The 115343-nt window shown below is 54.9% G+C and carries 97 protein-coding genes, 4 tRNA genes, 1 rRNA gene, 1 pseudogene and 1 other annotated feature (1 of these 104 running past the window's edge); of the genes and pseudogenes, 41 read left to right on the top strand and 62 right to left on the bottom strand.

Annotation, left to right across the window (positions count from 1 at the left end):
- From rplJ to YERSI8AC_RS00605, 11 genes are all read right to left on the bottom strand, one after another.
- On the bottom strand, positions 1 to 136 hold the 5' end (the start) of the coding sequence (rplJ, locus tag YERSI8AC_RS00655) for a 50S ribosomal protein L10 (protein WP_022520871.1). The gene continues 365 nt to the left of window position 1, outside the view; 136 of the gene's 501 nt are visible here — the first part of the coding sequence; the start codon lies at positions 134 to 136; the stop codon falls past the left edge of the window.
- 319 nt (positions 137 to 455) lie between these two features.
- The gene (gene rplA, locus YERSI8AC_RS00650) at positions 456 to 1148 is read right to left on the bottom strand and encodes a 50S ribosomal protein L1 (protein ID WP_022520872.1); all 693 of its coding nucleotides are present in this window, start codon (positions 1146 to 1148) and stop codon (positions 456 to 458) included.
- Between the two features lie 2 nt (positions 1149 to 1150).
- Positions 1151 to 1582, bottom strand: a complete 432-nt coding sequence (rplK, locus tag YERSI8AC_RS00645; RefSeq protein ID WP_007112017.1) for a 50S ribosomal protein L11 — start codon at positions 1580 to 1582, stop codon at positions 1151 to 1153.
- A 132-nt stretch (positions 1583 to 1714) separates the two neighbouring features.
- Positions 1715 to 2248, bottom strand: a complete 534-nt coding sequence (nusG, locus tag YERSI8AC_RS00640; RefSeq protein ID WP_138800117.1) for a transcription termination/antitermination protein NusG — start codon at positions 2246 to 2248, stop codon at positions 1715 to 1717.
- 8 nt (positions 2249 to 2256) lie between these two features.
- Positions 2257 to 2640 (bottom strand): preprotein translocase subunit SecE, encoded by a 384-nt coding sequence (secE, locus tag YERSI8AC_RS00635; protein ID WP_159175905.1) that lies wholly within the window; start codon positions 2638 to 2640, stop codon positions 2257 to 2259.
- 73 nt (positions 2641 to 2713) lie between these two features.
- Positions 2714 to 2789 (bottom strand) — tRNA-Trp (locus YERSI8AC_RS00630).
- Positions 2790 to 3021: 232 nt separating this feature from the next.
- Positions 3022 to 3096 (bottom strand) — tRNA-Thr (locus YERSI8AC_RS00625).
- Positions 3097 to 3109: 13 nt separating this feature from the next.
- Positions 3110 to 3183, bottom strand: a tRNA-Gly gene (locus YERSI8AC_RS00620).
- A gap of 106 nt (positions 3184 to 3289) precedes the next feature.
- A tRNA-Tyr gene (locus tag YERSI8AC_RS00615) sits at positions 3290 to 3373 on the bottom strand.
- 119 nt (positions 3374 to 3492) lie between these two features.
- A complete protein-coding gene (locus YERSI8AC_RS00610) occupies positions 3493 to 4332 on the bottom strand; it encodes a type III pantothenate kinase (protein ID WP_022520875.1) in 840 nt (279 codons plus the stop codon).
- Entirely contained in the window at positions 4329 to 5324 is a 996-nt protein-coding gene (locus YERSI8AC_RS00605) for a biotin--[acetyl-CoA-carboxylase] ligase (protein WP_009288153.1), read from the bottom strand. Before YERSI8AC_RS00605 ends, YERSI8AC_RS00610 begins: the two co-directional genes overlap by 4 nt.
- A 230-nt stretch (positions 5325 to 5554) precedes the next feature.
- On the opposite strand from YERSI8AC_RS00605, the gene typA reads away from it, so the two are divergent.
- The 6 genes from typA to YERSI8AC_RS00575 all read left to right on the top strand — a co-directional run bounded on the left by typA (position 5555) and on the right by YERSI8AC_RS00575 (position 13073).
- Positions 5555 to 7405, top strand: a complete 1851-nt coding sequence (gene typA / locus YERSI8AC_RS00600) for a translational GTPase TypA (RefSeq protein ID WP_053856923.1) — start codon at positions 5555 to 5557, stop codon at positions 7403 to 7405.
- 260 nt (positions 7406 to 7665) lie between these two features.
- On the top strand, positions 7666 to 9111 hold the full coding sequence (locus YERSI8AC_RS00595; RefSeq protein ID WP_039860221.1) for a sodium-dependent transporter: 1446 nt from the start codon (positions 7666 to 7668) through the stop codon (positions 9109 to 9111).
- Positions 9112 to 9161: 50 nt separating this feature from the next.
- Entirely contained in the window at positions 9162 to 9932 is a 771-nt protein-coding gene (locus YERSI8AC_RS00590) for an ABC transporter ATP-binding protein (RefSeq protein WP_022520878.1), read from the top strand.
- A gap of 75 nt (positions 9933 to 10007) precedes the next feature.
- A complete protein-coding gene (locus YERSI8AC_RS00585; protein ID WP_022520879.1) occupies positions 10008 to 10727 on the top strand; it encodes an ABC transporter ATP-binding protein in 720 nt (239 codons plus the stop codon).
- A gap of 16 nt (positions 10728 to 10743) precedes the next feature.
- The gene (locus YERSI8AC_RS00580) at positions 10744 to 11748 is read left to right on the top strand and encodes a branched-chain amino acid ABC transporter permease (protein ID WP_022520880.1); all 1005 of its coding nucleotides are present in this window, start codon (positions 10744 to 10746) and stop codon (positions 11746 to 11748) included.
- Positions 11748 to 13073, top strand: a complete 1326-nt coding sequence (locus YERSI8AC_RS00575) for a branched-chain amino acid ABC transporter permease (protein WP_027958789.1) — start codon at positions 11748 to 11750, stop codon at positions 13071 to 13073. Before YERSI8AC_RS00580 ends, YERSI8AC_RS00575 begins: the two co-directional genes overlap by 1 nt.
- 144 nt (positions 13074 to 13217) lie before the next feature.
- On the opposite strand, the gene YERSI8AC_RS00570 is transcribed toward YERSI8AC_RS00575, so the two are convergent.
- The 3 genes from YERSI8AC_RS00570 to YERSI8AC_RS00560 all read right to left on the bottom strand — a co-directional run bounded on the left by YERSI8AC_RS00570 (position 13218) and on the right by YERSI8AC_RS00560 (position 15923).
- Complete coding sequence (locus tag YERSI8AC_RS00570) at positions 13218 to 14198, bottom strand: Fic family protein (RefSeq protein WP_138800116.1); 981 nt, start codon at positions 14196 to 14198, stop codon at positions 13218 to 13220.
- Between the two features lie 151 nt (positions 14199 to 14349).
- Complete coding sequence (locus YERSI8AC_RS00565; protein WP_138800115.1) at positions 14350 to 15558, bottom strand: ABC transporter substrate-binding protein; 1209 nt, start codon at positions 15556 to 15558, stop codon at positions 14350 to 14352.
- A 119-nt stretch (positions 15559 to 15677) separates the two neighbouring features.
- On the bottom strand, positions 15678 to 15923 hold the full coding sequence (locus YERSI8AC_RS00560; protein ID WP_138800114.1) for a hypothetical protein: 246 nt from the start codon (positions 15921 to 15923) through the stop codon (positions 15678 to 15680).
- A 116-nt stretch (positions 15924 to 16039) separates the two neighbouring features.
- On the opposite strand from YERSI8AC_RS00560, the gene YERSI8AC_RS00555 reads away from it, so the two are divergent.
- Both YERSI8AC_RS00555 and rapA read left to right on the top strand, forming a co-directional pair.
- Positions 16040 to 16843 (top strand): TlpA disulfide reductase family protein, encoded by an 804-nt coding sequence (locus tag YERSI8AC_RS00555; protein WP_159175904.1) that lies wholly within the window; start codon positions 16040 to 16042, stop codon positions 16841 to 16843.
- A gap of 113 nt (positions 16844 to 16956) precedes the next feature.
- Positions 16957 to 19902: an RNA polymerase-associated protein RapA gene (gene rapA / locus YERSI8AC_RS00550; protein ID WP_039860224.1), complete on the top strand. Its 2946-nt coding sequence runs from the start codon at positions 16957 to 16959 to the stop codon at positions 19900 to 19902.
- Here the strand turns inward: rapA and YERSI8AC_RS00545 are convergent.
- A complete protein-coding gene (locus YERSI8AC_RS00545; protein ID WP_027958783.1) occupies positions 19899 to 20801 on the bottom strand; it encodes a TIGR01777 family oxidoreductase in 903 nt (300 codons plus the stop codon). The genes rapA and YERSI8AC_RS00545 overlap by 4 nt on opposite strands.
- 492 nt (positions 20802 to 21293) lie before the next feature.
- Between YERSI8AC_RS00545 and YERSI8AC_RS00540 the strand changes: the two genes are divergently transcribed.
- The 8 genes from YERSI8AC_RS00540 (at position 21294) to YERSI8AC_RS00505 (ending at position 28934) form a co-directional block, all read left to right on the top strand.
- A complete protein-coding gene (locus YERSI8AC_RS00540; protein WP_009288159.1) occupies positions 21294 to 22214 on the top strand; it encodes a MerR family transcriptional regulator in 921 nt (306 codons plus the stop codon).
- A gap of 86 nt (positions 22215 to 22300) precedes the next feature.
- Positions 22301 to 23713, top strand: coding sequence for a deoxyribodipyrimidine photo-lyase (gene phrB, locus YERSI8AC_RS00535; protein WP_159177879.1), 1413 nt, complete (start codon positions 22301 to 22303; stop codon positions 23711 to 23713).
- Positions 23714 to 23744: 31 nt separating this feature from the next.
- Positions 23745 to 24176 carry a nuclear transport factor 2 family protein gene (locus tag YERSI8AC_RS00530; RefSeq protein ID WP_022520889.1) on the top strand — a complete coding sequence of 144 codons (432 nt, stop codon included), beginning with the start codon at positions 23745 to 23747 and terminating at the stop codon, positions 24174 to 24176.
- A 36-nt stretch (positions 24177 to 24212) separates the two neighbouring features.
- Positions 24213 to 24998: an SDR family NAD(P)-dependent oxidoreductase gene (locus YERSI8AC_RS00525; RefSeq protein WP_159175903.1), complete on the top strand. Its 786-nt coding sequence runs from the start codon at positions 24213 to 24215 to the stop codon at positions 24996 to 24998.
- Entirely contained in the window at positions 24995 to 26362 is a 1368-nt protein-coding gene (locus tag YERSI8AC_RS00520) for an NAD(P)/FAD-dependent oxidoreductase (RefSeq protein ID WP_159175902.1), read from the top strand. Before YERSI8AC_RS00525 ends, YERSI8AC_RS00520 begins: the two co-directional genes overlap by 4 nt.
- On the top strand, positions 26362 to 27159 hold the full coding sequence (locus YERSI8AC_RS00515; protein WP_236557218.1) for a DUF1365 domain-containing protein: 798 nt from the start codon (positions 26362 to 26364) through the stop codon (positions 27157 to 27159). Before YERSI8AC_RS00520 ends, YERSI8AC_RS00515 begins: the two co-directional genes overlap by 1 nt.
- Entirely contained in the window at positions 27156 to 28424 is a 1269-nt protein-coding gene (locus YERSI8AC_RS00510; protein ID WP_159175901.1) for an SAM-dependent methyltransferase, read from the top strand. The genes YERSI8AC_RS00515 and YERSI8AC_RS00510 overlap by 4 nt, the downstream gene beginning before the upstream one ends.
- Positions 28425 to 28934: a DUF2878 domain-containing protein gene (locus tag YERSI8AC_RS00505; protein WP_022520893.1), complete on the top strand. Its 510-nt coding sequence runs from the start codon at positions 28425 to 28427 to the stop codon at positions 28932 to 28934. It begins immediately after the preceding gene.
- Here YERSI8AC_RS00505 and YERSI8AC_RS00500 read toward each other — a convergent pair.
- Positions 28912 to 30753, bottom strand: a complete 1842-nt coding sequence (locus YERSI8AC_RS00500) for a putative bifunctional diguanylate cyclase/phosphodiesterase (RefSeq protein WP_022520894.1) — start codon at positions 30751 to 30753, stop codon at positions 28912 to 28914. The genes YERSI8AC_RS00505 and YERSI8AC_RS00500 overlap by 23 nt on opposite strands.
- Positions 30754 to 31034: 281 nt before the next feature.
- Here YERSI8AC_RS00500 and fabA point away from each other — a divergent pair, with 281 nt between their 5' ends.
- The 3 genes and pseudogenes from fabA to YERSI8AC_RS00485 all read left to right on the top strand — a co-directional run.
- Positions 31035 to 31550, top strand: a complete 516-nt coding sequence (fabA, locus tag YERSI8AC_RS00495) for a 3-hydroxyacyl-[acyl-carrier-protein] dehydratase FabA (protein WP_022520895.1) — start codon at positions 31035 to 31037, stop codon at positions 31548 to 31550.
- A gap of 13 nt (positions 31551 to 31563) precedes the next feature.
- Positions 31564 to 32781 carry a beta-ketoacyl-ACP synthase I gene (fabB, locus tag YERSI8AC_RS00490; RefSeq protein WP_022520896.1) on the top strand — a complete coding sequence of 406 codons (1218 nt, stop codon included), beginning with the start codon at positions 31564 to 31566 and terminating at the stop codon, positions 32779 to 32781.
- A 171-nt stretch (positions 32782 to 32952) separates the two neighbouring features.
- Positions 32953 to 33045 (top strand): annotated as a pseudogene (locus YERSI8AC_RS00485) (IS3 family transposase); the annotation flags it as partial.
- A gap of 96 nt (positions 33046 to 33141) precedes the next feature.
- Here YERSI8AC_RS00485 and YERSI8AC_RS00480 read toward each other — a convergent pair.
- A complete protein-coding gene (locus YERSI8AC_RS00480) occupies positions 33142 to 33876 on the bottom strand; it encodes a lysophospholipid acyltransferase family protein (protein ID WP_022520897.1) in 735 nt (244 codons plus the stop codon).
- Entirely contained in the window at positions 33873 to 34763 is an 891-nt protein-coding gene (locus tag YERSI8AC_RS00475) for a sugar nucleotide-binding protein (RefSeq protein ID WP_022520898.1), read from the bottom strand. The genes YERSI8AC_RS00480 and YERSI8AC_RS00475 overlap by 4 nt, the downstream gene beginning before the upstream one ends.
- A 697-nt stretch (positions 34764 to 35460) precedes the next feature.
- Between YERSI8AC_RS00475 and YERSI8AC_RS00470 the strand changes: the two genes are divergently transcribed.
- The gene (locus tag YERSI8AC_RS00470; RefSeq protein ID WP_159175900.1) at positions 35461 to 48564 is read left to right on the top strand and encodes a carbohydrate-binding protein; all 13104 of its coding nucleotides are present in this window, start codon (positions 35461 to 35463) and stop codon (positions 48562 to 48564) included.
- A gap of 89 nt (positions 48565 to 48653) precedes the next feature.
- Here the strand turns inward: YERSI8AC_RS00470 and YERSI8AC_RS00465 are convergent, their stop codons facing one another.
- Positions 48654 to 49301, bottom strand: coding sequence for a single-stranded DNA-binding protein (locus tag YERSI8AC_RS00465; RefSeq protein ID WP_022520910.1), 648 nt, complete (start codon positions 49299 to 49301; stop codon positions 48654 to 48656).
- Positions 49302 to 49373: 72 nt separating this feature from the next.
- Entirely contained in the window at positions 49374 to 50753 is a 1380-nt protein-coding gene (locus tag YERSI8AC_RS00460; protein WP_009288452.1) for an MFS transporter, read from the bottom strand.
- A gap of 193 nt (positions 50754 to 50946) precedes the next feature.
- On the opposite strand from YERSI8AC_RS00460, the gene uvrA reads away from it, so the two are divergent.
- Complete coding sequence (gene uvrA / locus YERSI8AC_RS00455) at positions 50947 to 53793, top strand: excinuclease ABC subunit UvrA (RefSeq protein ID WP_041159373.1); 2847 nt, start codon at positions 50947 to 50949, stop codon at positions 53791 to 53793.
- 154 nt (positions 53794 to 53947) lie between these two features.
- Positions 53948 to 54691, top strand: coding sequence for a Crp/Fnr family transcriptional regulator (locus tag YERSI8AC_RS00450; protein ID WP_022520912.1), 744 nt, complete (start codon positions 53948 to 53950; stop codon positions 54689 to 54691).
- A gap of 5 nt (positions 54692 to 54696) precedes the next feature.
- Here YERSI8AC_RS00450 and YERSI8AC_RS00445 read toward each other — a convergent pair whose 3' ends face one another.
- Positions 54697 to 55491: a hypothetical protein gene (locus YERSI8AC_RS00445; RefSeq protein WP_022520913.1), complete on the bottom strand. Its 795-nt coding sequence runs from the start codon at positions 55489 to 55491 to the stop codon at positions 54697 to 54699.
- A 57-nt stretch (positions 55492 to 55548) separates the two neighbouring features.
- Positions 55549 to 57660 (bottom strand): adenosylcobalamin-dependent ribonucleoside-diphosphate reductase, encoded by a 2112-nt coding sequence (locus YERSI8AC_RS00440; protein ID WP_022520914.1) that lies wholly within the window; start codon positions 57658 to 57660, stop codon positions 55549 to 55551.
- Between the two features lie 197 nt (positions 57661 to 57857).
- On the opposite strand from YERSI8AC_RS00440, the gene YERSI8AC_RS00435 reads away from it, so the two are divergent.
- Positions 57858 to 58460 (top strand): hypothetical protein, encoded by a 603-nt coding sequence (locus tag YERSI8AC_RS00435; protein ID WP_009288449.1) that lies wholly within the window; start codon positions 57858 to 57860, stop codon positions 58458 to 58460.
- A gap of 8 nt (positions 58461 to 58468) precedes the next feature.
- Here the strand turns inward: YERSI8AC_RS00435 and YERSI8AC_RS00430 are convergent, their stop codons facing one another.
- From YERSI8AC_RS00430 to YERSI8AC_RS00300, 27 genes are all read right to left on the bottom strand, one after another.
- Entirely contained in the window at positions 58469 to 60475 is a 2007-nt protein-coding gene (locus YERSI8AC_RS00430) for a sensor domain-containing diguanylate cyclase (RefSeq protein WP_236557217.1), read from the bottom strand.
- A 23-nt stretch (positions 60476 to 60498) separates the two neighbouring features.
- Complete coding sequence (locus YERSI8AC_RS00425) at positions 60499 to 61173, bottom strand: OmpA/MotB family protein (RefSeq protein ID WP_022520916.1); 675 nt, start codon at positions 61171 to 61173, stop codon at positions 60499 to 60501.
- 5 nt (positions 61174 to 61178) lie between these two features.
- Entirely contained in the window at positions 61179 to 62000 is an 822-nt protein-coding gene (locus YERSI8AC_RS00420; RefSeq protein WP_022520917.1) for a motility protein A, read from the bottom strand.
- A gap of 40 nt (positions 62001 to 62040) precedes the next feature.
- Positions 62041 to 62742, bottom strand: a complete 702-nt coding sequence (locus YERSI8AC_RS00415) for an RNA polymerase sigma factor FliA (protein ID WP_009288446.1) — start codon at positions 62740 to 62742, stop codon at positions 62041 to 62043.
- A 26-nt stretch (positions 62743 to 62768) separates the two neighbouring features.
- Positions 62769 to 63200: a flagellar protein FlhE gene (locus YERSI8AC_RS00410; RefSeq protein ID WP_022520918.1), complete on the bottom strand. Its 432-nt coding sequence runs from the start codon at positions 63198 to 63200 to the stop codon at positions 62769 to 62771.
- A gap of 25 nt (positions 63201 to 63225) precedes the next feature.
- A complete protein-coding gene (locus tag YERSI8AC_RS00405) occupies positions 63226 to 63798 on the bottom strand; it encodes a hypothetical protein (protein ID WP_022520919.1) in 573 nt (190 codons plus the stop codon).
- Entirely contained in the window at positions 63795 to 65978 is a 2184-nt protein-coding gene (gene flhF / locus YERSI8AC_RS00400; RefSeq protein ID WP_022520920.1) for a flagellar biosynthesis protein FlhF, read from the bottom strand. The genes YERSI8AC_RS00405 and flhF overlap by 4 nt, the downstream gene beginning before the upstream one ends.
- A 58-nt stretch (positions 65979 to 66036) precedes the next feature.
- Positions 66037 to 68124, bottom strand: coding sequence for a flagellar biosynthesis protein FlhA (flhA, locus tag YERSI8AC_RS00395; RefSeq protein WP_022520921.1), 2088 nt, complete (start codon positions 68122 to 68124; stop codon positions 66037 to 66039).
- A complete protein-coding gene (flhB, locus tag YERSI8AC_RS00390; protein ID WP_022520922.1) occupies positions 68121 to 69287 on the bottom strand; it encodes a flagellar biosynthesis protein FlhB in 1167 nt (388 codons plus the stop codon). Before flhB ends, flhA begins: the two co-directional genes overlap by 4 nt.
- Before the next feature lie 104 nt (positions 69288 to 69391).
- On the bottom strand, positions 69392 to 70087 hold the full coding sequence (gene cheZ, locus YERSI8AC_RS00385) for a protein phosphatase CheZ (protein ID WP_009288441.1): 696 nt from the start codon (positions 70085 to 70087) through the stop codon (positions 69392 to 69394).
- A 41-nt stretch (positions 70088 to 70128) separates the two neighbouring features.
- Positions 70129 to 70518 (bottom strand): chemotaxis response regulator CheY, encoded by a 390-nt coding sequence (cheY, locus tag YERSI8AC_RS00380; RefSeq protein WP_022520923.1) that lies wholly within the window; start codon positions 70516 to 70518, stop codon positions 70129 to 70131.
- 102 nt (positions 70519 to 70620) lie between these two features.
- Positions 70621 to 72318: a methyl-accepting chemotaxis protein gene (locus YERSI8AC_RS00375; protein WP_022520924.1), complete on the bottom strand. Its 1698-nt coding sequence runs from the start codon at positions 72316 to 72318 to the stop codon at positions 70621 to 70623.
- Positions 72319 to 72377: 59 nt separating this feature from the next.
- Entirely contained in the window at positions 72378 to 73439 is a 1062-nt protein-coding gene (locus YERSI8AC_RS00370; protein ID WP_009288439.1) for a protein-glutamate methylesterase/protein-glutamine glutaminase, read from the bottom strand.
- A 91-nt stretch (positions 73440 to 73530) separates the two neighbouring features.
- A complete protein-coding gene (locus YERSI8AC_RS00365; protein ID WP_022520925.1) occupies positions 73531 to 74403 on the bottom strand; it encodes a CheR family methyltransferase in 873 nt (290 codons plus the stop codon).
- A complete protein-coding gene (locus YERSI8AC_RS00360; protein ID WP_022520926.1) occupies positions 74400 to 76547 on the bottom strand; it encodes a methyl-accepting chemotaxis protein in 2148 nt (715 codons plus the stop codon). The genes YERSI8AC_RS00365 and YERSI8AC_RS00360 overlap by 4 nt, the downstream gene beginning before the upstream one ends.
- 60 nt (positions 76548 to 76607) lie before the next feature.
- Complete coding sequence (locus YERSI8AC_RS00355) at positions 76608 to 77870, bottom strand: methyl-accepting chemotaxis protein (protein WP_236557216.1); 1263 nt, start codon at positions 77868 to 77870, stop codon at positions 76608 to 76610.
- 132 nt (positions 77871 to 78002) lie between these two features.
- Complete coding sequence (gene cheW, locus YERSI8AC_RS00350; protein ID WP_009288435.1) at positions 78003 to 78500, bottom strand: chemotaxis protein CheW; 498 nt, start codon at positions 78498 to 78500, stop codon at positions 78003 to 78005.
- Positions 78497 to 80593 (bottom strand): chemotaxis protein CheA, encoded by a 2097-nt coding sequence (gene cheA, locus YERSI8AC_RS00345; RefSeq protein WP_022520928.1) that lies wholly within the window; start codon positions 80591 to 80593, stop codon positions 78497 to 78499. Before cheA ends, cheW begins: the two co-directional genes overlap by 4 nt.
- 42 nt (positions 80594 to 80635) lie before the next feature.
- Complete coding sequence (gene motB, locus YERSI8AC_RS00340) at positions 80636 to 81583, bottom strand: flagellar motor protein MotB (protein WP_022520929.1); 948 nt, start codon at positions 81581 to 81583, stop codon at positions 80636 to 80638.
- Complete coding sequence (gene motA, locus YERSI8AC_RS00335; RefSeq protein ID WP_022520930.1) at positions 81580 to 82449, bottom strand: flagellar motor stator protein MotA; 870 nt, start codon at positions 82447 to 82449, stop codon at positions 81580 to 81582. The genes motB and motA overlap by 4 nt, the downstream gene beginning before the upstream one ends.
- 246 nt (positions 82450 to 82695) lie before the next feature.
- Positions 82696 to 83238: a flagellar transcriptional regulator FlhC gene (gene flhC / locus YERSI8AC_RS00330; RefSeq protein WP_009288432.1), complete on the bottom strand. Its 543-nt coding sequence runs from the start codon at positions 83236 to 83238 to the stop codon at positions 82696 to 82698.
- Positions 83235 to 83567 carry a flagellar transcriptional regulator FlhD gene (gene flhD, locus YERSI8AC_RS00325; protein WP_022520931.1) on the bottom strand — a complete coding sequence of 111 codons (333 nt, stop codon included), beginning with the start codon at positions 83565 to 83567 and terminating at the stop codon, positions 83235 to 83237. Before flhD ends, flhC begins: the two co-directional genes overlap by 4 nt.
- Before the next feature lie 106 nt (positions 83568 to 83673).
- Positions 83674 to 83967 (bottom strand): EscU/YscU/HrcU family type III secretion system export apparatus switch protein, encoded by a 294-nt coding sequence (locus YERSI8AC_RS00320; RefSeq protein WP_022520932.1) that lies wholly within the window; start codon positions 83965 to 83967, stop codon positions 83674 to 83676.
- Positions 83951 to 85366 (bottom strand): flagellar hook-length control protein FliK, encoded by a 1416-nt coding sequence (locus tag YERSI8AC_RS00315; RefSeq protein ID WP_236557215.1) that lies wholly within the window; start codon positions 85364 to 85366, stop codon positions 83951 to 83953. The genes YERSI8AC_RS00320 and YERSI8AC_RS00315 overlap by 17 nt, the downstream gene beginning before the upstream one ends.
- Positions 85363 to 85773, bottom strand: coding sequence for a flagellar protein FliT (fliT, locus tag YERSI8AC_RS00310; RefSeq protein WP_022520934.1), 411 nt, complete (start codon positions 85771 to 85773; stop codon positions 85363 to 85365). The genes YERSI8AC_RS00315 and fliT overlap by 4 nt, the downstream gene beginning before the upstream one ends.
- A gap of 7 nt (positions 85774 to 85780) precedes the next feature.
- Positions 85781 to 86197 (bottom strand): flagellar export chaperone FliS, encoded by a 417-nt coding sequence (gene fliS, locus YERSI8AC_RS00305; protein WP_022520935.1) that lies wholly within the window; start codon positions 86195 to 86197, stop codon positions 85781 to 85783.
- Between the two features lie 192 nt (positions 86198 to 86389).
- Positions 86390 to 88078, bottom strand: a complete 1689-nt coding sequence (locus YERSI8AC_RS00300; protein ID WP_159175898.1) for an HD domain-containing phosphohydrolase — start codon at positions 88076 to 88078, stop codon at positions 86390 to 86392.
- Positions 88079 to 88410: 332 nt separating this feature from the next.
- Here YERSI8AC_RS00300 and YERSI8AC_RS00295 point away from each other — a divergent pair, with 332 nt between their 5' ends.
- The gene (locus YERSI8AC_RS00295) at positions 88411 to 88794 is read left to right on the top strand and encodes a flagellar protein FlaG (protein WP_159175897.1); all 384 of its coding nucleotides are present in this window, start codon (positions 88411 to 88413) and stop codon (positions 88792 to 88794) included.
- A gap of 18 nt (positions 88795 to 88812) precedes the next feature.
- Here YERSI8AC_RS00295 and fliE read toward each other — a convergent pair whose 3' ends face one another.
- Positions 88813 to 89145, bottom strand: coding sequence for a flagellar hook-basal body complex protein FliE (gene fliE, locus YERSI8AC_RS00290; protein WP_039860567.1), 333 nt, complete (start codon positions 89143 to 89145; stop codon positions 88813 to 88815).
- Between the two features lie 255 nt (positions 89146 to 89400).
- On the opposite strand from fliE, the gene fliF reads away from it, so the two are divergent.
- The 13 genes from fliF to fliR all read left to right on the top strand — a co-directional run bounded on the left by fliF (position 89401) and on the right by fliR (position 101003).
- On the top strand, positions 89401 to 91191 hold the full coding sequence (fliF, locus tag YERSI8AC_RS00285; protein ID WP_159175896.1) for a flagellar basal-body MS-ring/collar protein FliF: 1791 nt from the start codon (positions 89401 to 89403) through the stop codon (positions 91189 to 91191).
- Positions 91184 to 92191, top strand: coding sequence for a flagellar motor switch protein FliG (gene fliG, locus YERSI8AC_RS00280; RefSeq protein WP_027958752.1), 1008 nt, complete (start codon positions 91184 to 91186; stop codon positions 92189 to 92191). Before fliF ends, fliG begins: the two co-directional genes overlap by 8 nt.
- On the top strand, positions 92184 to 92957 hold the full coding sequence (locus YERSI8AC_RS00275; RefSeq protein ID WP_159175895.1) for a flagellar assembly protein FliH: 774 nt from the start codon (positions 92184 to 92186) through the stop codon (positions 92955 to 92957). Before fliG ends, YERSI8AC_RS00275 begins: the two co-directional genes overlap by 8 nt.
- A gap of 11 nt (positions 92958 to 92968) precedes the next feature.
- Positions 92969 to 94363, top strand: a complete 1395-nt coding sequence (gene fliI / locus YERSI8AC_RS00270; RefSeq protein ID WP_141440174.1) for a flagellar protein export ATPase FliI — start codon at positions 92969 to 92971, stop codon at positions 94361 to 94363.
- Positions 94360 to 94812: a flagellar export protein FliJ gene (fliJ, locus tag YERSI8AC_RS00265; protein WP_027958749.1), complete on the top strand. Its 453-nt coding sequence runs from the start codon at positions 94360 to 94362 to the stop codon at positions 94810 to 94812. The genes fliI and fliJ overlap by 4 nt, the downstream gene beginning before the upstream one ends.
- Positions 94813 to 94831: 19 nt before the next feature.
- Entirely contained in the window at positions 94832 to 96373 is a 1542-nt protein-coding gene (locus YERSI8AC_RS00260) for a flagellar hook-length control protein FliK (RefSeq protein WP_159175894.1), read from the top strand.
- A 180-nt stretch (positions 96374 to 96553) separates the two neighbouring features.
- Positions 96554 to 97030, top strand: a complete 477-nt coding sequence (gene fliL, locus YERSI8AC_RS00255) for a flagellar basal body-associated protein FliL (RefSeq protein WP_009288428.1) — start codon at positions 96554 to 96556, stop codon at positions 97028 to 97030.
- Between the two features lie 21 nt (positions 97031 to 97051).
- Positions 97052 to 98107, top strand: coding sequence for a flagellar motor switch protein FliM (gene fliM / locus YERSI8AC_RS00250; RefSeq protein ID WP_009288427.1), 1056 nt, complete (start codon positions 97052 to 97054; stop codon positions 98105 to 98107).
- Positions 98104 to 98631 carry a flagellar motor switch protein FliN gene (gene fliN / locus YERSI8AC_RS00245; RefSeq protein ID WP_027958747.1) on the top strand — a complete coding sequence of 176 codons (528 nt, stop codon included), beginning with the start codon at positions 98104 to 98106 and terminating at the stop codon, positions 98629 to 98631. Before fliM ends, fliN begins: the two co-directional genes overlap by 4 nt.
- Positions 98628 to 99068, top strand: coding sequence for a flagellar biosynthetic protein FliO (fliO, locus tag YERSI8AC_RS00240; RefSeq protein ID WP_027958746.1), 441 nt, complete (start codon positions 98628 to 98630; stop codon positions 99066 to 99068). The genes fliN and fliO overlap by 4 nt, the downstream gene beginning before the upstream one ends.
- Before the next feature lie 89 nt (positions 99069 to 99157).
- Positions 99158 to 99892, top strand: a complete 735-nt coding sequence (gene fliP, locus YERSI8AC_RS00235; protein WP_051052194.1) for a flagellar type III secretion system pore protein FliP — start codon at positions 99158 to 99160, stop codon at positions 99890 to 99892.
- 45 nt (positions 99893 to 99937) lie between these two features.
- Positions 99938 to 100207 carry a flagellar biosynthesis protein FliQ gene (fliQ, locus tag YERSI8AC_RS00230; protein WP_027958744.1) on the top strand — a complete coding sequence of 90 codons (270 nt, stop codon included), beginning with the start codon at positions 99938 to 99940 and terminating at the stop codon, positions 100205 to 100207.
- Positions 100208 to 100211: 4 nt separating this feature from the next.
- Positions 100212 to 101003 carry a flagellar biosynthetic protein FliR gene (gene fliR, locus YERSI8AC_RS00225; protein ID WP_159175893.1) on the top strand — a complete coding sequence of 264 codons (792 nt, stop codon included), beginning with the start codon at positions 100212 to 100214 and terminating at the stop codon, positions 101001 to 101003.
- Positions 101004 to 101101: 98 nt separating this feature from the next.
- Here the strand turns inward: fliR and flgL are convergent, their stop codons facing one another.
- The 11 genes from flgL to flgB form a co-directional block, all read right to left on the bottom strand.
- Positions 101102 to 102385: a flagellar hook-associated protein FlgL gene (flgL, locus tag YERSI8AC_RS00220; RefSeq protein WP_159175892.1), complete on the bottom strand. Its 1284-nt coding sequence runs from the start codon at positions 102383 to 102385 to the stop codon at positions 101102 to 101104.
- Positions 102386 to 102401: 16 nt separating this feature from the next.
- Entirely contained in the window at positions 102402 to 104345 is a 1944-nt protein-coding gene (gene flgK, locus YERSI8AC_RS00215) for a flagellar hook-associated protein FlgK (protein ID WP_159175891.1), read from the bottom strand.
- A gap of 73 nt (positions 104346 to 104418) precedes the next feature.
- Positions 104419 to 105450, bottom strand: a complete 1032-nt coding sequence (flgJ, locus tag YERSI8AC_RS00210; protein WP_159175890.1) for a flagellar assembly peptidoglycan hydrolase FlgJ — start codon at positions 105448 to 105450, stop codon at positions 104419 to 104421.
- Positions 105450 to 106517, bottom strand: coding sequence for a flagellar basal body P-ring protein FlgI (locus tag YERSI8AC_RS00205; RefSeq protein ID WP_236557420.1), 1068 nt, complete (start codon positions 106515 to 106517; stop codon positions 105450 to 105452). Before YERSI8AC_RS00205 ends, flgJ begins: the two co-directional genes overlap by 1 nt.
- 168 nt (positions 106518 to 106685) lie before the next feature.
- The gene (locus tag YERSI8AC_RS00200; protein WP_159175889.1) at positions 106686 to 107375 is read right to left on the bottom strand and encodes a flagellar basal body L-ring protein FlgH; all 690 of its coding nucleotides are present in this window, start codon (positions 107373 to 107375) and stop codon (positions 106686 to 106688) included.
- A 37-nt stretch (positions 107376 to 107412) separates the two neighbouring features.
- Entirely contained in the window at positions 107413 to 108195 is a 783-nt protein-coding gene (flgG, locus tag YERSI8AC_RS00195) for a flagellar basal-body rod protein FlgG (RefSeq protein ID WP_159175888.1), read from the bottom strand.
- Between the two features lie 50 nt (positions 108196 to 108245).
- Positions 108246 to 109004: a flagellar basal-body rod protein FlgF gene (gene flgF / locus YERSI8AC_RS00190; protein WP_159175887.1), complete on the bottom strand. Its 759-nt coding sequence runs from the start codon at positions 109002 to 109004 to the stop codon at positions 108246 to 108248.
- Between the two features lie 31 nt (positions 109005 to 109035).
- Positions 109036 to 110274: a flagellar hook protein FlgE gene (gene flgE, locus YERSI8AC_RS00185; protein ID WP_159175886.1), complete on the bottom strand. Its 1239-nt coding sequence runs from the start codon at positions 110272 to 110274 to the stop codon at positions 109036 to 109038.
- Between the two features lie 65 nt (positions 110275 to 110339).
- Entirely contained in the window at positions 110340 to 111035 is a 696-nt protein-coding gene (locus tag YERSI8AC_RS00180) for a flagellar hook assembly protein FlgD (protein ID WP_159175885.1), read from the bottom strand.
- A 3-nt stretch (positions 111036 to 111038) separates the two neighbouring features.
- Entirely contained in the window at positions 111039 to 111449 is a 411-nt protein-coding gene (flgC, locus tag YERSI8AC_RS00175) for a flagellar basal body rod protein FlgC (protein WP_159175884.1), read from the bottom strand.
- Between the two features lie 32 nt (positions 111450 to 111481).
- A complete protein-coding gene (gene flgB, locus YERSI8AC_RS00170) occupies positions 111482 to 111916 on the bottom strand; it encodes a flagellar basal body rod protein FlgB (RefSeq protein WP_159175883.1) in 435 nt (144 codons plus the stop codon).
- A 203-nt stretch (positions 111917 to 112119) separates the two neighbouring features.
- On the opposite strand from flgB, the gene flgA reads away from it, so the two are divergent.
- The 4 genes from flgA (at position 112120) to YERSI8AC_RS00150 (ending at position 114476) form a co-directional block, all read left to right on the top strand.
- Positions 112120 to 112836, top strand: coding sequence for a flagellar basal body P-ring formation chaperone FlgA (gene flgA / locus YERSI8AC_RS00165; protein WP_009288414.1), 717 nt, complete (start codon positions 112120 to 112122; stop codon positions 112834 to 112836).
- A 96-nt stretch (positions 112837 to 112932) separates the two neighbouring features.
- Entirely contained in the window at positions 112933 to 113199 is a 267-nt protein-coding gene (gene flgM / locus YERSI8AC_RS00160; RefSeq protein ID WP_039860564.1) for a flagellar biosynthesis anti-sigma factor FlgM, read from the top strand.
- Between the two features lie 13 nt (positions 113200 to 113212).
- Positions 113213 to 113662 (top strand): flagella synthesis protein FlgN, encoded by a 450-nt coding sequence (locus tag YERSI8AC_RS00155; protein WP_141440185.1) that lies wholly within the window; start codon positions 113213 to 113215, stop codon positions 113660 to 113662.
- Between the two features lie 73 nt (positions 113663 to 113735).
- Positions 113736 to 114476, top strand: a complete 741-nt coding sequence (locus YERSI8AC_RS00150) for an SDR family NAD(P)-dependent oxidoreductase (protein ID WP_159175882.1) — start codon at positions 113736 to 113738, stop codon at positions 114474 to 114476.
- Between the two features lie 61 nt (positions 114477 to 114537).
- Here the strand turns inward: YERSI8AC_RS00150 and rrf are convergent.
- Positions 114538 to 114653, bottom strand: a 5S ribosomal RNA gene (gene rrf, locus YERSI8AC_RS00145).
- 177 nt (positions 114654 to 114830) lie between these two features.
- Positions 114831 to 114917, bottom strand: a sequence feature (23S ribosomal RNA rRNA prediction is too short).
- Positions 114918 to 115343: the final 426 nt, after the last annotated feature.

Here is a 115343-nt window from a genome sequence, read left to right as displayed (position 1 = left end):
GCGCCTGCTTGCGCAGATCGGTCATTTTACCAACCGTAACGCCGCGAGAATCAGCAACTACGACGGAGAGTGCGCCCTTGGCCGCTTCACTGACCTCGGCAACAATCGCTTTCTTGCCTTCAAGTGCTAGTGGCACAGTGATCACTCCTTCGTGCCGGAACCCAGGAAGGTTCCGGTGGTTACCATCTCTCCCCACTCTGCTGTGCTAAAAGCGCTGCAAAGCGGGAAGCCTTGGGGATGGTGCTCACCAGAAAGCCGTCTTAAGCTTAACCAACTGGCGGCCACACCATCTGCGCAGGCGCTTATAGGGCAATTAAGCCGCCCTTGTAAGTACTTGCGTACTTATCAAGCGCGGCACCTGCGGTCTTTGACGATGCCCCGGCCAGTGATAGCCACCAAACGGGGGACCGCAAAGTTCTTGCTCGGTTCCTACAAAAAAACCAACGATGACTCGCTTACGCGAAAGCAGAGTGATCGATTGTCAAACCCGGGCCCATGGTAGTAGACAGGGTCATTTTTTTGAAGTAAATGCCTTTAGACGAGCTCGGCTTGAGGCGCTTCAGGTCAGCAACCAGTGCCTCCAGGTTGCCGTTAATCGCTGAGGCGTCAAAATCCACTTTACCCAGGGTAGTGTGGATGATGCCGTTCTTGTCAGTACGGAAACGCACCTGACCCGCTTTGGCATTTTTAACCGCCGTCGCCACGTCGGGCGTTACGGTGCCAACTTTCGGGTTAGGCATTAGGCCACGCGGGCCTAGAATTTGACCTAGTTGACCTACAACGCGCATAGCATCGGGCGAAGCGATAACGACGTCAAAATCCATCACGCCTTTTTTCACTTGCTCAGCCAAGTCGTCCATACCCACGATGTCGGCGCCGGCTTCTTTAGCGGCATCGGCATTAGCACCTTGGGTGAAGACTGCAACGCGTACGTCTTTACCGGTACCGTTAGGCATGACGGTAGCGCCACGCACAACCTGGTCGGATTTGCGTGGATCAACGCCCAGGTTGATGGCGACATCAACAGACTCTTTGAATTTAACAGTAGACAGCTCAGAGAGCAGCGCAACCGCTTCTTCAATAGAGTAGGCTTTAGTAGTGTCTACTTTTTCGCGAATGATTTTCGCACGCTTAGACAGTTTAGCCATGATCAGAGACCCTCCACGTTTAGGCCCATGCTGCGAGCGCTGCCAGCAATGGTGCGTACAGCGGCATCGAGATTCGCAGCCGTCAAATCAGGCTCTTTAGTCTTGGCGATCTCTTCAAGCTGTTCACGCGTTACGGTGCCGACCTTCTTCTTGTTCGGCTCACCAGAACCGGACTTGATGCCAGCGGCTTTTTTCAGCAGCACGGCAGCAGGCGGCGTCTTGGTGACGAACGTGAAGCTACGGTCAGAGTAGACGGTGATCACGACTGGCGTCGGCAGGCCCGGCTCAATTTCTTGAGTCGCGGCGTTGAACGCCTTACAGAATTCCATGATGTTCACGCCGTGCTGACCCAGCGCAGGGCCTACCGGCGGACTTGGATTGGCTTTACCTGCAGCAACCTGCAGCTTGATATAAGCCTGTACTTTCTTGGCCATCTTTAACACTCCAGTTGGGTAATAGCGCCCGAAGGCTCCCCGGTACCAGTGAAACAGCTGACTAGCCATTTCACACGAATTAACACTTACCGCTTACTTACCATTCACTAGCTACTACTAACTATTCACTAGTTACTCTTTCTCGACCTGAGAGAACTCTAACTCAACAGGTGTAGAGCGCCCGAAGATCAGCACGCTGACATGCAGACGACTCTTTTCATAATTAACTTCTTCGACAACACCGTTGAAATCGGCAAACGGCCCATCGATAACGCGCACTGACTGGCCCGGTTCAAACATCGTTTTAGGCCGCGGCTTGTCAGTACCGTCTTTAACGCGCAGCAAAATTGCGTCTGCTTCACGAGAAGTAATTGGCGCTGGCTTCTCTTTTGTTCCACCGATAAAGCCCATAACACGCGGCGTCTCATTGACGAGGTGCCATGTTTCGTCGGCCATTTCCATCTCGACTAGTACGTAGCCGGGATAAAATTTGCGCTCGCTCTTGCGACGCTTGCCGTCACGCATTTCGACAACTTCTTCGGTCGGCACCAGAATTTCGCCAAAGCGATCTTCCATACCGTACATCTTCACACGCTCGATCAGTGAGCGCATGACATGCTTTTCAAAGCCAGAATAAGCGTGAACGACGTACCAACGTTTGGACATGAAAGCTCCTAACCAATGACGCCGGACATCGCCCAGCCAAGAAGAGTGTCGACCAACCACAGCATTAGCCCCACCACCAAGACGGCCACTAGCACAATGGCCGTGGTCTGAATGGTTTCGGGACGGGTCGGCCATACAACGCGCTGAATCTCTTTCTTGGCGCTTCTGGCAAGCTCTACTAAATCACGACCTTTGGTAGTGGTTAGCGCGATCAAACCCGCAATCACACACAACACCACCACACCAAGCACGCGGTAGAGCAGGCCAATATCGGCGAAATAGGTATTACCAACAACAGCAACGACAAGCAGCGCTACGACCGCCGCCCACTTGAGCCCGTCATGGCGCGTCTGTTGCACCTCGGCGCCATGTTTTACAGAACCAGGCTTCATAAAAACGAGACTCCTCAGGGTGCGGCGAACGATAAAAGAATTTTGGAAAAAGACATACCAACCTGGGGAAGGTTGGCAGGCCAGGAGGGAATCGAACCCCCAACCTGCGGTTTTGGAGACCGCTGCTCTGCCAATTGAGCTACTGGCCTGTATCGTCGTACTGACTTTCTATCTTCGTACTTTCTAGACTTTCTAACGTCTATCTACTTTTTGCTTCTTGCTTCTGCCAATAAGCGTCTTTTCGACCGCCTATACAACAGCGGGCGCCATGGTAGCGGAGAATCCCACACCTGACAACCCCTTCTTTATGCTCAAGCGTCACAAAAACCCACCCAAACACAGAGACAAAAAAAGCGAGCTTCGCTCGCTTGATCTGCAATATGGAGCTCATGGACGGAATTGAACCGTCGACCTCACCCTTACCAAGGGTGTGCTCTACCCCTGAGCTACATGAGCTAAACACATCAACTGGAGCGGGCGGCGGGAATCGAACCCGCACCATCAGCTTGGAAGGCTGAGGTTCTACCATTGAACTACGCCCGCCGAACTTGCCTATAGAATGACAATCCGCTGCACGAGAAACAGTAGCTAACGCCCGCTTACCGGCTTTTCATTCCCAAACACTGAACAGTTCAGCGCCTGATAAACTTGGTGGAGAGGGAAGGATTCGAACCTTCGAAGCTTTCGCGGCAGATTTACAGTCTGCTCCCTTTGGCCACTCGGGAACCTCTCCAACTGTGGCGGCACATTATGCCAGCCTCCAAAACAGTGTCAAGCTAGATATTTACTTAATTTATCGCAGCTTGCGATGCCAGCGCATCTTCTGCCTGCCTTGGAACGCGCTGCATTCTGTCAAAGCAGCATGGAGAATGCAAGTGCCGCGCGAATCTTTTCTAGCGCTACCGGCTCAGGCACCCGCGGCGCACCCGACATTTTGCCCGCACGCTCGGCGAAAGTCATCGGAAAGCACGCCTCTAAGCCGCCATAAACCATATCCGGCCACACCGCATGAGGCACCTGCACTCCCCGTGAGACAACACGCGCATCGCCCCCCGTCAACAGCATTGGCAGCGCCACACCCTCTTGATCGCACACTTCGCTATAAATGCGGTTAATGGCACTGACGGCGGCCATATAAATACCGTGATTAACCGCATCAACGGTGCGTCGTCCTGGCTCCAGCAACTCATCGGCCTCACTTTCAGGGTCGATGGCCACATTGCGAGTACCAAGCTTCAGGCTCTCTTTCATCAGGCGAAGACCGGGGATAATAAAGCCGCCCAGGTGCTGGCCCCCTGGCAGCACAAAGTCGATAGTAATCGCGCTGCCACAATCCACCGCACAGCAACCACCTGCTAGCTGATAGCCCGCCAGCGCCCCCATCCAACGATCGACGCCTAAACGCCCCGGCTCTTCGTAGCCATTAATCACGCCCAACGCCTCATGGGTTGAGTGCGCCACGTGCACATGACGCACCCGGCGGCGCAACAAGGCGACGGTTTCTTCCAGCACGGCCGCCCTGGCGACGCTTGATATACGTACCGCCTCGACCACGTCGAGATCGGGAATATCGGCCCCCGGGCGCCACTCTTCCCGGGTCCATACAGCCCCGCGGGAACGTATCTCGCTACTCTCGGCATCCTTGAGCCGCCATTTAGACAGCGTGTTGCCGATATCCAGATCCAGAATCATAAACGCCTGCGCACGCTGATCTCACCGCCGGCTAGGCGTCGCGAGTGACCATTTTCGGCAACCCAGAGGTTACCACTCTCATCCACTTCTCCGGCGATCGCATCGCTGGTCTGCTGTCCTTGAATCACTCTAATCGGCAGCCCCGCATAGGCGTGACGCTGATTCCACGCATCCCGCCAGGCGGCAAAGCCATGTTGTTCAAAGTTAGCCAGCATCGCCAGCAGGCCCGACACTACGTCTGAGGCCAACTGATTACGCGAGATATCCGGCAGTCGCTCGAAAAGCGCCGCAACAGGTTGGTCGATCGCTGCCCGCTGGGCAGCGGGCAGCCAAAGATTCATGCCCATACCAATGACGACTTCGCAGGGGCCTGCGGCATCCCCGGTCACTTCGATAAGAATACCGGCCAGCTTGCCTAACTCGTCGCCTGGGCCATCACCCTGCTCGGAGAGCAGGATATCGTTAGGCCACTTAAGCTTCGGCGCCACACCATGCTGCTCAAGCACTTGGGCAACGACAACGCCTACCGCCAAGCTCAAGCCCTCCAGCACCGCAATACCCGACTCAAAGCGCCAGCCCAGCGATAGCATTAAGCTCTGACCCCAGGGCGTCGACCAGACACGACCACGGCGCCCACGTCCCGCCGTTTGCAGCTCAACCAGGCACACTTCGCCATGCCCGGCGCCCTGCTCAAAGCGTTGGCGCAGATACTCATTGCTGGAGGGTAACTGGTCCTCAACAAACAGGCGCGCAAGGTGGTGGCGCGCCTGTGCGGGCAGCCGCTCCACGATTTTAGCGCCCTCCAAGGGCTCCAGGCGCTGCGAGAGCTGGTAGCCACGGCCTTTCACCGCCACTACCTCCACCCCTAGTGCTTCCAGTTTTTTTAACTGTTTCCACACCGCCGCACGAGAAATACCCAGCGCTTCACCCAGCTGCTCGCCAGAGTGAACCTCGCCATCGCTTAACAAACGCATCAGGTTGCCGATGGTCATGCTCCTGCCCCAGTGGGAAAAGCGCTAGTCTAGCGGATGGAGGTTCATGGCGAAAACATTCCTAGACCAAGGTTGATATGAGAGGCAGTAATATCAGCGAAGCCTTCGACATGGTAGAATGGCTATTGGACGCAAGCCCTGAGCCAAGATGGTCGGCAAATTGCCAGCCCTTGCGACCCGCATTTTCCGACCCGTGGACGAACGGGTGTTCACAAGAGTTCTCTCTCAGCATGCAAAACCAGCAAAACTCCAGCGCGGTTAATAACCTGCGCAACGTCGCGATCATAGCCCACGTTGACCATGGTAAAACCACACTGGTCGACAAGCTCCTGAGCCAGTCCGGCACCCTTGACCGTAAAGCAGAAGGTCAAGAGCGCATCATGGACTCAAACGATCAGGAAAAAGAGCGTGGCATTACCATTTTGGCCAAGAACACGGCCATTCAATGGCAAGACAGCCAAGGTAACGGCTACCACATCAACATCGTGGATACGCCTGGGCACGCCGATTTCGGCGGCGAGGTTGAGCGCGTCATGTCAATGGTCGATTCGGTGCTACTGCTAGTAGACGCCGTTGATGGCCCGATGCCGCAAACCCGCTTTGTGACCCAGAAAGCATTCGCCCAAGGCCTGAAGCCGATCGTGGTGGTCAACAAAATTGACCGTCCCGGAGCACGCCCTGACTGGGTTATCGACCAGATTTTTGACCTGTTCGACAACCTCGGTGCGTCTGACGAACAGCTCGATTTCCCAATCATCTACTGCTCTGCCCTAAACGGCATTGCCGGTATGGATCCTGAAGAGCTGGCGGACAACATGGATCCCATGTTCCAGGCCATCGTCGATATCGTCGAGCCGCCGAAGGTTGAGCTTGACGGCCCCTTCCAGATGCAGATCTCTGCGCTGGATTACAACAGCTATGTAGGCGTTATCGGCCTGGGTCGCATCAAGCGTGGCGCGGTGAAACCGAACCAGCAGGTGTCGATCATCGGCGTTGACGGCAATGTGCGTAAGGGCAAAATCGGTCAGGTCATGACCCATATGGGCCTTGAGCGCGTGCAGACCAACGAAGCCACCGCGGGCGACATCGTCTGTGTTACCGGCATCGACGATCTGTCGATTTCGGATACGCTATGCGATCCGGCCAAGGTCGAAGCGCTGCCGCCACTGTCCGTCGACGAACCGACCGTTTCAATGACCTTCCAGGTCAACGATTCACCGTTCGCCGGTAAAGACGGTAAGTTTGTGACCAGCCGCAACATCAAGGATCGCCTTGATCAAGAGCTGATTCACAACGTGGCCCTGCGCGTTGAGCAGGGCGAAACCCCTGAGAAGTTCAAGGTTTCTGGCCGTGGCGAGCTGCACCTCTCGGTGCTGATCGAAACCATGCGCCGTGAAGGCTTTGAGCTGGCCGTAGGCCGCCCTGAAGTCATCATCAAAGAGATCGACGGTGAGAAGCAGGAGCCCTACGAAGAGGTCATCATCGACTGTGAAGAGCAGCACCAAGGCTCGATCATGGAAGAGCTGGGCTACCGTAAAGGTGAGATGACCAACATGCTGCCGGACGGTAAAGGACGGGTTCGCCTGGACTTCATCATTCCTGCCCGCGGCTTGATCGGTTTCCGTGGCCAGTTTCTGACCCTGACTTCGGGCACCGGCATCCTGACCAGCCGCTTTGATCACTACGGCCCGCTGAAGCCTGAAGCCTCTATCGAGCGTCGCAACGGCGTGTTGGTTTCGATGGTCGACGGTAAAGCCCTTGCCTATGCGCTGTATGCGCTGCAAGAGCGCGGCAAGCTGATTATCGATCACGCCACGGAAGTTTACGAAGGCATGCTGATCGGTATCAACAACCGCGCTAACGACATGGTGGTTAACCCCACCAAAGGCAAGAAGCTCGACAACATGCGCTCCACCGGTAACGATGAAAACATCGTCTTAACCCCGCCGGTTAAGTTCTCCCTGGAGCAGGCCATCGAGTTCCTCGACTCTGACGAGCTCGTCGAAGTCACGCCGGCGCACATCCGCCTGCGCAAAAAGCTGCTGAAAGAAACCGAGCGTAAGCGTTACAGCAAGAAGTAATCCGTTCCAAGCAGTCAGTACCCAAAAACCCGCGAAAGCGGGTTTTTTTATGCCTCGTTGCCACACTTCATGACCGCTCAATAGCTGCCAAGATACTTCCCTAAACGCAGCCTAAACGCTAATACGCTGGAAAGGTGCCGCGTTCTATCGCACAGTGACGCTAAGTTCAGCGCGTCCAAGGCACGCTGACATCGCTACATTCATACAGGTGTTTGGATACTTACCCCCATCCTGACGCCCAAACACGGACACTCTTACCCATGAGCGGTCATAACGTCTGGACGCATAAAGGCACTTTTCTTCTCGCCGCCGTTGGTTCCGCCGTCGGTTTGGGCAATCTATGGCGCTTCCCCTACCTCACCGGTGAAAACGGTGGCGGTGCCTTTATATTGGTTTACGCACTGACGATCTTCGCCGTTGGCATACCGATTCTGATTGCCGAGATCATGCTGGGTCGCACCAGCCGCCAGAGCCCGATTATGGGTATGCGGCACCTGACCAAAACCCATGGCACCTCTCGGGCCTGGGAAACGATCGGCTGGCTGGGCGCTGCCTCGGCGTTTTTGATTTTAAGCTTCTATTCGGTGATTGCCGGCTGGGCGATTCACTACACTTGGCTGATGCTGACCGGCTCACTGGTCGGTGCCGACGCTCAGACCATTAGCACTGGCTTTGACGCACTACTGGCCGCCCCTGGCCTAATGACGCTCTATCACACCCTTTTCATTGCCGCGTCCGCGCTGATTGTCGGCATGGGGATTCATAAAGGCATCGAATCAGGCCTGCGCATTATGATGCCCGCGCTGTTTGTAATTCTGTTGGTAGTGCTGGCCTACGGCGTAGTGAATGGCGATATAGGTGCCGCTGCCAGCTTCCTGTTTACCTTTAATATCGCCGACCTCAGCCTTGAAGGCTGGCTGCAGGCCATGGGCCAATCATTCTTCACCCTTAGCCTGGGGATGGGGGCAATTATGGCTTACGGCGCCTACATGCCCAGCGAGGTCTCACTAACCCGCACCGCCTTTGCTGTTGCCATCGTCGATACCGCCGTGGCGATGGTGGCGGGCCTGGCCATTTTTGCTCTGGTGTTTGGCGCCGGTCTGGAAACCGGGCAAGGCCCTGGGCTAATGTTTGTTACCCTTCCGCTGGCGTTTGCCGAAATGCCGTTTGGCGCTTTGGTGGGCGGGGTGTTCTTTATTCTGGTTCTCGGCGCAGCTATCAGTTCCTCTATTTCGTTGATCGAGCCCGTCGCGGCGTTCCTGGTGGAGCGTTTCGACATGACCCGCCCACAGGCCGTTACCATTATGGTGATTGCCGCCTGGGCAATGGGTCTGTTGACGGTGGTTAGCTTCAATATGTGGGCCGAGGGGACGATTTTCCATAGCCTGTTTGGGCGCAGTGCGTTTGAGTTTATCGAGCTACTCACCAATATATTTATGCCGGTGGGCGGCCTGCTGATAGCCCTATTCGCCGGTTGGGCGCTAACCCAGAGCGAAGTGATGAAGGAACTGGGCAGCAGCGTCACTTGGTTTAAATTCTGGCGGTTTCTGGTGCGCTTTGTGGCCCCCGCCGCCGTAGCCTTTGTGTTTTTACGCACCATTCCTCAGGTGGATGGCTATCTTATCCCCACCCTCGGCGCGCTGCTCATTATTGGTGCCTTTGCAGCCAGCCAGCGGTGGCTGAAAAAACCACGACAAATAACTTAATAACAGTGTGCAGGCGGCTTAATTAGCCGCCTGTATCGCGTGGAGACACCATGACCCCTCTTATTGAAGTACAGCGAGTCAACAAAGCGTTCGGCGGCCTACAGGTGATTAATGACTGCTCCATTCAAGTGGAGAAGGGCTCCATTACCGGGATGATTGGCCCCAACGGCGCAGGTAAATCAACCCTGTTTAATCTCATTGCTGGCGCCCTGACGCCTGACAGCGGCCATGTGCTGCTTGATGGAGAAGACATTACCTCGCTCAGCGCCGACCAGCGCTTTCATCGCGGCTTATTGCGCACCTTTCAGATCGCCCACGAGTTCAGCCAGATGAGCGCGCTGGAAAACCTCATGATGGTACCGCCCAAGCAAGCCGGTGAAGACCTTTTCAGTGCCTGGCTAAAGCCCGGCAAAGTGCAGCGAGAAGAGGCGGAGGTGCGCCGCCGCGCCCTGGAAGTCATCGACTTTGTTGGCCTGCACCATGTGCGCAACGAGCTGGCGGGTAATTTGTCCGGAGGGCAAAAGAAGCTGCTGGAGCTTGGCCGCACCATGATGACCAACGCCAAGGTAGTGCTACTTGATGAGATCGCCGCCGGGGTAAACCGCACCCTGCTGGGTGATTTGATCGGCAATATTGAGCGGCTCAACCGCGAAATGGGTTACACCTTTCTGGTCATTGAGCACGATATGGAGATGATTGCCCGCCTTTGCGACCCGGTTATCGTGCTGGCTCAGGGCAGTGTGATGGTGGAGGGGCATATCAACGACATCCAGAATAATCCTGAGGTCATCGAGGCCTACTTCGGTACAGATGCCGCTTAAACGTGACGTTTTCTCCCATTAGCCAATTAATATAATGATGTCGCTGCCAAGCGACCTTGCTGGAATACTTTGCTTATGTCATCAACAACCAGGCCATTAATCGACGCACGGGATGTGCACGGCGGCTATGGCGGTATGAATATCCTTAACGGGGTAAACATGACGCTGGAAGCCGATGAGGTCGGTGTTATCGTCGGCCCTAACGGGGCGGGTAAATCCACCATGCTGAAAGCGGTCTTTGGCCTGCTGCATGTTAATCAGGGCGAGATACTGCTTAACGGCCAGCCCATCCAAAACCTGCCGCCTAACCAGCTGGTGCAGCGCGGCATGGGCTTCGTGCCCCAGGAGAAGAACGTTTTCCCCAGCCTTTCGGTGCAGGAAAACCTGGAGATGGGCGCCTTTTTAAAGCCGCAAAACGTCAAGCGCATGCTCGCTCAGATCTATGAGTTTTTCCCACCGCTGTACGAAAAGCGCCGCCAGCCTGCCGGTGAGCTTTCCGGTGGACAGCGCCAAATGGTCGCCATGGGCCGCGCTCTGATGGCCGAGCCGAGCCTACTGTTGCTGGACGAACCCACCGCAGGGCTGTCGCCGCTGTATATGAATGAGATTTTCGACCGCGTCAAACAGATCAACGCCGCTGGCGTGGGTATTTTGATGGTGGAACAGAACGCCAAACAGGCACTCGCGATAGCCGATAAGGGCTTTGTGCTGGCTGCTGGCCAAAACCGCTTTACCGACACTGGGGCGGCACTGCTCGCCGACCCCGATGTCGCCAAAAGCTTTTTGGGCGGCTAGCCCCAGGGAGATAGACGTGAACGAACTGGTTTTTTTCATCAATAATGTGGTGATTTCGGGCAGCGTCAGCGGCTCTATTTATGCCATTGGGGCCATTGGGGTAACGCTGATTTTCAGCATTATGCGCTTTGCCCACTTCGCCCACGCCGACATGATGACCTTCGGCGCCTTTATGGTGCTTCTGCTTACCACGCTGTTCCCAGCAGCGGGCGCCAGCCTAGGTGTACCCACCGCCGTGCTAATGCTGCCTCTGGCGATGCTGCTCACCGCCGCTTTGGCCGTGGGAATCGATAAAACCTTCTATAAACCGCTACGTGCCCATGGGGTCAAACCGATTGTGCTGGTGATTGGCTCGCTGGGGGTCACGTTGATTCTACAGGGCTTGATCCGCCTCTTTTCCGGCACCGGCGGGCAGAGTTTATATGTCGACGACCGTAAAGAGATCTTCCGCCTTGCGCTGCCCTTCGAGGGTGCCCGTGCACCGATTGTGGTTACCGAACCGCAGATTTATCTGTTCGTGATCACTATCGTTGCGGTCGTCGCACTACACCTTTTCCTTAACCGTTCGCGGTTAGGCAAGGCAATGCGCGCCATGTCGGATAACCCTGAACTCGCCCAAGCATCAGGTATTAATACCAATACCATCGTGGCGGTGACCTGGATGATTGCCGGAGCGCTGGCGGCTATTGCTGGAACGCTGCTCTCCTTAGACGTTACCTTCAAACCCGATTTGAGCTTCTTTCTGCTGCTGCCTATTTTCGCCGCCGCTATTGTGGGGGGCGTTGGTCACCCTTACGGCGCCATTGCCGGTGGCTTTGTGGTCGGCTTTGCCGAAACCCTGGCGGTGTTTAACTGGAACGTGCTACTACGTCCCTTCCGCGACAGCCTGCCCGCCTGGCTTGAGCTACCGTCGAATCTGGCCTTTGTGGGTACCGAGTACAAAATTGTGGTGCCGTTTTTCATTCTGGTAGCCATTTTGGTGTGGCGTCCCACCGGACTCTTTAAGGGCAAGGTGATCTAATGAGCAACTCAGAAAAAACGCGCAACCCTGCCTACACTCCCCAAGACGCCACGTCTGCCCGTCGCTTCCCGCTGCGCGAGCTGATTCTGTTTGGTGTGCTGCTCGTAGCGGTCTTGGCGGTCTACGCCATCATGGGCGCCGCCTACAGCACGCGCATGCTGGTAGAAGCTGCCTGCTACGCCATCCTCGCGCTGGGATTAACCATCCAGTGGGGCTATGCCGGCCAGTTCAACGCCGGGGTAATGGGCTTTGTCGCCCTGGGCGGCTTCTGTGCGATGTTTTTCAGCGTGCCGGTCAACGATGCCTTCTGGGGCACGGCGCTACCCGGCGAATTTGGCCGCGTGCTGCTTTATGGCGCAGCCGCTATTGTATTAATTGTTGGCGCCAGCAAGCTGGATCGACTGGGCGTACCCAAGCCCCTGCGTACGTTTATCGCGGTGGTGCTGGGTGTGGTGCTTTACCTCGTGGTGATTAGCCAGCTGCGCGAAGTCACTGATGCGATTGAAAGCCAGGCAGGCTTCGTCGGTGGGCTGGGCTTACCGCCCTGGATCGGCTGGATTGTCGGTGGCGCGCTGGCGGGTGGCGTCGGCTACTTTATTGGCCATATCTGTTTGGGCTTGCGCAGCGATTATCTGGCGATAGCCACCCTCGGCATAGCCGAGATCATCAAGGCGTTTCTAAAGAACTCCGACTGGCTGACCCGCGGTACCGCTACGGTTTCCCCACTTCCATGGCCCACACCGGGACCTGCCGAACTGGGGTTTACGCTCTCCCGGGCTATCTACCTTTCATTTACGGCGGTGATCATTGCGGTGATCTTCTTTCTGCTCAATCGCGCCTACAACGCCCCTTGGGGCCGTATGATCCGGGCGATTCGCGATAATGAAGTCTCCGCTGCGGCAATGGGTAAGGATATCAACAAACGGCGTCTGGAAATCTTCGTGCTGGGCTGCATTCTGATGGGCTTGGGCGGCGGCATACTGGGCACCTTCAATAGCCTCTTCGACCCTCAAGGCTACCTGCCGCTTAACCATACCTTCCTGGTACTGGTGATGGTGATTCTTGGTGGGCCAGGCAATAACCTGGGCACCATTTTTGGCGCTGTGGCGGTGTACATTATCTGGATTATGTCCGAGCCCCTGGCGCTGTTCTTAATGCAGTTAGCGGTGGCCTTTGGCGAAGGCGCTTTCGGCTGGGATGCACCAGGCAATATGGATAGCCGCGCCCTGCAGGCACGGGTGCTGGTGATTGGCTTATTGATCACCATGGTGCTGCGCTTCGCGCCCAAAGGGCTACTACCCGAGAAAATCAAAAGTCACAGTTGATGGGACAATTGATATGACCGATGAGCTAAGCCCGGCGCGCCAGATCTGGCGCGCTTTCGGGCAGCAACAGGTCACCAAGCGCCTTCAGTACGACAAGTTTTGGTAACAATCAATACTCGTATAACGAAAAGCGTGGGGTGGGGCTCACTCACTGATAATCTCCCAATGGCCCGACTTATCTGACCCTACTCTTTTCAACCTGCCCGCTTGCTGTAACTTGGCCATCGCACGGCCAATAGTACGTATGTCTTTCCCTGTGGTGTCGGCTATTTGCTGGCGAGTAATCGCCGGGTTGTGCTGAATTAACGCCATGATCGCTTCAGGTGTTTTTAGTCCAGAGACATTTACAGGGGCGTTTACAGGGACATTTACAGGGGCGTTTTGTACTAGTGTCTGAGCGATGACCGATAACATAAAATGAATAAAGGGCGTGCTCTCGGCTTGCTGATCTGCTTGTTCGAGCGCTTGGTAATAGCGCTGCTGGTTGTCTTTGATAACGCTTTCCAGCGGCAACGATAAAAACAGCGGATGCCATTGCGACAAAATCAGCGTTTGCCACAAGCGTCCCATGCGACCATTGCCATCGTTAAAAGGATGGATAAATTCAAACTCGTAATGAAATACACTGCTGGTAATTAAAGGATGGTCTTTAGCCTGTTTTAGCCAATGGGTTAAATCCGCCATTAGCCCCGATACCTGATGAGCAGGTGGCGCAACATGATGTACTACATTCCCTTTGTGGATGCCCACCGCTTTATGCCGAAACTCGCCAGCATTTACCAGAATATCCGACATCATCAAGCCATGGGCGGTGAGTAAGTCATTGATGCTATCAGGTTGCAGCTTGGGTAAGGCATCGTAAGCCTGAATCGCCCCTTTGACCTCAGCCAACTCGCGCACACTCCCCATCACGCGCTGGCCGTCTACAATCGCGGTGACCTGCTCTTCAGTCAGGGTATTGCCTTCAATCGCCAACGTTCCGGTAATGGTTTTAATGCGGTTTTGCTTGCGCAACTGAGGCGAAGCATCCAGTGCATTAGCGTTCAGTCTGCCCACTTGCTCGCTGATCTCTGCGACCAGATTGAGAATATCGGCGGTGATGGTAAACGGGGGTTTATAACTCATGGGTTTAATCATCCCCCCACACATTCAGAATTTAATTCTGATCCTATCACACGTGGAATTGCAGGGAAGATTAAGGACAACAAGGTGGGCCATGCCAAATAAAAAATGCCCGACTTAATAAGCCCGGCATTTTTAACACTAATGCTGAGAATTAAAGATCAACCTGACCTTTGCTGGTAAAGGTGCCGTCTTCCACAGCCATCTCGACCACCACGCCAGGCACGTCGCCGTTGTCATCGAACTCATGCGAACCAGAGGCGCCTTCGTAGTTGATGTCGGTGCCTGCGGCAATCAGCTCAACCGCTTTTTCCCACTCGCCGGGCAGAATGACCTCGCCGGGGGCGCTGGAAACACTACGCAGCGCTTCGGAAAGGCCTTCACGCTCCGCGCTGCCGTTCTGCTCAATCGCCAATGCGATCAGGAAAGCGGCATCGTAGGCCTGGGCGGCAAATACTGCGCTTGGATCGAAGTCAGCAGCTTCGGCGGCTTCGATAAAGATTTCGGTGCCGGGCAGGTCAGGGCTGCCGGGGCGCGTGGCGATCATACCATCCAGCACGTCTGCACCGATGGCTTCAATAAGGCTATCGCCGACCATGCCGTCAGCACCTACGTACTGGGTAAACATACCGCTTTCATAGGCTTGGCGCAGCACGGTCTGACCCGAGGTGTCGGCGTAGGCCAGCACGACGAGAGTATCCACGCCACTGACTGACAGTGAGCCTAGCTCAGAGCGATAATCCGCGCGGTTATCTTCGTGGGCAAGGTTCTCAGTAATCTCACCTCCGCCGGCTTCAAAAGCAGCGCTAAAGGCGTCAGAAAGCCCCTGACCATAATCATTGTTGACATAAGTGACCGCCACTGCGTCGATACCTTTTTCAAGCAACAGCTTGGCAAGAATCTCGCCCTGGAAAGCATCCGACGGCACGGTACGGAAGACGAGATCATTATCGTCCAGCTCAGATACCGCAGGGGCAGTAGAAGCGGGCGACACCATCAACACACCACCGGGAATGGCGGCGTTATTAGCCGCAGCAATGGTCGCACCAGTACACAGCGCACCGACAATCGCGGTGACATTTTCAGAGTTCACCATGCGGTCGGCGGCGTTAGAGGCAGCCGATGCATCGGAACAGGTGGTATCGCCAGACGGCATCACCAACGTTTGGCCATCTAGAATGCCGCCCTGCTCATTGATCTGCTCTACAGCTAGCTGAGCACCTTCAAAAATGGGTGGCGTTAAACTTTCGATTCCCCCGGTAAAACCGCCCAAGAAGCCAACTTTGACCTCTGCCTGTGCGAACCCGGTCATTGCCAGGGTTGAGGCCGCCACAGCGGTGGCTAATGCGCGCTTATTGATCATATTATTTGTCGCTCCCAGTGTCGTAAAAAGTTGTGCAATTTTTTAGTGTGCCTCAGCGGACAATCGTTAAGGCTGCTATTAATCTGGAACTGGAACGGCAAAAACACAAGCAACGCTTTCTAACGCTCGTCGCCTTCTTCAAGATATCGCCTGCGTTCAGCGAGCTGCTTTTGAAGGCGTTTGCGTCGGTAAAGCCGCACCAGCGCAATCGTTAACGCGGTGACCAGCATGGCGGCCAGCACCACACCCTGCCAAGGGCGTGCGGCGTTTCCCATCACAGTTTCCAGGGTAATAATCAGTATTAGGCCAATCGCCTGGGATCCGATCGCTAGCGCGCGCAGCTTATCGAAAGCGGGTGAGGGCATAACGTCTCCGTAATTTTCAGCTCAAATGATATGGTCTCCTAGTGTACCTGCTTCGCAGCATGCTTAACTGGGAACCCGAATTAAAAACCTACGTTGAAAACCTGAACGGGAAATCCATGAACGCCATTGCTCTCGGCCCGCTACTGATTTCGCTACCACGCCTGTACGCCGTTGGCTGCGCGCTGCTGCTACTGCTCTGCGCGCGCTTCTTGCTAGGGCTGCCTCGCCCGGCTCAGCAGCGCTGGTTTACCGGGCTTATTATTGTTTGGTTAGTGGGCGCTCGAGTGGGCCATATCCTGCTCAACCTGGATAGCTATAGCGTCGCCCCACTTGAAGCGCTCAAAGTCTGGCAACCCGGCTACCATGGCCTGTGGGGGATGACGGCTGGCTTGGTATGGACGGCCTGGACGCTGCGGGCTCGGTTACTGGCCATGGGCGGAGCAATGGCCATGCTGATCGCCGCTTCTAGCCTATGGCTGGTGCTGGTCACCCTGGCGCCCCTGGGCAATGACTTTGCGGTTGACGCCCTACCGGAGATCACCCTTGAGGATGTGGAAGGCAATGACGTGCATCTGCCCTCACTGACCGACAACGCTGACCTGATTATCGTCAACCTGTGGGCGACCTGGTGCCCTCCCTGCCTGCGTGAAATGCCGCTGCTCGAGGAGGCCGCAAAACGCGATGGTGTCAGCGTGGTGGTTGCTAACCAAGGCGAAGACCTACTGCCCATGGTGCGCTACCTGGATGAGCAGCAGCTTGAATTTCGCTACGCCCTGCGTGACCCCAGCCAGCAGCTGATGGCGCTTTTTCAAGCACCGGGATTGCCCACCACAGCGCTGTTCGACGGCCAGGGGAACACCCTGGATATCCACGTTGGCGAGCTTACTCGCGCCCAGCTGGATCGCTGGTTACAAGATTGATGCCGATACACCTTAATCCCCCCGCTGCTTTGCGTTAGAATCCCCCGCCCTGTTGCTGCCGGCGCTCACTACCGGCGGCAGTCGACCCGTTTTGCAGACTCTCCCGAGGCATCATGAGCGATTTTTCTCCCGGCCAACGCTGGATTAGCGACGGCGAAGCCGAGCTTGGGCTCGGTACCGTGCTTAACTGCGACGCCCGTAGCGTTACCATTTTGTTCAGTGCCAGTCAGGAAACCCGTACCTATAACACCCGCCAAGCCCCGCTGACCCGCGTTATGTTCGGCAGCGGCGACCGCGTACTCTCTGCTGACGGCTGGCAGATCGTTGTCGATGACAGCAAAGAGTCCAACGGCCTGATCACCTATATCGGTGAAGACAAGGAAGGCAATCTGCGCGAGCTGCCCGAGGCCAAACTCGCCGATACCATGCAGTTCGACCAGGCTCGCGACCGCCTGCTGACCGGCCAGGTCGATCGCAACGACTGGTTTGATTTGCGCTTTCGTACCCTGCACCACTATCAACGTATCGAGCAGCACAGCGCGCTAGGCTTTTCCGGGCCGCGCATCGATCTGATACCCCATCAGCTCTACATTGCCAATGAAGTGGCCAACCGCCATGCACCCCGGGTACTGCTGGCGGATGAAGTGGGCCTGGGTAAAACCATTGAAGCTGGCCTGATTCTGCACCGCCTGCTGCTCAATGGCCGTGTTGAGCGGGCGCTGATTCTTGTGCCCGACAGCCTCACTCACCAGTGGCTGGTCGAGCTGCTGCGGCGCTTTTCGCTCAACGTCTCGCTACTGGATGAAACCCAGAGCCAGGCCCACGGCAGCGCCAACCCCTTTGAGAGCGCCCAGCTGGTGCTAGCGAGCCAGGGCTGGCTATTTGCCAACCCTCAGCGTCAAGAGCAGGCACTGGCCAGCCAGTTCGACCTGCTGATTGTTGACGAAGCGCACCACCTCGACTGGAGTGAAGAAGGCAGCGGCCCCGGCTATCGGTGCGTTGAACAGCTTTCGGCGGTGATTCCCGGCCTGCTGCTGCTCACCGCGACCCCCGAACAGATGGGTATCAAGAGCCACTTTGCCCGCCTGCGGTTGCTGGATAGCGAGCGCTACCACGATCTTGAGCGCTTCAAAGCCGAAGAGAGCCACTACACCGAAGTGGCCCGCGCCATCGACGCCTTGGAGGCACTGCCTGACGACCCTAGCGCCCGTAGCGACGTCTCCGCGGTAGCCGATGACCGCGACAGCCAAGCGCTGCTGGCCATCCTGTGCAACCCGGAGGCAAGCAAAGCGCAGCAGGACACCGCTCGCGACCAGCTGAGCGAAGCGCTGCTGGATCGCCACGGTACCGGTCGAGTGATGTTCCGCAACAGCCGCCGTCACGTAGGAGGCTTCCCGGAGCGGCGCTTAAACCTGGCACCGTTAGCGCTGCCTTCGGCCTACCGTCGCGTGGTGCGCCGCTTAGAGCGCGACGACGACTACCTCGACGAGCTGTTGATCGAGACCGGCATGGATCACCCCGACGTGCTGATCTACCCCGACGCGGCCTACCGCGAGCTCAGCAATGATCCCCTCAATGGCGAAGACTGGTGGCACATCGACCCGCGGGTTAACTGGCTACTGGAAAAGCTTAGCGACGACAGTGAGAGCGGCTTCGCCAACGAAAAAGTCCTGGTCATTGCCCACCACCGGGAAACCGCTGAAGGCCTTGCTGAAGGGCTACGGGTGCTGGGCGGCTACCACGCGCCGGTGTTCCACGAAGACCTCTCCCTGATCGAGCGTGACCGCGCGGCGGCGGCGTTTGCCGATGAGGATGAGGGCGTACAGGTTCTGGTCTGCTCGGAAATTGGCTCAGAGGGGCGCAACTTCCAGTTCTGCCGCCACCTGGTGATGTTCGATATGCCCCAGCACCCAGATCAGCTCGAACAGCGCATTGGCCGCCTGGATCGCATCGGTCAGCGCCACGCTATTGAGCTGCATATTCCTACTTTTGAGGGCAGCCCCGGCGAGCGCCTGCTGCGCTGGTACCACGAAGGTATGGATGCTTTCAGTGCCCCCCATGGGGTCGGCAACGAGCTGTTTGATGCCTTTGGTGACGCCCTGGCTGATGCCTTGCTGGATGATGAGGCACTTGACGAGATCATCGCCGAAACCCGCACGATGTTTAGCGCCAAGCTGGCGGAGCACGATGCGGGCCGCAACCGACTGCTGGAGCTCAACGCCTGCCGCCCCGCCCGCGCTCAGCAGGTGATCGACGCGGTGCGCGAGCTTGACGATGACGCCGCCCTGCCGCGCTATCTTGAGCGAGCGTTGGATATTTTCGGCGTGGATAGCCAGGAGATCGGCAAGGGCTTAATGCACCTGCAGCCCAGCCAACATATGCTGGATGGCCTGCCGGGCCTGGTTAAAGGTGAAGAGGGCTTTACCGCCACCTACAGCCGCTCCCAGGCGCTGGCCCGTGACGATGTGCAGCGGCTCTCCTGGGAACACCCACTGCTGCGTGAAATGATGGGTCGGGTGCTGGATGGCACCATGGGCAACTCGGCGCTGGCGCTACTGCGCCACGACGCCATTCCCAGCGGCCGCTTGATGGCCGAGCTGGTGTTTCGCACTCACTGCCCGGCACCCAAGAAGCTGCATCTTAACCGCTTCCTGCCACCCACCGCGGTGCGTTTGCTGCTGGATGAATCGGGCGCCAACCTGACCAGCAAGATCTCCTTCACCGGCTTGGGCAAAAACCTGCAGAAGGTCAACAAGTCGCTGGCGCGGGATTTGATCAAGAGCCGTCACGACCAGCTGCGTGAACTGCTAACGCAGGGTGAAGGCGAAGCCGAGCGCCAGTTGCCCAGCATCGTCGAGAACGCCGAAGCGCGTATGCGCACTCAGTTGGACGCCGAGATTGCCCGCTTAACCGCCCTGGCTGAGCACAACCCGGCGGTGCGCAGTGCGGAAATCGACGCGCTAAAAGATGAGCGCAAGGCACTTAGCGAAGCCATTGAAAACACCCGCCTGCGGCTGGACTCAGTACGGGTGATTATCACCGTTGATGCCGACCGCTAAAGGATCGCCTCAAGCGCCTTGTCCAGGGTGGGGTATTGGAAGCTAAACCCTGCCTCTTCCAGGCGCACGGGGCGCATATCTGCTCCGGTCAGCAGTAACCGCGACATTTCTCCAAAGCCCGCTTTTAATACAAAAGCGGGTACTGGGAAAATGGCCGGGCGATTGAGGTGACTGGCCAGGGTTTTAGTGAAGGTGGCATTAGTCACTGGATGCGGGGCACAGCCATTGAAGGCACCGCTCAAGTCCTCTTGATTGATGAGAAACAGGATCGCCGCGACTAAATCGTCGCGGTGGATCCACGGCATAAACTGCTCACCGCTGCCAAAGCGGCCACCCAGCCCCCACTTAAACGGCGGCAGCATCCTCTCCAGGCTGCCTCCACCCGCCTCTAGCACTAGGCCAATGCGCACAATCGCCAGCCGCACGCCCATGGCCTCAATAGGCTTAGCGGCTGCCTCCCACTGTTTGCACAGCCGATGGGCAAACTCATCGTTAGGCATGGTCTTCTCAGTCACCACGCGCTTGCCCTGATCGCCGTAGTAGCCCATCGCTGAACCCGATACCATCACCTTGGGCAGCGGCTGGCCGTTAGCTTTGAGCTGCTCGCAAAGCGCCACCAACTGCTCGGTCGCCGCCACCCGGGAGTTAATCAGCTTGGCTTTCTGCTCATCGCTCCAGCGCTTGGCGGCAATCGGCTCACCGGCCAGGTTAACCAAGGCGTCCGGCGGCGATTCAATAAACGCCTGGGCGCTATCGCGAATGTCACAATTGTTCGGCAAACGATCCCGCACTTGGTGAGGCGAGCGGGAGACCACCTGCACCTCGTGACCCTGTTCAACTAACTGCCGGCATAGTCGCTGGCCGACAAAGCCACTGCCTCCGGTGATTAATACACGCATGGGGTTTTGCTCCTGTTGGTGGCATCGTTGAAATCCTGCATAGCCGCCTGGCCGACACTTACCTATCAGGCTAGTTCACGCGGCCGGCAGGCGCACAATGATGATCAAAAGCGCTGCTTATCGCTGGCGCTATGCGCAGCCATCAACTACTTGCGCACATGATTTCTTATACAATGCAAGTGGCCTGGCTCTGTGCGGCGACAGCTTCCGCGACGGCCGCGTTGAGGATGCTTGGCTATCCGGCCACCGTTTAGGAAAGGCGCTAATAGGCCGGTCGGTTCAATAAAGAGCGAGCTTAAATGATTAAGAAGGATTCTTATAAAGGTTGTACCGGGTAGCGACAAGTTGTACAAATGGGCATACAGTATCGTGCTAATGTTTAGTTTTTAAATCAGGCAACCTTTAAATGGAACATGAATCACCTTCGCCGCGGCGAACAATAACAAGCCCCTGCAGCGCCGCACTGCAGTCAACGAAGAGGTACTGGCGCCCATGAGTCTTAAGGCGACCCACCCCCCCGATACGCCACTCTATCCGATACGCGAGGTTTCTCGCTTAACTGGGGTGAATTCGGTCACGCTTCGCGCCTGGGAACGACGTTACGGGCTAATTCGCCCCCAGCGCACTCCGAAAGGTCATCGTCTTTACGCTCAGGACGACATCACCCGCATCGAACGCATCCTGCAGTGGCTCAATCGTGGTGTGCCGGTCAGTCAAGTCGCCGACTTGCTTGACCAGCCAGAAACAATTGAAGCCCCGTCACCTGATGCCGGAGACTGGGCGAGCCAGCGCCAGCAGTTGCAAGCTATTATCGAAGCGTTGGATCTCGCCAAGCTGGAGGCGTTTTATCATCAGAGTTTGGCGCTCTACCCACTGAGCGTGGCCATTAATGAACTCTGGCAGCCAGTTATTTTGACCTTAGAAGCCAAGTGGGCCATTCAGGCAGACCAGCTTGTTCGCCGCACGTTGGAAGCCTTTCTGCGCAGCCAGGTGGGCATCCGCTTGCACTATGCCAATCAGGCTACCCGTGGCCCGCTGATTCTACTCAACGCCATGCCCGACGACCCCGGCCCGCTGTGGGTACTGATGTCGGCGCTAATGGCCAGCGAGCAAGGCTACCGGGTGCAGATGCTTGACCACTCGCTGCCGCTTGAGGATCTTCCACAGGCAGTGGCGCGGCTGCACTCGTCCATGGTGCTGCTCTCTAGCGGTCAGCGGGAGAGCGATAGCTATATCAACCAGGCGCTGCCTAAAGCGGCTGAGACGCTTAACGTACCCATCGGCGTATGCGGCGAAGTGGCTCGTCTGCGCGAAAACGATTTGCGCGATGGGCCAGTACACATGCTGGGCGATGACCTGCCTCAGGCGATTGCCCGGTTGCGCCCGCTATTACGCGAGTCGGGCGTACTCTAGCCAGCACGCTTTTATCCTGGCCGTTCGCCCATGTGGCGACCGGCCATTTTTTTGTGCCGCAGGAGCCCCCTATGACAGGTGAGCGTATGAAACATCAGTTGATATGGCTGCGCAGTGACCTGCGTATTGACGACAACAGTGCCCTCGCCGCCGCCGCGGCTAAGGGCCCTGTGATAGCGGTGTTTTTGCGCAGCAATGCCCAGTGGCAACAACATGGCCACGGCGCTAATAAGCTGGATTTTTGGGCGCGCGGCGTCGCTAGCGTCAAAACGGCGCTTAACGGTTTGAATATTCCGCTGCTGCATCGCGATATTGAACGTTATGACCAGGCACCCGAGGTGCTGCTTGAGATCGCTCGCGAATATGATGTTGAGCAGTTGCACTTCAATCACGAGTACGCGCTCAATGAGCGCCACCGCGACCAGGCTGTGCAAGACGCCTTCAAACAGGCCGGGATTACCGCACAAGGCTACCACGATGCCATAGCGTTTGCCCCCGGCAGCCTGCTAACCGGGAAGGGCGACTACTACGGGGTATTTACACCGTTCTCCAAGGCGTGGCACAAGCAGGTCAGCGCTGATCAGTTGGCGCTGCGCGCGACGCCACAGGTACAAGCGGCGCTGGATATTCAAAGCGACCTGCTGCCTGAACTTCCCAAGCTTGATAGCTCCCCTATCGATGGGCAGCTGTGGCCAGCCGGTGAAAATGCCGCGGCGGATAACTTAGCGCGCTTCCTACGCTTTCGTGGTCGTCACTATAACGCCCAGCGCGACCTACCGAAGGTGCGCGGCACCAGTGAACTGTCGCCCTATCTAGCGCTAGGCATGATCTCCCATCGCCAATGTTTACAAGCGGTGATGAGCGAAAACGGCGACCACTTAGCCGATGGCGATATCGGCCTTACTACCTGGGTCAACGAGCTGGTCTGGCGAGAATTTTACCAGCACGTAGCGGTGGGTTTTCCACAGGTGTGCCGCTACCAGCCCTTTCAGGAGCATACCAAGCAACTAGCTTGGCGTGACGATGACGAAGGCTTTCAGGCTTGGTGCGAGGGGCGTACGGGATATCCCATTGTTGATGCCGCCATGCGCCAATTAGTGAACACCGGCTGGATGCATAACCGACTGCGCATGATCACGGCGATGTTTTTAAGCAAACATCTACTGATTGATTGGCGACGCGGTGAAGCCTTTTTTATGCGCCACTTGATTGACGGTGAATTCTGCGCCAATAACGGCGGCTGGCAATGGGCGGCCTCTACGGGTACTGATGCTGCGCCCTACTTCCGTATTTTCAATCCCACCACCCAATCCACCCGTTTTGATGCGGACGGTGAGTTTATTGCCCACTGGCTGCCTGAGCTTGCCAAACTACCCGCCAAAGCGCGCCACGCGCCACCTCATGATCTGCTTAGCGACGTCGATTATCCAGCGCCTATTGTCGATCACAAGGCAGCACGTCAGCGCGCCTTAGAGGCATTTAAATCGCTCTCTAAATAAATCTGTTGTAGCAACTACTAGGGAGACCGTGATGGCTGAGCCTGCGGTATTAGAGGCGTTCTGCGCCTTTTTTAATAAACTAGACAACACCTGTACAGAAAAGCTATACGAGGTATATACTGAAAATATAATTTTTAGTGACCCGCTGCACCATATTGAAGGTCGCGACGCGTTAGCGCTTTATTTTTCAACCATGTATGAAAATGTCGAGCAGTGCCACTTCACTTACCACACTCGACAGTTACAGGGTCAGCAAGCATTTGTCACCTGGAGCATGACGTTTATTCATCCCCGATTGGCAGGTGGCCAGCCTGTCAATGTGGAAGGCTGTAGCGCACTTACCTTTGCCGCCGATGGGCGCGTGGAGCGTCATCGCGATTATTTTGATGCGGGCGCCATGCTTTACGAACATTTACCGCTGATGGGAAGCGCCATTCGCTGGTTAAAAAAACGCCTTGCCTAAGCGATAACATCACCGCAGGGCACCCGAGGAGGCTTAATGAGCACATGGAAAACGCCCCAACGCATTTGGTTAACCGGTGCCACCTCCGGCATTGGTGAAGCGCTTGCACGTAAGCTCATCGCCCAAGGCCACCAGGTAGTGCTTAGCGCGCGCAGTGACGAAGCACTCGAAGCTCTGTGCCGGGGCCACCCCAATGCCCACCCTCTCCCGCTGGATATCAGCGACCGTCAAGCAGTGCTCAAGGCGGGTAACGACATCCGCGAGCAGCTCGGGGCGTTAAATTTGGCGCTCTTTAATGCCGGCACCTGCGAATATCTGAATGCTCAGCAGTTCGATATGGACTTAGTCGAGCGGGTTTTGAAGCCCAATCTATTCGGCACCTTGTACGGTGTCGAAGCCGCACTGCCGCTGTTGCGCGCGGCGCGCAAAGAGGGCCTCCTGGCTCGGTTAGCCGCCACCTCCAGCGCTTCAGCCTATTTACCGCTACCTCGTGCGGAAGCCTATGGGGCGTCTAAAGCCGCGGTAAGTTACTTTTTAGAGTCGCTGCGCTTAGACCTTGATCAGGAGGGCATTGAGGTCAGCCTGATCCACCCTGGCTTTGTGAAAACGCCGCTCACCGAACGTAATGACTTCCCTATGCCGATGCAGGTAACGGCAGAGCAAGCAGCTGATGCCATTATCGCGGGGCTGGTGAAGGGGCGGCTGGATATCCACTTTCCATGCCGGTTTACCTATCTGGTCAAATTGCTGGGCATTTTGCCCCCCACTGTGCGCCGTCAGATTGGCCTGCGCATGACCCGCAGCCAAAAGGAGTCGTCATGAGCGCCATGGCATCGCAAAGTTCTGGGGCATCACAACGTATTGCCATTGTTGGCAGCGGTATTAGCGGCATGGCAGCAGGCTGGTACCTCTCCGCCCAACATGACGTCACGCTGTTTGAAGCAGATTCACGCCTGGGAGGGCACACCGCCACCATGGACGTGAACGTTGCGGAACACTCCTACGCTATTGATACCGGCTTTATTGTCTTTAACGACTGGACCTATCCGCACTTTCAGCGCCTTATGGCCACCCTGGGCGTCGCCTCACAAGCCACCGAAATGAGTTTCTCGGTACATGAAACAGCGCGGGATTTTGAGTACAACGGTCATACCTTGGGCTCGCTGTTTGCCCAACGACGCAATTTGTTTAATCCCTCTTTTTATCGCCTGCTGGGCGACATTCTGCGCTTTAACAAGCAGGCCACCAACGCGCTGGAGAGCCAACAGCTTCCCGAACATATAACCCTGGGTGAATACCTGGATCGCAACCACTACAACCGCGATTTTCAGCAGCGCTACTTACTGCCCATGGGGGCTGCCATCTGGTCGGCCAGCATCAGTGATTTACGCGCTTTCCCGCTGGCGTTTTTTGTGCGTTTTTTTCGCAATCACGGCCTGCTATCGGTCAACCATCGCCCCCAGTGGTACACCCTGGTGGGCGGTTCGAAAAGCTATATCCCCGGTCTGACGGCGCCCTATGCATCGCGTATTCACCTCAAGACACCGGTCACCCGAATTACCCGCAACAGTACCGGCGTTAGTATCACCACGCCCTCCGGAACCCAGCGCTTTGACCAAGTAGTGCTCGCCTGCCACGCCGACCAGGCCCTGGCCATGCTGGGCGACGCCAGCGGCGACGAGAAAGCGATCCTCGGCGCCATGCCGTACCAGGATAACGAAGTGGTGCTACATACCGACACCGCCCTGCTGCCGCGGCGCAAGCGCGCCTGGGCGAGCTGGAATTACCGCCTGGATCAGCGCGATAGCGAAGCACGGGTATCGGTCACTTACGCTATGAATATCCTTCAACGGATAGAGAGCGACACCACTTTTTGCGTGACCCTGAACGACAGCGCCAGCATTGATCCAAACAAGGTGCTGGGCCGCTACACTTACGCACACCCCCAGTTCACCCTGGCTGGCCAAGCGGCTCAGGCACGACACGCCGACATTTCGTCTACGGCCCATCGCACCCACTTTTGCGGTGCTTACTGGCGTAACGGCTTCCACGAAGACGGCGTGTGGAGCGCACTGCGGGTGGCGCAAGCGTTAGGCTGTGATGAAGCCGCCCCGCCGCCTGCGCCACCTTCCGCGCTACCTGCCCATGAGCTGCTAACGCCGCAAGGTGTCGAGGGGCTGAGTTGATGGCTAGCATGCTGACTGAAATGACAGCTGGGATAACCACCCAGCCACGCTCGCGTATTTATCGTGGCACCCTACGCCACCGGCGCTTTACGCCTAAATCCCACGCCTTTAGTTACCAGCTATGGATGGCCTGGCTGGATTTGGACGAGCTGCCCGAGCTGTTCGACAAAGTGCCCGGCTTTAGTGCCCGTCGCCCTGCGCTGGCGCGTTTTCGTCGCGAAGACTATCTGGGGCCGGTTGATCGCCCGCTGAAAACCGCCGTTCGCGAAGAGCTAATTCGGCAGTTGGGAAGCGCGCCTAATGGCCGTATCTGCGTGCTTACCCAGCTACGCACGCTGGGCTGCATGTTTAACCCTATTTCCGTCTACTACGCTTACGACCACCTGGGGCGACTGACAGCCGTATTAAGTGAGGTCACCAATATGCCCTGGCGTGAGCGCACCTGCTACGCCAGCGCGGTGGATCCCTCACGCCATAGTCACCAAGCACATTTCGATAAAGACCTCCACGTCTCGCCGTTTAACCCCATGGAGATGACTTACCGTTGGAAGTTTAATGCACCCGGCGAAAAGCTCTTTCTGCATATGGAAAATTGGCAGGATCAGCAGTGCCATTTTGATGCCACGTTGACCCTTGACGCCTCACCCGCCACCCGCGTCACGTTGCTAAAAGCCTTGGCTCGCCAGCCATGGATGAGCCTGAAAACCATTGCGGGTATTCATTTTGAAGCACTTCGCCTGTGGCTGAAGCGCGTCCCCGTTTATAACCACCCCAAGCGCAAGGAGACTTCAAAGTGACGACCCTGCGTTCCACGCCCCCTAACCTTCAACCGGTTGCCGAAAGCCGCTTAACCAAGTGGCTAAAGCCACGCCTAATGGCCCAACTGGACGCCTTTCGCGGCGGTCGTATCACCCTGATTGAAGGCGATCAGTGTCATCACTTGGGTCAGCAAGGCCCGCTGCAGGTGACCGTGGTGATACGCCACTCCCGCGCCTGGAAGCGCCTTGCCTTTGGCGGTACAGTGGGGGCTGCAGAATCGTATATGGACGGCGATTGGGACGCCGACGATCTGGTCGCCCTGGTACGGCTGTTCGCTGCCAACCTTGAGCATGTGAATGGGAAAATGGAGAACGGCAGCGCTCGCATTGCCCGCTGGCTGCTGGGTGCCGCCTACCGCTTTCAGCGCAACAGCCTAACTGGCTCGAAACGCAATATTGCCGCCCACTACGATATTGGCAACGATCTGTTTTCGACGTTTTTAGATCGCCACCACTGGATGTATTCAAGCGCCGTGTTTCCCTATCCCGAAGCCAGCTTGGAAGAGGCCTCTACCTACAAGCTCGACTTGATGCTGGAAAAGCTCGATGTGCAGCCCGAGCATCACCTGCTAGAGATTGGCACTGGCTGGGGAGGGCTGGCGATTCATGCAGCCAAAACCCGTGGCTGCCGTGTCACCACAACCACCATTTCGGACGAGCAGCACGCCCATACAGCAAAACGCATCATGGAAGAGGGGCTGGAGGACAGAATCACCCTGCTTAAGCAGGATTACCGGGAATTGACCGGCCGCTATGACCGGCTCATTTCGGTAGAGATGATTGAAGCGGTGGGGCATCAGTACCTCGATACCTACCTCAACAAGCTGGATAGCCTGCTGACCGACGATGGGCAGGCCATGCTGCAAGCCATCACCATCCGCGATCAGCGCTTTGAAGAAGCTAAACGCGATATGGACTTTATCAAGCGCTACATTTTTCCTGGCGGCTTTCTTCCCTCGCACCACGCCATGTTAACCAGCGTTATGCGTAAAACGTCGCTGAACATCGTCGCGCTGGATGAAATTGGCCCGCATTACGCGCGCACATTACGCGAGTGGCGCCACCGCTTCGAAGCCAGCCTGGAGCAGGTGAGAACACTGGGCTACGACGAGCGCTTTATTCGCATGTGGCGTTACTACCTGTGCTACTGCGAGGGTGGTTTTATCGAGCGCTCCATCGGCACCTGCCACCTACTGCTGGCGAAACCCGCGGCGAAACCCCTTCCGCTCACAGGTGCGCTCTAAATGGTATCGTGCAAGTGGCAGACGCTGGTGTTGAATGCCCTGCGCTTTGAGGCTGGCTGGCTACTATGCGTACTCGGTGGTTCATGGGTAGCAGCCTTTGCAGGGGGCAGCCTGTTGGCCTGGCATCTATGGCGCTGCGCGTGGCCCGGAGAGTGGCGCTTTATCGCCGGATTTGCGCTGCTGGGACTAGTGATTGATGGAGGCTTGCAATTACTAGGTGGTTTCGATTTTAACGATCAAACGCTGGTGCTAGGGCTTCTGCCGCTATGGCTATGGATGCTCTGGCCGCTGTTTGCCACCCTGGTCTATCACTCACTGGCCTGGCTGTGGCGCTACCCGCTGCTAGCCGCGCTATGTGGTGCCATTAGTGGCCCACTCTCTTATTATGGCGGCGCACTACTGGCAGAGGTGACCCTGTCGGCTTGGTTACTGCCCGCTCAGGCGCTCGTTTGGGCGTTGCTTTGTGTGGGTATTAGCTATTTTAAGCCTATGAGGCAGAGGGGACGGTGACTGGTGCAGGCACCAGACGTTTTTCCAACTCAGCGGCGGCAAGCGGCCGAGCAAAGTAGAACCCCTGTACGGACGTGCACCCGGCATTAACCAAGAACTGACACTGCTCTTTGGTTTCAACACCTTCGGCAATCACTCCTAGCCCCATGCCTTCCGCCATCGCTAGCACCGCCTTAACAATCGAGGCGTCCGCCTGATCGTGCGGCAGCTCTTTAATGAAGGCCCGATCGAGTTTAATTTTGTCCACCGGCAAGCGCTTCAAATAGCCAAGCGACGAATAGCCCGTACCAAAGTCGTCGATGGCAATCGCAAAGCCTTGATCCCGTAGCGCCTGCAAGCGTGGCCCCATATCCCCCGCACGCTCGTCGAGTAGCACCGACTCCGTCAGCTCTAAGCCAATTTGCGAAGACTTCAGTTGGTAACGCTTTAGGCAGGTCGTCAGTTGGCTCTCCAGGTCACCTTGAAACAGCTGCAGTGCCGAAATATTGACCCAAATTGTTAGCTTGGGCATAGCACTATTACGCCAATGGGCCTGCTGGGCACAGGCTTTTTCGATCACCCAGGCTCCCAGTTGACTCATTAAACCATGCCTCTCGGCCAACGGAATAAAGTCGCCTGGGGAAATCATGCCATCCTTGGGATGGCGCCAACGCAGTAACGCCTCCATGCCCACCAGCTCGCCGCTGGCAGGGTCATGCTGGGTTTGATAATGCAGTTCCAACTGGTCACCGGAAATAAGCGCGGCGCGCAGGTCACTGACCAGCGCCAGTTGAGGATTATCCTGCTTATCCAGCGCCGGGCGAAAGCGCTGACTTAAGTTACGTCCTAGCCGTTTGGCGCTATAAAGCGCCGACTCTAAGCGCTGGAAGAGTACGCCGGAGTCGTTACCATCTTCAGGCACGCGACAGCTGCCAATCGTGAGCCCTAAGCGCAGCGAGTGGTCGTTAATTTCAAAGGGCCGACTCATATGCTCACGCAGGGTGGCTACCCACTGGTCGTGATCGTCAAAAGTGGTGGTACGGATTACCATAAACTCATCGCCGCCCAGGCGCCCTACCACGCTCCCTGCTACATAGCCTGTTAGCCGCTGGGCAAAACGTGCTAACAGCCGATCACCCTGCTCAACCCCCAGGCTATCGTTGACTGATTTCAAACCATCTATATCCACCAGCGCCATATCCAGGCTCTCACCTGCGCGTAAATGGCGCAGCCGAGAGGCAAGCAGATCGTGGAGACGGCGACGGTTAGGCAGCCCAGTGAGAGGGTCCTCATAGCCGATACGGCGTAAATCGCGCTCACGAGCTTTTTGTGCCGAAATATCGGCAAACAAATTAATAAAATGGGTAATGTTGCCGCGTTTGTCGGTCACGGCACGGACTTTTAGCCACTCGGGGTACTCGTCGCCGTGTTTACGGCGGCTCCACATTTCACCTTCCCAGCGGCCGGTGCTTTTTAGCGTACTCCAAAACGTTTGATAAAAGGCTTTGTCATGGCGCGGGGCTGCCAGTGTCTCCAGCTTCAGCCCTTGAATCTCTTGGCTGGCATAGCCGGTAATTTCGGTAAATGCTGGGTTAACCACCATCACGCGATTTTGCGCATCGCTAATCACCATGGCATCGCTGGCAAGTCTTAACGTATCTTGCGACAGTCGCAGACGTAGCTGCTGTTGACGCACTTGTTTCCAGGCGTCCCACAGCCCAAGCGCGACCAGCGATGCTGCCACCAGACGTAGCATCGCATCAGGTATCCAAACACAGGCGGGAAGCGCCGTCAGTGCGACCCAAACTAACGGACGATTGAGTGAAACAGGAAGCCACATGGCGATTCGCTATACCCTATACAAATTAACTCAGATAAAAATTAGCGTTAGGTGCCATGCTGATCATGCCGCCTAATAAGTCACTTGGATACTCTATATTACGGCAATGGAACACTTATTGTGCATAATCGGCTATTAATGAGCCAAGCCGCTCACTTTTAGTGCTATCGGCCAACCCGCTAAAATCTCTAGTGATGGACGATAAATAGCCTGTTACGTGCATTCAGCGGTTTCGGGAAGTAGACTAGCCACACAACCAATTTGATATTCGGAACGATTCAGTGACCAAGCAACATTCCTTTGATCGCGAAGAACTGCTGGCCTGCTCCCGCGGCGAGCTATTCGGCCCCGGAAATGCACAGCTCCCGGCTCCTAACATGCTGATGCTTGATCGCATCAAGCACATTCACGAAGAGGGCGGTGAGCATGGCAAGGGCGAGCTGATCGCCGAGCTGGATATCACGCCTGACTTGTGGTTCTTTGACTGCCACTTCCCTGGGGATCCCGTTATGCCTGGCTGTTTAGGGTTAGACGCCATGTGGCAGCTAGTTGGGTTTTACCTGGGCTGGCTAGGCCACCCTGGTCGCGGACGTGCGCTTGGCTGCGGCGAAGTTAAATTCAGCGGACAGATCCTGCCGGATGCACAAAAAGTGACCTATAGCATTAATATTAAGCGTATTATTACCCGACGTCTTATCTTGGGTATCGCCGACGGCACCGTAACCGTCGACGGACGCGACATTTATCAGGCTAATGATCTGCGCGTTGGCCTATTTACCTCCACTGCGAATTTCTGAACAGGAGGCTCCCATGCGACGAGTGGTAGTCACCGGCCTTGGCATCGTATCTTGCCTTGGCAACGACCAACGACAGGTCCTGGACGCGCTCAAAACTGGGCGTAGCGGTATTCGTTTTAAGGAAGAGTATGCCGAGCGTGGCTTCCGTAGCCATGTGGCAGGCAGCGTCGATATCGATCTTGAAGCACTCATTGACCGCAAACTGCTCCGCTTTATGGGCGACGCGGCGGCCTATGCTTACGTTTCTATGGCCCAAGCTATCGAAGACGCTGGGCTAAGCGAAGCGCAGGTCTCCAACGAGCGTACGGGGCTTATTGCGGGCTCTGGCGGTGCTTCAAGCGCTAATCAGGTTGAAGCAGCCGACATACTGCGCGAAAAAGGTCTGCGCCGCGTTGGTCCTTATCGCGTCACTCGGACAATGGGTAGCACTGTGTCAGCATGCTTGGCAACGCCGTTTAAAATCAAAGGCGTCAATTACTCCATCTCTTCTGCCTGCGCGACCTCCGCACACTGTATTGGCAGCGCGATGGAACAAATTCAGCTTAACAAGCAGGATGTGGTATTTGCCGGTGGCGGAGAAGAGGAGCACTGGACCCTCTCCTGTTTGTTTGATGCCATGGGTGCGCTCTCTACCCACTACAACGATACCCCTGAAAAGGCCTCACGCCCTTACGATAAAGCTCGTGACGGCTTTGTTATCGCCGGCGGCGGTGGCATGCTGGTGTTGGAAGAACTCGAGCACGCTAAAGCCCGCGGCGCCAAGATCTATGGCGAACTGGTGGGTTACGGCGCGACTTCTGACGGCCATGATATGGTCGCCCCTTCGGGAGAAGGTGCTACGCGTTGCATGCGTCAGGCGATGGCAACGGTCGATGGTGATATTGACTACATCAATACCCATGGCACTTCGACACCCGTCGGCGATGTTGCCGAACTGAAGGCGATACGCGAAGTGTTTGGGAATACAACACCTGCCATGAGCTCGACCAAATCGCTCACCGGCCACTCCCTGGGGGCTACCGGTGTACAGGAAGCGATCTACTCACTGCTGATGATGCAACACAACTTTGTTGCCGCCTCAGCGAATATCACCGATTTGGATGAGCAGGCCGACGGCTTTGATATTGTCACCGAACGCCGCGATGACGTGACGATAGAACGTGCCTTGTCTAATAGCTTCGGCTTTGGCGGTACCAATGCGTGTTTAGTCTTCCAGCGTTTCAACGACTAACGCTACGGCTACTCGCATGATAAGCATAAAAACGGCGCCCATTTGAACTGCACCCCAAAAGTTGGACGCTCATCCAACGATTGGGGTGTTTTTCATGACGAAACATAATGAAGCGTTCAAGTTACTAGTAGTGCAACGCTACGCAGAAGGACAGCAGGGTTACAAGAGTCGCACTATATCCATTACTACAATCACGAGCGGATTAAGACCAAATTAAAAGGCCTGAGTCCGGTGCAGTACCGAAATCAGGCCTTGGCTGCTTAGTTTTTCACTGTCCAAGTTTATGGGGTCAGTTCACATTGGGCGCCGTTTTTATGCTCAGGCTTTTATGTACAGGCGTAACGTATACGCAAAAGACGGTTACCGAGAGGTAGGCCGTGGCACGTCTGAAATTTCCTGTAACTGCGCTTCAATCCACGCCTCGACGTCTGCGAGCACTTCATCGGGCATACGCCCGGCTGTTTCAATCGGCTTACCAATGCGCACACGCAGTACGCCTGGCCGCTTAACCCAGTGGCGGCCTGGCCAGCGTTCACCCGCATTATGAGCCACCGGCAATACCGGCACCCCTGCCCGACACGCCACCACGCTGCCACTTTTGTTATAGCGTTTGCGGATGCCTGGATCTACCCGTGTCCCTTCAGGAAAAATCAGTACTGAAAGCCCCGTTCCCAAACGCTCGACGCCTTGAGTAAGCACTTGCTTCATCGCCCGTGCTGGTTTCGAGCGGTCCAGACTAATCGGGCGAAGCAGACGCAACCCCCAGCCAAAGATAGGCAGGCGCAGTAATTCGCGCTTTAACACGGTACATACCGGTGGCTTCATCACCTGTAGAAACACGGTTTCCCACTCACACTGGTGGTTGGCTTGAATCACACACGGGCCACTGGGCAGGTTTTCCCGCCCTTGGATGTCGTAGCGCACCCCGCAGGCAATACGAAACCACACCATCAAAAAGTAGTTATACAAATTAAGCAATCGGTAGCGGCCAGACAGTGGAAGAAACGGCGCAATGGGCAGAAACAGGATGCCGATCATCAGCATGGCCAAAAAGTAGCCAGCATAAAAGACCAAGCTGCGAACCACATTTATCAAGCCGACGCTCCTGTATTGCTGACACGGTTACTTTCACGGGTTAAACACCACGTATCCAACATACGCCCAGCCTCTAACCGCCACGGTTTTTGATGAACGCCAAACACATCCAGCACACGCCGGCAGTTCAAAACGCGCCGTAGCTTTGCATCATGATGATGTTTAAGCGGCTGAACCTCGCCGAGGGTAATCTGCTCACCGCGCCCCTCAAGGTGCGTTAACAGCTGAGTACGCACCATGGAGGTAAAGGTAAAGGCGCTGACCGGCTCGGTGCCAGCAAGATGGTAAGCCCCCCAAGCCTCAGCACCGCTGACCTGCTGCTGTAGCATGCCAATCAGCGCCATGGCAACGGCATCCGCGGAGGTCGGGCAAAAAATCACATCCTCCGCAGCGCGCACTGCCTTCCCGAGTACCAAATCACCAATGATGTCATTTAGCCACGCATGGCTTCCTTCCAGCGCAAACAGCGGGCCTAAGCGCACAATCAAATGACGCCGAAACTCCGCACGGATGCGATCACCGGTCTGCACCAGACGGCGCAAGCTATCATCCCGTGGCGCGGGCACCACATGCTCATCAATGGGGACATCCAAACCATCTTCATAGAGCTGATCGGAGACACACCATATCAACGCTACGTCTTGCGCCTGGCAGGCATCCAGACAAATATCTACCGCATCGGCATGCGCCGTCACATCCGCTGGCGCCATATTCAGTGGATGGGCCAACGGTGGAATAATCACGGCGTCGGGGGCTATCGCCTCAAGACGAGAGGCGGTAATGATTGTACCCTGTTCAATGACTAACTCCGTATCGGCGCGACGGCTTGCTTCCCGAGCCAGTGCCAAGTTTAAGCAGTGGCCGGCATCCAATATCAAAAGTTTCACAACCATCCTCTGCACAATTTACAAACATTAGTGCCAACCACCCAAGATCTAGGCACTGTCGTACAAGATAAGGCTCATGGCTGCCGCTCGGCGACAGGAGCGGTACACTTTACTGGTTCTCGCCCCCCGTAGGAAGCCTCCTCACCGCCGTGACCGACGAATTTGGCCGCTATTACGGTCAGAATAAACCGCGTAAAAAACCAATCTTAAATAGCTGCATAATGGATATTATCAGAGTAAAGCGCCTTAAACACTGGTGACGAGATGGAATCAACCACAGTCTATTGCTTAAAAAACTAATAACTCTCTAATGACATCCTTGACTATATAGGCAGTAAAAAGAGTTCAAATAGTAATCAATCATCAACTCCAAAAAAACTAAAGCCTCATCATAAGATAATCATTTTTTTAGCCATATTTCTAAACAACTTACCAAACACTCATATTACATGAGCTATAACCCTCTACTTTCTAAAAATAATATTTAATAAACCAATCAGACAATACAACGACATTAGAAATTTAACCCTTGTGAGATATGAGAGGTTAACTAAGGTAGAAAATTGTAACGAGCATGGAGCCAAGGTGGCCACTACACGGCTCATGGGGATCTGATGCTCAGCACCTTCTCAATATCAACAACCCTAATATGCCAGGTGTTGCCTGCAATTAGCTAATTACATCACAGGGGTGTCTTATGTTCTCTATTTCTTGGGTCGATGCAGCGAGTGGTGAAGTCCAGCGTGGCTTAAACAGCGCACAGACAGTGGCAGTAGATGAAATAGAAAATAGTGCAATCCGTATCATTCCTATCATTAACACCCCCCTTGATTCGTTATCTCTTACGGAATCAATCGAATTAACCATCATTAATAGCGAGGGTGAGTCACTAACGCTCACGAAAACATCTACACCTTTTATCTTCGATAACCTCCCTAACCTTACCAATGGTGACGTTCAACTACTGATTAGCGCACTCGACAGTGGAGGCAACTTAATTGAAGCTGGCAGTGAGGCGGTCACCTTTGAAGTCACCGAAAGCCTTCCCGTGCCCCCTGTTTTCATCCCCATCCGTATTCAGGCAGAAGATACCGACAATACAGATGGCGACAGCAACTATGCTGTTATGACAGGCGGCGTGACCACGTCCGCCGTCGGTGAACCCAATGCCGTTAATGCTGATGGCAATGCCTATGCCGATTTTGTCGGCCCGAGTGGTGAAACTCTTACCTTCAATATCGATGTCCCGGAGGCGGGTGAATATGAACTGGCGGTAAGCTACGCCTTGAGTCGAAACAACGATGCTGTCGCCAGCGAACGTAACCGCCCTCTGCGTCTAGAAGTGAATGATCAGTTGGTTGATCGCATGTTTGACCTACGCAGTACCAGCCCCGAAGGCAATAATAATGCAAGTGACTTCACTACCTTCGCTGAACGCACCATTATTGTGCAGCTTCAAGAGGGGCAAAACAGCGTCAGCTTTACGTCAAATGGCCTCAGCGGCCCCAATGTGGATTATCTCGAGATCCGCAAACCCGCGCTAGGCAGTCAGGTGATCCAAGGCGAAGAGCTTTTTTTGTCACCAGAACCCGACCTAACCCCAGATGGCATCGATACCAATCGCCCGGTGACTACCGCCAATATCGTAAGCCTCAACGACACCTTTCGAGTAGGTGCCGAAGAGGCTAGCTACCTGGATTGGGCATTTGGCAATGTAGATGCTTATGGGGAATTTGTTTATCAAGCCCCCGTCGCAGGCACCTATTCCATGACCGTGACCTATGCCAGTTCCAGCGGCAGGCCGCTTGATTTGTCGCTGGTCGAAGGCAGCGGCTTAACGAGTATTGGCACCTTTGCATTTGCAGAAACAACGCCCGCCCTTTATATGCCCGATGATCTCGATGATCTGCCCAGCGGCGTAACTACCAGTACGCCCGCTGCCACGCAATGGGAAGGTTGGACGACAGAAACACTCGAATTCACGCTAGCCGCTGGCGAAAACTTACTGCGGCTGGGCGGCCGCGCCAACGGCCCCAATATCGATAAAATTGAGATGGCGTTGGTGGCGGCAGAGCCTTCCGCACCCACAGCCCTGCTGCTAGATAACAACAGCGTGCTGGAAAACCAGGAAGGCGCCGTTATTGGTCAGCTCATTGTGGAAGACCAGGATGACGACACCCATAGTTTTACTGTCAGCGACGAGCGCTTCGAGGTAGATGTCAGCGGCGTATTGCGCTTGAAAAGCGGCACAAGCCTTGATTTTGAAACGACAACCTCGGTCAGCGTCGAGATAACCGCCACTGACCCGGCGGGTGCGAGTGTTAGCGAAACATTCGTCATTGCCGTTGGTGATGTTGAAGATAGCGTTACACCTCCTCCCGAGCCCGCCGATCCCATCCGTTTACAGGCGGAGGCGTTCGATACTGCCACAATCTTCACCATCGAGAACATCGCCGCCGCCGATGGCGGCCAAGCTATTCGCTTACCCGGCAGCAGCGAAGGCACGGCCAGCTATGCACTCGATGGCAAGGTGGCTGCCGGTACCTATACCATCATCGTCGGCTATATCGACGAGAGCGATGGCGAAAGCACTGCTCAACTGAGCATCAGCAACGCCGAAGGCGAAAGCTTCAGCGGCGATTGGACGTTTGACGACGATGCCAACAGCGGCAACGGTGTTCAGCCGCAAAACTTTCGCACTGCCACCTTTACCGACGTGACCGTAGGTGATGACGCTACCCTGTCACTCAGCGCCAGCTCGACGGCGCTGGAGTACGCACGCATCGACTATATCGAGTTTGTACCCACCGGCAGCGTGGAGCCGGAGCCCACTATCCTGCTGGGCATTGCCGATGCCGACCCGGTGGTAGAGAGTAGCGATGAGGGCGTCACCACGCTGAGCTTTGCGTTGAGCGCCTCAAACGCTTTTAGCGGTGACGTGGAGCTTACCCTGGAAATTAATGGCGTTGCCGACACCCGCACGGTCACCTTCACTGACGGAGTCGCCACCCTAGCGGTTGATGTCGCCAACGACGACGAAGATAACGGTAGCGAAACCGTCACGGTCGCCCTTATCGGCGCCACCGATGACAGCTTCGCCATCGACAGTACCGCCGCGACGGCCAGCGGTAGCGTCAGTGAAGATGACGAAGCGGTAGTGCCTGCCGATCCCATCCGCCTCCAGGCGGAAGCGTTCGACACTGCCACGACCTTTACCATCGAGAACATCGCCGCCGCCGATGGCGGCCAGGCCATTCGCCTGCCCGGAAACAGCGAAGGCACCGCCAGCTACGCCCTGGAGGGCAAGGTGGCCGCCGGTACCTATACCGTCATCGTCGGCTATGTCGACGAGAGCGACGGTGAAAGTAGTGCCCAGTTGAGTATCGGTAACGCCACCGGCGAGAGCTTCAGCGGCAATTGGATCTTCGATGACGACGCTGACAGCGGCAACGGTGTTCAGCCGCAAAACTTTCGCACTACCACCTTTGCCGACGTGACCGTGGGCGATGACGCTACCCTATCGCTCAGCGCCAGCTCGACGGCGTTGGAGTACGCGCGCATCGACTATATCGAGTTTGTGCCCACGGGCAGTGTAGACCCGGAGCCGACTATCCTGCTGGGCATCGCCGATGCCGACCCGGTGGTGGAGAGTGGCGATGAAGGCGTCACCACGCTGAGCTTTGCGTTGAGCGCCTCAAACGCTTTTAGCGGTGACGTGGAGCTTGCCCTGGAAATTGATGGCGTTGCCGATACCCGCACGGTCACCTTCACTGACGGTGCCGCCACCCTAGTGGTTGATGTCGCCAACGACGACGAAGATAACGGTAGCGAAACCGTCACCGTCGCCCTTATCGGCGCCACCGGTGACAGCTTCGCCATCGACAGCGCCGCCGCAACAGCCAGCGGTAGCGTAAGCGAGGATGACGAAGGAGAGCCACCCGTAGAATCAATTCGCCTACAGGCGGAAGCGTTCGATACTGCTACGACCTTCACCATCGAGAACATCGCTGCCGCCGATGGCGGCCAAGCTATTCGCCTGCCCGGCAACAGCGAAGGTACCGCCAGCTACGCCCTGGAGGGTAAAGTGGCCGCCGGTACCTATACCGTCATCGTCGGTTACGTCGACGAGAGCGACGGCGAAAGCACTGCCCAACTGAGCATCAGTGACGCCACAGGCGAGAGCTTCAGCGGCAATTGGATCTTCGATGACGACGCCGACAGCGGCAACGGCGTTCAGCCGCAAAACTTCCGCACCGCCACCTTTACCGACGTGACCGTGGGCGATGGCGCTACGCTGTCGCTCAGCGCCAGCTCGACGGCGCTGGAGTACGCGCGCATCGACTATATCGAGTTTGTGCCCACGGGCAGCTTGGAGCCGGAGCCGACTATTCTGCTGGGCATCGCCGATGCCGACCCGATGGTAGAGAGTGGCGATGAGGGCGTCACTACGCTGAGCTTTGCGTTGAGCGCCTCAAACGCTTTTAGCGGTGACGTGGAGCTTGCCCTGGAAATTAATGGCATTGTCGACACCCGCACGGTCACCTTCACTGACGGGGTCGCCACCCTAGCGCTTGATGTCGCCAACGACGACGAAGATAACGGTAGCGAAACCGTCACGGTCGCCCTTATCGGCGCCACCGGTGACAGCTTCGCCATCGACAGCGCCGCCGCAACAGCCAGCGGTAGCGTAAGCGAGGATGATGCCGTTCCAGACACTGTCGCACCCATCGTTATCCAGGCAGAGGATGCTGCCCTGGTCACCGTCAATGATAGTGGCGTGCCCTCCAATGCCGATTTCACTCGGGTGGTAGATCCTAATAACAATGATGCCTTCGGTAATTACCGCGAAGGCGCCGTCGGTGGTGCCTATATGGACTTTGGCACAAACCCCGGCGACGAGGTTATCTTCAACGTTGAAACCGAGGTAGCCGGCACCTACACCGCGGTCATTCGTTACGCCAACGGTAGCGCAGGGCCCCGCCCCCTTGACCTAATGATCAATGGAACGCCTGCTCCCCAAGCGGCTTTCCCGCCGGCAGTCAATGATGGCGTCAACGACCCATGGGATAGCTGGCTAGAGCTTGAAGTGGAGATGGAGCTTCAAGCTGGCCCCAACAGCGTCTCATTTGCCATACCGGCTGTGGCCGATGGCGGGGTCAACAACGGGCCCAATATCGACCAGATCATCTTCAACTACCAACAAGACGATGGAGGCGAGACACCCACAGACCCCTTCCTGTTTGAGATTCAGGGTGAAGCGCTCACCATCGACGATGATGAGCCTACCCCTGATACAGTGGTGCGCGACGCCAGTAACCCCGAAACGAATGAAGCGGCTGGTCCCGATGGACTATGGGATGGCTATACCGGCAGCGGTTATCTCGATATGGGGGGTGAAGCGGGTGACGCGGCTTTCTTTGAGGTGGCAGTTGAGGAAGCGGGCACCTACACCCTGACGGTGCGCTATACCAACGGCGATGGAGGCGGTGCCGACCGGCCCATGAATATCCTGGTCGGCGGCGAAGCACAGGGGGCTCTGGCCTTTCCTACCACGGGCGCAGGTAACGACGGTTGGCTGACCTGGCAAGAGGCTACCATCGAGTTAGAACTGGAGGCAGGCAACAACACCATCCGGCTGGAGAACGTCGGTAATGCCGGCCCCAATATTGATAGCCTGAGCGTCAGCCGAGAGGGTATTCAAGAGCCACCGGTTGTCGAGCCAGGTGAGCGCTTTGCCGTCAAGATCAATTTCGAGCCCGATGGTTTTGCCACCCCCGAAGGCTATATCGCCGATAACGGTCTCGCGTTTGGCGAGCAGTCTGTCGAGATTGATGGCCAAGTCTACCAGTATGGCTGGGTCACCGAGGCCTCCATTGCCGATGGCACCGAGAATGGCACCATCCCAATGGCGATCGATACCCTCTCCAGTGTCGCCGTCAACGACCGTACCGATGAGATTGCCGGGCTTGATCCTCGCCAGGGCACCTACGCTCACTTCGATCAGCCCGCGGAAGGCTATGTACGCGCCGGCTGGGAAATGGAACTGGACGACGGCTATTACGAGGTCACCATTGCTATCGGCGATACCTCAGGCCCATATGACAGCGTCAACCTGATCAACGCAGAGGGAGAGCAGTTCAATACGCCCTTCTCACCGCTACGGCCGGATGATTTCCCCGCGGACAGCAACCCCAGCAACGACACCGAAGGCTTCCGCTCCGAGTTGGTCACCCGGATGGTGCAAGTTACCGATGGGCGCCTGACCCTGGATTCGATTGGCCTGGGTGAGAATACCGAGATCCAGTATATCGAAATCCAGTCGCTTCCCGACCTGACACCGGAGGATGACCGTGAGGCACCGGAAGATTACGCCTTCTTCACCGACCCGCGTGCCATCGCTGGGGTGGGTGAGAACGAGATCCGGGTCGAATTAGACGCCGAGGACGGCACGCCCCCCACCGGTGTCGATCCCGATTCGGATATTTTCGTGGGCATCTCTGTCGTCGATGGCCGCGGCGGCGCCCTGCTGGAAAGCTTAGGTGACGGCTCCGTACAGCTCTTCGAAACTGTCAGCGGCGAAGAGGTAGCTCTCAACGTCAACACTACCGGCGGCTTCGATTCGTTGACGATTTCTCCCAACAGCATGCTCAAAGAGTTCACCAGCTACACCCTGGTCATCGAAGGCTTTCAGGATCGTGGCGCCAATGACGACCCAGACGCACCGACCCGGGAATTTCAGAAATTCACCAACACTTTTGTCACCGGTGAAGCCTCTGAAATTGTGCCAAGAGAAGTAGCATTCAACGATGTCATTGAGCTCAACGGCGCTGCCGACAACGCCTACCAGTTCACCTCGCTGGAGCTATCCCCTGATGGCAGCAAGATGTACATCTCGAATATGCTGGGCGAGATCAAGCGTTACGACGTTAACCCGCAAACCGGTGCGCTCTCCAATGAGCAAGTGTTGGCACTCGACTATTTTGCAGGGGATTCGGCAGGATCGCGGGGCATTATCGGCCTAACCTTCGACCCTACCGATCCCAATGTCCTGTGGGTAAGCGATAACTATCCGATTCCACTTGAAGGGCGTGATAATGGCGTCCCCGATTTCAGTGGACGCATTTCCAAGATTACCCTGGAAGAAGGTGACGCTTTCAACGCCACTGCTGAAGCCTATATCACCGGACTGCCGCGCTCCAACGGCGACCACGTTACCAATAGCCTCGAATTCCGCGCCAACCCCGAATTCGATGCCAACACCAACCCAGACGTACCGAGCCACTTGCTCTACCTGCTGCAAGGATCGAACTCGGCGATGGGGGCACCCGATAGTGCTTGGGGTAACCGTCCTGAGCGCCTGCTCAGTGCCGCTGTCATGGAAATAGATCCGACCCGTGAAGCGCCAGCAGGTGGCTTTGATGTGACCACCGAGCCCTTGCCTGAGGATGGCTTCAACCGCCGTTTCACCGACGATGACGGCGTTGATTTCAAGGCAGACCCGATTGCCATGGGTGATGACCGTTTTCTGGTCTTCGCGGCCAACGGTACCGCAACAGTAGAGGATTCCGATGGTAACTTGATCGAGAGTTATTATGATCCTTTCGCCGATGACGCTGTGGTCAAAATTTTTGCCACCGGCGTACGCAATGCCTACGATCTGGTCTGGCACTCCAATGGCAACCTCTATGTCCCGACCAACGGTTCGGCGGCTGGCGGTAACGTACCGGATGACCCCTCGACGCCGCAAAATGAATACGCAGGTAACGTCGAAAAACAGGACGACTACCTGTTTACGGTTAAGGAAGGGGGCTATTACGGCCATCCCAATCCCCTGCGCGATGAATTTATCCTCAATGGCGGTAACCCAACCGCAGGCAACGATACTAACCAGGTGGGCAACTACCCGGTCGGCCAGCAGCCTGATCCCAATTACGATATTGAGGGCGTCTATTCGCTAGGCGAGAACCGTTCTCCCAACGGCGTCACCGAGTACACCAGCGGCGTGTTTGGCGGCAACCTGCAAGGCAGCGTGCTGTTCACCGAATATTCTGGTGGTGACGATATACGCTCCATTACTTTCGACGCCGCAGGCAACATCACTGGGGACGAAGTGCTCCGCGATGTGAATGGTAACGTTATCACCTACATAGACCCGCTGGATATTATCGAAAACCCGGCCACCGGCCAGCTCTACCTGCTGACGCTGAACCGCAACAACGGTCAGAGCCAGATCATTCGCCTCGACCCCGCTCCTGGAGGTGTCATCGTTGACCCAGAAGAGCCTGATGATGAGCTGGTGTCGCTACTCACTATTCAGGCAGAAGACAATACGCCCAACGATGGTACCAGTGTATCAATTGCTCAAGGTGGTGGTGCTGAGATTCAGATCCGCACGGTGAATAACCCCGAAGCCAACCAGCCAACCGGTGTCCGCCCTGGCGCCTTCGGTTTGGACGGTAACAATGATGATACCGATGGCGTATTAGGCGGCTATGCCGATTTTGGCAGTACGAATAGCGACTTTATCACCTTCAGTTTCGAGCTATCAGGGGCCGATGCGGGTGATTCAGTGCTGCGAGTTCGCTACGGTAACGGCGACACGGTTAATCGCCCGCTGGAAGTATTCGTCAATAACGTTAGCGTAGGTACCTTCGGCTTCAGCCCACCCGCTGGCGTCACTGGCGATGATGCCTGGAACGAGTGGCTAACGCTGGATATCCCAGCGTCGCTGGTATCAGGGCTTAATACGGTACTCTTCCAGGCCGTCAATAATACGGGCCCCAATATCGACCAGTTGGAGATCCTACAGGCCCCCGAAGACACATCGCCCGGCTACACCGACTACGAAGCTGAAAACGCTCAGCTCGATGGGCCGGTGATTATCACCAACAGTGAGGATGACCGCAACGCCTCGGGTGAAGGGTTCGTCGATTTCAATGGCACCAGCGACCAGAGTATTACCTGGACAGTAGAGGTCGATGAGGCTGGCACCTACGACGTTGGCTTCCGCTATGCCCTGGCAGCCTCCAAGGCTGACCGTCCAATGGTAGTCACCGTCAACGGTATCGATATTGGCACGCTCAATTTCCCAGGTCAGAGTAACGAAGCTGAGGATAACTGGTTCTTCCAGTCAACCGAGTTAACCCTGGGCACAGGCAGCAATACTATTACCGTCACAGCCCCGGGGGCCAATGGCCCCAATGTCGACCTGCTGCGCATCGCGGATACCCCATTGGATACCTTCGAGCCCGTTTACGCAGACATTGATGGCAGTGGCCGTATCGAGCTGGAAAGCGGCGATAGTGCTCGGGCTGTCAATGACCGTACCGCCGACTTCTACTTCACGGTGAATGAGGACGGCGCCTACAAACTTGACCTGGCCGCCAATGCGGGCGCACCGGATGGTGGTGCGTTGACGCTGCTGCTCAACGGGCAGCCGGTGGATGAGATGAGTTTCCCAGGCGTTGGCGAGGCCGGCGAGCAGTCCGCCTATATCGAGCTTCAGGCGGGACTCACCTACAACCTGCGGGTTGTTTCCACGGCGGATGGCGTCGATGAAATCGACTACCTCGATATCTCGCCCGCCCCCGGCGACCCCGATGCGGATATCGGTATCCAGAGCAACGATGCGGCCTACTACTCCGATCGCTTGCACTTCAGCTACCTGGAGAACGACAGCGCCTCCAACCCTAACCGTGACTATAAAGAGGATGCCACGGTCACTATCAGCAATACCGGCACCAATGAGCTGGTTTTTATTGACGCCGATCTTGATGGCCCCTTCACTCTCGTCGATCCCGATATCTTCGCTGGCCTGACACTGGCTGCAGGAGAATCGATTGACGTGCAAGTGCTGTTTGACCGCGCGGCCTATACGCCACCCACTAACGATGCAGGCGACGGCGTCTTTGAGGGAACGCTGCGCCTGGTCACCAACGATGCGGACACCCCCGTCGCCGAGGTGCACCTGGCAGGCTTCTGGCAGGCGCGTGACGAAGGCGGCTGGGAGCCCAACGTCAACGAGGTCTGGGAAGTGTTCGGTTTTGGCAACGTCATCCAGGGGCTAACCACCGTAGGTGGTGGCGAGAACTCGGTTCTCAACGACTTCGACCTTTACCGGCCGGTCAATGATGACGAGGTGATGTCACGTTACTGGAAGATAGCCGATGGCTTTGAGTCGGCCACGATTACCCAGTTGGCGGCCTACCACGGCAACGGGGGAGCAACGCTGGGGATTCATAATCCCGGCAATAAAAACCAGGATATTATCCTTTCCGATCATGCAGGCGACAATAACCAGTCGCTACTGCCTATCAAGGCCAATGGACAATTCGCGACGGCAACGTTCACTCGCGACCAAATCCCCGACGGCTGGATCGGTAACGATATCTTTGGTATCGAGGTTGCCAATCTCTCAACCGACCCGTCGCTCAATCCCACTGGAGGCGGCACGGTACCGCCAGGGGCGGAAGACATTGAGCGTGGCTATACCGTGCGGGTATTCCAGGCACTGGATGCCAATGGCAACGTAATCCCTAACACCTACCTGGGCGTGATGGATTACACCGGCATCAACTATGACTACAACGACAACATGTTTGTCATTGAAGGGATCTCACCGGTTTCCGGCGGTGAGATCTCCATCACCAACCTGGATGGGGTACCCTCGGATGATCGCCTGGTGATGAGCCGAATAGAAAACCCGGCCAACGCCAGCCAGGTGTTCCACGACGAATCGACCTTTACCATCACCAACGATGGCTTCGCCGACCTGGAGATCAGCAGCCTGGCAATTTCCGATCCGAGCCTATTTGAGATCGTGGGAGCCACCGAAAACCTGATCATTCCCGCCGGCGGCACACTGGATGTCACCGTTCGCTTTATCGCCGAGGATTTCGATGACGGTACGCTGTATGAGTCCACGCTGACCATTAACTCAAACGACGGTGATGAGGGAACCAAAACGATCCAGCTGGCGGGGATTGCCCAGGGCCAGTCGGAGAATGGCCAGGAGCCGCTGGTACAGGAGATCATCGACGCCTTCGGCTTCTCGACCAATGTGGCCGAGGGGCAGATGAATCAGGGCGGGCTGGTAGAAGCGAACGGGGATGAGATTCTCTCGCCCTACTTCCAGCGTGCCGACGGTCAATCACCGATCAAGATCACCCAGTTGGCGGCGTATCATACCCAAGGCGATGTGGCGCGACTGTTTATCCACGATGTGGATAGCCGGGATCGTGACGAGATACTGGCCCACGACGAGCAGGATGGGCAGACGCTGCTGCCGCGGGCACTCAATAGTGGCGACTTGCTGACCACCACCACTCTCGATCGGGACGCGCCCTTTGGCTTCTTTGCGGACATTACCGGTCGCCAAGGCTACATCTCCTGGTCTGACCCCAATGCCAACCTCTACGAAGACACCATCGATGCTATCGGCAGCCCCGGCACCAACCTGAATTGGGACGAAAACGACGGCCACCTGATTCGCGTCTACGTAGCAAAAGACGCAGCAGGCAACGTCATTCCCAATACCTATATCGTGATTCAGGACTATGCGGGGGTGAACTACGATTACAACGACAATATCTTCCTGGTCGAAAACGTCCAGCCCTATGACCCCACCGGGGTGGAGGATGCCGATGGCAACGGCCGCGTCGATCTCTATGACGACAGTGACGGCGATGGCATTCCGAACTTCCTGGATGACCAGGCACCTGTAGAGCAAACTGCTTACAACACAGGTGAAACGCCGTGGACACTAGGGGCAGATGGATTGACGCTGGAAGCCAAGCTGTTCGATAACGGTGGCCAGGGCGTGGCCTACAACGACACCACCACCGCCCATCAGGGTGCAGCGTTCCGCTCCGACGAAGCGGTGGATATCTCCAACGGCACCGAAGCCTTGGGTTATATCGCCGATGGCGAGTGGGTCGAGTACACGCTCAATGTTGAAACGGCAGGCACCTATGCACTGAGCTTCCTCACCTCGGCAACATCAAATGGAAAATCCATCACCGCCGCTTTTGAGCAGGATGGCAACTTCCAGAGCAGTGCCTCGATCAACCTGCCCAATACCGGCAGCTTCACCAGCTTCCAGACGGTTGGCCCACTGGAGTTCGATCTTGATGCTGGCGAGCAAGTGTTGCGACTGACGTTCAACGGCGGCCAGCTTGACCTGCAGTCGTTCAGCTTCGAGGCGATCGACCTGGGAGAGGAGGAGCAACAGCCCTTCAACACCAACCAAACGCCATGGCTGGTAGAGGATGAAGGCCTCGTGCTGGATGCCGTCAACTACGATAGCGGCGGCCAGGATGTCGCCTACAACGACAGCAGCGAGAATCAGGAGGGTAGCAACTTCCGGGGCGATGGCGTGGACATCGTCGGTGACGGTTCGGCCATCGGCTGGATCGAAAACAATGAGTGGGTCGAGTACACGCTCAATGTGGCTCAGGCAGGCACTTACGAGCTCTCCTTCCTCTCGGCGCTGGGGTCGACCGGTGGTGCCGCACGCTCCATTACTGCGTCCTTCGCCCAAGGGGATAGCCCTTACACCACCGCCTCGCCGGTCAGCGTGAACTACAGCGGCAGTTGGACGACCTTTGTACCCACCGACAGCGTACAGGTAGAACTGGAAGCCGGTGAACAGGTGCTGCGCTTAACCTTTAACGGCGGCTCCCAAGACCTGGCCTCGTTCTCACTCGCCCCGATCACTACTACCGGCAGCCAAATACCCTTCAATGACAGTGGAACCCCCTGGGAGGTGGGCGACAGCTTCACGCTGGATGCCGCACTATTTGATGTCGGCGGTGAAGGCATCTCTTACAGCGATAGCGATCCTCAGCAAGAAGGTAGCAATTTCCGTGAAGGCGGCGTTGATATCGTCGGTAATGGCACAGCGATCGGCTGGGTTGATGTTGGAGAATGGGTTGAGTACACCATCGACGTGGCCCAATCCGGCACTTACAGCCTATCGTTCCTCGCTTCGACTCCCTCAAGCGATGTCACCATCACTGCCGCCGTCGAAAAAAATGGGGCGTTCTATCTGGAAGCCAGCTCACCGCCGCTGCCCAACACTGGCTCCTGGAGCAACCCTGTTGCCAGTGACGGTATGTTGCTCGATTTACAGGCCGGGGAGCAGACCCTGCGGTTAACCTTCAACGGGTCAGCGGGCAGCGACTTGATGGACTTCCAATCATTCACCCTTGAACGTGAGAACGTACAGCAAGCCTTTAACGAGGAGGGCACCCCCTGGTTGATTGACGACGACGGCCTGTTTCTCGACGCTATCAACTACGACCAGGGTGGCGCGGGCATAGCCTACAACGATAGCAGCGAAACCCAACTGGGTAACGCCAGCATTCGCGGCGAAGGTGTGGATATTGTTGGCGACGGTGAGGCCATAGGTTGGATCGCCAATAATGAATGGGTAGAGTACACCGTCGATGTCGTTGAAGCTGGCGAACACACCTTCTCGTTTATTACCGCGACACCTTGGTCTGGCCGCAGCATAACGGTCGCCGCTGAGAAAGATGGCGTGTTCTACGCACAAGCCTCCCCGCTTAGCGTTCCCAATAGCGGCGACTGGGGAAACTATGTCCAAGGGCCGGAGGTGACGCTCAACTTGCAGGAAGGCGAGCAAGTGGTACGGCTAACCTTTAATGGTGGCTCAATGGATCTTCAATCACTCATCATTGAGCAAAGCGAGAACCAGCCCTCAGCACTAAGCCTTAATAGCGGCGAAGATGCCTTGGGAGTGACGGGAGTTCAAGAGCCATCAACGAGTGAGCTGTTGTTCTAACCGCGGTTACCAAGCCTGGTACGCAATATAGCCCGCTTTTTAGCGGGCTATATTGTGATCTCGTTAATCGTTTTAGGCGTTTTACGTCTTTAGAACGGGATCTCATCGTCGAAGTCGTCGAAGTTACCCGGATCCGGAGCGCCGTAGCTGCTGTTCTGCTGGTTGGGCGGTGGAGCTTGGTTGCCCTGGTGCGGTGCTGGCTGAGCGGGCCGTGGTGGCTGTTGTGGGCTCTGCCCGCCAGGGTAGTTATTTCCGCCTTGAGGCGCACCACCCTGAGGGGGATAGCCGCCTTGGTGATTAGCAGCAGGATTATTTTGAGCCGGCGCATTCTGGGGGGCGTTCTGAGGAGCGTTCTGGGAATAGTTATTTTGCGGAGCGCCACCGCCCTGGTAATCACCGCTACGGCCATCAAGCATCTGCATATCGTTGGCAACGATTTCCGTCGAGTAGCGATCTTGCCCATTCTGATCCTGCCACTTACGGGTTTGCAGGCGCCCTTCAATATAGACTTTGGAGCCTTTTTTCAGGTACTGCTGGGCGATCTCAGCGGTTTTATTGAACATCACCACGCGGTGCCATTCGGTGCGCTCTTGGCGTTGACCGCTTTGGCGATCCATCCAGGTATCAGTGGTGGCCAGGTTTAGGTTGGCCACAGCGGTGCCGCTGGGAGTGAAACGCACCTCTGGATCCTGCCCGAGGTTGCCAATCAGAATGACTTTGTTAATGCCGCGAGCCATAAGGCGCTCCTTTAATAGCTGTCATGTAGAGTTTATTGCCAACCGCCGCCACACTTCATCGGCACGGCTGGATTAAGATTTGGGGGGTGCCATGAGCTTGTTCAACGCCGCCTGATCGAGCTGCTGGCGATTCACCTTTAAATAGACCAAACGCTCTTCTGGCACCACCATTACGTCTTCGACGCCGACCACATCGGCTAAGTGTTCCATCAACAGGTCGAGCGCATCTGCCTGAGTCTCGTGTAGCGCCACCACTTCGCTGGAGAGCGGGGGCGGCGCGGGCATCCGCCACATGGCGATCCACCAGCATAGCGCAAGCCCAGCACAGCCAATAAAAACCGCGTTGAGGCCACCGTAATGCGCCAGTAAACCGCCTAGCGTACCGCCTAAAAAAGCGCCTAAAAATTGGCTGGTGGAGTAGACCCCCATCGCGGTACCTTTGGCGCCCGCCGGGGCCAACTTACTGAGCATGGAAGGTAGCGTCGCTTCCAGCAAGTTAAAGCCAGTGAAGAACACAAACAGCCATACAAACAACCAGTAGCTTGGCGAGAGTGGCAACCCCAGCCCGGCCAAACTAATCACAATAGCGCCGATCGCAACCAAGCACATCAAACGCATGCGCTGCTGCTTCTCGGCCACAATTATCAGCGGCACCATGGCCACAAACGATAGCGCCATAATGCCAAGATATGCCAGCCCGTGATACTCAATCGCTACACCGGCGTCTAGCAGGCGAAAAGGTACCGCGACAAATATCGCCATCAGCACTAAATGCAGGGCAAAAATCGACATATCCAGCCGCCATAAATCGGGGCGGGTGATGACACTTTTAAACTGCTGGCGATCCATGCCCACATCGCGGTGACGTCGCCGCCGCGGCGCGGCAGGCACCCAGCGCCATAGCACCAGCAGCCCCACCAGCGTTAGTAGCGAGGTAAACCAGAAGACCCCAGCCAGCCCAGCCCAGGCGGCAAGCCATGGCCCCAGCACCATCGCAATCGCAAACGAAACGCCAATAGAGAGCCCAATGGTGGCCATAGCGGCGGTGCGCACTTCTTCACGGGTTTGATCCGCCAGCAGCGCCATAATCGCCGCGGCAACGGCACCGCCACCCTGCAGCGCTCGCCCGGCAATCACACCAATAATGGTATCGGATAGAGCGGCGACCACGCTGCCGAGTGCAAATATCAATAGCCCCATGGCAATCACCCGCTTACGACCAATGCGGTCAGAGAGTAAGCCAAACGGGATTTGCAGCGTTGCCTGGGTTAAACCATAAATCCCCAGCGCCACGCCCACGAGTAGCGGGGTCGAACCCTCAAGGGTGTCGGCATACAGCGCCAACACCGGCAGCACCATAAACAGACCCAGCATGCGCGATGCATAAAGCCCGGCCAAACCACTGATCGCACGTCGTTCAGAGGCCAGCAATAGTGCGGAAACCTTGCGCATAATGCCCTTTTATATGGTGGTTAAGCATGTGGTGAGTCAGTGTGGATTGTGACAATCCTCTATTCTAGCGGTTTGGGCTGGCGCTGGAAACGTCGCGAGTTGCCGCAGGTTATCTTGGGTTATGAAAGCGGTTTTGCCGGGAGGGTGCCGACAAACGTATAATCACGCTTTTGCCGCGCGATTCGAGGTGTTGATGGACAGCATTCTGGTCAGGGGTGCCCGCACCCACAACCTCAAGCAGATCGATGTGGAGCTGCCCCGTAACAAGCTGATTGTGATTACCGGCCTCTCCGGCTCGGGTAAATCGTCGTTAGCATTCGACACCCTTTACGCCGAGGGGCAGCGCCGCTACGTGGAATCGCTCTCCACTTATGCGCGCCAGTTCCTGTCGATGATGGAAAAGCCCGATGTGGATCACATCGAAGGGCTGTCACCTGCGATCTCCATTGAGCAGAAGTCCACTTCCCACAACCCGCGCTCGACCGTGGGCACCATCACCGAAATTTACGACTACCTGCGTCTGCTGTTTGCCCGTGCCGGGACGCCCCGCTGCCCAGAACATGGCGAAGACTTGGAAGCCCAGACCATCTCGCAGATGGTCGACCAAGTCATGAACCTCGCCGAAGGCACCAAGCTGATGCTGCTGGCGCCGGTAGTCAAAGGCCGCAAAGGCGAACATTTACAGTTATTAGCCGAGCTGCGCGCCCAGGGCTTCGTACGCGCCCTGGTCGATGGCCAAGTGCTGGAACTGGACGACATCGCACCACTGGATAAGCGCAAAAAGCACGATATCAGCGTCGTCGTTGACCGCTTCAAAGTGCGCGACGACCTTGCCCAACGTTTGGCGGAGTCCTTTGAAACCGCGCTGAACCTCGCCGACGGCACCGCCATGATTCACTTTATGGACGGTGAACGCGACGATATTGCCTTTTCATCGCGCTTTGCCTGCCCGGTGTGCGGCTACTCGCTGGCGGAACTTGAGCCACGCATGTTCTCGTTCAACAATCCTGCGGGCGCCTGCCCTACCTGCGACGGGCTAGGCGTACAGCAGTACTTCGACCCGGACAAGCTCATCAGCCACCCGGAGCTATCGCTTGCCGAAGGCGTGATCAAAGGCTGGGATCGGCGCAATATTTACTACTTCACCCAGCTCCAGGCACTGGCCAAGCACTACGGCTTTGAGCTGGAAACGCCCTGGCAAGAGCTCGCCCGCCACGAGCGGGAGGTTATCTTAAACGGCAGCGGCGACGAACAGATACCGTTTGTGTACGTGGGTGATCGCGGCCGTAAAGTGACCCGCGAACACGCTTTCGAGGGCGTACTGCCCAATATGCAGCGCCGCTATCGGGAAACCGAATCCAATATGGTGCGCGATGACCTGGTCAAATACATCGCCGTACAGCCCTGCGCCACCTGTAATGGCTCGCGCCTGCGTAAAGAGTCACGCCATGTTTACGTGGATGATCACAATATCGCCGAGATTGTGCGCTTTCCGATTGGTGAGGCGTGGCGCTACTTTGCCGACCTAAGCCTGCCAGGACGCAAAGGTGAGATCGCCGATAAAATCGTCCATGAGATTCACGCCCGGCTAGAGTTTCTGGTCAACGTGGGGCTGGACTATCTCAACCTGGAGCGCAGTGCCGATACCCTTTCCGGCGGTGAAGCCCAGCGTATCCGTTTAGCCAGCCAAATCGGCGCAGGCCTGGTCGGGGTCATGTATATTCTCGATGAGCCGTCGATTGGCTTGCATCAGCGCGACAACGACCGACTGCTGAAAACCCTTGAGCGACTGCGTGACTTAGGCAATACCGTGATTGTGGTAGAGCACGATGAAGACGCTATTCGCGCCGCCGACCACGTGCTGGATATCGGCCCAGGTGCGGGTGTGCACGGCGGTGAAATCGTTGCCCAGGGCACCCCGCAAGACGTGATGGACAACCCCAACTCGCTGACCGGCCAATACTTATCTGGCTCCCGGGAAATTGCCGTGCCGCCCTACCGCATACCCGGCAATCCAGAAAAGCAGCTGATTGTGCGCGGCGCTACCGGCAATAACCTGCAGAACGTCACCCTTAGCCTGCCGCTGGGGCTGTTTATCGCCATCACCGGCGTTTCCGGCTCAGGTAAATCGACGTTGATCAACGGCACCTTGATGCCGATTGCGGCGCGCGAATTAAATCGCGCGACAACATTGACCGCCGCGCCCTATGAGAAGATCGAGGGGCTCGACCAGCTTGATAAAGTCATCGATATCGACCAGAGCCCGATTGGTCGCACGCCACGCTCCAACCCGGCCACCTATACGGGTATTTTTACGCCGATTCGCGAGCTGTTTGCGGGCACCCAAGAAGCGCGTTCCCGGGGCTATAAGCCCGGTCGTTTTAGTTTTAACGTCAAGGGTGGGCGCTGCGAGGCGTGCCAGGGCGAAGGCATGATCAAGGTAGAGATGCACTTTCTGCCGGATATCTACGTGCCCTGCGATGTCTGTAAGGGCAAACGCTACAACCGCGAAACCCTGGACATTCATTACAAGGGTAAAACCATCCACGAAGTGCTGGCCATGACGGTGGAAGACGCCCTGGAGTTCTTTAGCCCAGTGCCCGCCATTGCACGTCGCCTGCAAACCTTGCTAGATGTAGGCCTTTCCTACATTCGCTTAGGGCAGAGCGCCACCACCCTTTCCGGTGGCGAAGCGCAGCGGGTTAAACTCGCCCGTGAATTGGCCAAGCGTGATACCGGCAAAACGCTGTATATCTTGGATGAGCCCACCACCGGCCTGCACTTTGAGGATATTCGCCAACTGCTGACGGTACTTCACCGTCTGCGCGATCACGGCAATACCATCGTGGTGATTGAGCACAACCTGGATGTGATCAAAACCGCCGACTGGATTGTCGATCTTGGCCCCGAAGGGGGTTCAGGTGGCGGACAGATCATCGCCGAGGGCACGCCGGAACAGCTCGCCAAACAGGACGTTTCGCATACCGGCCGCTTCTTAGCGCCGCTGCTCGCGCGAGGCAAGCGTGCAACGAAGCGTTGACGCTGGTTTTCGAGGGGTGAGCGCTGCTCACCCCAGGCTAAATAGGTACGCTAGTTAGCCTATTTGGGCGACGCAGTAGATGGCCACATCGTTTATAGTGGCGGGCAGATAATCGTTAGCAGTATTATCCAATCCTGTGCTGGAGGGATACGTCGTGGGTCAGGAAAACAGCTGTATTATTAAGCACTTCAATCACTACTGCTCATTAAGCGATGATGAGAAGGGATTGCTCATGGCGCTAGAGGAGAGCCCAACCAATATTAAGTCGGGCACGCTACTCTGGGAGATGGGCGATGCGGCCAATGAGTTTTGCACGCTAAAAAGTGGTTGGGCCTACTCCTACCGTCACTTAGAGAATGGTGACCGACAGATTCTCGAAGTGTTTTTGCCGGGCGATATCATCGGGTTGCGCGAGTTTGCCTTCTCGCAGCGGCTTGAAAATGTGCGCATGATTGATGATGGCGTGATTTGTCATTTCCCGCATAAACGTATGCTGGAAATATTTCGCCAGTCGCTGCCTCTCACCTCGGTGATGTTTGCCATTGGCAGCCGTCAGCAGGCGCTGCTCACTGAGCGCCTCGTCACTCTGGCCAGACGCAGTGCACGTAAGAAAATGGCGCATTTTCTGTATGAAATGTATTTAAGGCTGCGCCAAACCAACCCGGATATTAGCAACCAGTTCCGCCTGCCGCTCTCACAGGAGCAGTTAGCCGATGTGCTCGGGCTAAGCCCGGTACACGTTAGCCGCACCTTTACGGCGCTTAGTGAAGACGGCCTAGTATTTCGCGACCGCCACCATGTCACCATTCCAGACTTATCCGCGCTATGCACCGAAGGTGAATTTGACGATTGCTACCTCACCGACAATGTCCGGCCACTGTTAGGCGATTCCGCCTGAGAAAACTAACCACACTTTGACCAGCCGCAGCCAGCATAGCAGGTCGGGCAGCCATCCATCATGATCAGCTCACCGCGGCACTCGGGGCAGTTACCCACTATGGCTGGGCCACTGCCTTCAGGCTTTTTTCCCTTCGTCGCCTTATCACCGCCAATCGACTCCACCGCGCCTGTTTCAATGGGTGCATCATTAGCTTCGTCTTCAGCACCGGGCTGCCAAGCGTGGCCGTGAGCCATACGATGAGCATAACGCTCTACCAGCTTTTCAACCGGCACCTGGTTGCCATCCCGATCTAGAAAACCGCGGCGATAAAGAATCTGCTGAATCGACCAGGCAATCGCCGCCACTTCCGAATCGTGGAACATTGGCTTATTCCAACGGTTCATACCACAGCGTACCAAACCTTTGTCCCAGGCCACTTTGCGTAGATCCGCCACCGCTTGGGTGACGTAACCACCGCGGGCCGCCAGCGAAAGGCTGCGCATGGTCGCGGTGATCCACTGGTGCTCGCTGGAGAGCTGCCCTGACGGAAAAAAGAACTCCACCGGGCGCTCAATCACCACGCGCTTACTGCCAATCACGCCTTCCACTGGCATAAACGACACCAGCAAATAGACTTTTTTACGCCCTTCCGCGCCTACGTATGAAATCTTTTCAGACACGGCTTCCAAAGTGCCTTCCGGACGGGAAGGTATACGTACCGTTAGCGGATCTTCATCTTGTAGCTCAGGAACGGGAACGGCCTGCTCCTGCTGCTTGATACGGTAACCAACAATTTTTGAGGTAATTTCTACAGCCATGGTGTTCTCCACTTAGCAAAGGTGTGCGTTTTTAAACAGATGGCGCTTAACGCGGCATCACCATTTGCCGTAGGTGCCTTCTTTTAAGCCATCAAAGAGGTTGGCAGCGTTATGCTCTTCACCGTCGTAAATCACCTTCTCATCCCCGGCTAGTTCGAGGGTTTCACCGTTTTCCAGTTCAAATACGTAGGTCGTGTTTTTAAGATCATCTTCCCGCACGAGCACGCCCTGGAAAGCTTCGGGATTAAAGCGGAAAGTAGTGCAGCCTTTTAAGCGGCTTTCATAAGCCTGCAAATAGAGGTTCTGGAACTGTTCAAAGGGGAACTCGGTAGGCACATTGACCGTTTTCGAGATCGCTGAATCCACCCAGTGCTGGGCGGCGGCCTGAACGGCAACGTGCTGTTCGGGAGATATCGCATCGGCGGTGACGAAGTAGTCAGGCAGGTCGCTGTCCACCGCATCAGATGCAATAAAGTGACGGTAGGCGGCCAGTTCAAAGGAGACGACTTCGACCTGCTCTTTGGTCTTCTTGCCCGACTGAATAATATTGCGGAAATAGCGGTGCGAGAAGGAGGGTTCGATACCGTTGGAGGCATTGTTACCCATCGACAGGCTGATCGTGCCGGTCGGCGCGATCGAGCTGTGGTGGGTGAAGCGCGCACCGTGCTCGGCTAGCTGTGACACAAGCTCCGGCTCCAGCTCGGCCACTTGGGCCATGTACTGACTATAACGGGCGTGTAGGATACGCCCCGGCACTTGATCGCCCACTTCGTAGCCATCTTTGGCCAACTGAGGCCGCTCGCGCAACATTTTGGGAGTAATGGTGTGCTCCTGCTCAAGCACCGGCGCCATGCCTTTCTCTTGGGAGAGCTCCAGCGCCTGCTTCCAACCCTCTATCGCTAAGTGCCGGCTCACCTCATCAGTGAACACCAACGACTGCTTAGAACCGTAAGGGATTTTGAGCATGGTGAGCGTTGAGCCTAAGCCCAAAAAGCCCATACCGTGACGGCGCTTGGCTTCTATTTCACGCTGCTGCTGGGGCAGCGGCAAACCGGCAATCTCGACCACGTTATCGAGCATACGCGTGAAGATCGCGACCACTTTGCGGTAGCGTTCCCAATCAAAGCGCGGCTCGGCGCCGAAGGGGTCGATCACGAACTTGGTTAGGTTGACAGAACCTAGCAGGCAGGCGCCTTCTGGCGGCAAGGGTTGTTCGCCACAGGGATTCGTCGCACGGATATCTTCGCAGAACCAGTTATTGTTCATGCGGTTAACCTGGTCGATCAGGATAAAGCCAGGCTCGGCGTAGTCATAGGTGGAGGACATAATGGTGTCCCACAACTCCCGCGCTTTAATCACTTCGACAATGCGGCAGGCGACGCGGCCTTCGGCATCGACCGTGTAGCCCTCTTCAACTACCGGCCAGTCACGGTAGATCAAGTCTTCCGCTTTGACATCCTCTTTCTCACCGGGGTGCAGCGGAAAAGCCAGCGGCCAGTCAGCATTGTTCTTGACCGCTTCCATAAATTCGTCGGTGATCAGCAAGCTGAGGTTAAACTGTCGTAGGCGCCCCGCTTCGCGCTTGGCCTGAATAAACTCGCGCACATCTGGGTGGCCCACATCGAAAGTACCCATCTGAGCACCACGCCGACCACCAGCAGAGGCGACGGTGAAGCACATCTTGTCGTAGATATCCATAAACGCCAGTGGGCCGTTGGTGCCCGCGCCAGCGCCGAATACGAACGCGCCCTTATGACGCAGCGTCGAGAAGTCGTAGCCGATACCCGCCCCGGATTTCAGCGTCATACCCGCATCAACCACTGAGTCGAGGATATCGCGCATGGAGTCACGAATGGTGCGGGAGACAGTGCAGTTAATCAGGCTCACCGCAGGCTTGTAGGCCTCAGCCCCCGCGTTGGAGAGAATACGACCGGCAGGAATCGCGCCGTTTTCCAACGCCCAGCGAAATTTGGGCAACCACTCTTCCGCTTTATCTCCCTCCACCGCTGCCAGGGCACGAGCAACCCGTTCAAACGTAGCACCAACGTCCTGATCAACGGGTTGGCTATGACGATCCTTAAGACGGTATTTGGCGTCCCATATTTCCCGCGAGGGGGCCTGCATAGGGACATCGTTAGAGGTCTTCATAGCCTTGGCAGCGGTGCTCATGTCGCAAAACTCCTTCACAGCGAGGGTGAATTATAGCGCTCAAATAGGGCGATTATACGTAGCATCGAAGTGAAGTATAGACGTGACCTCCCACCATATGAGGCACTTTTTTTAATTTTTTCTACCATATATAGGAAAATCAGCGCGTTACTATTTTGCCAATCCCAAACACGATATAGACTGGGGTTTTGGGTTAAATGGCTTTGATCATGTCCGCAACTCACTTCCTGCGCTCTCCATCCCAGTATCTTTGCACGCTCACGTTTACCGTTGTGGCGATAGCGACCATGTGGATGGTCGCTACGCCCGTCGCTAACGCGACCACCTTCAATACTGACGATGTGGCCACCCACGACCATTGGCAGTCAATGACGCTCTCACTGGGGGGCGAACGCCACTATCGGGCGGTAGAAACCCACAGCTACTCGGATGCGACGCTGAGCTTGAATGCCACCTCGGGCGTTTGCGATTTACCCTGGCTGGAGATGCGCGTCACCCTTGAGCAGCAGCAGGGAGAGAGCCGTACAGTAAACCTGGTGCCCACTCGGCTGCGCATCGATGAGCGGCCCGTTATCGACACCATGGCGGAATTTATCACTGAGCGCGGCGATGACGGGTTTTATGCTCACTTTTATTTAAGTGACTTGGCATCACTGATGGCCGACATGCGCCAGGGGGAGCAGCTATTTCTCGGCTTCGACCAGGACGAGCGCGAGCCGTGGTATATGACCTTTAGCCTAAAAGGCGCCGATGCGGCGATCAACCGGATGCTCACCCAGTGTGAAGGTAGTGGCACCTAAAGGTTTGCTTAAATCAGCACCACAGGCTCAAGCGCCATTTCAACGCGGTTGCGTCCGCCATGCTTAGCGCGGTACATGGCGTCATCAGCCCGGGAGATAAGGGTTTTACAGCTGTCACCCGGCTGCCAAACGGCGACACCGATACTCACTGTAACCGTTTGCTCAACGCCCTCTATACGCAGCTCTTCTACCAGCGAGCGCAGCCGCTCAGCCAGGCCAGTGGTGGCATCAACATCGGAATGAGTCGCCAGCACAATAAACTCTTCGCCTCCCCAACGGCCCAGGTGGTCGCAGCCACGCAGCGAGCTTTCCACTAAGCGCGCCAGGGCCACCAGCACATCGTCACCCACGCTATGGCCGTGAGCATCGTTGATCTGCTTAAAGTTATCCACATCGAACAGTAGCAAGGCAAAAGCGGCCGCATAGCGCCTGGCAGCCACCAGCTCTGCATTGATCGCTTCTTCGATGCGGTAACGGTTCCACACCTTGGTTAGAGGATCGAAATGGGCTAATTGCTCAAGACGTTGGTTGGCTTCGGCAAGGGCTTTGCGTTCGTGCTCCAGGTGCATATTCAGTGAGCTAATTTCATAGGCAGAAATCGCCAGCGTCAGGTCTTCCCCCAAGTCTACCGCCGCTAAGCGCTCTACCCGCAGCCACGCTTCACTTCTGCCGACTACCTCTTCAGACCAAGCAACCGATGGAGCCAATATCACGGCCGGTTTAGGGTTGGTTGTAGGCTGCATCGCCCAATACAGCGTTTCCACCTGCTCGGGGCGAAAAAAAATCAGCCAGGCGCGCTGGGTCGAACTCATTGGCAGCGGCACTGCTAGAGCCCCACACTGCTCGGGCATGGCTAGCGAAGCGGTTAACGTCTCTTTGCCGATTTCGCGCGTGCACCAAGGGCCGCTATGTACATGAGTTCTTTCCAGGCGCAGCACAAACTGGCTTATCGCTTCTGGAGTCGGCGTCACACCCGCTTGATAAGCGCCACCATTCACCCACAGCACCACGCCATGGGCGCGAAACAGCTTCATCCAGATAGCCGCCTGCTCATGAAGTAATTGTTGGGGACTTTGCGGCTCGCTGCGCGCTCGCGCACTGAGCACCAGACTATCCTGAACCCGTTGTAGGTAGCGGGCTTCTTGACGCGCCCGTAGCAGCAGCATGCGTTGGGTGGCCATTTGTACGAGGGTGCGAACAGCATCACGCACGGGGGGCTCAACCGAATGCGGCACAGGTGAGTGGCAAAACACTAGCCCCCATAAGCCGGTATCCCCCTGAATGGCTAAACTGAATGAGCCCCGCACGCCCAGACGGTTTAAATAGCGCTGCCGTTCTGGCGCAGGTGCGCGTAAAAAACTACCGTTAAGGCTCGCTCCCGGGACGGCGGGGATCAGCGTTTCAGTAGGAGCATTAACGTCTTCAATTAACCGTACAGGGGAGTGTTGGTAACTTTTGCGCAAGGCGACAGGGAAGTCGCTGGCAGGAAAGCGTTGACCCAACAGCGAGGGCAGCCGTTTTCCCAATGCTTCTGCGACCATCAAACCATGCCAATCGCTATCGAAATGGCACACGGTGACACGATCATGACCGGTGAGCTGTTGAACAGCGTTAACCAGGCAGTCGAGGAGTTCTTGCTGATGCGTCGCTTCAACCAAATGCCTCAGCCGCTCAGTCACCGTACCCAGCAGACGACGCTTACTACGGGGGTTGAGTGGCTCAATCTCGACAATGACCTGCTCACCCGCTCGATAAGCGTGGATTTGAAAACGTGCGTGTCGGTGCTTGGAACGCATAAACACTAAAGGGCCAGGGAGCCGCTGCTGCCCCTGCAATTCACGACGCACCCGCTGACTTAGCCGTTTCCCCAACACGCAGGCTAGCGTAAGCTGCCCATGTTCAGGGCGCTCAAAACCAATTAAGCGGGTTAAGTTAGTACTAGTAGTTTGGATGCAGCGACAATCGGCATCGACTACCAGCAGGGCTCCAAACGACTGCAATCGCGGGTGGTACATGGACACAAACGTGGCCTCGCAATCTATTCACCCTCGACCTGCTGCCTTAGCAACAACTCTACGCGACGGTTGGCAGCTCGGCCCTCCGCCGTTGCGTTCGGTTCCATGGGTTGGGTGTCGGCATAACCGACGGCCCGCATACGAGAGATATTGAATCCTTGGCGCTCTAAATGCCTCACCACAGCGATAGCCCGCGCTGATGAAAGCTCCCAATTAGAGGGGAAGCGGGCCGTTGAAATAGGCACGCTGTCGGTGTGGCCTTCTACCGAAATCTGACCGTCAAAACGGGTCAGCACATCGATAAGGCTTTCTACCACCTCTTGCCCACGGGAAGTCAGTACAGCTTGACCGCTGGGAAATAAAAGGCTGGTATCAATACGTAACGTGACCCCTTCACTCCCTTGCGAAACACTGACACCGGGGATGTCGAGCCCATCAAACTGCGGCTGAACCCCTGAATGGCGGGGCTGAATACCAGTGGCTAGAGACGCCAGCGGCAATGATGATACAGCGCTAGCCGAGCGCATGAAAGCAGTATCAGCCGCCTCACCGCCTCCCGGCGGTGTCAGTGAAAGCAGCAGCACAAAGAGCGTGATTAGCAGCGTCAGCACATCCAAATAGCTGGTTAGCCAACCCTCGTCACCATCGCCTGGCGACGGCGTCATTTCCAGTGCGTGGCGCGTATCACGGTCAAGCATCTGGCCTACCCCTTCGCCGCCGCACTAACCGACGAATCAGGCCTTGGTTTGACGCTGTTATCACGGATCTCATCGTGATAGTTAGCTACAAACGAGTTGAGGGTCTCTTCAATAAACGACGGCAGGCGGCGCTTGGTAATCAGCGAAATACCTTCCAGCACCATGTTCATGGTAATCAGCCGCTCTTCGGTGCGGCGCTCGAGTTTCACCGCAATCGGCTTAAACACCAAGTTGGCGAGTAAAATGCCGTAGAAGGTGGTGAGCAGGGCCACCGCCATGCGCGGGCCGATCACCTGCAGGTCGCCTGCGTCCATGACTTCCAGCATATTGACCAGCCCCACCAGGGTGCCGATCATGCCAAATGCGGGTGCGTAGGTGGCCATGGTACGGAATATTTGTGCCTCGGCATGCTCACGCGCTTTAAGACGGGCAATGCGCCAACGCAGCATGTCAAAAATTTCATCCTCTTTGGTGTTGGCAATGACCAGTTGGATCCCGGTACGCAAAAACGGGTTTCGGGTATGCTCCAACTCGCGCTCGACCGCACGTACATCGCCCTTAAACCAGAGTCGCGACATATCCACCAATTCGCGGATATCGTCACGCATATAGGTATTTTCGCGCCGGAATACCAAGCCCACCAACCGTACGACGCGGAGCACCTCTTTCAGCGGATAGCTGATAAAGGTTGCCGCTAGGGTACCGGTCACCACAATGGCCAAACCCGGCAAATTGATAAAACTTTCAGGGGACTCTGCGGTGAAAAACAGCACGCTCACCAACAGTAGTATGCTGGCAAATATGCCTATCAGCGTCGAAGGGTTCATCCACGGCTCCTTGCCGGTCACAAGTGAGTAAAAAGAGGTGTTATGCCGAGTCGTGTAAACGCGCGCGTAAGCGGCTGACGGCTTGGCTGTGCAGTTGTGAAACGCGTGACTCCGTGACGCCCAACACAGCCCCTACTTCCTTAAGGTTGAGTTCTTCTTGGTAGTACAGCGCCATTAGCAGCTTTTCACGCTCTGGCAGCGCTTCAATTGCCTCAATCAACGTTTGTCGTTGCTGGCCGTCTAGCAACTGCTCGAACGGTGAATTAGCCAATTCATTATTGCTAGGCTCGCCACCGTCGGCCACCAGCTCTTCAAACGGCAACAGTTGACCACTGTTGGTGTCGTTGAGGAGCTGCTGATACTCACTCAACGGCATTTCAAGGTGTTGGGCGATTTCGTTCTCTTCTGGTGCCCGTCCGAGCTGTTGCTCTAATTGACGAACGGCACTGTCAACCGCTCGCGCTGAGCGGCGCACGCTGCGGGGCAACCAGTCGCGGGTACGTAATTCATCCATCATTGCACCGCGAATACGCTGACTGGCAAACGTCGCGAACGTTGCCCCCTGGGTGGCATCGAAGCGCCCCAGCGCTTCCAGCAGCCCTACCATCCCGGCTTGAATAAGGTCGTCGAGCTCAATACTGGCTGGCAAACGGACCTGAAGCGTCAAGGCCTGACGTCGTACCAGTGGCATGTATTGCGTCAACAGCTCACTCTGTTTGATCCTGCCTTGTGCTGTGTACATCCTCTCGCCTCGCGTCTATCCAGCCTTCACTGATAGTTCACAATCATTTGCAGCCCCTGGACACGAACAGGCCGCTGCCCCGGACGTAAAGCGAAGCGAAAATGCAACGGCGCATCCGCGGCAAACCCCGCCAGGGCAGTGGTAGTCCCCCGCATGCCAGCTAACGCAACGCACTGCTCAGGATGGCACAGCCAAGCGTTTAATAACGCACCAGGGGGATATTGAAACTGCCAATGAATACGCCCGAGCTGTGCTGACTCCACATTGTTAGCAGCAGCAGGTGGGGTAGCGTTTTGGCTAGCGCTTGACCGATCACTCATCGCTACCATCAGACCTGGTATCTGGCTGCTCCAGCTACCGGGTGTCGCCTGGGCGTTTCCCGTTACCCCTGCTAGTAGACACCCTGTCAGCAGTACTGGGCTCAGTAGCAGTCTCCCTCTTAATAGCCAGCTTAGCATGCTTGGTCTCCTCGGCAGAGTGCGCTCATCGTGCAAGTACCAACAGCTCCATATTTAAGTAGTAATCAGCTGCCTCACGCAAGTTATTGAGCAACCCTTGACGCGGCAAGTGCGGCTCGTGGAGCGCCAGCAAACGGCGCGGCCCGCCACGCTCATGTAGTTGACGCAAGGTACGGAACATGGAAGCAAAGGTATCGGCATCGCTACTGATCCACAGTGCCCAACGGCTGTATTGATCGCAAAGTTGGGCTAGGTCGGCCGTTTCGGCCATGACGATATGAATATCCCAATCCTCAGGATCACCGGCCCAGCTTCGACCTAACGTCGACCACTGCCCTAATCGTGCTTTAACCTTGTTCACCTGGGCTGCACCACTACCCGGTAGTCCGACCACAATAAGCGGAATTTTGGGCCGGTGCGCTACCACCGTTGCTGGCTCTTCCACCGCTGCAGCTGTCGGCTTTAACAGAGAGCTAGGCTGTTCAGATTCCGGCACGTGTTCTGCCGCCGCAACATCAACTGTACCCTCAGCTTGCTGCTGTTGGCGCTGCAGGTTTGCCCACTTGCGTAGACCCGATGCTTGATCCTGTTCGCTCACGCCACGCCCTCTCGACTAACACTGCCCATTTGACGAATCGCATCTCGTGCCATAAAGGCGTAGACCAGTGCATCAAGCATGCCGGTATCGCGGCGGCGACGGCTGTTGCCTAATAGGTTGAGCAGATCGCCACGCAGCGTCTGCGCCTCCTCATCATCAGCAACATCGAGATGCCCGGCGACCGATGCCACACCGCTGGCCATCAATAGGCGAACTTCAGCATTTAGATCCCCGCTATCGGCCTCTTTTAACTGCTGCCACGCGCGACGCGTCAAGGCGGCCAAGCCTTCGCTTTGCAGCTGGGTTAACAGCAGTGAGAGCACCTCTGCTCCTAGCCGAGCGGGGGTAAGCCAGTAGCGGCGCGCCACTACTTTGGCGCTTTCCGGATCGCGAACTTCACCGAACCAGGCGAGTAGCGCCGTGCCGCTGGCGTCCTCGACTTCGGCGTAGGCAGTCCACAGTTGCACCGATTGGCCACGAAAACGCACGCCCACATGGTGCGTTAGCACACTGTCACTAAATAGCTGGCGGATAGATTGACGTTCGTGGTGAAAGCGTAACCGATGACTGGGGGCCACTTGGCTGACCCAGGTCAAGTGCTCGGCTTCCAGCCACGCTAGTGCATCCGGTTCAGGGAAGCGCGGTAGTAAGTGCACCGCAACGCCGCTCGATGCCGACAGAGCGGCTAAGCGTGGCTGCCACCCTGCGGCGTGGCGATGCTGCAGCCAGGGTAGCGCCAGCCAGGCACCATCCGTGTCCAGGCCAATGTCCGGCATTGCCCAGTCGCAGCCGCGCTCATTGCGCCGCGGAAACCACGCCATCCCTAAGGTGGTCTTTGCCGCTGGATAACCGGCAAGTAATGCATCCAAATGTGTTTCCTGCAAACGACTAGGCAGCGAAGCTAGGTTCCAGATCTCTTCTAATTCCGCAAACCCCGTGACGCGTTGGCGCAACCTCGCCAGTAGCGACGACAAACGACGCCCTTGGCCCAGGACATCCCGCGACCAGCGCGGCATTCCCATCGGCGCATCGGCACTTTGCACCCGTTCACGCTGAGGTGTCGCGGTACTCAGCGCTTGATCCACTAGCGCATCGGGGGCGGCAAGGGCCATATCTTCGGGCACCTGCTGGCCATTAGAGCCAAACAGTACGCGCATCCCGTGACGCATAATAATATCTAACACTGGAGCCAGACGTCCCGCCTCATCCTGTTTGGTGATAATACAGTCATCTAACTCTGCGCCCGCCGCCCGCGCGGCCTGACGGTAGCGCAGCACCACTTCTTCGAGGGTTTCCGGTTGGCTGGCAGCATTGAGTAGCAGCACCAAACGTACCCGCGAGCGTCCGCCTTGCAGGTGGGCAATCTGCTCTATCACCCGCTGGTCACGCTGACTCATGCCTACGGTGTCGATAATTACCCACTGCTTGCCCTGCAGGCGGCCCAGCAAATCGTCGATGGGCTGTTCGGCATCCAAGGCGTACATCGGGGTATCCAGCAGGCGCGCATAAATGCGCAACTGCTCATGGGCACCGATCCGGAAGCTGTCGGTGGTAACCAGCGCTACCGGGCGCGTGCCGTGGCGCATCACAAAACGAGCGGCCAGCTTGGCGGTGGTGGTGGTTTTACCTACCCCCGTTGGCCCCACCAGGGCAACAATGCCGGTTTGGTCGAAAAAGCTTGCTTCATCGTTGAGTACGTAAAGGCGATCCATTAACTGCTGTCGCAGCCACTGCAGTGGGGCTTCGCTATCGCCGTCTAACCTGGTTAGCGATGCAGGCAACCCAGCCAGCAGTTCATCGGCAATTTCGCTGCTAAAACCCACATTCCACAGCAGTTGACGCAGCCGTGCAGCCGTTCCGGTGGGCGCTGCTGGCGATGGTGAAGCAGTATGGGTTGACTGGCTGTTTGCCAGCAGCGCTCGCATATCCTGCATTTCGCGCAGTAAGCGCTCGCTCATCGCCTGCATGGGGTCTTGCGCTGAAGGTGCTGTCGGCGTTTCGGGTGGTGCAGGTTCTGGTGAGGGTTCAAAGTGGTCAATGGCTTCATCCGCCATCGCTAAAATTTCAACGCCCCCTTCGGTACGCCGATTTGCGACAATCAAGGCGTCTTCACCGAGCGTTTCACGCACTTGGCGCATCACATCACGACTATTGGCTCCCACGAAACGTCTAACGCTCATGATTTACCCTTGCCTGTTCTGAAAATGGACGACGCTAGCCTATCACGGCGTGCCATCTTTAACGTCCGCCGACCACTGTGGTCACTCTTAATGTGCGATCGTCGGGAATTTCAGCCTGGGACAGTACCGACATATGGCGTAACCGGCGGCGTAAGAAGCGCGATAGCACCGCCCTTAGCGAATGTTGCACGACCAGCACCGGCGGCTCGCCGGAACTTTCGTGACGCTCCAGCGCCTGCTGGGCCTGGGTCATCAGCGTTTCTGCCAACCCGGGCTCCATGGCGCCGTTGCCATTCATGGCCTGTACCAGCACTTGTTCCAGTTGAGCATCCAGCCCCATGACATTGAGTGTCTCCTGCCCCGCAAACCACTGCTGGACAATGGCGCGCCCCAGCGAGACTCGCACCAGCGCCGTCAGCTCATTAGGATCTTTTTGCTGTGTGGCGTACTCGGCCAGGGTATCGAGAATAGTGCGCATGTCGCGGATAGAGACATCTTCGTCGAGCAGGTTTTGCAAGATACGCTGCAGTACCGTCAAGGAAATAGCTTTGGGGATCACCTCTTCGACCAACGCTTTTTGATCATCGCCCATTTTATCCAGCAACTTCTGTACTTCCTGACGGCCCAGCATCTCGGGTGAATGGCGGTGCAACAAGTGGTTCAAGTGGGTCGCTATGACGGTACTGGCATCCACAACGGTGTAGCCATACACCTGGGCATGCTCACGCTGGTTGCTATCAATCCAGACAGCGGGCAAGCCAAAGGCGGGATCCTGAGTATGGGTGCCCTGCAGCTCGCCCGATACCTGCCCAGGGTTAATCGCTAGCCATTTGCCCGGCTGTGCCTCAGCGCGACCAATCTCGGCGCCTTTCATGGAGAGCACATAGGCGTTCGGCGGCAGCTCCAAATTATCGCGGATATGCACCACTGGCGGCAGGAAACCCACTTCTTGGGCAAACTTCTTACGCACGCTCTTAATGCGCCCAAGCAGCTCGCCTTTTTGACGCGAGTCCACCAGCGGGATTAAGCGATGGCCCACTTCCAGGCCGAGGGTATCGACCAGTTGCACATCTTCCCAGCTCGCTTCGGGTGTCTCTTGTACAGGTACAGGCGCAGTCGCAATTTCCTCCTTGACCAACGCCTGTTCTTTTTGGCGCATAATAAACCACGCCAAACCCGCCAATAGTGCGGTAAAGAGCAGAAATACGACATTGGGCATGCCGGGCACCATGCCCAGTAGCCCCATCACTATGGCGGCTAATATCAGCACCTGGGGATTAACGAATAGTTGGCTGAGCATTTGCTGGCCAATATCTTCGTTCGTATCCATGCTGACCCGGGATACCGTGACACCCGCGGCGGTGGAGATCACCAAAGCAGGGATTTGCGCCACCAGGCCATCACCAATCGCCAGCAGCATATAGGTTTGGCCTGCCGCACCAAAGCTCATATCGTGCTGCAGCATACCAATCATCAACCCGCCGATGATATTGACCACCATAATCACCAAACCGGCAATGGCATCACCACGGACAAATTTACTCGCGCCGTCCATCGAACCAAAGAAATCAGCCTCTTGTGAGACCTCTGCGCGGCGCTTTTTGGCATCGTCTTCGCCGATTAAGCCGGCATTCAGATCGGCATCGATGGCCATCTGCTTACCCGGCATCGCATCCAACGTAAAGCGCGCACCCACTTCGGCAATACGGCCAGCACCTTTGGTGATAACCATAAAGTTGATGATGACAAGAATCAGGAAGACCACTAGGCCGACAGCGAAATTGCCGCCGACCAGGAACGCCCCGAACGCTTCAATGACCTTACCCGCAGAGGCGCCGCCTTGGTGGCCCTCCATGAGCACCACACGGGTAGAGGCCACATTGAGCGACAGGCGCAGCAGCGTAGTAAATAGCAACACGGCAGGGAATGCCGCAAAGTCCAGCGGCTTCTGGGTAAACATGCTGACCAATAACACCATAATGGCCAGAGCGATATTGAAGGTGAAGAGTAAATCCAGGGCGAAGGGAGGCAAGGGCACAATCATCATGCCCAAAATCATTAGGATGAGCAGCGGCCCGACCAGCAGCTTCATGCGCACATCACCCATCCAGTCGCGCCGACCTACTAGTTGACTCAAGCCTTTCATGGTTGCGCCTCATTACCACCGGCGCCATGCCCGGGGCTTTCCATCTCCGGCGGAACCGGCAGGTTATCGGGGGTTGGGGGCACCTCGCCTCCTTGTTGTGATACTTGCTTGAGGCGGTAGGCCCAGGCCATTACTTCCGCCACCGCGGTATACAGTTCGGCAGGTACTTCTGCATCTAGATCGACGTGATGATACAGGGCCCGCGCCAATGGTGCTGCCTGCAAGCGTGGCACGCCTGCCTCTTCAGCGATTTCGCGAATGCGTGCAGCCACTGCGTCGGCGCCTTTTGCCACCAGCCGCGGGGCGCCCATACTGCCTTCCTGATAAGTCAGTGCTATCGCATAGTGCGTGGGGTTGGTAATGATGACGTCCGCCTCGGGCACTTTGCTCATCATCCTGCCCCGCGCCATGGCCTGCTGCTGCTGGCGAATGCGCGCCTTCACATGCGGGTCGCCTTCGGACTCTTTGTGCTCACGCTTAATCTCTTCCTGACTCATGCGCAGCTTCTTAGCATTGTCCCAGAGCTGGAAAGGGACATCGATCAAAATGACCACGATCAACACCAACACCATTAGCCCAGCTGCCTGAGCCGCCATGCTTAGGGCATTGGTCAGCGCTTGCTGGATAGGCTGATCCATTAGCGCCATAAATTTGCCGATGTTGAAATACAAAAACGTCGCAGCCACGCCCCCCACCAGAAACGATTTGGCAATCGCTTTTGCCAATTCGATCAGTGCCTGGGTGGAGAAGATACGCTTTACGCCCTTAATAGGGTCTAACTTGGAAAACTTGGGCTGCATCGATTTACCCGATATCAGCCAGCCCCCCATCAGCCCAGGGGCTACTAACGCAATGATGGCTAACAGTAAAAACAGCGGCATCATGGCAAATAGCGTGCGCTGACCAAGATCCAGCGCATTGACCAGCATCGGCGTACTTTCCATTGCCTGGCGGCGCTCAAACAAGAAAGCTTGTTCCATCACCGCACCCAACTGGTCGTAGAGCATGTTGCCCATGCTATAGAGGCCAATCACACCACCCAGCAAAAGTAAAAACGTATTTAACTCGCGGGAACGGGCAACTTGGCCCTCTTCACGGGCTTTCTCTTTCCGCCTGGGCGTGGCCTCTTCGGTCTTTTCCTGGTCGCTATCGTTATCTGCCATACGGGTATCCGGCCAGGTGAAGCAAAGCTTATCACGTATTCAGCCGTCCATAGGGACGGCTGAATGGCGTACTTGCGTGCCCAGAGGGCGTTTAATAACGCATCTTAGAAGCCTAATTCGTCCAATAAGTCGTCTACTTGATCTTGCCCAGAGACGGTATCAGGGACATTATCCTTCACTTGCGGCCCATTCAAAAGCTCTTCGTTACGCCGTGCACTGTCGCTTTTCCACTGATCCTCGGCCTTGCGCTGCAGCGTTTCTCGTGCATGGGCGCCCGGCGCGTTATCGATCAACACTTGCACCAACTGATGTTCGATCTCATGGATCACGTCCATCATCTTCTTAATCACTTGGCCGGTCAGGTCCTGAAAGTCCTGAGCCATCATGATTTCCATCAGTTCTTTGTTAGTCGCTGAAACCACATCGGGCACTTCGCTAAGATAAGTGCGTGTCTCGACAACGAGCGCTTTCGCCTCATCCAGCTCTTTCGGTGCTTCAAACCACTCGGCCCAGCGCTTATCCAGCGCTTCCGCCCGGTCTGACAACTGATCCTGCAGCGGCTGCGCACGGTCAACGGCATTGAGCGCTCGATCTGCTGCCTGCTCCGTCATGGTGGCGACATAGTGCAAGCGGTCGCGTGCATCGGGGATGGCTTCGGCCGCCTTCTCAATCTCTTTATCAAGCCCCAGTTCACGCATGTTTTCGCGCAGCATACGCGTCAACTTACCGATGCGATGAATTAAGTCTTCGGCGGCTTGTTCGGACGATTGGGCAGAATCGGACTGCTCATTCTGGCTCATAACGTTGTCTCCTCGTTAACCAAGCACATAGGCCCAGTTGCTCACATACCCAGTTTGTCGAAGATCTTATTGAGCTTCTCTTCGAGGGTAGCGGCAGTGAACGGCTTGACGACATAGCCGTTAGCGCCCGCCTGAGCAGCCGCTATAATGTTCTCTTTCTTCGCTTCTGCGGTCACCATCAACACAGGAAGGTCTTTCAAGGCGTCATCCTGACGGATCTCCTTGAGCATCTCCAGGCCATCAAGGTTCGGCATGTTCCAATCGGAAACGACGAACTCAAACTTGCCGGCACGCAGCTTATTGAGCGCATCTTGTCCATCTTCGGCTTCATCCACGTTGGTGAAGCCCAACTCCTTAAGCAGACTACGTACGATCCGACGCATGGTGGGAAAGTCGTCTACAACCAGGAAACTCATATTCTTATCTGCCATGGGTCATCCTCTAATCAATCAGTATATGGCACAAGGGCGACTGAAAAGTACAGTCAGGGGTTTAAAACGGCTACTTTGAAACGGCTCTTTCAAAACGGTTCTTCAGAATTCCTCCCACTCTTCGTGGTCGCTGCGCTGCGAGGCTGGAGCTGGGCAACGAGCTTGCTGGTCGGCCCTAGGCGCAGGCATAACGTCCGTTGCTGGCGATGAGGAAGGCAGCGCCTGATGGGACGCCCCCTGCATACCTAACAGCTTAAACACGGCTACGGCTTGCTCCAACCGGTTGGCCTGTTCCTCAAGGGAGGCCGCCGCCGCAGAGGCTTGCTGTACCAGCGCGGCATTTTGTTGGGTGACTTGATCCATCTGGCCCACGGCTTGGCTGACTTGCTCAATACCGTCACTCTGCTCTTGGGAGGCAGCGGAGATTTCATCCATGATGTCGGTAACACGGCGTACTGCAGTAACCACATCCGACATCGTGGTACCGGCCTGCTCGACCAGAGTGGAGCCTTGCTGAATTTGTGTTACCGAGGCATCAATCAGGGTTTTAATCTCTTTGGCCGCATCCGCACTGCGGCTGGCCAAATTACGCACTTCCCCCGCCACCACCGCAAATCCGCGACCTTGCTCGCCGGCGCGGGCGGCCTCTACCGAGGCGTTGAGAGCCAGAATATTGGTTTGAAAAGCAATTGAGTCAATAACGCTGGTGATATCGGCGACTTTTTTCGAGCTGGTGGAGATACCGTGCATAGTTTGCACCACTTGCTCCACCACTTGTCCACCGCGCTCAGCCGTGGTGGAAGCGTCTGCTGCCAGGGTGCTGGCTTGACGAGCATTGTCGGCGTTCTGTTTTACCGTCGCGGTCATCTCTTCCATGCTGGCCGCGGTTTGTTGAATCGATGCCGCCTGCTGCTCTGTACGTGAGGAGAGATCAGCGTTGCCGCTGGCAATCTCACGGGTGCCGTGGTGAATTTCGTTACTGCCTTCACGCACCCGGCCAACGATATTGGTGAGGTTTTGCTGCATGGTGCCCATAGCACCAAACAAACGGCCAATTTCATTTTTACCTGCTTCCGGCAGCGGGTTAGTCAAGTCCGCCTCAGCAATCGCATCCAGCCGTTGGATTGCGCCTCTTAGCGGCGCAATCACTGTACGGCGTAAACCTAGGTAGATTACCAAAGTCATCAGTAAGGCAAAAATCACCGCTCCAGCATTGATCATGGCAAACAGATTGCCTTGGGCATCCGCGTCAGCGCGAATGGTATCTACCCGCTGGAAGCCGTAGGCGACAAACGCCGTCATACTTTCAGATAAGCTATTTATCGGCTCTACCAGCTCATCGCGCAGGTTGTTGTAGCTGGTTAAATCCATATATTCAAAGGTGTCGTGCTGTTGTTTAACTAGCCCCATTACGGTATTAAAATCTTCAATTAGGGTGTTCGCCAATGCCTCGCCTTGCGGTGAAAATGAGTTTGCCGCAAAGCGCTCGAAACGCTTTTCAGAACGCTCAATGCGATCAGCGGCAACGGCAACCTGCTCATTGGATTGCTGGGTCTGTCCTACCATCAGGTAGTTGGAGGCAGTTTCCATAGCCAACATGGCTTGGTTAAGCAACGAATCGGCACGGTTAACCTCATTTAACTGCGCATCGCTGATACCGCTTAGCGTGGCTAAGTTATTTTGTGAATTGCGATCGGCCACCACACTCAAGCCCGAAATCATTAAAATCAGCACGACAAAGCAGCAAAGCGATGTGACCACGGCGGCGTGAATACTCAAGTTGCGCAGTAAACGGTTCATTGTGATTTCCCTTGCGAGCTTATTTAGTTTTTATGATTACTAACTTTTTATGAATTGCACTACACACGCTGGGCGCGGCCGGAGGCGGCGATCAGCGCCATCATTCGCGAGGGAATGTCATCTAACGCCACCACTTCCACAGCCCCCCCGACAGCAATAGCTTCACGGGGCATACCGAAGACCACACAGGTCTGCTCATTCTGGGCAATGGTGGGCGCACCCGCCTGGCGCATCTCTAGCAGCCCTGCCGCACCGTCCTTACCCATGCCGGTCAAAATAACACCGATGGAGTTCTTGCCCGCATGCTGAGCCGCTGAATGGAACAGCACGTCTACCGAGGGGCGGTGGCGATTAACCGGTGGGCCGCTATCTAACCGCGCTACGTAGTTGGCACCGCTACGCGCTAACTTAAGGTGTTGATCCCCTGGGGCGATATAAGCGTGCCCAGGTAGAATCCGCTCGCCGTCGGCGGCCTCTTTCACCGTAATCCGGCACAGCCGGTCTAAGCGTTCCGCAAACGAACGGGTAAAACCGCCAGGCATATGCTGGGTAATCAAAATCGCCGGGGCGTTGGCGGGCAGCGGCTCAAGTACCGCACGAATCGCTTCGGTGCCCCCCGTAGACGCGCCAATAATGATCAGCTTTTCACTCGACACTAAAGGGGCTTTCAGGGCTTCCGGTGGCGGAGTGTTTTTATGCCGCGCCTGACGGGGCCGCGAGCGCGCAGCGGCGCGCAGTTTTTCGGCAATCTCGTCAGCATACTCCATCATCCCATTGCGGATGCCCAGACTCGGCTTGGCGACAAAATCCAGCGCGCCAAGCTCTAGCGCACGCAGGGTAATCTCCGAACCGCTTTGGGTGAGCGACGACACCATCAATACCGGCATAGGACGCAGGCGCATCAAACGCTCAAGAAAATCCAAGCCATCCATACGTGGCATTTCCACATCAAGGGTGAGCACATCAGGATTGTGCTGCTTGATCAAATCCCTGGCGGCAATGGGGTCAGGCGCTACCGCAACGACTTCCATATCGGGCTGGGAATTAATAATTTCCGTTAACAAATCGCGAATTAGCGCCGAATCATCGACACACAACACTTTGATCTTGGCTGCGCTCAAAGCACGCCTCCTCTTGCTGTAGACGCCTGATGTGTTATTGCAACCGCCGGAGCCACAGCGCCTAAAGCGATTATAAAGACACGATAGTTATTCATTTTTTGGCCAGGTTATAAACGGTTTGACCACGCAGCTTGAATGCGTCGCTGATATACGAGAAGTTTTCCGAGTGGCCTGCAAACAGCAAGCCATCGGGCTTCATCAGTGGTGCAAAGCGCTTAAGAATTTTTGATTGAGTATCTTTATCAAAATAAATCATGATGTTTCGGCAGAACACGGCATCAAAAGGGCCTTTAATTGGCCATTGCGGCGCTAGCAGGTTCAGTGGCAAAAACTCCACCAGTGCGGATACTTCTGGGCGAATCCGTGCAAAGCCCGCATGGTTACCCGTTCCTTTCTGAAAAAACCGCTTTACCCGTGCCTCATCGATCTTGCGCACCTGTTCCAGGGGATAAACGCCAGCGCGAGCCCTGGCCAACGCATCCGTATCAATATCGGTGGCGATCACTTTGGCCTGCGACGCTTTAGCGCCCAACGTTTCTAACAATGTCATTGCCAGCGAGTAAGGCTCCTCCCCGGTGGAGGCGGCCGAACACCAAATAGTGACCGGGTCTTGTTTATTCTTTATATGCTCAGCCAACAGCGGAAAATGGTGCGCCTCACGAAAAAAGGCCGTGAGGTTAGTGGTCAGTGCATTGGTAAACGCTTCCCACTCCTTGGCTTCTGGCTGACGCTCCAAGCGCACCAAATAGTCGGTAAAGCGTGTCATGCCATGGTGGCGTAGCCGCTTTGCTAGGCGGCTATAGACCATTTCACGTTTATGCTCAGCCAGCACAATGCCGGCGCGCTGATAAATCAGCTCGCGAATCCGTGTAAAATCCGCATCCGTCAGTACTAGATCGCGCTCAATCTGACTGCTCGATGTCCACTGACCTGCGTCTACCACCCGTTCACGTTGTTCGGTCAAAACGCTTCCCACTCCTCTGCTGAGGCTGCCTGCCGTTTAACGGGCGAATTCGGCGACGATGTGCTAGGCAACTGAGCAGTGTGCTTAGTCGCTGTCACTGCTGGCGGACGTAGCGCCCCCTGACTGTTTAATCGAAACGCTTCCACCGATAGCGCTAATAGCCCCGCCTGCTTCTCAAGCGAGACCGCCGCGCGTGCAGTTTCCTGTACCCGCACCGCATTACGCTGGGTACCTTGATCCATCTCTGCTACTGCTTGATTAACCTGGGCAATACCATGGCTCTGCTCTTCGGAGGCGGCTGAAATCTCGTGCATGATCTGCGTCACACTGCGCGCGGCTTCCGCCACTTCGCTAATCGCAGCTTCGGCTTTGGTGACCATACTGGCACCCGCACTTACCTCACGGTTAGAGCCATCAATCAGACCGCGAATTTCTTGGGCGGCACCAGCGCTACGGCCAGCCAGGTTACGCACTTCTTCGGCCACCACCGCAAAACCACGCCCATGCTCGCCGGCCCGAGCCGCTTCTACCGATGCATTCAGCGCCAGAATATTGGTCTGAAACGCGATCGAATCGATAACATTGATAATATCGGCCATCTGCTGGGAGCTTTGGGTAATCCGCTGCATGTTGTCGACTAACTGTGTCATCAACTCGCCAGTATTCGTTACCTGGATAGCATTGTTATCGGCTAGACGACGGGCTTCTTGAGCGTTCTCACTGTTTTGCCGCACAGTGGCAGTCATTTCTTCCATGCTGGAGGCGGTTTGTTGCAAAGAGGCCGCCTGCTGTTCAGTACGCGACGACAGCTCTTCGTTGCCGCTGGCAATGTCCTGGGCAGCCGGAGTGACCACATCAATACCGCTTTTGACATCGGAGATGATACTGCTGAGGCTTTTGCGCATAGTATTCAGCGAGTCCATCAATTGGCCCACTTCATCGCGTCTCTGGGTGGGGACTTTAGCGGCCAAATTACCGCCAGCAATTTGCAGCGTAAAACCTGCAGCACTTTTTAGCGGCCTGGTAATCGCCCTCAGAGTAACCATGCCGATCAAAATAAGTAGCAGTAAACCAATTCCAAGTACTATGGCTTGAGCGCTCAGCATCGTAGTTTGACCTTGCTGAGCATCAACGGCCATGGCCTCAGCTGCCTGCTGTTTCTGGGAAATCAGTTGATTAACCATGCCTGACAGGATGCGGCCCTCGCTGGTCATGACGCTAATCACAGCATCGAGACCGGTAAAGGCTTGGTAGGTCTCTTCTGCCTGAAGCACGCTGGCCGCCTGGCCCATGCCGTTCTGCAGGAAGGTCTGTAGCTGCTGGTCAAACTCGGTGGCAAGCTCAGTCGCATTGACCTCACGGGAATAATACTCCTGCCACACCTCAGCAACCTCTGCGGCGCTCTCCTCAATGCTTTCACCCATCTCGAAGCGTTGATTGATCAGTTCCATACGCTCTGGCTCAATCATCGCCTGGCGGGTTTGGGCAATGGTTTGATCGATTTTCTGCAGGCGAATAACATCACGCAGACCGTCATTATTCAGTTGCCCCAAGCGCTCGCCGGAGACATTCAAACCATACAGACCAAGCCCACCGCTGATTAATAACAACAGCCCTGCAACGACAATCATGCCTACCAATTTGGCACGAATGGTGTCGAGGCGTACCCGGGCCAAACGCTTAATCACACCTTTCTGGCGTAACCGGCCTTTATCTAAGTAAAGCCGCTTGTTGCGGCCTTCGCGTATTTCAGCGTAGGCCCGCTCGGCCTGCTCAATGGCTGCGCGGCTGGCCTGTACACGTACCGAGGTGTAGCCCACGACTTGCCCATCTTCAATAATCGGCGTAACGCTGGCATTTACCCAGTAGTGGTCGCCATTTTTGCAGCGGTTTTTGACCAGCCCTCGCCACGTTTCCCCCGTTTTGACGGTTTTCCAGAGGTTTTCAAAGGCTGCCGGCGGCATATCCGGGTGGCGTATCAGGTTATGCGGCGCACCTATCAGCTCTGCGTGTTCAAAGCCGCTAATATCGATAAACGCAGGGTTGGCATAGGTGATGCGTCCCTTGGTATCGGTACGCGAGACTAGGAAGTCGTCTTCTTTTAGTTCGATTTCACGCTGAGAGACTGGTTGGTTATTACGCATGGTGTGCCTTTTTTTAATGTTTTATTTTTCAAAAAGAGTGCGCCTGCCCTACCAAGCAAATTAAAACGATGACCACTCTTCTGTTTCTGCTACTGGCTGTGGACGCCTTGTTGCGGGTTTTGACGCTGCCGCTGGCAATACAGCCGGAGTGCACGGGGCAGATAATTCAGTGACCCGAAAGCGCTCAACCGCCTCGCGTAAGCGTGCGGCTTCGCTTTCAAGTTCATTGGCGCTGCGCGCGGCTTGCTGCACCAGTTGAGCATTTTGTTGCACAACCTGATCCATTTGCGCCACGGCCTGATTCACTTGGCCAATGCCGCTACTCTGCTGCTCAGAAGCGGCGGCGATTTCATCCATGATATCGCTGACGCGCTGCACAGCACCCACGAGATCCTGCATGGTTTGTCCAGCTTGATTGACCCGCTGAGTGCCGGTATCTACCTTGCTGAGCGATGTATCAATCAGCGTGCGAATCTCTTTGGCGGCAGCGGCGCTGCGACTGGCTAAGCTACGTACTTCCTGTGCCACCACGGCGAACCCTCTGCCATGCTCGCCAGCACGCGCCGCTTCCACCGAAGCATTCAGCGCCAGAATATTGGTCTGAAACGCAATATTATCGATAACGGTAATAATATCAGCGACTTGATGAGAACTTGCGCTTATGTCTTGCATGGTGCTGACGATCTCACCAACCTCTTCTCCACTACGGCGGGCTGTCAGGGTCGCGCTCCCGGCCAATTGGCTGGCTTGGCGGGCATTTTCAGCATTATGACCCACCGTTGAGGCTAACTGCTCCATGCTGGAAGCCGTCTCCTCTAACGAGGTGGCCTGCTGCTCGGTGCGCGAAGAAAGGTCGTTATTGCCGCTGGCTATTTGCTGAGAGCGCTCATAAATCGATGTACCGCTGGTGCGCACGGTACCTACCGTTTGCGAGAGTGAGCTCTGCATATGGGCCATGGCGCTATAAAGCCGCCCTATTTCGTTATTACCCGGAGAGGTAATGGCCTGGCTTAGATCCCCCTGGGCCATACGCTCAAAATAGCCCACCAAGCGATCTAGCGGGCGCAACACATTGGCCGTCACCCCCCAGATAACCACGATTACCGTGGCGATAGTCATTACGACTATCCCGAGTAGTGCCCAGCGAATTGTCGCGGCAAAAGCACTGAAAGCGGCCTGTTGTGCCTGCACATCGTCAGAGGCCTGCACGATTGCTGCACCATGGTGCAGGGCATAAAGACCAATACCACTGGCAATTAAAACAAGCACCGAAAGTGTCGCTAGCACTAAGCCCCAACTCAAGCGCACCGTCATATTATTCATTAATTGCCGCATTCGCTGTGTCACGCCCTTTTCTCCACGCACAACCGGCACTCGCTGGCACTTTCCGTAGCGCGAGAATGCATCATTGAGTAGAACTGATTTGGCACGCTCCCTGTGCCATGTTTTTTAGTCTTACTGGTTGCTGGTGCTTTCCACCAGTGCCATCTCGTCGCTGGTGAGCAACTTATCGATATCCACGAGTACCAGCATGCGGTCATCCAGACTACCCAAACCGCTCAGGAAGTCAGACGAGAGCGTGACACCAAATTCTGGCGCCGGTTTAATCTGATCAGGGGTCAGTGTCATCACGTCGGAAACGCCGTCCACTACGATGCCGACCACCCGGTCTGCAACATTGACCACGATCACCACTGTTTGGCCACCGTATTCGACTTTATCAAAGTGAAACTTAATGCGGAGATCTACGATTGGCACAATGACGCCGCGCAGATTAGTGACCCCTTTGATAAATTCAGGTGCATTGGCAATCCGGGTTACGTTTTCGTAGCCACGAATTTCCTGCACTTTCAAAATATCAATGGCGTACTCTTCATCGCCTAATGAGAACACTAGGAATTCGCGGTTTTCGGCTTCTGCGGCTAGTACCGCACCATTGTTGGCTTGACTCATGACGGCTCAGCCTCCTTAAAAGATGAAAGGTTTTGATTGTTTACTACTTTTTTGCCTGCCTCTTTTTTATATCGGCTCAGGCGGTGTAAACCAGTAATATCCAGAATCAACGCTACACTACCGTCACCTAAGATGGTCGCGGCCGAGATCCCTGGTACTTTGCGGTAATTGTCTTCCAGATTTTTGACCACGACCTGCTGCTGTCCGATCAACTCATCGACCAACATGGCGTAACGACGGCCTTCGCCCTGCACAATGACAGCGATGCTTTTGGTCGGGTCGGTAATCGCATTCTCGACGTTCAGCACTTCGTGAATGGCAATCACGGGCAGATATTCGTCGCGGACTTTGATCACCACGTCGTCACCGGCCATGGCGTACATATCGTCTTTGGCGGGCTGCAGTGATTCAAGTACGGTAGAGAGCGGAAGAATAAACGTCTCGCCGCCGACCTTGATCGACATACCGTCCAGAATGGCCAACGTAAGCGGCAACACGATACGGGTGTTGGTGCCTTCACCTAGCTTCGACTGGATTTCAACCCGACCGCCCATGCTCTGAATGTTGCGCTTCACTACATCCATGCCCACGCCACGCCCAGATACGTCGGTCACTTCATTCGCCGTTGAGAAGCCGGGAGCAAAAATGAGCTGGAAGACCTCTTCGTCCGACATGGTGTCCGACACATTGAGGCCGTTTTCGCGCGCCTTGGCTAGCAGGCGTTCACGATCCATGCCGGCACCATCATCGCGCACTTCAATCAAGATATTGCCACCCTGGTGACGTGCGGAGAGGGTTAATTTGCCAACACGCGGCTTGCCAATGGCTTCGCGCACATCGGGCATTTCCACGCCATGATCGAGGCTATTGCGCACCAGGTGCGTTAACGGATCAGTGATCCGTTCGACCAAACTCTTATCCAGCTCGGTCGACTTGCCTTCGGTAATTAATTCGATCTCTTTACCCAGCTTACCGGCGGTGTCGCGCACCACGCGGGGGAAGCGACTGAATACAAACTCCATGGGAATCATGCGAATAGACATGACCGCTTCTTGGAGATCACGGGCGTTGCGCTGCAGTAGGCTCATGCCATTTTGCAGTGAGGCATTGCCCACCGACTGATCTTCTAAATCGCTAACCGTTTGATCGAGCATCGACTGGGTGATAATCAGCTCACCCACCAAGTTGATAATTTGGTCGACTTTATCTACCGATACGCGGATTGACGAAGACTCGGCGGCAGCTTTTTTGGGCTTCTCTTTGGCAGCAGGCTTTGGCGCGCTTGCCTTAGAGGCCGTGCTTTCTGCCGGCGCTTGCGGCGCTGGGGCTGCAGGCGTCGAGGCTTCTGGCTCGGCTGGGGCTGGCTCAGTAGCGACGCCCTCAACAGCCGTAATCTCAATCTGATCAGGTTCGATAATAAAGCACATGACCGCTTCAATATCGTCAGCACTGTCGCTGCTTTTGAGCACTACCTCGTAACGCTTTGCGTCGCCTGACTGGGACTGCACTTCACCGAGCTGCTCTAACTCTTCAACCAGCAAAATGCGGTCTTTATCTTCAACGTTGAGCAGTGCCACTAGCAGATGGCCGTTCGAGGACGCCTCTGCATTATTACTGTTTGCTTCCGCGTCGTTTTCACTTGGCACAGGCGTCGGCGCAGCCTTGGGCTCAGCAGCAGGAATAGTCGGCCCATCGAGCTGTTGGCCAATTTCGTCCAAGGCAATTTGCTGCAGCGTTTGGCAAATGCGTTCAAATGCCTCTTGATTAGGCTCCTCTTCGCTGCGGTAGGCATCGAGTTGCTCATGCATGATGTCTTTAGCCTCTAAAAAGGTATCCACGAGGTCGGCTCGCAGCGTCAGTTCGCCTTTACGTGCGTAATCGAGGAGGTTTTCCAAAATGTGCGTGGTTTTCTGTAGCACGGTAAAACCAAAGGTTCCCGCCCCCCCCTTGATCGAGTGGGCGGCACGGAAAATAGCATTGAGCTGCTCACTGTCTGGATCATCAACATCCAGCTCCAGTAAATGCTGTTCCATATCCGACAGCAGCTCTTCAGCCTCTTCAAAAAAGGTGTCAAAAAAATCCGCTATATCCATACACCGCTCCACCTTAACGTCGTCTTTTATGACAGGCTCAGATCACTCTTGCGCTTGAACCTGAGGCTCGTCTTGTTGTGTTGATTCAATTTGCGCTTCGGCTGAAGCTTCTAGTGCTTCGATTGAAGCTTCTGGCGATGCATCTCCCGACTCCATTACAGTAGGATTGCGAATCGCATCAGCAATTTCCGGAAACAACACCACCAGCTCTATGCGTCGATTGATAGGATCGGTTGGCTCAGTCTCGGGCAATAACACACGATCTGCAAAGCCAGACACGCGAAGTAACTGACCTGGATCAAAGCCACCCGCAATAAGCTCGCGGCGCGACGCATTAGCGCGATCATTGGAAAGTTCCCAGTTACTGTAACCACGATAGCCTCCCGCATAGGGGACGCTATCGGTATGCCCGCTGATACTTAGCTCATTGGGAAGCTCATTTAGCAGCGGTGCGATGGTACGTAACAAGCTGCGCATATAAGGCGCCACTTGGTCGCTACCCAGCTCAAACATGGGGCGCTGGTCGGTATCGAGTAGCTGTATGCGCAGCCCTTCGCGGGTCAAGTCAAACCGCATTTGATTGCGCAACTGGCGCAGCTCGGGATCTCGCTCAATGGCCCGTTCAATACGCTCTTGTAAATCCCGGAAAAAGTTTCGTTCCTGCATGCTTGGACGAGTGCGCTGAAGGCTATCAATGCGCGCCCGCTCCCCATCGCTATGAGTGGGATCGGGCCCGCCGCCGGGAATCGCGCTGGTGCTGCCCGAACGATCGCCACCGGTTATCGCCGTCACCAGGGGGGTGCTAAAGTACTCTGCCACCCCCTTGCGCGTCTCTTCACTGGAAACGCTCAAAAGCCATAGCACCAAAAAAAAGGCCATCAGAGCAGTCATAAAATCCGCTAGGGCAATTTTCCAGGCACCACCGTGATGGGCATGGACGACTTTTTTGCGTCGAATGACAATCGGACGCTTGTCACCACCCTTACTCATGCGTTACCGGCCTTTTTTGCATCCCTTACATACTCTTCAAGCTCCGTAAAACTAGGACGCTCGGCGGCAAACAGTGCCTTGCGACCAAATTCAACAGCCAACTGCGGCGCATAACCGTGCAAGCTAGCGAGCAGCGTAATGCGAATACACTGGAGCATTTTTTCGGCTTCTTTCGCCTGCCGTTCGATGTAACTTGCCAGCGGACTAACAAAACCATAGCCCAGCAAAATACCCAAGAAGGTGCCCACTAGCGCTTGGCCGATCATCACACCCATCTGAGTCGGCGTAGCATCGGCGTAGGTGAGTGTTTTAACGACCCCCATTACTGCCGCCACGATGCCGAAGGCAGGCATGGCATCGCCGACTTTGGCAATGGCATCGACAGGAATATGAGCTTCCTGCTCAAAGACCTCAATCTCGTGCAGCATCAGCTCATCAATTTCCATGGGTTCCATACCACCGCTTACCATTAAGCGCAGATAGTCCGTTAGAAAATCCATGATATGAGGATCAGCCAATACCGTAGGATGCTCTTGAAACAGCGGGCTCTCCTCGGGATTATCAATATCCCGTTCAATGCCTAACATGCCTTCACGGCGAATTTTGGAGAGTAATTTATACTGCAGCGCCATCAGCTCCATATAAAGTTCTTTGTTATATTTTTTGGCGCGCTTGAGCCGGGGCAAAATTTTAAAGGTCGCTTTAATCGCTTTGCCATTGTTCGCTGCGATAAATGCACCAACCCCGGCTCCGCCAATAATCAGCAGCTCAAGAGGTTGATACAAGGGGCCTAAGCTGCCACCTGCCAGCACATAGCCACCAAACACAGATAGCAATACGATTACATAACCTAGAGGTATCAGCACAAGCAGGATCCTTGCGGTATTCAGTATTAAATTAGGGAACCAAAACTTAGCCACCTGATCTGATGTTTAAGCAATGTTCCATTCCAAGCATGTCTTAGCCCTATTATACTAGGGTCAGACGTCTGTTTAATGAAAAAGCACCACTGGCTTTTAGGCCTATCTAAGCCAATACACTTATTTCTTGTTAGTACTCATTACTGTCTTATACCCTACTTCACACCATCAGTGATGTAATCGCAGAGATTGTTACATTTTTTCACTATTCTCCCGCTGTGCTTTGCGCGTTTTACCCGCTCTTGAGGGGGGCTGACAAATACCGCACACATAGTGTTGAGCGGGACTATGAGCGTGCGCCACAAACTGCCCAGTGCAACGCGTACACTGATTAAGCTGGAGCAAATCACTCTCGAAAAAGCGTATCAGCGTCCACGCACGGGTTAACCCGAGAACCGGCTCCACCTTTTCCAGCGACATTTGCTCGTCATAGAGCCGATATGCTTTGACAAAGGCATCGATGCGATCACAGCCTGCCGCCTCCTTCAGGCTTAAATAAATGTTGTAAAACAGCGACGAATGAACATTGGGAAGCCAAGTAATAAACCAGTCGGTGGAAAAAGGCAGCATGCCCTTAGGCGGTGACATGCCACGCACTTCCTTATACAGCTTGATCAAACGCGTGCGGCTTAATTCCGTTTCTGTTTCCAGCACCTGAAGGCGCGCACCCAGCTCAATCAATTCGATTGCCAGCTGCACTTGGTGCATTTCATCGACCAAGCTTTTCTGGCTCACTTCTCGCCTCCCGATGGCATTGGCTCAAATGCATCGCTTGCCAACAGCAGTGATGCATGAAGCCCTGCCAACCCCTGATCGCGGGGATTATCTGTAAGCTGTCGAAGCCGCTCGGCACTCGTTTGGCTAAACCGGCACAATAATTGGCTGGTTCGCGCCAACTTGGTAAGCTGGCGAGCATTAAGCGAGACAATCAGCTCGGCAACATCGCTGTCTATTTTTAAGCGAAACATAGCAGCCTCACGATCTTCATCAAGCAAGCGCTGCGCCAGAAGCAAATAAGCTAAATTAATTTCCTGAATTTCATCGAGAAAGTTGGTTTGACTCATAATGTCCCATTAAACGACTCAGGCGCGGTGTTGTGACCATTATACTGGCGCCATTAATGACTTTTTATTACCTACCCTCATGGTTGCATACAATGTCTGTAAATGGCTACTCAGGCGTTTCACGATGAGTTAGCCCTTCCTCTGATAGTTCGAACACCCACACCAGCAGTTCTGCGACAATTTGATAGAGACTTGCCGGAATTTCCGCATCCAGATCTAGCTGCATTAAAAGCGCTACCAACTCAGGCGCATCGTGCACATAAATACCCTGACGCTGAGCTTCAGCCATAATACGTTCGGCCAGATCACCATAGCCTTTCGCCACTACCCGTGGAGCACGGTCATTATCCTGGTAAGCCAGAGCAACAGCTTGACGGCGTCGCTCACCCGGCGTAGCCATGGGGTGCCTCCGCTTCGATATGGCGCGCGCGAAGCTGCACTTTTTGTAAGTCCAAGGCGCTAAGGCGCTTCTCTAACGCGGGCAGTCCAGCGTCAATACGCTGATAAACGTGCGTACTTTCGGTGGTGAAATCGATGCTTAACACGTTTCGATAGAGCCATAGCGACGCGCTGAATGCCCCTAAACTGGGAACATCGAGCTGCATATCAGAACGCCATCCACCGTCTGGCTCTCCCCCCTGCTTTTTTCCTTCCTGGCCCTCTTCACGAGTAGGCAAATTGATTACTAAAGCCATAAAAATGCCTGCCCAGACATCACCTTCCCAGCGAATAGATGGCATCACCAACATTTCAAGCTGGTGGCGCACCAGGCTCTGTAGGCTTTCGTGAACGACCTCGCGAGCCGGTCGATTGGCCATCAGATCGCTCATCTCCCTAGCCTGGCTATACTCCGCCCTTGCTTGATGGCTGTCGCGCGCCTCGCCAGGCATAGGGGCCGGCTGGGCAGGATTAGTCGACACCTGCGAAGCAGCCGCTTGAGCGGGGGTAGCGGGGGTAGCAGCCGTCGAGCCAGTTGCTAAAAAATGGGACGCGCGCGCCAACCGAACCGCTAAGCCTTGTTCATGAGTAACAGGCACTAGCGGCACGTTGGGTAAAATAGCCATGCCTCCCTGCCCTACCGGGGGAGCTGCCAAAGGCGCCCCCGCCCCCACCTGCATAAGCGCCTGTGCTGTCAGGGGCGCTCCAGCTGACTGCGTAGGCATTTGTGGGGTCAGTGGCACCCCAACTGAGACAGCTGTAGACAAGGCAGACGCCGTCGAAGGCGCTGCAGCTGGGAGCGACACATTCGGGCCTGCCGATAAAAGAGGAGTAAGCGGGCGAGGGCCGGGCTGCATTTGCGGTTGGTTCATTAGCTGCTGGCGGGTTCCCTCACCTTGAAACCAGCGCTTTAGATGCGACTCATAAAACAAACCACTATCGCGAATACTTGCCTCTAAGCGTGTTGCTACTGTACTCGCTGCTGGCGCTTCCTGACTGGTGATAAGAGGTGCTTCGGGCCGCATTACCGAGGGAGGGGCTGGAAAGCGCAGCAGCACGTCGGCGATTGTTCGCGCTGCAGGACTAAAATGGGTCTGTGTTGAACCTGTCGTCGAAGGCTGCGCCTCACCTCGGGGTAACGTTCGCCCCCCATCAAGAGGGTGCGGTAAACGCTTTAGGTCGCCTAGCGGTGATGTCGACGCACGGCCATCCAGATTGGCATCACCCATTACGGCACGCGGCCCCTCGCCGGGTGAAACGGGCTTCACAGGCTGACTCAATGCGCGCTGCAGCGACAACTCGCCTTGGCGCCCAAGCACTTGGTGCAAGAGCGTATCAATCAGAGGGGTAATACCACTCACGATGACCTCGTGGAATCAGCATCATCGGCGTCATAAGCTACCGGAGCCCCTTGCTGTGGTGCGTAGGCCCTATGTAAATTCCGCTGACGCTGGGATACCCCTATGAGCTTACCCAGCTCATCACGGCGCGCCACCAAACGACGCCGTATTTCCACATCGTGCTCAAGGATGCGCTCCAGCAGCTCTGCCTTACGCTGCTGAGCAGCGGCATCAAGCACAACGGTGGTATCCAGCTCACGCAACTGATCCACCAGCATTACATAGTTGGTACGCTGATCAATTAGCTCTGCCCACTGTTCGCCATTAGCCAGTTCGTGCATGTGCTCAACGCGGCTCAATAGCGTTTCATAGCTAGTGAGCAGCGTCTGTTGAGCATTTTTATCACGAGCGGATATAGGAGCTGACATTATTGCCTCACGCGCTCTGCTGTTGACCAATATCACGCCAGGCTGAGGCGATATCTTCGAGCAGGCGTTCGGCCTGATTTAAGCTCTCTTCATCGTTACGCAGATTCGCCGCCAACAGTAGGCGCGAAATATAGTCATAAAGCGACGCTAAGCGCTCAGCAATCTCGCCGCCCTGCTCTTGATCAAGAGCCGCTGCGAGGCCATTATTCACAATATCCAACGCCTTCGTTATCGACTTGCCTTTTTCGGCTGTATTACCCGCCTGGATATGGATGCGTGCAGCACGAATAGCGGCCTGGGCGCCGTCAAACAACATCACAATAAGCTGATGAGGATCTGCCGACATCACTCCGCTTTCTACGCCAACACGCGCATAAGCGTTAGCTCCCCGCCCATAGGCGGCGCCACCGCGAGAGTAAGTCATAAGCGGAACTCCTGTGCGTGATTTTATGCTCACCCTCGATTGGGTGAGACCACGATTATTAAAAGGTAAAAATAAACGGCACTACTAGTAACTATCGGCGTGAGTCTGGGGGACTTTAACGGCTTACAACGCTTTTTTCAGCGCAGCCCATGACATCGACCAACTGCCATCACGCATTCACTTCATTGCCACTCAAGTAGACACTGCGATCTCACCGACGGTTCGCCCAAGTCGCTCAGCGATATTGCTCTGCACGACCACTCCCACATTGTCACGCATTGGCGGCTCGACCTGTGGCGCAAGCAATACCTCCGTGGGGTTACCTTTAGCATCAAGACGTAAGATCCACCCCTTCTGCTGGCTAGAGAAGTGCGCCAGCGAACCTACTGGCAATCCCTTGAAATGATCGATATAGCGTTTAATCCAGCGCATATCAAAATGGTGTGGGTGCTGCAATAAATGCCGGTAAATTTGCTGTGCTGTTTTAGCCGGACGATCTGCACGATCACGCCGCATAGCCTCTACTACGTCGACAACGGCACTCGCCTTAGCCAGCTCACTGAGGTCAGCCCCACTCAACCCACTTGGATACCCACTACCATCCATACGCTCGTTAACCCCCCCAATCACCGCCTGGACAATACCCGCCGACAGCCATTGGCAGTTATGTAAACGGTCTAGCAACAGCTGGACATGCTCACTGATCGCCTCTCGATGCTTAGCTTCAAAGTGCGGCGCCTTGAACAGCACCTGAGGCACAAGCGCCTTGCCAAGATCGTGAATAAGACCGCTGGCCACTATCGCCTTGCGCAACTCGCGAGGCATGCTGGCACCCACAAAATCGAGCAAATGCACAGCCACAGCAATACCGTGGCGCACTATTAAAGGCTCGGGAGATAAGCAACGTGAAGCGAACAGCAGCGCCTCACGATCCTCTTCATGAAGACCCAATATGCGATCAGCATAGCGGGAGAGCTGACGCCCATCGATATCGCTACCTTGTTGTAACGACAGCAACTGTGTATCCAGATAGGCAGCGACCTTGACAAGCCGACGCGCCATAGGGGTCGCGTAGCGCTTGACATCACGCCGCCCAAGCAACTCTCCTGCACCCGGTCGCTTGCTTGGCAGCGCGAACAGCGGTGAGGGCTGACGCTCGTTTTGTTCTTCTTTTTTATAGCGTGCCGCTTCGCGCTCTATTTCGCACACGAAATACCAAATTTGCCGCTCTTGCTCCGCACTACACTCAACGAAGTTAAAACCGACGCGCAGTAGATGACGCTCAGCGTCGGTTTTTTGATGACGAGCCTCTCCAAGCACTTCAAAGTAGGTGCCGTCGGGAAAGGTAAACGCCAACTTTAGGGGGCTAGCGGCTCCCGCCAGCAGCCCGCTAGCGGCCAATGGCAATTCAAGCTGGCAGCCATCCTGGGACAAATCCCTCAACTCACCCTCTATCTCGGCATCACCACCATACAAACCTGTCGACACCACCATCCCCATGCGCAGCTCAGCACGGAAGGACTCACGACGCTGCAGCACTTCCAACGATGCAGGATAATCACTGCAACACAAAAAGCGCCCCCCGGCCTGACGCGTCTCCGTCAGTTGCAGGAGCGGCGTTTGCAGCACTTTCCCCTGCGCCTGCCCGCGCAAGTAAAACGCAGCACCACCCTGTAAATGGTGAAGTAAATAGTCAACAGAGGAAAGATCCATCACCAATGCTTGGCCCTGGTGCTGCTCCATCAAGACAATGGGCTCTGGACGAGCTCCCGTCGCAGCAAGACAGAGCGAAACGCCACCGGTTTCGATCAAGGTATTCAGCAGAGACTTGATCACTGTTGTACTTACTATTGTTTCAAACTCATCCTGCTGCGCCACCATTCTCGCCTCGCTTACTCTTATGCGTTAATTAGTTCACCGCAAACTCGAGAAGCATATCAGATGCCCACAGCATGGCGTATGCACAAAAAGCCATCTTTCTCATGCTTATTAGGCGGGCTATAGAAAAGCAAAGAGACAGAGCGTGTAGTGTCGACGCTACCAATAACAAGCAAACACAATGCCATGCCAGTAAGCGTAAAGTTTTTCAGCATCCTGCCGATACCAATGTAGAAACGCTTACTAACTAGCAAAAAACCGAGCTATGGCTGCCGTTTCACGCTATCGCACCACTAACTGGCTGCCAAAGCTGACATTAAAAAGGAACGTGCCCCATGAGCTCACTACCCACCGAAGTAATAACACCACTGTCATCGCCCCTAACTCACTTAAATCCCCGCCAGCGGCTAGAAAACACACTGGCTCAGCTAGCGACAACCAACACTCAGCTTATAAGCGCAGATACCACCGAACAGGAAACTTCTGCCAAACAGAAAACTTCTGCCAACGAACTCGTCGCACCCATTCAACGCATCAACGAGATAATGCGCCCACATGGCTTAGAATTCGAATTAAGCGAAGAAACATCACGCGTGATCACGCGAGTCGTAGACAGGGAGTCTGGCGACGTCATACGCCAGATCCCAGCAGAAGAAGTACTCAAGATTGCCGAGCGACTTGAAGAAATGCAGGGACGAATAATCTCAATTGAAGCCTAATGCGTGACGTAGACAACCCTACACTTGCATGTTCATAACATCACGATATGCAGATACCAAACGATTGCGAACCTGAAGCCCCATTTGAAACGCAACGCTGGCCTTCTGCATGTCAACCATCACGTCATTGAGCTGCAAATCAGGATCACCCGCCTGAAAAGCCATCGCCTGACTGTTAGCCGTCTGCTGAAGTCGGTTAATGCGCTGAATCGAGGCCTGCAGCTCACCACCAAAACCGCCCTGCCCGACAGCCGCTGACGCCTGCGCACCACTAAGGGGCTGCGTGGATGCCGCTTGAGTCGCCATGCCTTGCATCTGCTGTAGCGCAGCCTGTATTGCGGGAGTACTCATACGCTCACCTCAATTCGCAAAAAATATCTAATGCAAAAAGCCTAACACCAAAGCGCCCCGCCTCATACGGACAAATGCGCATAAAAAGCGAAGCTTATCGTTCCTTTATGCTCGACTAGTCACCGGATAATGACTGTCATCACAATTCCGCCTCATCTTTTTGGCGGATAACCGCGATCGACGGATATAGCCTATGCCTTCTTTGGTGATGCGCCTGGGCCGACACCAGTTTTGCCTGCCCCTCTGGAGGGTCGCATGAGCGAAACCGGTGCAACGGCAGGCCGTCAAAACAGTACGAATCAAGCCGCTCCCCGCAGTGGAAATATCAATAGTGGAAGCAACGGTAGTGGAAATACCGAACGCGACACCAGCGGCTCAGCTTTTGAGCGTACGCTGAAACAGCTGCGTGGCAATCCGCTAGTCGCACTGCTTATCGCAGGCGCCGCCTCAATTGCTATTGTGGCGGCTCTATTTATGTGGGCCAGTAGCCCTGAGTACCGCGTGCTGTATAGCAACCTAAGCGAAGCTGATGGTGGCAGCATCATCAATGAGCTCGATACCCGCGGCATTCCTTACCAGTTCAGCGAAGGTGGCCAGGCATTAATGGTGCCTAGTGATCAAGTCCACACACTGCGCCTGCAGCTTGCTGAGCAGGGGTTACCCCGCGGGGGCAACCTTGGCCTTGAACTAATGGACAGCCAGGCATTTGGGATTAGCCAGTTTGCCGAGCAAATTAATTACCAGCGAGGTCTTGAAGGTGAGCTTGCGCGCTCAATCGAATCGCTGGGGCCGGTGGAAAGCGTGAGAGTGCACCTCTCCATGGCCAAGCCATCAGTCTTTATTCGCGACCGTGAGCCAGCTAAAGCATCCGTTGTGATGACTCTTCTACCAGGCCGGGTTTTAGGTGAAGGTCAGGTCAGCGCGATCGTTCATATGGTTTCGGGCAGCGTGCCTGACCTAGCCGCTGAAGATGTCACGGTGGTTAATCAGGATGGCCGACTGCTGTCTGCCGAGACAAGCAACGGTAATGACCTGGATGGTTCACAGCTTGAATATATTGTCGAGGTTGAGCGCTCTTACCAGCAGCGTATTGAGCATATTCTAACGCCCATCTTGGGTCGTGATAATGTGCGCGCCCAGGTTGCAGCGCAAATCGACTTCTCTCGACGCGAGCAGACCTCTGAACGCTACGGGCCCAATCAACCCCCCAACGAAGCAGCCGTACGTAGCCGCCAGCTAAGCCTTACATTTGACGGTGAAGACCCATTGGCCACCGGCATTCCAGGCGCGCTGAGCAACACGCCGCCAGGCACACTGCCCTCCCCCATCAACCAGCCGGAGGGCGAGGAAGAGGATGCTAATCAGCAAGAGGATGTGCCCCCCGAAGCGTTGCGCAACTTGCGTCAGGATGACGTCATCAACTACGAAGTTGATCGCAGCATTGAGCATGTCCAGCATCGCCTTGGTCAGATAGAGCGGCTATCCGCCGCGGTGGTCGTAAACTACCGTTCGGAAATGAACGATGAAGGCGAGTGGGTCGACGTTGCGCTAACCGATGAAGAAATTGCCCAGATTGAGCGTCTAGTTCGTCAAGCAATGGGCTTCTCGCAACTGCGAGGCGATGAAGTGGAGGTCGTCAACTCTCCCTTCGCGCGCAGTGTCGAGGAAACCGCGGAGGTCGAATGGTGGAAAGATCCCAGCGTTCTGTCACTGGCTGGCAAGGTAGGTCGCTACCTATTGGTTGCCCTGGCGATTCTATTGCTCTACCTGCTGATTTTGCGCCCCTTAATTAAACGCTATACCCAAACACCGGTTATGGCGGCAGCAACGCCCGGCGGCACGCTGGCCGCCAGCGTAGGCGGTGAAGATGATGACGAAGAAGGCGAAGAGCCATCAGGCGAGAGCGATGAGACCTACGCCAAGCCGAAGCGTCGGCGTAAAACCTCACTCTATGAGCATAACCTCAATGACCTGCGTGAAATGGCTCAAGAAGACCCCCGCATGGTCGCGATGATCATTCGTAGCTGGATGAATGCCAATGAGTAGTTCAATTGCTGAAATGAACGGGGCTCGCAAGAGCGCCATCTTATTGCTTGCACTAGATGAAGACAGTGCCGCTGAGGTCTTTAAATACCTCGGCGCTGCGGAAGTGCAAGAAATCAGTATGGAGATGGCCCGGCTGAACCAGGTCTCCCATGACGACATGAAGGCGGTGCTCGAAGCATTCCATAAAGAGACCGAAGAGTTTGTAGCGCTTAATCTTAACTCCAGCGATCACATTCGCTCAGTGCTGACCAAAGCACTGGGCAGCGAACGCGCGACGAGTCTGATTGAAGATATTCTAGAGACCACTGGCAATAATTCGGGCATTGACGCGCTTAACCTCATGGAAGCCTCCATGGTGGCCGAACTCATTCGCGACGAGCACCCGCAAATTATCGCAACCATTCTAGTTCACCTGGATCGTCATCAAGCCTCCGACATCCTTGAGCTATTCGAGGAAAAACTGCGCAATGACGTGGTTCTTCGTATCGCTACTTTCAGCGGCGTTCAGCCCGCCGCACTGCAAGAGCTGACCGAAGTACTCACTAGCATGCTGGACGGTCAGAACCTCAAGCGCAGCAAAATGGGCGGCGTAAGAACCGCGGCCGAGATCCTCAACTTGATGAACTCCTCCCAAGAAGAGACCGCCATCGAGACCGTGCGTGCGCACAGTGAGGATTTGGCTCAGAAAATTATCGACGAAATGTTCTTGTTCGAGAATCTGCTCGACCTCGACAACCGCGCTATTCAAATGGTGCTCCAAGAAGTCGATACCAACTCGCTGGTGGTGGCCCTTAAAGGGGCTCAGGACGCCTTGGTGGACAAATTCCTGCGTAATATGTCACAGCGCGCTGCCGATTTAGTTCGTGAAGATATGGAAGCCCGCGGCCCGATCCGCGTCTCTCAGGTGGAAACCGAGCAGAAGGCTATATTGCAGGTCGTTAGGCGCTTAGCTGATTCTGGTGAAATCGTCTTGGCAGGTGGAGACGACGAGTATGTCTAATACTCACTCGCCGAAATTTGATCGCCATGGCGATTGGCGCCGCTGGCAAATGGAAGAACTGGCGTCCACGAAGAGTAGCCATGCCTCAAAGGGCGAGGTACCCACGGCCCATCAACGCAAAGTACAGGCGGCACAAAAAGCGGCTGAACTGGCACGCCAACGTGAAGAGGATGAGCGCCAGGCACTGCACGAGCGTATTCGTCAGCAAGCCGAAAAAGAGGGCTATGACGCAGGCTTTGAGCAGGGTCGCAAAGAGGGGTTGGAAAAGGGGTTAGCAGACGCTGCCGAACAGGCCAAAAAAGAGCTAGAAGCACAAATCCACAAGACCGTTGCGCCGCTGGAAACACTGGGCAAACAGTTTTCAAATGCGCTTGAACGCCTTGATGACACCATCGCCTACGACCTGGTTGAGTTAGCACTGGCCACCGGCAAACAACTTGCTAGCGATGCCCTACAGGACACACCTGAACAAGTTTTGGCCATTGTCCGCGAGCTTCTGCACACCGAGCCTCCCTTGGTAGGCCAGCAACGTCTTTGGCTTAACCCCGATGATCACGCTTTAGTAGAGGAGCACTTGGGTAATGAGCTCAGAGCCGCCAATTGGAAGCTCCAGCCTGATGACCAACTGGCCCGTGGCGGGTGCCGGGTAACCAGTGCTCAGGGTGAAATTGACGCAACCTTTGAAAGCCGTTGGCACGCTATTCAAGCCCAATCGCGCAAACGCGGTCTCAATTCTCCACCCTCCTCTAACGTCCCTTCATCCTAGGCGGATACGCTATGGCAGACACCACCTGTCCCCATCAACATCGCTGGAATAAGGCATTGCGACGCACGCAGCAGCGTGTTAGCCATCTGCCTCGCTACCGCAATAACGGCCGCGTCATTCGTGCGACGGGAATGGTGATTGAAGTGGTTGGGCTACGTGTCGCCGTAGGTAGCGCCTGTCGGATTGAATTGCCGGGCAGCGACGGTCGCTTGTCCGACAGCGATAGGCATGCCGAAGCGGAAGTCGTCGGCTTTTCTGGTGATAAGCTATTCCTGATGCCCTTGGAAGAGGTCATAGGGCTAATGCCTGGCGCTCGCGTCGCGCCTCTTGATGAAAGCGGCAACAACAGTGCCCGCCGCTTCCCTATGGGCGATAGTCTGCTGGGCCGGGTACTGGATGGCAATGGCAATCCGCTTGATGATCGGGAGGGCATCGATGAGATACCTCGAGCAACACTCAGCTCGCCGCCGCTTAATCCGCTTTCTCGCGCGCCAATTGATGCGCAAATTGACGTAGGCATTCGCGCTATTAATGCGCTGCTTTGCGTAGGTCGCGGTCAGCGTATGGGGCTATTTGCAGGCTCCGGTGTGGGCAAGTCAGTATTGCTAGGCATGATGGCACGCTACACCAAGGCCGATGTCATTGTGGTGGGCTTGATTGGTGAGCGGGGCCGTGAAGTACAAGACTTTATCGATAACATTTTGGGCCCTGAGGGTCGACGGCGTGCTGTTGTCGTCGCCGCCCCCGCTGATACCTCACCGCTACAGCGCTTACAGGGTGCCGCGTATGCGACTCGCCTGGCAGAAGGTTTTCGTGACGAAGGTCGCGATGTCCTGCTGATCATGGATTCGTTAACCCGGTACGCCATGGCACAGCGGGAAATTGCCCTGGCCATTGGTGAGCCACCCGCTACTAAAGGTTATCCGCCTTCGGTTTTTGCAAAGCTGCCCGGCTTAGTGGAGCGCGCAGGTAATGCTGAGCGTGGTGGTGGTTCCATTACGGCGTTTTATACCGTGCTAACCGAGGGCGATGATCAACAAGATCCTATTGCCGATTCTGCTCGCGCCATTCTAGACGGGCATATCGTGCTGTCGAGAACGCTAGCGGAAGCAGGTCATTATCCGGCCATCGATATTGAAGCTTCAATTAGCCGAGCAATGACCTCCATCGCCTCAGCAGACCAGCTTCAGGAGGCGCGGGTTTTCAAGCAACTATTCTCACGCTACCAGCGTAACCGGGATCTGATCAGCGTAGGGGCCTACAGCCCTGGCCATGATCCACAGCTCGACGAAGCAGTGAAACGCTTTCCCTCGTTGGAAAACTTCCTTCAACAGAATATTGATGAGTGTGCAACGCTTGCCGATGCTCGCCAAGCGCTACACGCACTGGTAGGAGGACGCGCATGAGTACTTCCCAGCTTGAAATGTTAACCGACCTAGCCAGAGGCGCCCGCGACCAAGCGGGTAAAGTACTGGCACAAGAGCGACAAACGGAGCAACAAACGACCGCTCAGTTACAGTCGCTACTGAGCTATCGGGCGGAGTACGCTGAGCGCTTACAGAAAGCGATGCGTGACGGCATTGACCCTGCCACTATGTACAACTATCAGCAGTTCTTAGCCTCTTTGGACGCGGCCCTAAGCCGCGCTCGACAAGCGTTAGCGTCTCAACAGGCAAGCGTTGAACAGAGTAAAAAGAACTGGCAACAAGAGCAGCGAAAGCTCTCTTCCTACGATACACTGGCGTCGCGTCGACTACTTGAAGAGCACCGCCGCAGTGAACGTCATGAACAAAAAACTAACGATGACTTGGTGACAAGCCGCGCGGCTCGTCAGCATAACGACACTCCGCATTAGCGGGGCCAGGGAACTGAACATGAACATTCACCAGTTGCTTTCGGTCAACCAAAATTCGCCTCAGACGCAGTCTCAAGGCACTTTCGGCCAACAAGACACAGCTAAGGGCGTATTTCATCAAACGCTGTTGCAAGCGTCTGGCACTCAGCGATTATCAGCGTCTGCTTTCAGTGAAGCTGCTGCTTCTCATACGCCGCGATCGCAAGCTCAGCTAAATGAACTCAGCTCTCTTTTGTCGGATGCATCAGCTGACGATGTAGAAAATTTGCACGAAGTCCTGCAAACCCTGGGACTGGATGTCAGTGAGCGCGATTTGTCTGAATTATTGGCTCAGTTGCAACAGCCAAGCTCAGAGGTCAGCCTAGAAACGCTAGGTCTAGATGCTGGAGAAGCATCGACTCCCCTTGACGAAATTGCCGGCCGTCTCGCGCTAATGGCATCTTTTACGGAAAACAGGCCTGAGTTGGCTTCACCCGCTGCCCCAGCCACGCTGGAAGCAATCGCTGAACAGTTAAATATTAGTCAATCGGAAGCGGCACAGCTGGTCGATTCCAAGGGACTCAAGACAATTGCCCAGTATCTAAGTATGGATAAAAGTGGGCCTGGGCAGTCTATCGACCCAGCCGCGCTGGAAGCCATTGCCGATCAGTTAAATATTAATCAAACGGATGCTGCGCAGCCTATCGTCCCAGCAGAGCTGAAGGTCGTCGCTGAGCAGTTAAATATTAGTCAAACGGAAGCAGCACAGCTTGCCTCCGCGCTAAATGCGCTGGCTGGTCAGCTACAAAGTGCCTCCCCCCAATCAGCAGAGTCGGCTCAGTTAACCAATGTCCGCTCGCCTGTTGCCGAGCTCCAGGCAGCCCTAAGGCCACAACCTGATACTTTCTTTGCTCAAATGAACACTGGTAATGCAGCTCAGCAGATTAACTCCCCCACTGCAGCCACCCAGATCAGCAGCGAAGCCCTAATGTCCGCTCTATTGACAGGAGACGGGGCTTCGAAAGCAAGCCCAAGCAGTGAGCACTTACTTACTGGATTATCGTTAAATACCGGCAGCAGTCCGTTAGCTACATCGCAATCTACCCAAGGCTTTTCGCCCAATGTCACACCGACAGCGGCCACTTTAGCGACACCTGTCAACAGCCCCGCCTGGCCACAACAGTTGAGCCAGCAGTTAGTACAGATTTCACAGCGTGGTGGCGAACAGCACGTTCAGATGCAATTAAACCCTGCAGAATTAGGGCCGCTGTCTATCTCCCTGAAGTTTGGTGAACAGGGGGCGCAAGCGCACTTTTTGTCCGCCCATGCCCAGGTACGCCAAGTGCTCGAACAAGCGATTCCCCAGCTGAGGGAAGCGCTGGCTGAGCAAGGCATTTCGCTAGGCGAGACATCGGTTGGCGAACAGCGTGACCCCAACGAGCAGGCTTTTGCTCAATCAGGCGGCAAACAGGGTGCCGAGGCTGGGAGCGGCAACGGCGATATAGGCTTGGATGAATCACTTACCCAAAGCACCGAGCGCAGCCCGCTAAGACTGGATGGGCGGGTCGATCTATACGCCTAAGCATTGACAGAGTGCATGACCATTCTAGAACTACGTCGATTAATACGCTCATAAATACGTACGTGAAATAGCTAAACCAAAAGATAGGCTTGCCAAATAAGCCTGTTCATTTCATCACCAGCATGCGCTTTAGGCATAATACATTGCTAGTGATACGCATGGAGTTCACAGGAATCGCAAATGGCAGAAAAAAGCGGCGGGTCAAAAAAACTGCTCTGGATAATGATCATCCTGGTCTTGCTGTCGTCAGCAGGCGCAGCGGCAGCTATTTATATGGTAATGGATCAGCGTGATGACGGTTCAGAAGACGCTGAGATGCAGCAAGCGATGGAGCGCGAGCCGCCTATTTTTATGCGTATTGAACCCTTTACCGTCAATCTTGCCGATGACAGTTATGGTTCACGCTTGCTCTATACAGGCGTGACTCTTCGTGTGGGTGATGAAGAGAGTAAAACCATTCTAGAAGAGCATATGCCTCAAGTGCGCAGCCGTTTGCTGATGCTGCTATCCGGCAAGCAGGCTGATGAACTTACTTCCCCGGAAGGTAAGCAGCAGCTTGCACAAGCGATTGTTGATCGACTCAACGTCCCGCTGACGGAGAATCAGCCGCCACTTGATTTGCGTGAAGTTTTATTCACCGAATTTATTGTGCAATAACCTCGGGAACTGGAGCCGTTCATGTCACAGGACGATCTACTGTCCCAGGAAGAAATAGATGCCCTGCTAAAGGGCGTTAGTGGAGACGATGAGCCATCGGCTTCGTCTTCCCATGCGTCAGATGAGGCCCGGGTTCGCCCTTACGATCCGTCGACCCAGCATCGCGTTATTCGTGAGCGTTTGCATGCGCTTGATTTTATCAACGAGCGCTTTGCGCGCTATTTTCGTACTGGCCTGTTTAACCTACTGCGGCGTAGCGCGGACATTACCGTCGAGTCAGTTCGCTATCAAAGCTTTAGCGAGTTCTCACGTAATGTTCCCGTGCCTACCAACCTGAACATTGTGTCGATGAAGCCACTGCGGGGTTCAGCACTCGTCGTATTCCCCCCCAATCTCGTTTTTATGGTGGTGGATAACCTTTTCGGTGGTGACGGTCGTTTTGTCACTAAATCGGACGGCCGGGAGTTCACTAATACTGAACAGCGTATTATCCAGCGCCTGCTCAATCTCGCTATTGAGGCATACCAAGAGGCCTGGAAAGTCGTTTATCCGCTGGATGTCAGTTTTTTACGCTCAGAAGTGCAATCAAAGTTTGCCAACATTACCAACTCACCCAATGAAATTGTGGTGAACACCAAGTTCAACATTGAAGTGGGCAACCTATCTAGCAATTTTCAGATATGCATGCCGTACGCCATGATTGAGCCGCTACGCGACTTACTAGCTAACCCAATTAATGACAGCAATCACGACCAAGACGGCAGTTGGTCACGCCGAATGGCAAGTGAGCTGCGTCAGTCGGAAGTGGAGCTAGTCGCTGAATTTGCTCAGATACCCAGCCGTATCGCCCATGTGATGGGATTGAAAAAAGGCGACGTGCTGCCGTTAGACATTCCAAGTTCAATCACCGCAAGCGTTGACGGGGTGCCCGTCATGGAGTGCGAGTACGGAAGTCAACGTCAACAGCATGCACTGCGTGTGTTACATATGATTGACCATGCCGCTATGAATAATGCATCGTCCAAGGACTTCATTAAAGGGTCTACGCGACAGAAAGCCAAGGAATCCAAAGCATGACTGATCCCAATAAGCCTGATCAGAACGTCTCTGACGACGATTGGGCGGATGCCATGTCCGAGCAAGAAGAACCCACCTCCAGCGCCGATGCTGCCAGCGAAGAGGAAGATCCTTGGGCAGCCGCAATGGCGGAACAAGAAGCTGCTGAAGAGAGCGAAGAAGAGACAGCTGCTGCCCCAGAAGAGCCCAAAGCACCTGCAGCGAAAGCGGCAAGTGAGGATATCTTCCGTCCGTTGAGCCCAGACAGCGGCTCTTCCCAGGCGCGTGAGCTTGAGATGATCATGGATATCCCGGTGAAGCTCACCGTGGAACTCGGCCGTACAAAGCTAACTATTAAGCAGTTACTGGAGTTGGCACAAGGGTCTGTTATTGAGCTTGAAGGACTCGCCGGAGAGCCGATGGATATCTTGATTAACGGCTACTTGATTGCTCAAGGCGAAGTTGTTGTGATCGAAGATAAGTACGGCATTCGGATTACTGAAATCATCACGCCTTCTGAACGTATTCATAAATTGAACCGATGAGCGTTGCAACCTCTTCGGCGCAGAATGGTTCGCTCGATGCACTAGGTAACGGTGGCGAGGCATTGGTAGGGATGGCCGTTTTGGGCAAGACTGCCGCGGCTTTAGCTCTCGTTATTGCGATCATTTTAATCTGTACAGCGCTTTTAAAGCGCTGGAGCAACCATACCACTCGCCATGGCGCCCACCTGCGCATTGTGGGCAGTACGGCTGTGGGAAATCGTGAGCGTATCGTGATTGTTGAAGTAGAAGATACCTGGTTGGTTGTTGGAGTGGGAGGTGGCCGAATTACTAAACTCCACGAGCGCCCGGCCCCTGAAGAGCGCCCGCCAACCGCATCAGCTCCGCCTTCCTCACGCTTTGCGCGTCGTTTATCCAAAGCGCTAGCCGCAGGCCGTCGCGACTCGTCTGCGCCCACCGATCCACATCAGACGCCATGAGGTACCGGATGCACCTTTTTTGGCCCTGTGTTTTGAAGAACCTTTTTTTGAAGAGCCATGTTTTGAATAGCAAAACGGCTAAACCGTTCATGATGTGGCTTGTGTTTGCTGTCGCGTGTTTTATAGCCAGCCCTGTGCATGCACAACAGATTCCCGGCATTATTTCTCAGCCGCTTGATGACGGGGGCCAGCAGTGGTCATTGTCGCTGCAAACCCTGCTTTTCCTAAGTTCTCTAGCGTTTTTGCCCTCCATGCTGCTGATGATGACGAGCTTCACTCGTATCATCATTGTGCTTAGCCTGTTGCGGACAGCGATGGGCACCCAGGCAACGCCGCCCAACCAAGTGCTGTTAGGGATAGCGCTGTTTTTAACTTTTTTTATCATGTCACCCGTATTGGCCCAGGTATATGACAACGCCTGGGTGCCGCTGACTAATGAGACGATAAATTTTGAAGAGTTTTTACTGCTGGCTCAGGATCCATTTCGGGAATTTATGCTCGCTCAAACCCGAGAGCCGGATCTGGCACTGTTTGTTCGCCTAGCCGATGTGGGCCCCATGCAAGGCCCGGAAGAACTGCCAATGCGTGTCTTGCTGCCCGCCTTTGTCACCAGTGAACTAAAAACGGCCTTTCAAATCGGCTTTACCATTTTCATTCCGTTTTTGATCATTGACCTCGTGGTGGCCAGCACATTGATGGCATTGGGGATGATGATGGTTCCGCCCATCACTATCTCATTACCTTTTAAACTGATGCTGTTCATTTTAGTGGATGGTTGGCAGCTTATTATTGGCTCAATGGCAGAAAGCTTTTACATGATATAACGCTTTATACCGCACATTGTTTATACAGCCCACAGGAACCCAGCTATGACACCCGAGATGGTGATGAGCATTGCTTATCAAGGAATGCGAGTAACGCTTCTGCTTGCTGGCCCCATGCTTTTGGCGGCGCTATTCACCGGCCTTATCATCAGCTTGTTCCAAGCCGCGACTCAGATAAATGAAATGACACTAACCTTTATTCCTAAAATTCTGGCTGTGTTCGCGGTGCTGGTATTAGCAGGCCCATGGCTGATTGGCTTAATTACCGATTTTACTCACCGCCTATTTACTAATATCCCCAGCATGGTGATGTAGCGCTATGGTGGAAGTCACTTTCGCACAGCTGCAAGGGTGGTTAGTGGCTTTTTTATGGCCGTTTGCGCGCATTACTGCTTTCATGGCAGCGTCGCCTCTATGGGGACACTCCAGCGTTCCCAACCAAGCCAAAGTGGGCCTGGCCGCCCTAATTGCCATTGTTATTGCGCCGATTTTACCGGCCATGCCAGATATTGCCATCATGTCATGGGCGGGGATCGGGGTCATGATCGAACAGATCCTAATTGGCTTAGCGATGGGCCTCGTCATGCATATCATGTTCGCTGTCGTTCAAGCCGCAGGGGATTTTATCGGTCTGCAGATGGGCCTAGCGTTTGCGAGCTTTTTTGATGCATCGAGTGGTACCAATATTATGGTGCTCTCGCGCATTCTCTACATGATCACTCTGCTCATGTTTTTGGCCATGAATGGTCATCTAATGGTGCTTGAAACCTTGATTATGAGCTTCCAAACGTTGCCCATTGGCATTGGGACATTCAACCCAGATGCGTTTATTTTGTTATCTCGTTATGCGGGCACGATTTTTGCGTCGGGAATGTTATTGGCGCTACCGCTGGTGGGCTCCCTGCTGACCATCAACCTGGCACTGGGCATACTGAACCGTTCTGCCCCCCAGCTCACCGTCTTCAATATCGGCTTTCCTACCTCTCTTATCGTGGGGCTAATATTAATGATGGTGCTCATGACCGACATTAACCGCTTTCTACAGCGGTTGTTTACGCAAGGCCTAGGGTTTATGCAGACGTTAATCGAAACGATGGCGCCCTTAAACTAAAATTCCCCTGTTTTCATGACGTTTTAGCCATAAAAACAAGGGAATAAGCAGAACTCCGCGACACGCAAGCGATAAGGTGCCGTAATAATTGAGCTACACTACATATAGTTAAACAACGATAAGCCTTTAATATCTACAAACGCTTTTTGTGCTGCCTGCATACCAACTTGTCGCAAACTATACTCAGATATTGCCTCAGTGTAATCCAGATCGACTAAATCCGATAGCGTTTGATCGTAGTTCAGCATTCGATTACTGCTTACCGAATCGATAACATCAAGCTCATTCAAACGCGCCCCAGCGGAAGCGCGCACGGTTAGAACATTATCCAAACTATTGTCCAGATCGCGCATAGCAGTATTCAAAGTATTACGCTGATCGGCTTTTTTGGTGGCATTATCAGCAGGGTTTTCTAATACGCGAATGGCTTCTTCCATAGTGCGAAACAGGTCGGCACCACGAACATCACCCCCTGATTTAGCAACCAGTATTTCATCATCCGGCGCAGGTGTACCTTCAAGGCTAATCGATAAGCCACCGAACTCTAATGAGAGAGAACCCTCTTCGCTAATATCATCTGTCCAGTTGCCAGAGCTTAATGCTGCCCCATCCGTGTCGTTGTCCACCCAAGTATCCGTTTCATTATCAAATCGTTGAACCTGATATGTTGGATCAGCAGCAGTTCCATCAAAACTGACACGGTAATCACTACCGTAATCAGCGTCATTGACGTCAAGAGTTTGGGGCCCGCGAAATGTCACATTACCTTGATTCAGAGTGCCATCTTCTTTCTTTGCTTCTGCTACATATCCAGCACCGCTGGGTACACTTTGGAAGATAGTCACGCCATTATCAGCTACCGGTATCAAGCGCGTAGAATCTACACGCTGTTCGCGTGTATTCGTATCGCCTCTATATTCCACACTACCGTCAGCAGACTTCACAAAGGGTGGAGTATTATCTTTATAACCACCAAACAAATAACGACCGTTACCATCGGTAGAATTCGCTTGGCCTATCAGTGTCTCATAAACGCCTTTAAGCTCGCTGGCGATGGACTCGCGGTTTTCGCTAGTTAGCGTGTCGCTAGACGCCTGAATCAACAATCCTTTGGCACTTGTTATTGCATCACTAACGCTATTGATAATATTTTCAGTCTGCGACAGCGAATTACGGGCGGATACGCGAGAATCTGAAAATTGTTCAGTAACCGCCTTTGCCTGATCAACGCCAATCGCCCGCGAGGCGGCCTGTGGGTCGTCGGACGGGTTAACCACACGTCGGCCGCTGGCAATCTGCTGACTGACCCTCATCAGGTCACTTTGTTGGCGGTTCATGGACGCCGTGCTTTGCTCAAACATGGTAACGGTACTAATACGCATCACTTAAGCTCCCGAATTAACCGCGCAGGTTCAAGATGGTGTCCATCAGCGTACCTGCGGTGTCAATCACACGCGCATTGGCCTGATAGTACTGTTGGTAACGGATCAAATTAGCAGCTTCTTCGTCTAGATTAACTCCAGACTCTGATTGCTGTACGGCACGCAATTGATCGGTAAGGCCTTGACGAGCATCCAAATTAACTTCTGTAATGTTGGTTCGGTTACCAACATCGCTGACTATGGATGCATATGCACCGGTGACCGTTGCGCTAGCACCGACAATAGATTGGGACTGCAGGTCTTGCAGCGCTAAAGCATTACGGTTATCGCCACTGGTAAAAATAGTCTGGCTAACGGTTAATGATGATGTTTCACCTGCATCAGGAAGGGCGTCAACCGTAAAGCTGATACCATCAACTTCAATCTCATCGCCCGCTTCCAACTCAACGTCAGATAAGTCTGATGCATCAACATTGGTACCGTTAACCATTATATTCACTGCCGGAGTCAGCGTCAGGCTACCGTCCGAATCTACCTCAAATTGATATTTTCTGTTATCCGCAAAAGCGTCTGAAGATATACCCAAATCGCTAACGTTTAAATCACCCTCACGTTCAAACGAGTTACCCGTGTTATTTCCTACATTAATAAAACCTGCGTCACCTGCAGCAATCTTGTCTACGTCAGCGATATTAGTATCCATACCATTGGCGGCGCGCCGTACCGGCTGAATTTCAAAGCGATCACCATCTTGCGGCACACCGCTGAACTCAATGCTGACACCACCAAAATTTAATTCGCCATCGTCATCCCAGGCGTCTTGATCAAAATCTACAACCTGCCCATTGTCTTTACGGGTAACCACGGGCTCACCAGCCTCAAAACTGACGGTATAGTCAGTTGCCCTCAGGGCATCAACTTGATCGGGGTTAAATTCAGCGCTAGTGATATTGACGGCGGGTAAGCTATTATTCTTATCGGCATACGTTTGCGGGGCGCGCACTGCAAAGAAGTCTTCGCCCTGGTCACCGTTAAGATCTACACCTTGCTTATGCTGTTCATTGAAAGCAGTCGCCAACGACACAGCCAGTTGACCAATTTGGTTCTGCGTCTTATCTAAGGTTTCTGAACGGAAGGACATCAAGCCCCCCAATGCCCCGCCTGTTATCGTCGACTCATCTAACTGAACGACGTTACCACCACCATCCCGATACCCCACCACCGTGCGCTGAGGGTCATAATCCGCTTGAACTGCTTCTAGTTGGAACGAATTGGTTCCTGTCACCAGCGGCTGACCATTGGGCAGGCTAATATTGTAGGTTTTGCCATCCTGAATATTAAGGCGCAAATCCATACGCTCATTAAGCTCTGATACCAATTGATCGCGCTGGTTGAGCAGGCTATTGGGTGCCTCCCCACTCCGAGCGCGAGCCAAAGCAATCTCTTTATTTAAACCAGCAATCTGCTCGGTGGTGTTATTAATCTGGGTAATTTCATCTTTGATCTGGCCATTAATATTACCCTGCATATCTTGCAGGTAGCCATCAAAGGAGCGGAACTGTGAACTCAGCGTATTAGCTTGGCCAAGCACGCCCTGGCGAGCCGCTGGGTCAGAGGGTGAGGCCGCCAGGTCTTCTAGCGATGAGAAAAAATTCTGCATCAGAGGGGCTAAGCCTGCCGCGCGATCAGCCAGCAGGTTATCGATTTGCGTTACCTGACTATAGTAAGTGTTTAAGGCACTTGACTGAGTTTTTGCACTATTTAACTGATCAGCTACGTACGTATTGAACTGGCGCTCGATATCATTGACACGAACCCCGCCACCTACACGCCCCTCACCCAACTGGGCCAACTCTCGGTTATAGCCAGGCGTATAGACATTACTAATATTATTACTGCTTGTATTCAGGGCATTCTGCGCGGCATTGAGGCCGCTTAAGCCGATCGAAAACATGCTCATGGTTCAATTCCTTAGGCCGATACCTATCACTAATTCAATTATCGGCGCTGCACAGAAAAACTTGAGGAAAGGGCTAGCGAGCGTCAGCCAGGAAATTTCCCTCAGCGTTAAGCGGCCCCATGGTATTCATCACTGCGACTAACTTTTCAGCGTAGAGCGGATCAGTCGCATACCCACCTGCCTGCAACTCACGCGCGGCCTGCTCAGCGGAGGGTGCTTGAACAACCCCAGCATAGCGAGGGTTATTGCCGATTAGGCTGGCATAATCAGTAAAAGCGTGTTCAAACGAGTCATAAACACGGAAGGTGTCAACCACCTGCGTTCGCCGCCCATTAATATATTCATGAGTCACAATATCGGTGGTTTCACCCTGCCAATGACTACCGGCTTTGATACCAAACAGGTTATGACTATTGTTGCCATTGCGAGTCGCGATTTCGTGCCGTCCCCAGCCTGTTTCTAGCGCCGCCTGGGCTAAAATGAGTTCAGCAGGAACGCCGGTGGACTCACTGGCCGCTTGGGCGGGTGCCGCTAACGTTTGAATAAATTGATCTACGTGAGCAGAAGCCGTCGTTTGCGCTCGCGGGTTTAACGCAGACTCATCTACCGCATTCCCCTTCTCGACGCCTTGGCGAATGGCCTCTAGCTCGGCTAAGAATCGACCGCTGCCCTGCTCACGCTGGGTTTCAATCGTGTCAGGATTAGCCGCGAATGAACCGTCAAGCACACGCGGGGTGCCACGAGGGATGCCTGCTATCAGTGCTTGTAACTCTTGATCCGCATCTGGCCGCGCCTTAGAGATGGCTCCTTGGCGCTCCAGTTGCTCAACAAGCACATCCGCAAGGCCCATTCCACGCGAAGCCATCACCTGTGACCACTGTTGATCCAGCATTGATTGATAGGTATCCGTCGCACTACTGTTCATTAGTCCTGAACTGGGTGTCGCGTCGCGCATACTCTTCATCATCATCTGAATAAATAGCGCTTCAAACTGCTGGGCTGCGCCACCCACGCCAGCCTCAGGGTCGACGCGTGCAGTGTGTTGGAGCCGCTGAAAACCGTTCATGTCCAGGGCAAACTGGCTGGTCATATCACTCGCGCTCATTAAATGACCTCCAGTTCTGCACGTAGCGATCCCGATGCTTTTAACGCCTCCAGAATCGACATCAAGTCTTGAGGGGTAGCGCCTAACGCATTCAATGCATTGACCACTTCGTTGAGCTGGGCACCCTCTACGATTTGCAGATAAGCCTCTTGCTGCTCAATATCAATATCTGCGTCGGGCACCACAACTGTCTCGCCCTCGCCAAACGGATTCGGCTGGCTAACGCCAAACTGAGTATCAATCATGATCGACAGACTGCCGTGAGCTACGGCTGCTTCCTGCAGAGTGACGGCACTGTTCATCACTACCGAACCGGTACGTGAGTTCAGCACAACGCGTGCCGGAGCCTCCGTTGGTGTGACCTGAACGTTTTCAATGCGCGCCATAAAGTTGACCCGCGCATTATCATCAGTAGGACCGTCCAGGGCGATTACTCGGCCATTACGTGCATATGCCACCGACTGGCCAAACTCGTTATTGATCGCCGTTACCATGCGCTGAACGGTGCCAAAATCAGAGTCGTTAAGCTGTAATTCAAGCATGCCACCATTGCCACCTAGGTTAAGCGGCACTTCCTTCTCAACCAGTGCGCCATTGGGAATACGCCCCGATGCCTGCTGATTGATTTGCACACTACTGCCACCCGCTTGGGCGCCAGCGCCGCCCACGAGCATGTTGCCCTGGGCAATGGCATAGGTATCACCATCGGCCCCCTTTAAAGGTGTCATCAACAGCGTGCCGCCGCGCAAGCTGCGTGCGTTGGCTATCGACGAAACAACTATATCTAGACGCTGGCCCGGCCTTGAGAACGGCGGGAGATCAGCGGTCACCATCACCGCAGCTACGTTGCGCAGTTGCAAGTTCGTGCCTGCAGGCACGGTCACCCCAAGCTGGGACAACATGTTGGTCAGGCTTTGGCTGGTAAAGGGCGCCTGGGTCGTTTGGTCGCCGGTACTGTCAAGGCCGACGACCAAGCCGTAGCCTACCAATTGGTTATCTCGAACGCCGGCAAAGCTCGCCAGTTCCCGAACGCTTTCTGCCTGAGCAGGCAAAGCTAGCGCGCACATTAGCACTAAGGTGGTCAGTTGAATAAGCCAAGCGTTGATGGCTTGCCGACAATTAATCCACACATTTCTTAACCGCATCACGATAACCCGCTGTCCCGCGTTCATTGGTCGACCTGCCATTGAAGGGCCTGCCTGGCGTAGCTCTGTCATTGATGGCTCCCCATAGAGCTAGAACGGCGAGACGTTCAAGAAGAAACGTTGTAGCCAACCCATGTGCTGCGCTTCATTAATATAGCCGTCACCGACATACTCAATTCGCGCATCCGCTACTTGAGTGGAAGGAACGGTATTTTGAGCGGTAATCGTACGTGGGTTAACCACGCCGGAAAAACGAATAAACTCAGTTCCCTGATTAATGGCAATTTGCTTCTCGCCACGCACACGTAAATTGCCGTTATTCATTACTTCTAACACCGAAACCGTGATAGTACCGGTAAAGGAGTTATTGGCCTGCGACCCACCACTACCGGTAAAGTCGTTTTCACCTGAAATATCAAAGCCATATTCTGCAAGCGTATCAAGGACATCAGGCAACTGTGTTAACTCCAGGCTAGCGCTACCGCTACGCCCTGCATTGGATTGCGAATTTTTGCTCGCACTGACCTCCTCATCCAACACAATGGTCAAGATGTCGCCCATGGCGCGCGGCCGACGATCTTCAAAAAGTGGCTGATAACCTTGCCTAGCCTGGTAAATAGAGCCATTGGGGATGGGTGGCGGGCGATCAACAATGCTGATCTGCTCTTGCTCACCCACCACTGAAGCTCTTGGAACTTGAGCGCAGCCGGCTACAACCAATAAAAAAAGCACCAGTCCTGCTAGCGCAATACGACGTGACATGTGGTGCAACTCCAGCATAACGCAACCTATAAGTAAGCCCGGTGAGTAACAACCGTTATAACTGGCTTAAGCGTGCCAACATTTCATCGCTAGTGGACACCGCTTTGCTATTAATTTCATAGGCTCGCTGGGTCTGAATCATATTGACCATCTCTTCAACGACATTGACGTTAGACGTTTCCACATAGCCTTGGAACAGCCGCCCCGCACCATTCATACCCGGTATATTCTCATTGGGTGCGCCTGAGGCTCCCGTCTCTAGATAGAGGTTGCCACCAATACTTTGTAGACCGGCTGGATTAATAAAGGTACTGACGCTGATTTGCCCCACCTCATTATCAACTGTAACGCCTGGCTGGCGTACGCTCACCGTGCCATCTTCACCAACATTTACCGACAACGCATTGGCCGGTAAGAAAATGGCAGGCTCAACAGGGTAGCCATTGGCAGTGACCATTTGGCCATTCTCATTAAGCTGAAAACTGCCGTCACGTGTATAGGCAGTCGTACCATCTGACATCAACACCTGAAAGAAACCTTCGCCATTGATCGCGAGGTCGCGCGAATTTTCAGTCTGCTCTAGCCCACCTTGGGTATGCAAACGCTCAGTGGCCACGGCACGTACGCCGGTGCCCACCTGCATGCCGGACGGCAGCCGATCTTGGATATTATTTTGAGCGCCGGGTTGACGCATATTTTGGTATAGCAGATCTTCAAACACCGGACGTGAGCGTTTGAAACCATTGGTGCTTACGTTAGCTAGGTTGTTCGAAATCACGTCTAACTTGGTTTGCTGAGACTCCAAACCCGTTTTAGCTGTCCATAAGGACTTAATCATAATTATGCTCCCTTGACCGACTGACTCACATCAGCACTGAGTGGCCAACATCAACCTTGAATGGATAGAATCCCGTTGGCGCGCTGAGCGTTTTCGTCAGCGGTGCTCAGCACTTTCATCTGCATATCATAGCGGCGTGCCACATCGATCATTGAGACCATAGCATCGACAGCGCTGACATTACTGCCTTCCAGTGCACCACTCACCAACTTGGCATTTTCATCGGCAGGCAAGGCCCCTGGCTCACCTTCTTCATTAGGAGGCGCACGGAAGAGCCCGTCCTCACCACGCGTTAACGCTCCCTCTTCAGGCGTCACCAGCTTAATTCGGCCTACCTCGACCAGCGCTTCCGGCCCTACACCTTCGGGAATGGCACTAATCGTCCCGTCGGCACCAATCGATACTTGCGCCCCTTGCGGGATAGCAATGGGGCCACCTTCGCCCATCACCGGTCGCCCAACGCTGAGCAGTACTCCGTCACTGTCTATCTGCAGATCGCCACGCCGTGTATAGGTTTCAGTACCGTCATTCGCTTGCACGGCCATCCATGCGTCGTCCTGCATAGCGACATCAAGCGTGCGCCCGGTATACTCGACCGGGCCCTGGGAAAAATCACTGCCAGGCGTGGTGGTCACCGCTGAGGTACGCGTGGCAAGCAGAGCTTCACCCTGAACGGGCACCGCTCGGGCAGCCTGTAGCTGCCCACGAAAACCGGTAGTGCTCACATTCGACAGGTTGTTACTCACCACCGACTGCTGATCCATGGTGTGCTTAGCACCGCTCATGGCGGTATAGATCATTCGATCCACGGTACTGACTCCTTACCTAAATGACCGATCATTAAAGGTTAATGATGGTCTGCAGGAGCTCGTCCTGGGTACTGATCGTTTGTGAGTTAGCCTGATAAGCGCGCTGCGCAACGATCATATCGACTAGCTCACGAGCCATATCGACATTGGATGTTTCAACTGCACTTGGCTCAATTAAGCCTCGCTGACCGGTACCGGGTGCGCCCACCAGCTCTTGGCCCGAAGCGCCGGTAGCCGTCCACAGGTTATCACCATCAGGCTTTAAGCCTTCAGGATTACGGAAGCTAACCAATGCTATTTGACCCGCAGCACGCGACTCTTCGTTAGAATAATTACGCATGACGGTACCATCATCTTCGATAGTAACGCCTACAAGAGAACCCGCCGTGTAGCCATCTTGTTCAATATTATTAACTGTAGAGTTATTGGCAGATTGTGATGAGCCAGTGAAATCCACGGCAACTTCAAGATTCTCAAGCTGAGTTCCATCGAACTCATCTGCTGTAAACGTAAATGTAGCTTGCTCACCACCTTCAAGCCTACCGCTGGCATCAAAATCAAGCGTCGTAAGCCCTGCAACAGCGTAGGTTCCAGCGCCCTCAGGCCCACCTGACATTCTAAGACTGACATCCCACTGGTTAGTTGCTGCATCAGTTTTAGTAAAATAGTAGGTCAGATTACGCGCATTACCTTGAGAGTCATAAATTGTGGCATTGGTTGAATAGGAGTAATCATCCGAATCTAAGCCTGCCAAAATTTCCGCTTCGGTAGGAGCAACCAACTCGCCCTCCCCCGAGTCTAAATTCAACGACACGTTTAGCTCAGTAGTAGCGTTTGCAGGTAAGTCATCAGCTTCTACCGTTAAAGGGTTTACATCACCACCCGCCTGAACAACACCGTCGGCGTTGGCTGCATAACCCATGATCTGAGCACCTTGGGCATTCACTAGACGTCCATCAGCAGTCATGGTCAGTTGGCCATTGCGGGAATAACCCACTTCACCGTTGGACTGCTGAAAGCGGAAGAAGCCTTCGCCCGCAATGGCTAGATCCATATTGCGATTAGTGGATTCCACATTACCTTGGCTAAAATTCTGCAGCACCGTAGAGGTACGAACACCAAGTCCAATACGCGACTCAGCATATACATCAGCGAACTGGACGCCAGAACTTTTAAAACCAACCGTCTGCGAGTTGGCAATATTATTACCCACCGCACCTAATTTTTGTTGCTGTGCGCTTAGACCACTGAGTGCTTGTGAAAAACTCATGATGCTCCCCTAATAAAGCTGTGTGTAATCAAATGCTGTGGTTTATGACTGTGTTTAGCCAGCAGTTAAAGAATTTGTTTAACGTCATTCAGGCTGATTTGGCCATAAATAGCGCCTAAATCCAGTCGAACGCTGCCACTGCCATCATTCGGCGTAACCCGATTAACTACCGCGTATTGCAAGGCAGTGGATTCAATTTTTTCACCTTCAGCATCAGTCGCCTCTAACTGCACCGTATACCGGCCGCTGGCAACTGCTTCTTTCTGGTCATTTAAACCACCCCAGTCGAATGAGTGGACGCCCGCATCTAGCGACTCCAGATCAAGACGCCTAATGACTTGGCCACCGTCACCGACGATTATCGCTTTAACATTCGCTGCAGGTTCGGTCAACTCTATGCCAAAAGGTGTTGTATACGTGTTCCCGTCGCTATCTTGCTCCAGCAACACATCCTTACCGGGCACCATGACACCCTTGCCAATTAGACCGCTCGCCTGCAGAGCCTGATTGGCATCCATCTGGCTGGTAATGCCTTGCAGCGTGCTATTTAACTCTTCAATGCCGCTAACGGTGTTAATTTGCGCTAACTGGGAGGTCATCTCCGCATTTTCCATCGGATTGAGCGGATCCTGATTCTCCAGCTGTGTAATTAGCAACGTCATAAAGCTTTCACGCAGCTCATCAGACTGGCGGGCAGAGAGGCCATTGGCACCACCGCCATTTATTTTGTCTACTAAGCTAGAATCAATAGTACTACTCATCGGTTACCCCTCACCTAGCGACAGCGTCTGCATCAACATCTGCTTGCTGGTATTAAATACTTCAATGTTGGCTTGATAGGAACGCGAGGCAGAAATCATATTGACCATCTCATGCACTGGCTCAACGTTGGGCTTTGCCACATAACCCTCTTCATCTGCCGCCGGGTGGTTGGGCATGTACTCCATCCGCAGAGGTGAGTCATCTTCCACTACCTCGGTGACGCGCACACCGCCAACGCCATAGCGGTTACCTTGTGACTGGGTCTCAAACATCACCTGCTTGGCTCGATAGGTTTCACCATCGGGCCCGGCAACGCTGTCGGCATTGGCCATATTGCTAGCAGTAACATTCATGCGCTGGGATTGGGCACTCATTGCCGACCCGGCAATATCAAACGCAGAGAACATCGACATCGTGGATTAACTCCTCACTAATTTAGACAGAATCATTCGGGCTGCATGGCATTCTTCAGCCCCTGAATACGGCTGTTGAGCATCGTGAGGCCGACTTGATAACGAACAGCGTTATCTGCAAACTGCGTGCGCTCACGATCCATATCGACCGTATTTCCATCCAAACTGGGCTGGTCGGGAATGCGGTAAAGCAAATCGGGGTTGCCCGCTCCACGCCATGCAGGGCCTTCTCCAGCAATATGGTTACCAGAAGTGCGCGCTAAAGTCAGACCGCCTCCGGTATGGCTAGATGCACTCTGAGTACCTTCGACTGCTTTTTTCAGCTCACTAGCAAAGTCAATGTCACGCGCCTTATAGTTAGGCGTATCGGCATTGGCGATATTAGCCGCTAACACCTCGTGACGCGCTTGACGTAACCCTACTGCTTGCTGATGAAAATTAAAGGCAGATTCCAGTTGATCAATCATGCCGACCCTCGCGTGAGGCAAAAAATAAAATGGATTTTGTTGATGATGAAGAATACGTCTGGAGCTGTCAGCCTAAAGCATGGAACAGCTGGCGTTTCCACCAGCATTTCGCGTGATACGGCTACTACCTTTTCGCTACACTGAACGATGGATTCTCCTCGTTACGTTCCTTCTTCTTCAGCTCCCAAGTAAGCGGCCTCCCCATGCTCCGACTGCGCTTTACTAAGCCAAGCACGCTTCGCTTTTGGCAATTAGCCTTCTTCTGGGCAATCCTAAGCGTTACTGCCTTCACCAGGATTCAAGCTGATGACGACAATCTTCTCCAACAAGTGCATCAATTTTTGTACGAAGAGACACAGGCATTAGGCGAGGAAGTGGTCATTGACCTACGACCACCCTCTCCGCATTTGCCAGAGTGCGTTCAGCCAGAACCTTTTTTGGCCAACGCCAATCAAGCACCCTTGGGCCGCGTTTCCGTTGGGGTGCGTTGCGGTGAAGATGGCCGGCAAGTTCGCTATTTGCAGGCGCAGATTGATGTCATTGGTGATTATGTGGTGGCAGCCAGGGATATTGAGCGAGGTACACTGATTACATCAAGCATGCTTAGCGAACGCGGGGGCAATCTCGGCGATCTCTCAGCTCAGGCTTTGACAGCTGAAGAGGATATCGTGGGTAAAATAGCTCAGCGTCCTATTCGTAGTGGTAGTGTCTTTTTAGCGCATTACTTACAAGCGCCTCATTTAGTTGAACGCGGACAGCGCGTTACTGTCATAGCTCAAGGTTCTGCCTTCCGAGTTTCACGCGAAGGCGAAGCATTGGAAGATGGTGCTCTTGGTGAGCAAATTAGAGTTCGTTTTGGCCCACGAGAAATCATGACTGCTCGTGTCGCCGAGCGTGGTATTTTGGTCGTGGATTTTTAATTCGCAGCCTAAAGTTAGGCCCAATGCTGCCGATATACTGTTATACAAGCTACACTAAGCGCCAAGCGCATCGACGTTGACGATGAGGCAGACAACGTGAAAATTGATAACATTAATTCGCTATTACGCTCAAGCCAAGCCCAGCAGCGTGATGAAACGCAAAAGGCTGATAGCGTATCACCCGTCGCACCGGGCGGCGCAGCTCGCGAATCGACTCAACTGAGCCAATCAAGTATCGATGAATCTCAGGACGTCGATACTGCTAAAGTTGAAGAAATTCGCGATGCTATACGTGAAGGTCGCCTTGAAATGCGCGCCGACCGTATCGCCGAGGGCTTAATTGCCAATCTTAAAGATCTATAAAGGGACGCTGTAAATGAGCCTTGCATCCTTGCTTACCGACCAGCAACAGCGCCTTGAGGCGTTAATTTCGTTGTTGTCCAGCGAGCAAAATTTATTGACGCAAGGTGATATTGACGGTGATGCATTATCGCAAGTTGCACTAGACAAACAGTCTTTATTGGCCGAACTCGAGCGCATTGAGACTGTGCGGCGCAATGTGCAAAAACGTCTTGGTTATGCCGAAGGCGCAAACGGCGCCAGAGCGGCAGCTCATGATGCCGGCTGCCTGGCAGCTTGGGAAAGCTTGCTTGAAAAAAGCGAGCGAGCCGCGCGTATGAATGAGCTAACGGGCCAGATGTTGTCCGTACGAATGAAGCATAATCAGGCAATGCTTGATTATATTCGTCAAATCGCTGAAAAAACACTCTATAAGCCTGATGGACGCAACAGCGCCCAACCCGGCAGAATCAACGCTTCCGCCTGATACCTCCCTCGACAAGCCATCAGCATGACGTTTCAATGAAAACCCACTCTCAGCGGCAAATCAAAAGACGATCATGTTCAATTTATTGCCTCATCATTATACAGCGGTGGTTGTAGGCGCCTCGGGGGGAATAGGTGCTGCTATTATTAATCAGCTACTCTCTTCCTCTCAGGTCGGCCATGTTATTGCGGTAAGCCGGCAGCCACCACGAATTGACAACCCCCATCTTACACACCTAATGCTCGATGTTTCTCAAGAGCAGGGCCGGCAGGCGCTTAAAACAGAACTAGCCTCGCAGCCAATCCACTTCTTTTTCAATGCCATCGGCACCCTTCATGATGACGCGCAACGACTCTTGCCCGAGAAGTGCCTCGACCAGCTTAATGTCGAAAGCCTTGCACAAACAATGAACATCAATGCCTATGTGCCAATTTTATTGCTAGCGGCACTGAAAGACTCTTTCAAAGGGTCACACCCTGCAGTGATTGCCAGCCTTTCGGCTCGCGTTGGCTCAATCGAAGATAATCAGTTAGGAGGCTGGTACAGCTATCGTGCCAGCAAAGCAGCGCATAACATGCTGCTTAAGACAGCATCCATTGAGCTCAAGCGGCTGAATAAGCAATCGCTAGTGCTTTGTCTTCATCCTGGCACCACCGACACAGCCCTCTCTAAACCTTTTCAAAACCGAGTACCTAGCGAAAAGCTATTTGCACCCGCATTTGTAGCAGAGAAGCTGCTGGCAGTCATCTCTCAGCGAACGCCCGAAGATAGTGGAACCTTCTGGGCCTGGGATGGCAAATCTATCGACTGGTGAGGTGTTACGCAAAAAAAAAATCCCCCAAGGCATCAGCCCTGAGGGATTTTTCATAATAAGTGCCTGACGATGACCTACTCTCGCATGGGGAGACCCCACACTACCATCGGCGCTAAGCGGTTTCACTTCTGAGTTCGGCAAGGGATCAGGTGGTTCACGCATGCTATGGTCGTCAGGCGTAACTGTTAATGTACATCATGCTGACGAGCAGGCTTTCTAGCGTTGCTTGCTCAATTGTGTGCGTCTCATCGCCTGCCGCCCTGGCGTTATGTCGCTTGGGCCACACGCTGCGTATCCGGTTTTCATTGACGTCATCATCGCGACCAGACCCCTTGGGTGTTATAGGGTCAAGCCTCACGGGCCATTAGTACACGTTAGCTCAACGCCTTGCAGCGCTTCCACACCGTGCCTATCAACCAGCTGGTCTCGCTGGGCCCTTCAGGAGGCTCTAGGCCTCAGGGATGTCTCATCTTNCTGTTACCGCTCGACTTGCATGTGTTAGGCCTGCCGCCAGCGTTCAATCTGAGCCATGATCAAACTCTTCAGTTTAAGATCTATGTGATCCTTACATGTCACCCGAGGGCAACAAAAGCGGATCAAACTTGGCTCAAGGTTCAAACGAATTCATTCAAACTTACGTTTTCATGACCGCTTGCCTTGATATTGGGTGATTTATCACCAACATCAGCAAGCGCCCACATGAATTACCTGATCAAATTGTTAAAGAGCTGTTTCGCTGCGGTGGCTAGCTAATAAACCAACTGGGCCACACGGCTTGCCGTTGAACTGGCTTGCCTCAGCGAGGAAGGCGTATTCTACGCATTTCCTGGTGGTTGTCAAGGGCGTTGTTTTCGATGCAAACCTGAC

Origin of the sequence: Halomonas sp. 113 (assembly GCF_904067645.1) — a bacterium.
In the GTDB taxonomy this organism is placed as follows: domain Bacteria; phylum Pseudomonadota; class Gammaproteobacteria; order Pseudomonadales; family Halomonadaceae; genus Vreelandella; species Vreelandella titanicae.
Note: the sequence above shows the minus strand (reverse complement) of the source record. Positions and strands in the feature narration are given on the sequence as shown.

Coding starts and splice junctions, on each gene's coding strand:
- YERSI8AC_RS00435 (WP_009288449.1), top strand. CDS start 57,858: ATGGCTTTGATCATGTCCGCAACTCACTTCCTGCGCTCTCCATCCCAG.
- YERSI8AC_RS00545 (WP_027958783.1), bottom strand. CDS start 20,801: ATGCGTGTATTAATCACCGGAGGCAGTGGCTTTGTCGGCCAGCGACTA.
- YERSI8AC_RS00200 (WP_159175889.1), bottom strand. CDS start 107,375: ATGCTGGAGTTGCACCACATGTCACGTCGTATTGCGCTAGCAGGACTG.
- flhB (WP_022520922.1), bottom strand. CDS start 69,287: ATGGCAGATAACGATAGCGACCAGGAAAAGACCGAAGAGGCCACGCCC.
- YERSI8AC_RS00275 (WP_159175895.1), top strand. CDS start 92,184: ATGTCTAATACTCACTCGCCGAAATTTGATCGCCATGGCGATTGGCGC.
- YERSI8AC_RS00465 (WP_022520910.1), bottom strand. CDS start 49,301: ATGGCTCGCGGCATTAACAAAGTCATTCTGATTGGCAACCTCGGGCAG.
- YERSI8AC_RS00445 (WP_022520913.1), bottom strand. CDS start 55,491: ATGGCTGTAGAAATTACCTCAAAAATTGTTGGTTACCGTATCAAGCAG.
- flgG (WP_159175888.1), bottom strand. CDS start 108,195: ATGATTAAGTCCTTATGGACAGCTAAAACGGGTTTGGAGTCTCAGCAA.
- YERSI8AC_RS00360 (WP_022520926.1), bottom strand. CDS start 76,547: ATGCGTAATAACCAACCAGTCTCTCAGCGTGAAATCGAACTAAAAGAA.
- YERSI8AC_RS00560 (WP_138800114.1), bottom strand. CDS start 15,923: ATGCCCTCACCCGCTTTCGATAAGCTGCGCGCGCTAGCGATCGGATCC.
- fliF (WP_159175896.1), top strand. CDS start 89,401: ATGAGCGAAACCGGTGCAACGGCAGGCCGTCAAAACAGTACGAATCAA.
- flhA (WP_022520921.1), bottom strand. CDS start 68,124: ATGAAAGGCTTGAGTCAACTAGTAGGTCGGCGCGACTGGATGGGTGAT.
- YERSI8AC_RS00605 (WP_009288153.1), bottom strand. CDS start 5,324: ATGACCATCGGCAACCTGATGCGTTTGTTAAGCGATGGCGAGGTTCAC.
- YERSI8AC_RS00260 (WP_159175894.1), top strand. CDS start 94,832: ATGAACATTCACCAGTTGCTTTCGGTCAACCAAAATTCGCCTCAGACG.
- cheZ (WP_009288441.1), bottom strand. CDS start 70,087: ATGAGCCAGAATGAGCAGTCCGATTCTGCCCAATCGTCCGAACAAGCC.
- fliJ (WP_027958749.1), top strand. CDS start 94,360: ATGAGTACTTCCCAGCTTGAAATGTTAACCGACCTAGCCAGAGGCGCC.
- YERSI8AC_RS00575 (WP_027958789.1), top strand. CDS start 11,748: ATGAGCAACTCAGAAAAAACGCGCAACCCTGCCTACACTCCCCAAGAC.
- YERSI8AC_RS00375 (WP_022520924.1), bottom strand. CDS start 72,318: ATGAACCGTTTACTGCGCAACTTGAGTATTCACGCCGCCGTGGTCACA.
- YERSI8AC_RS00595 (WP_039860221.1), top strand. CDS start 7,666: ATGAGCGGTCATAACGTCTGGACGCATAAAGGCACTTTTCTTCTCGCC.
- YERSI8AC_RS00155 (WP_141440185.1), top strand. CDS start 113,213: ATGAGCCTTGCATCCTTGCTTACCGACCAGCAACAGCGCCTTGAGGCG.
- rplA (WP_022520872.1), bottom strand. CDS start 1,148: ATGGCTAAACTGTCTAAGCGTGCGAAAATCATTCGCGAAAAAGTAGAC.
- flgB (WP_159175883.1), bottom strand. CDS start 111,916: ATGATTGATCAACTGGAATCTGCCTTTAATTTTCATCAGCAAGCAGTA.
- YERSI8AC_RS00470 (WP_159175900.1), top strand. CDS start 35,461: ATGTTCTCTATTTCTTGGGTCGATGCAGCGAGTGGTGAAGTCCAGCGT.
- nusG (WP_138800117.1), bottom strand. CDS start 2,248: ATGTCCAAACGTTGGTACGTCGTTCACGCTTATTCTGGCTTTGAAAAG.
- YERSI8AC_RS00440 (WP_022520914.1), bottom strand. CDS start 57,660: ATGAGCACCGCTGCCAAGGCTATGAAGACCTCTAACGATGTCCCTATG.
- fliL (WP_009288428.1), top strand. CDS start 96,554: ATGGCAGAAAAAAGCGGCGGGTCAAAAAAACTGCTCTGGATAATGATC.
- YERSI8AC_RS00150 (WP_159175882.1), top strand. CDS start 113,736: ATGTTCAATTTATTGCCTCATCATTATACAGCGGTGGTTGTAGGCGCC.
- phrB (WP_159177879.1), top strand. CDS start 22,301: ATGAAACATCAGTTGATATGGCTGCGCAGTGACCTGCGTATTGACGAC.
- flgA (WP_009288414.1), top strand. CDS start 112,120: ATGCTCCGACTGCGCTTTACTAAGCCAAGCACGCTTCGCTTTTGGCAA.
- motB (WP_022520929.1), bottom strand. CDS start 81,583: ATGAGTAAGGGTGGTGACAAGCGTCCGATTGTCATTCGACGCAAAAAA.
- YERSI8AC_RS00425 (WP_022520916.1), bottom strand. CDS start 61,173: ATGCTTGACCGTGATACGCGCCACGCACTGGAAATGACGCCGTCGCCA.
- fliN (WP_027958747.1), top strand. CDS start 98,104: ATGACTGATCCCAATAAGCCTGATCAGAACGTCTCTGACGACGATTGG.
- secE (WP_159175905.1), bottom strand. CDS start 2,640: ATGAAGCCTGGTTCTGTAAAACATGGCGCCGAGGTGCAACAGACGCGC.
- YERSI8AC_RS00320 (WP_022520932.1), bottom strand. CDS start 83,967: ATGGCTACGCCGGGTGAGCGACGCCGTCAAGCTGTTGCTCTGGCTTAC.
- flgC (WP_159175884.1), bottom strand. CDS start 111,449: ATGTCGATGTTCTCTGCGTTTGATATTGCCGGGTCGGCAATGAGTGCC.
- fliS (WP_022520935.1), bottom strand. CDS start 86,197: ATGACTTACTCTCGCGGTGGCGCCGCCTATGGGCGGGGAGCTAACGCT.
- fliM (WP_009288427.1), top strand. CDS start 97,052: ATGTCACAGGACGATCTACTGTCCCAGGAAGAAATAGATGCCCTGCTA.
- YERSI8AC_RS00565 (WP_138800115.1), bottom strand. CDS start 15,558: ATGATCAATAAGCGCGCATTAGCCACCGCTGTGGCGGCCTCAACCCTG.
- fliE (WP_039860567.1), bottom strand. CDS start 89,145: ATGAGTACTCCCGCAATACAGGCTGCGCTACAGCAGATGCAAGGCATG.
- YERSI8AC_RS00570 (WP_138800116.1), bottom strand. CDS start 14,198: ATGAGTTATAAACCCCCGTTTACCATCACCGCCGATATTCTCAATCTG.
- YERSI8AC_RS00420 (WP_022520917.1), bottom strand. CDS start 62,000: ATGAACCCTTCGACGCTGATAGGCATATTTGCCAGCATACTACTGTTG.
- YERSI8AC_RS00515 (WP_236557218.1), top strand. CDS start 26,362: ATGGCTAGCATGCTGACTGAAATGACAGCTGGGATAACCACCCAGCCA.
- YERSI8AC_RS00300 (WP_159175898.1), bottom strand. CDS start 88,078: ATGGTGGCGCAGCAGGATGAGTTTGAAACAATAGTAAGTACAACAGTG.
- fliP (WP_051052194.1), top strand. CDS start 99,158: ATGATGTGGCTTGTGTTTGCTGTCGCGTGTTTTATAGCCAGCCCTGTG.
- fliI (WP_141440174.1), top strand. CDS start 92,969: ATGGCAGACACCACCTGTCCCCATCAACATCGCTGGAATAAGGCATTG.
- uvrA (WP_041159373.1), top strand. CDS start 50,947: ATGGACAGCATTCTGGTCAGGGGTGCCCGCACCCACAACCTCAAGCAG.
- fliT (WP_022520934.1), bottom strand. CDS start 85,773: ATGTCAGCTCCTATATCCGCTCGTGATAAAAATGCTCAACAGACGCTG.
- fabB (WP_022520896.1), top strand. CDS start 31,564: ATGCGACGAGTGGTAGTCACCGGCCTTGGCATCGTATCTTGCCTTGGC.
- YERSI8AC_RS00180 (WP_159175885.1), bottom strand. CDS start 111,035: ATGAGTAGTACTATTGATTCTAGCTTAGTAGACAAAATAAATGGCGGT.
- typA (WP_053856923.1), top strand. CDS start 5,555: ATGCAAAACCAGCAAAACTCCAGCGCGGTTAATAACCTGCGCAACGTC.
- YERSI8AC_RS00590 (WP_022520878.1), top strand. CDS start 9,162: ATGACCCCTCTTATTGAAGTACAGCGAGTCAACAAAGCGTTCGGCGGC.
- YERSI8AC_RS00520 (WP_159175902.1), top strand. CDS start 24,995: ATGAGCGCCATGGCATCGCAAAGTTCTGGGGCATCACAACGTATTGCC.
- cheW (WP_009288435.1), bottom strand. CDS start 78,500: ATGAGTCAAGCCAACAATGGTGCGGTACTAGCCGCAGAAGCCGAAAAC.
- fliG (WP_027958752.1), top strand. CDS start 91,184: ATGAGTAGTTCAATTGCTGAAATGAACGGGGCTCGCAAGAGCGCCATC.
- fliR (WP_159175893.1), top strand. CDS start 100,212: ATGGTGGAAGTCACTTTCGCACAGCTGCAAGGGTGGTTAGTGGCTTTT.
- cheA (WP_022520928.1), bottom strand. CDS start 80,593: ATGGATATAGCGGATTTTTTTGACACCTTTTTTGAAGAGGCTGAAGAG.
- YERSI8AC_RS00410 (WP_022520918.1), bottom strand. CDS start 63,200: ATGCTAAGCTGGCTATTAAGAGGGAGACTGCTACTGAGCCCAGTACTG.
- rplK (WP_007112017.1), bottom strand. CDS start 1,582: ATGGCCAAGAAAGTACAGGCTTATATCAAGCTGCAGGTTGCTGCAGGT.
- YERSI8AC_RS00415 (WP_009288446.1), bottom strand. CDS start 62,742: ATGTACACAGCACAAGGCAGGATCAAACAGAGTGAGCTGTTGACGCAA.
- YERSI8AC_RS00205 (WP_236557420.1), bottom strand. CDS start 106,517: ATGTGCGCGCTAGCTTTGCCTGCTCAGGCAGAAAGCGTTCGGGAACTG.
- flgE (WP_159175886.1), bottom strand. CDS start 110,274: ATGAGTTTTTCACAAGCACTCAGTGGTCTAAGCGCACAGCAACAAAAA.
- fliQ (WP_027958744.1), top strand. CDS start 99,938: ATGACACCCGAGATGGTGATGAGCATTGCTTATCAAGGAATGCGAGTA.
- YERSI8AC_RS00585 (WP_022520879.1), top strand. CDS start 10,008: ATGTCATCAACAACCAGGCCATTAATCGACGCACGGGATGTGCACGGC.
- YERSI8AC_RS00540 (WP_009288159.1), top strand. CDS start 21,294: ATGAGTCTTAAGGCGACCCACCCCCCCGATACGCCACTCTATCCGATA.
- flgL (WP_159175892.1), bottom strand. CDS start 102,385: ATGCGTATTAGTACCGTTACCATGTTTGAGCAAAGCACGGCGTCCATG.
- YERSI8AC_RS00505 (WP_022520893.1), top strand. CDS start 28,425: ATGGTATCGTGCAAGTGGCAGACGCTGGTGTTGAATGCCCTGCGCTTT.
- YERSI8AC_RS00355 (WP_236557216.1), bottom strand. CDS start 77,870: ATGAATAATATGACGGTGCGCTTGAGTTGGGGCTTAGTGCTAGCGACA.
- YERSI8AC_RS00500 (WP_022520894.1), bottom strand. CDS start 30,753: ATGTGGCTTCCTGTTTCACTCAATCGTCCGTTAGTTTGGGTCGCACTG.
- flgJ (WP_159175890.1), bottom strand. CDS start 105,450: ATGAGCGCGAGTGATATGACCAGCCAGTTTGCCCTGGACATGAACGGT.
- YERSI8AC_RS00555 (WP_159175904.1), top strand. CDS start 16,040: ATGAACGCCATTGCTCTCGGCCCGCTACTGATTTCGCTACCACGCCTG.
- YERSI8AC_RS00610 (WP_022520875.1), bottom strand. CDS start 4,332: ATGATTCTGGATCTGGATATCGGCAACACGCTGTCTAAATGGCGGCTC.
- flgK (WP_159175891.1), bottom strand. CDS start 104,345: ATGAGCATGTTTTCGATCGGCTTAAGCGGCCTCAATGCCGCGCAGAAT.
- YERSI8AC_RS00525 (WP_159175903.1), top strand. CDS start 24,213: ATGAGCACATGGAAAACGCCCCAACGCATTTGGTTAACCGGTGCCACC.
- YERSI8AC_RS00530 (WP_022520889.1), top strand. CDS start 23,745: ATGGCTGAGCCTGCGGTATTAGAGGCGTTCTGCGCCTTTTTTAATAAA.
- flhD (WP_022520931.1), bottom strand. CDS start 83,567: ATGAGTCAAACCAACTTTCTCGATGAAATTCAGGAAATTAATTTAGCT.
- YERSI8AC_RS00460 (WP_009288452.1), bottom strand. CDS start 50,753: ATGCGCAAGGTTTCCGCACTATTGCTGGCCTCTGAACGACGTGCGATC.
- flhF (WP_022520920.1), bottom strand. CDS start 65,978: ATGAGCGTTAGACGTTTCGTGGGAGCCAATAGTCGTGATGTGATGCGC.
- cheY (WP_022520923.1), bottom strand. CDS start 70,518: ATGGCAGATAAGAATATGAGTTTCCTGGTTGTAGACGACTTTCCCACC.
- YERSI8AC_RS00430 (WP_236557217.1), bottom strand. CDS start 60,475: ATGTACCACCCGCGATTGCAGTCGTTTGGAGCCCTGCTGGTAGTCGAT.
- fliO (WP_027958746.1), top strand. CDS start 98,628: ATGAGCGTTGCAACCTCTTCGGCGCAGAATGGTTCGCTCGATGCACTA.
- rapA (WP_039860224.1), top strand. CDS start 16,957: ATGAGCGATTTTTCTCCCGGCCAACGCTGGATTAGCGACGGCGAAGCC.
- YERSI8AC_RS00295 (WP_159175897.1), top strand. CDS start 88,411: ATGAGCTCACTACCCACCGAAGTAATAACACCACTGTCATCGCCCCTA.